General features: G+C 52.8%; 98 protein-coding genes, 2 tRNA genes and 1 other RNA gene. 53 read left to right on the top strand and 48 right to left on the bottom strand.

The features are described from left to right. Positions 1–55 precede the first annotated feature (55 nt). The 3 genes from VIN76_RS02970 (at position 56) to folE (ending at position 1,714) form a co-directional block, all read left to right on the top strand. Positions 56–132: transfer RNA gene (locus tag VIN76_RS02970), tRNA-Arg, on the top strand. A gap of 299 nt (positions 133–431) precedes the next feature. Next, positions 432–878 carry a DUF4168 domain-containing protein gene (locus tag VIN76_RS02965; protein WP_332040326.1) on the top strand — a complete coding sequence of 149 codons (447 nt, stop codon included), beginning with the start codon at positions 432–434 and terminating at the stop codon, positions 876–878. Between the two features lie 215 nt (positions 879–1,093). After that, positions 1,094–1,714 (top strand): GTP cyclohydrolase I FolE, encoded by a 621-nt coding sequence (folE, locus tag VIN76_RS02960; RefSeq protein ID WP_332040325.1) that lies wholly within the window; start codon positions 1,094–1,096, stop codon positions 1,712–1,714. A 14-nt stretch (positions 1,715–1,728) separates the two neighbouring features. Here the strand turns inward: folE and VIN76_RS02955 are convergent, their stop codons facing one another. From VIN76_RS02955 to rpsF, 5 genes are all read right to left on the bottom strand, one after another. Beyond that, positions 1,729–2,394: a Fe2+-dependent dioxygenase gene (locus VIN76_RS02955; protein WP_332040324.1), complete on the bottom strand. Its 666-nt coding sequence runs from the start codon at positions 2,392–2,394 to the stop codon at positions 1,729–1,731. Beyond that, on the bottom strand, positions 2,394–3,443 hold the full coding sequence (locus VIN76_RS02950) for a hypothetical protein (protein WP_332040323.1): 1,050 nt from the start codon (positions 3,441–3,443) through the stop codon (positions 2,394–2,396). The genes VIN76_RS02955 and VIN76_RS02950 overlap by 1 nt, the downstream gene beginning before the upstream one ends. A gap of 90 nt (positions 3,444–3,533) precedes the next feature. After that, a complete protein-coding gene (rplI, locus tag VIN76_RS02945) occupies positions 3,534–4,187 on the bottom strand; it encodes a 50S ribosomal protein L9 (protein WP_332040322.1) in 654 nt (217 codons plus the stop codon). Positions 4,188–4,198: 11 nt separating this feature from the next. Next, on the bottom strand, positions 4,199–4,423 hold the full coding sequence (gene rpsR, locus VIN76_RS02940) for a 30S ribosomal protein S18 (protein ID WP_108810187.1): 225 nt from the start codon (positions 4,421–4,423) through the stop codon (positions 4,199–4,201). Between the two features lie 21 nt (positions 4,424–4,444). Next, on the bottom strand, positions 4,445–4,834 hold the full coding sequence (gene rpsF / locus VIN76_RS02935; protein ID WP_332040321.1) for a 30S ribosomal protein S6: 390 nt from the start codon (positions 4,832–4,834) through the stop codon (positions 4,445–4,447). Positions 4,835–5,093: 259 nt separating this feature from the next. Between rpsF and fabD the strand changes: the two genes are divergently transcribed. The 5 genes from fabD to mltG all read left to right on the top strand — a co-directional run bounded on the left by fabD (position 5,094) and on the right by mltG (position 9,555). Then, positions 5,094–6,029 carry an ACP S-malonyltransferase gene (gene fabD, locus VIN76_RS02930; RefSeq protein ID WP_332040320.1) on the top strand — a complete coding sequence of 312 codons (936 nt, stop codon included), beginning with the start codon at positions 5,094–5,096 and terminating at the stop codon, positions 6,027–6,029. A gap of 28 nt (positions 6,030–6,057) precedes the next feature. Next, positions 6,058–6,801 (top strand): 3-oxoacyl-[acyl-carrier-protein] reductase, encoded by a 744-nt coding sequence (fabG, locus tag VIN76_RS02925; RefSeq protein ID WP_332040319.1) that lies wholly within the window; start codon positions 6,058–6,060, stop codon positions 6,799–6,801. A 113-nt stretch (positions 6,802–6,914) separates the two neighbouring features. Then, positions 6,915–7,151, top strand: coding sequence for an acyl carrier protein (locus tag VIN76_RS02920; protein WP_332040318.1), 237 nt, complete (start codon positions 6,915–6,917; stop codon positions 7,149–7,151). A 171-nt stretch (positions 7,152–7,322) separates the two neighbouring features. After that, the gene (gene fabF / locus VIN76_RS02915) at positions 7,323–8,576 is read left to right on the top strand and encodes a beta-ketoacyl-ACP synthase II (RefSeq protein ID WP_332040317.1); all 1,254 of its coding nucleotides are present in this window, start codon (positions 7,323–7,325) and stop codon (positions 8,574–8,576) included. A gap of 7 nt (positions 8,577–8,583) precedes the next feature. Continuing rightward, complete coding sequence (mltG, locus tag VIN76_RS02910) at positions 8,584–9,555, top strand: endolytic transglycosylase MltG (protein WP_332040316.1); 972 nt, start codon at positions 8,584–8,586, stop codon at positions 9,553–9,555. 39 nt (positions 9,556–9,594) lie between these two features. Here the strand turns inward: mltG and VIN76_RS02905 are convergent, their stop codons facing one another. From VIN76_RS02905 to miaA, 7 genes are all read right to left on the bottom strand, one after another. Next, the gene (locus VIN76_RS02905; RefSeq protein WP_332040315.1) at positions 9,595–10,566 is read right to left on the bottom strand and encodes a nitronate monooxygenase family protein; all 972 of its coding nucleotides are present in this window, start codon (positions 10,564–10,566) and stop codon (positions 9,595–9,597) included. 104 nt (positions 10,567–10,670) lie between these two features. Beyond that, on the bottom strand, positions 10,671–12,329 hold the full coding sequence (leuA, locus tag VIN76_RS02900; RefSeq protein ID WP_332040314.1) for a 2-isopropylmalate synthase: 1,659 nt from the start codon (positions 12,327–12,329) through the stop codon (positions 10,671–10,673). Between the two features lie 79 nt (positions 12,330–12,408). Next, the gene (locus tag VIN76_RS02895) at positions 12,409–12,591 is read right to left on the bottom strand and encodes a hypothetical protein (RefSeq protein ID WP_332040313.1); all 183 of its coding nucleotides are present in this window, start codon (positions 12,589–12,591) and stop codon (positions 12,409–12,411) included. Positions 12,592–12,671: 80 nt separating this feature from the next. After that, positions 12,672–13,691 carry a ketol-acid reductoisomerase gene (ilvC, locus tag VIN76_RS02890; protein ID WP_332040312.1) on the bottom strand — a complete coding sequence of 340 codons (1,020 nt, stop codon included), beginning with the start codon at positions 13,689–13,691 and terminating at the stop codon, positions 12,672–12,674. A 124-nt stretch (positions 13,692–13,815) separates the two neighbouring features. After that, positions 13,816–14,331 carry an acetolactate synthase small subunit gene (gene ilvN / locus VIN76_RS02885; protein WP_332040311.1) on the bottom strand — a complete coding sequence of 172 codons (516 nt, stop codon included), beginning with the start codon at positions 14,329–14,331 and terminating at the stop codon, positions 13,816–13,818. After that, complete coding sequence (locus tag VIN76_RS02880) at positions 14,331–16,076, bottom strand: acetolactate synthase 3 large subunit (RefSeq protein WP_332040310.1); 1,746 nt, start codon at positions 16,074–16,076, stop codon at positions 14,331–14,333. The genes ilvN and VIN76_RS02880 overlap by 1 nt, the downstream gene beginning before the upstream one ends. A 142-nt stretch (positions 16,077–16,218) precedes the next feature. Further along, entirely contained in the window at positions 16,219–17,151 is a 933-nt protein-coding gene (gene miaA, locus VIN76_RS02875) for a tRNA (adenosine(37)-N6)-dimethylallyltransferase MiaA (RefSeq protein ID WP_332040309.1), read from the bottom strand. On the opposite strand from miaA, the gene serB reads away from it, so the two are divergent. Then, positions 17,150–18,031 (top strand): phosphoserine phosphatase SerB, encoded by an 882-nt coding sequence (gene serB / locus VIN76_RS02870; protein ID WP_332040308.1) that lies wholly within the window; start codon positions 17,150–17,152, stop codon positions 18,029–18,031. The two genes, miaA and serB, sit on opposite strands and share 2 nt — an antisense overlap. Positions 18,032–18,037: 6 nt before the next feature. On the opposite strand, the gene VIN76_RS02865 is transcribed toward serB, so the two are convergent. Beyond that, positions 18,038–19,138 carry an SPOR domain-containing protein gene (locus tag VIN76_RS02865; protein WP_332040307.1) on the bottom strand — a complete coding sequence of 367 codons (1,101 nt, stop codon included), beginning with the start codon at positions 19,136–19,138 and terminating at the stop codon, positions 18,038–18,040. Positions 19,139–19,407: 269 nt separating this feature from the next. Between VIN76_RS02865 and VIN76_RS02860 the strand changes: the two genes are divergently transcribed. Genes VIN76_RS02860 through VIN76_RS02850 form a run of 3 tightly spaced genes read left to right on the top strand, consistent with a single transcriptional unit; the run spans position 19,408 to position 22,191 of the window. Beyond that, the gene (locus tag VIN76_RS02860; protein WP_332040306.1) at positions 19,408–20,130 is read left to right on the top strand and encodes a ParA family protein; all 723 of its coding nucleotides are present in this window, start codon (positions 19,408–19,410) and stop codon (positions 20,128–20,130) included. 18 nt (positions 20,131–20,148) lie between these two features. Further along, positions 20,149–20,763: a hypothetical protein gene (locus tag VIN76_RS02855; protein ID WP_332040305.1), complete on the top strand. Its 615-nt coding sequence runs from the start codon at positions 20,149–20,151 to the stop codon at positions 20,761–20,763. 45 nt (positions 20,764–20,808) lie between these two features. Further along, positions 20,809–22,191: an SPOR domain-containing protein gene (locus VIN76_RS02850; protein WP_332040304.1), complete on the top strand. Its 1,383-nt coding sequence runs from the start codon at positions 20,809–20,811 to the stop codon at positions 22,189–22,191. A 39-nt stretch (positions 22,192–22,230) separates the two neighbouring features. Here the strand turns inward: VIN76_RS02850 and VIN76_RS02845 are convergent, their stop codons facing one another. The 4 genes from VIN76_RS02845 to VIN76_RS02830 are packed head-to-tail and all read right to left on the bottom strand — an operon-like array spanning position 22,231 to position 26,159. After that, entirely contained in the window at positions 22,231–23,451 is a 1,221-nt protein-coding gene (locus VIN76_RS02845) for a dihydroorotase (RefSeq protein WP_414696262.1), read from the bottom strand. Next, on the bottom strand, positions 23,448–24,452 hold the full coding sequence (locus VIN76_RS02840) for an aspartate carbamoyltransferase catalytic subunit (RefSeq protein ID WP_332040302.1): 1,005 nt from the start codon (positions 24,450–24,452) through the stop codon (positions 23,448–23,450). Before VIN76_RS02840 ends, VIN76_RS02845 begins: the two co-directional genes overlap by 4 nt. A 22-nt stretch (positions 24,453–24,474) precedes the next feature. Beyond that, positions 24,475–24,936, bottom strand: a complete 462-nt coding sequence (ruvX, locus tag VIN76_RS02835) for a Holliday junction resolvase RuvX (RefSeq protein WP_332040331.1) — start codon at positions 24,934–24,936, stop codon at positions 24,475–24,477. Beyond that, positions 24,936–26,159, bottom strand: coding sequence for a DUF3089 domain-containing protein (locus tag VIN76_RS02830; protein WP_332040301.1), 1,224 nt, complete (start codon positions 26,157–26,159; stop codon positions 24,936–24,938). Before VIN76_RS02830 ends, ruvX begins: the two co-directional genes overlap by 1 nt. Positions 26,160–26,289: 130 nt before the next feature. On the opposite strand from VIN76_RS02830, the gene gatC reads away from it, so the two are divergent. The 7 genes from gatC to clpX all read left to right on the top strand — a co-directional run bounded on the left by gatC (position 26,290) and on the right by clpX (position 33,751). Continuing rightward, a complete protein-coding gene (gene gatC / locus VIN76_RS02825; protein WP_332040300.1) occupies positions 26,290–26,577 on the top strand; it encodes an Asp-tRNA(Asn)/Glu-tRNA(Gln) amidotransferase subunit GatC in 288 nt (95 codons plus the stop codon). Then, positions 26,577–28,061 (top strand): Asp-tRNA(Asn)/Glu-tRNA(Gln) amidotransferase subunit GatA, encoded by a 1,485-nt coding sequence (gatA, locus tag VIN76_RS02820; protein ID WP_332040299.1) that lies wholly within the window; start codon positions 26,577–26,579, stop codon positions 28,059–28,061. The genes gatC and gatA overlap by 1 nt, the downstream gene beginning before the upstream one ends. An 85-nt stretch (positions 28,062–28,146) precedes the next feature. Further along, positions 28,147–29,643: an Asp-tRNA(Asn)/Glu-tRNA(Gln) amidotransferase subunit GatB gene (gene gatB / locus VIN76_RS02815; protein WP_332040298.1), complete on the top strand. Its 1,497-nt coding sequence runs from the start codon at positions 28,147–28,149 to the stop codon at positions 29,641–29,643. Between the two features lie 101 nt (positions 29,644–29,744). Continuing rightward, positions 29,745–29,829: transfer RNA gene (locus VIN76_RS02810), tRNA-Leu, on the top strand. Between the two features lie 52 nt (positions 29,830–29,881). Then, complete coding sequence (gene tig, locus VIN76_RS02805; RefSeq protein ID WP_332040297.1) at positions 29,882–31,480, top strand: trigger factor; 1,599 nt, start codon at positions 29,882–29,884, stop codon at positions 31,478–31,480. A 231-nt stretch (positions 31,481–31,711) separates the two neighbouring features. Further along, positions 31,712–32,335, top strand: a complete 624-nt coding sequence (locus tag VIN76_RS02800; protein WP_332040296.1) for an ATP-dependent Clp protease proteolytic subunit — start codon at positions 31,712–31,714, stop codon at positions 32,333–32,335. A gap of 144 nt (positions 32,336–32,479) precedes the next feature. Then, positions 32,480–33,751: an ATP-dependent Clp protease ATP-binding subunit ClpX gene (gene clpX / locus VIN76_RS02795; protein WP_332040295.1), complete on the top strand. Its 1,272-nt coding sequence runs from the start codon at positions 32,480–32,482 to the stop codon at positions 33,749–33,751. A 77-nt stretch (positions 33,752–33,828) separates the two neighbouring features. Here the strand turns inward: clpX and mtgA are convergent, their stop codons facing one another. From mtgA to VIN76_RS02780, 3 genes are all read right to left on the bottom strand, one after another. Further along, positions 33,829–34,521 carry a monofunctional biosynthetic peptidoglycan transglycosylase gene (gene mtgA, locus VIN76_RS02790; protein ID WP_332040294.1) on the bottom strand — a complete coding sequence of 231 codons (693 nt, stop codon included), beginning with the start codon at positions 34,519–34,521 and terminating at the stop codon, positions 33,829–33,831. Positions 34,522–34,604: 83 nt separating this feature from the next. Further along, the gene (rpoH, locus tag VIN76_RS02785; RefSeq protein ID WP_332040293.1) at positions 34,605–35,513 is read right to left on the bottom strand and encodes an RNA polymerase sigma factor RpoH; all 909 of its coding nucleotides are present in this window, start codon (positions 35,511–35,513) and stop codon (positions 34,605–34,607) included. 74 nt (positions 35,514–35,587) lie between these two features. After that, positions 35,588–36,541: an RluA family pseudouridine synthase gene (locus tag VIN76_RS02780; RefSeq protein ID WP_332040330.1), complete on the bottom strand. Its 954-nt coding sequence runs from the start codon at positions 36,539–36,541 to the stop codon at positions 35,588–35,590. A 16-nt stretch (positions 36,542–36,557) separates the two neighbouring features. Here VIN76_RS02780 and VIN76_RS02775 point away from each other — a divergent pair, with 16 nt between their 5' ends. From VIN76_RS02775 to VIN76_RS02755, 5 genes are all read left to right on the top strand, one after another. Then, positions 36,558–36,989 carry a M67 family metallopeptidase gene (locus VIN76_RS02775; RefSeq protein WP_332040292.1) on the top strand — a complete coding sequence of 144 codons (432 nt, stop codon included), beginning with the start codon at positions 36,558–36,560 and terminating at the stop codon, positions 36,987–36,989. Positions 36,990–37,015: 26 nt separating this feature from the next. Further along, entirely contained in the window at positions 37,016–37,654 is a 639-nt protein-coding gene (locus VIN76_RS02770) for a histidine phosphotransferase family protein (protein ID WP_332040291.1), read from the top strand. A gap of 32 nt (positions 37,655–37,686) precedes the next feature. Beyond that, positions 37,687–38,373, top strand: coding sequence for an N-acetylmuramoyl-L-alanine amidase (locus VIN76_RS02765; protein WP_332040329.1), 687 nt, complete (start codon positions 37,687–37,689; stop codon positions 38,371–38,373). Between the two features lie 6 nt (positions 38,374–38,379). Next, positions 38,380–38,757, top strand: an RNA gene (rnpB, locus tag VIN76_RS02760) — RNase P RNA component class A. A 99-nt stretch (positions 38,758–38,856) separates the two neighbouring features. Further along, a complete protein-coding gene (locus VIN76_RS02755; RefSeq protein ID WP_332040290.1) occupies positions 38,857–39,393 on the top strand; it encodes a J domain-containing protein in 537 nt (178 codons plus the stop codon). Positions 39,394–39,396: 3 nt separating this feature from the next. Here VIN76_RS02755 and VIN76_RS02750 read toward each other — a convergent pair whose 3' ends face one another. The 9 genes from VIN76_RS02750 to VIN76_RS02710 all read right to left on the bottom strand — a co-directional run bounded on the left by VIN76_RS02750 (position 39,397) and on the right by VIN76_RS02710 (position 42,899). Further along, positions 39,397–39,807 carry a SufE family protein gene (locus VIN76_RS02750; protein ID WP_332040289.1) on the bottom strand — a complete coding sequence of 137 codons (411 nt, stop codon included), beginning with the start codon at positions 39,805–39,807 and terminating at the stop codon, positions 39,397–39,399. Positions 39,808–39,894: 87 nt separating this feature from the next. After that, positions 39,895–40,131 (bottom strand): hypothetical protein, encoded by a 237-nt coding sequence (locus VIN76_RS02745; RefSeq protein WP_332040288.1) that lies wholly within the window; start codon positions 40,129–40,131, stop codon positions 39,895–39,897. A 30-nt stretch (positions 40,132–40,161) separates the two neighbouring features. Continuing rightward, on the bottom strand, positions 40,162–40,422 hold the full coding sequence (locus VIN76_RS02740) for a hypothetical protein (protein ID WP_332040287.1): 261 nt from the start codon (positions 40,420–40,422) through the stop codon (positions 40,162–40,164). 41 nt (positions 40,423–40,463) lie between these two features. Continuing rightward, positions 40,464–40,793 (bottom strand): hypothetical protein, encoded by a 330-nt coding sequence (locus tag VIN76_RS02735; RefSeq protein WP_332040286.1) that lies wholly within the window; start codon positions 40,791–40,793, stop codon positions 40,464–40,466. Positions 40,794–40,837: 44 nt separating this feature from the next. Further along, positions 40,838–41,146: a hypothetical protein gene (locus VIN76_RS02730; RefSeq protein ID WP_332040285.1), complete on the bottom strand. Its 309-nt coding sequence runs from the start codon at positions 41,144–41,146 to the stop codon at positions 40,838–40,840. Positions 41,147–41,171: 25 nt separating this feature from the next. Next, positions 41,172–41,552, bottom strand: a complete 381-nt coding sequence (pspC, locus tag VIN76_RS02725) for an envelope stress response membrane protein PspC (protein ID WP_332040284.1) — start codon at positions 41,550–41,552, stop codon at positions 41,172–41,174. Then, positions 41,549–41,863, bottom strand: a complete 315-nt coding sequence (pspB, locus tag VIN76_RS02720; RefSeq protein ID WP_332040283.1) for an envelope stress response membrane protein PspB — start codon at positions 41,861–41,863, stop codon at positions 41,549–41,551. The genes pspC and pspB overlap by 4 nt, the downstream gene beginning before the upstream one ends. Next, positions 41,863–42,546, bottom strand: a complete 684-nt coding sequence (gene pspA / locus VIN76_RS02715) for a phage shock protein PspA (RefSeq protein ID WP_332040282.1) — start codon at positions 42,544–42,546, stop codon at positions 41,863–41,865. Before pspA ends, pspB begins: the two co-directional genes overlap by 1 nt. A 170-nt stretch (positions 42,547–42,716) precedes the next feature. After that, positions 42,717–42,899 carry a hypothetical protein gene (locus VIN76_RS02710; protein ID WP_332040281.1) on the bottom strand — a complete coding sequence of 61 codons (183 nt, stop codon included), beginning with the start codon at positions 42,897–42,899 and terminating at the stop codon, positions 42,717–42,719. Between the two features lie 171 nt (positions 42,900–43,070). On the opposite strand from VIN76_RS02710, the gene pspF reads away from it, so the two are divergent. Both pspF and VIN76_RS02700 read left to right on the top strand, forming a co-directional pair. Then, the gene (gene pspF, locus VIN76_RS02705) at positions 43,071–44,135 is read left to right on the top strand and encodes a phage shock protein operon transcriptional activator (protein ID WP_332040280.1); all 1,065 of its coding nucleotides are present in this window, start codon (positions 43,071–43,073) and stop codon (positions 44,133–44,135) included. Positions 44,136–44,313: 178 nt separating this feature from the next. Next, complete coding sequence (locus tag VIN76_RS02700) at positions 44,314–44,919, top strand: superoxide dismutase (RefSeq protein ID WP_332040279.1); 606 nt, start codon at positions 44,314–44,316, stop codon at positions 44,917–44,919. Between the two features lie 74 nt (positions 44,920–44,993). On the opposite strand, the gene ispZ is transcribed toward VIN76_RS02700, so the two are convergent. The 5 genes from ispZ to VIN76_RS02675 form a co-directional block, all read right to left on the bottom strand. Then, positions 44,994–45,608, bottom strand: coding sequence for a septation protein IspZ (ispZ, locus tag VIN76_RS02695; protein WP_332040278.1), 615 nt, complete (start codon positions 45,606–45,608; stop codon positions 44,994–44,996). Continuing rightward, on the bottom strand, positions 45,605–46,534 hold the full coding sequence (gene ftsY, locus VIN76_RS02690; RefSeq protein ID WP_332040277.1) for a signal recognition particle-docking protein FtsY: 930 nt from the start codon (positions 46,532–46,534) through the stop codon (positions 45,605–45,607). Before ftsY ends, ispZ begins: the two co-directional genes overlap by 4 nt. Continuing rightward, positions 46,534–47,805, bottom strand: a complete 1,272-nt coding sequence (gene mtaB / locus VIN76_RS02685; RefSeq protein WP_332040276.1) for a tRNA (N(6)-L-threonylcarbamoyladenosine(37)-C(2))-methylthiotransferase MtaB — start codon at positions 47,803–47,805, stop codon at positions 46,534–46,536. The genes ftsY and mtaB overlap by 1 nt, the downstream gene beginning before the upstream one ends. Then, positions 47,802–48,620, bottom strand: a complete 819-nt coding sequence (dapF, locus tag VIN76_RS02680; RefSeq protein WP_332040275.1) for a diaminopimelate epimerase — start codon at positions 48,618–48,620, stop codon at positions 47,802–47,804. Before dapF ends, mtaB begins: the two co-directional genes overlap by 4 nt. A 102-nt stretch (positions 48,621–48,722) precedes the next feature. Beyond that, complete coding sequence (locus tag VIN76_RS02675; RefSeq protein ID WP_332040274.1) at positions 48,723–50,366, bottom strand: putative bifunctional diguanylate cyclase/phosphodiesterase; 1,644 nt, start codon at positions 50,364–50,366, stop codon at positions 48,723–48,725. 279 nt (positions 50,367–50,645) lie between these two features. On the opposite strand from VIN76_RS02675, the gene ffh reads away from it, so the two are divergent. The 7 genes from ffh (at position 50,646) to VIN76_RS02640 (ending at position 55,763) form a co-directional block, all read left to right on the top strand. Continuing rightward, the gene (gene ffh / locus VIN76_RS02670) at positions 50,646–52,106 is read left to right on the top strand and encodes a signal recognition particle protein (protein ID WP_332040273.1); all 1,461 of its coding nucleotides are present in this window, start codon (positions 50,646–50,648) and stop codon (positions 52,104–52,106) included. A gap of 42 nt (positions 52,107–52,148) precedes the next feature. Further along, positions 52,149–52,607 carry a 30S ribosomal protein S16 gene (rpsP, locus tag VIN76_RS02665; RefSeq protein ID WP_332040272.1) on the top strand — a complete coding sequence of 153 codons (459 nt, stop codon included), beginning with the start codon at positions 52,149–52,151 and terminating at the stop codon, positions 52,605–52,607. Positions 52,608–52,731: 124 nt separating this feature from the next. Further along, positions 52,732–53,217, top strand: a complete 486-nt coding sequence (gene rimM / locus VIN76_RS02660; protein ID WP_332040271.1) for a ribosome maturation factor RimM — start codon at positions 52,732–52,734, stop codon at positions 53,215–53,217. Between the two features lie 13 nt (positions 53,218–53,230). Continuing rightward, positions 53,231–53,524, top strand: a complete 294-nt coding sequence (locus VIN76_RS02655) for a hypothetical protein (RefSeq protein ID WP_332040270.1) — start codon at positions 53,231–53,233, stop codon at positions 53,522–53,524. After that, a complete protein-coding gene (gene trmD, locus VIN76_RS02650) occupies positions 53,521–54,267 on the top strand; it encodes a tRNA (guanosine(37)-N1)-methyltransferase TrmD (RefSeq protein WP_332040269.1) in 747 nt (248 codons plus the stop codon). The genes VIN76_RS02655 and trmD overlap by 4 nt, the downstream gene beginning before the upstream one ends. Continuing rightward, positions 54,264–54,653, top strand: a complete 390-nt coding sequence (gene rplS / locus VIN76_RS02645) for a 50S ribosomal protein L19 (RefSeq protein WP_332040268.1) — start codon at positions 54,264–54,266, stop codon at positions 54,651–54,653. The genes trmD and rplS overlap by 4 nt, the downstream gene beginning before the upstream one ends. Before the next feature lie 84 nt (positions 54,654–54,737). Next, positions 54,738–55,763 carry an aspartate-semialdehyde dehydrogenase gene (locus VIN76_RS02640; protein WP_332040267.1) on the top strand — a complete coding sequence of 342 codons (1,026 nt, stop codon included), beginning with the start codon at positions 54,738–54,740 and terminating at the stop codon, positions 55,761–55,763. Positions 55,764–55,868: 105 nt separating this feature from the next. Here the strand turns inward: VIN76_RS02640 and VIN76_RS02635 are convergent, their stop codons facing one another. The 3 genes from VIN76_RS02635 to VIN76_RS02625 are packed head-to-tail and all read right to left on the bottom strand — an operon-like array spanning position 55,869 to position 58,994. Further along, complete coding sequence (locus VIN76_RS02635; RefSeq protein WP_332040266.1) at positions 55,869–57,419, bottom strand: DHA2 family efflux MFS transporter permease subunit; 1,551 nt, start codon at positions 57,417–57,419, stop codon at positions 55,869–55,871. Then, entirely contained in the window at positions 57,416–58,543 is a 1,128-nt protein-coding gene (locus VIN76_RS02630) for an HlyD family secretion protein (protein WP_332040265.1), read from the bottom strand. The genes VIN76_RS02635 and VIN76_RS02630 overlap by 4 nt, the downstream gene beginning before the upstream one ends. Beyond that, complete coding sequence (locus VIN76_RS02625; RefSeq protein ID WP_332040264.1) at positions 58,533–58,994, bottom strand: MarR family transcriptional regulator; 462 nt, start codon at positions 58,992–58,994, stop codon at positions 58,533–58,535. The genes VIN76_RS02630 and VIN76_RS02625 overlap by 11 nt, the downstream gene beginning before the upstream one ends. Positions 58,995–59,085: 91 nt before the next feature. Between VIN76_RS02625 and VIN76_RS02620 the strand changes: the two genes are divergently transcribed. The 5 genes from VIN76_RS02620 to VIN76_RS02600 all read left to right on the top strand — a co-directional run bounded on the left by VIN76_RS02620 (position 59,086) and on the right by VIN76_RS02600 (position 63,642). Then, positions 59,086–59,733, top strand: a complete 648-nt coding sequence (locus VIN76_RS02620; protein ID WP_332040263.1) for a 2-hydroxychromene-2-carboxylate isomerase — start codon at positions 59,086–59,088, stop codon at positions 59,731–59,733. A gap of 197 nt (positions 59,734–59,930) precedes the next feature. Further along, positions 59,931–60,377 (top strand): GFA family protein, encoded by a 447-nt coding sequence (locus tag VIN76_RS02615; RefSeq protein ID WP_332040262.1) that lies wholly within the window; start codon positions 59,931–59,933, stop codon positions 60,375–60,377. Beyond that, the gene (locus VIN76_RS02610) at positions 60,377–61,138 is read left to right on the top strand and encodes an alpha/beta fold hydrolase (RefSeq protein ID WP_332040261.1); all 762 of its coding nucleotides are present in this window, start codon (positions 60,377–60,379) and stop codon (positions 61,136–61,138) included. Before VIN76_RS02615 ends, VIN76_RS02610 begins: the two co-directional genes overlap by 1 nt. A gap of 52 nt (positions 61,139–61,190) precedes the next feature. Beyond that, positions 61,191–61,718 (top strand): hypothetical protein, encoded by a 528-nt coding sequence (locus VIN76_RS02605; RefSeq protein ID WP_332040260.1) that lies wholly within the window; start codon positions 61,191–61,193, stop codon positions 61,716–61,718. Positions 61,719–61,773: 55 nt separating this feature from the next. Beyond that, positions 61,774–63,642: a M2 family metallopeptidase gene (locus VIN76_RS02600; RefSeq protein WP_332040259.1), complete on the top strand. Its 1,869-nt coding sequence runs from the start codon at positions 61,774–61,776 to the stop codon at positions 63,640–63,642. Positions 63,643–63,709: 67 nt separating this feature from the next. Here VIN76_RS02600 and VIN76_RS02595 read toward each other — a convergent pair whose 3' ends face one another. After that, positions 63,710–64,189, bottom strand: a complete 480-nt coding sequence (locus VIN76_RS02595) for a peroxiredoxin (RefSeq protein ID WP_332040328.1) — start codon at positions 64,187–64,189, stop codon at positions 63,710–63,712. Between the two features lie 127 nt (positions 64,190–64,316). Here VIN76_RS02595 and VIN76_RS02590 point away from each other — a divergent pair, with 127 nt between their 5' ends. Together VIN76_RS02590 and ahcY are read left to right on the top strand one after the other, a co-directional pair. Continuing rightward, positions 64,317–64,889, top strand: coding sequence for a YqgE/AlgH family protein (locus VIN76_RS02590; protein WP_332040327.1), 573 nt, complete (start codon positions 64,317–64,319; stop codon positions 64,887–64,889). 169 nt (positions 64,890–65,058) lie between these two features. Then, positions 65,059–66,471 carry an adenosylhomocysteinase gene (gene ahcY / locus VIN76_RS02585; RefSeq protein ID WP_332040258.1) on the top strand — a complete coding sequence of 471 codons (1,413 nt, stop codon included), beginning with the start codon at positions 65,059–65,061 and terminating at the stop codon, positions 66,469–66,471. A 69-nt stretch (positions 66,472–66,540) separates the two neighbouring features. Here ahcY and VIN76_RS02580 read toward each other — a convergent pair whose 3' ends face one another. Both VIN76_RS02580 and VIN76_RS02575 read right to left on the bottom strand, forming a co-directional pair. Then, positions 66,541–68,322, bottom strand: a complete 1,782-nt coding sequence (locus VIN76_RS02580; protein ID WP_332040257.1) for a lytic transglycosylase domain-containing protein — start codon at positions 68,320–68,322, stop codon at positions 66,541–66,543. Further along, positions 68,319–69,119 (bottom strand): uracil-DNA glycosylase family protein, encoded by an 801-nt coding sequence (locus VIN76_RS02575; RefSeq protein ID WP_332040256.1) that lies wholly within the window; start codon positions 69,117–69,119, stop codon positions 68,319–68,321. Before VIN76_RS02575 ends, VIN76_RS02580 begins: the two co-directional genes overlap by 4 nt. Before the next feature lie 136 nt (positions 69,120–69,255). Between VIN76_RS02575 and VIN76_RS02570 the strand changes: the two genes are divergently transcribed. The 8 genes from VIN76_RS02570 (at position 69,256) to VIN76_RS02535 (ending at position 78,964) form a co-directional block, all read left to right on the top strand. Further along, positions 69,256–70,911: an electron transfer flavoprotein-ubiquinone oxidoreductase gene (locus VIN76_RS02570; RefSeq protein ID WP_332040255.1), complete on the top strand. Its 1,656-nt coding sequence runs from the start codon at positions 69,256–69,258 to the stop codon at positions 70,909–70,911. Further along, positions 70,880–72,568: a tetratricopeptide repeat protein gene (locus VIN76_RS02565; RefSeq protein WP_332040254.1), complete on the top strand. Its 1,689-nt coding sequence runs from the start codon at positions 70,880–70,882 to the stop codon at positions 72,566–72,568. The genes VIN76_RS02570 and VIN76_RS02565 overlap by 32 nt, the downstream gene beginning before the upstream one ends. Beyond that, positions 72,568–73,422, top strand: a complete 855-nt coding sequence (locus VIN76_RS02560) for a 4-(cytidine 5'-diphospho)-2-C-methyl-D-erythritol kinase (protein WP_332040253.1) — start codon at positions 72,568–72,570, stop codon at positions 73,420–73,422. The genes VIN76_RS02565 and VIN76_RS02560 overlap by 1 nt, the downstream gene beginning before the upstream one ends. Continuing rightward, a complete protein-coding gene (locus VIN76_RS02555; protein WP_332040252.1) occupies positions 73,419–74,144 on the top strand; it encodes an N-formylglutamate amidohydrolase in 726 nt (241 codons plus the stop codon). Before VIN76_RS02560 ends, VIN76_RS02555 begins: the two co-directional genes overlap by 4 nt. A 59-nt stretch (positions 74,145–74,203) precedes the next feature. Continuing rightward, complete coding sequence (gene ilvD, locus VIN76_RS02550; protein WP_332040251.1) at positions 74,204–75,925, top strand: dihydroxy-acid dehydratase; 1,722 nt, start codon at positions 74,204–74,206, stop codon at positions 75,923–75,925. Between the two features lie 175 nt (positions 75,926–76,100). Next, positions 76,101–76,307: a hypothetical protein gene (locus VIN76_RS02545; protein ID WP_332040250.1), complete on the top strand. Its 207-nt coding sequence runs from the start codon at positions 76,101–76,103 to the stop codon at positions 76,305–76,307. Positions 76,308–76,352: 45 nt separating this feature from the next. Beyond that, positions 76,353–77,756 carry an NAD(P)H-hydrate dehydratase gene (locus VIN76_RS02540; protein WP_332040249.1) on the top strand — a complete coding sequence of 468 codons (1,404 nt, stop codon included), beginning with the start codon at positions 76,353–76,355 and terminating at the stop codon, positions 77,754–77,756. Continuing rightward, on the top strand, positions 77,753–78,964 hold the full coding sequence (locus tag VIN76_RS02535) for a class I SAM-dependent RNA methyltransferase (protein WP_332040248.1): 1,212 nt from the start codon (positions 77,753–77,755) through the stop codon (positions 78,962–78,964). The genes VIN76_RS02540 and VIN76_RS02535 overlap by 4 nt, the downstream gene beginning before the upstream one ends. Positions 78,965–79,108: 144 nt before the next feature. On the opposite strand, the gene VIN76_RS02530 is transcribed toward VIN76_RS02535, so the two are convergent. From VIN76_RS02530 to VIN76_RS02515, 4 genes are all read right to left on the bottom strand, one after another. Further along, positions 79,109–79,540 carry an MAPEG family protein gene (locus VIN76_RS02530; protein ID WP_332040247.1) on the bottom strand — a complete coding sequence of 144 codons (432 nt, stop codon included), beginning with the start codon at positions 79,538–79,540 and terminating at the stop codon, positions 79,109–79,111. A 262-nt stretch (positions 79,541–79,802) separates the two neighbouring features. Next, complete coding sequence (locus VIN76_RS02525) at positions 79,803–81,002, bottom strand: type III PLP-dependent enzyme (protein ID WP_332040246.1); 1,200 nt, start codon at positions 81,000–81,002, stop codon at positions 79,803–79,805. 187 nt (positions 81,003–81,189) lie between these two features. Then, complete coding sequence (locus VIN76_RS02520; protein WP_332040245.1) at positions 81,190–82,338, bottom strand: carboxynorspermidine decarboxylase; 1,149 nt, start codon at positions 82,336–82,338, stop codon at positions 81,190–81,192. A gap of 1 nt (position 82,339) precedes the next feature. Further along, the gene (locus tag VIN76_RS02515; protein ID WP_332040244.1) at positions 82,340–83,557 is read right to left on the bottom strand and encodes a saccharopine dehydrogenase family protein; all 1,218 of its coding nucleotides are present in this window, start codon (positions 83,555–83,557) and stop codon (positions 82,340–82,342) included. 53 nt (positions 83,558–83,610) lie between these two features. Here VIN76_RS02515 and VIN76_RS02510 point away from each other — a divergent pair, with 53 nt between their 5' ends. Further along, a complete protein-coding gene (locus VIN76_RS02510; RefSeq protein ID WP_332040243.1) occupies positions 83,611–84,591 on the top strand; it encodes a threonine/serine dehydratase in 981 nt (326 codons plus the stop codon). Between the two features lie 248 nt (positions 84,592–84,839). Here VIN76_RS02510 and hemA read toward each other — a convergent pair whose 3' ends face one another. Beyond that, positions 84,840–86,054, bottom strand: coding sequence for a 5-aminolevulinate synthase (hemA, locus tag VIN76_RS02505; RefSeq protein WP_332040242.1), 1,215 nt, complete (start codon positions 86,052–86,054; stop codon positions 84,840–84,842). 120 nt (positions 86,055–86,174) lie between these two features. Beyond that, positions 86,175–86,987 carry a glutamate racemase gene (gene murI / locus VIN76_RS02500; protein WP_332040241.1) on the bottom strand — a complete coding sequence of 271 codons (813 nt, stop codon included), beginning with the start codon at positions 86,985–86,987 and terminating at the stop codon, positions 86,175–86,177. 152 nt (positions 86,988–87,139) lie between these two features. On the opposite strand from murI, the gene plsY reads away from it, so the two are divergent. The 4 genes from plsY to VIN76_RS02480 all read left to right on the top strand — a co-directional run bounded on the left by plsY (position 87,140) and on the right by VIN76_RS02480 (position 92,245). Then, the gene (plsY, locus tag VIN76_RS02495; RefSeq protein ID WP_332040240.1) at positions 87,140–87,733 is read left to right on the top strand and encodes a glycerol-3-phosphate 1-O-acyltransferase PlsY; all 594 of its coding nucleotides are present in this window, start codon (positions 87,140–87,142) and stop codon (positions 87,731–87,733) included. Positions 87,734–87,756: 23 nt separating this feature from the next. Beyond that, on the top strand, positions 87,757–88,917 hold the full coding sequence (dprA, locus tag VIN76_RS02490) for a DNA-processing protein DprA (protein ID WP_332040239.1): 1,161 nt from the start codon (positions 87,757–87,759) through the stop codon (positions 88,915–88,917). Between the two features lie 111 nt (positions 88,918–89,028). Continuing rightward, entirely contained in the window at positions 89,029–91,647 is a 2,619-nt protein-coding gene (gene topA, locus VIN76_RS02485; RefSeq protein ID WP_332040238.1) for a type I DNA topoisomerase, read from the top strand. A 31-nt stretch (positions 91,648–91,678) separates the two neighbouring features. Continuing rightward, positions 91,679–92,245, top strand: coding sequence for a DUF1993 domain-containing protein (locus VIN76_RS02480; RefSeq protein WP_332040237.1), 567 nt, complete (start codon positions 91,679–91,681; stop codon positions 92,243–92,245). 9 nt (positions 92,246–92,254) lie between these two features. On the opposite strand, the gene era is transcribed toward VIN76_RS02480, so the two are convergent. Continuing rightward, positions 92,255–93,163 carry a GTPase Era gene (gene era / locus VIN76_RS02475; protein ID WP_332040236.1) on the bottom strand — a complete coding sequence of 303 codons (909 nt, stop codon included), beginning with the start codon at positions 93,161–93,163 and terminating at the stop codon, positions 92,255–92,257. After that, positions 93,160–93,534, bottom strand: a 375-nt coding sequence (locus tag VIN76_RS02470; RefSeq protein WP_332040235.1) for a ribonuclease III family protein, incomplete at its 5' end; no start/stop codon positions are given. The genes era and VIN76_RS02470, both read right to left, overlap by 4 nt.

Here is a 93,534-nt window from a genome sequence, read left to right as displayed (position 1 = left end):
CAGATAAAATGGGTTGCCAGATAGGGAAAGTCCCCCTATCTGACACCCACAATGCGCGCCCATAGCTCAGCTGGATAGAGTACTTGACTACGAATCAAGGGGTCGGGAGTTCGAATCTTCCTGGGCGCGCCACTTTCCTTTTAATATCCAGACTGTATGCGGTGGCACCAGCGCGAAAGCGCTCGGATACTTTCCTAGATAGCGGTCCTGCATAAAGTCCCGGCGCCTATCAGTATTGATAGCATATTCTCTTAAATCGCGATGATTTGCCGCTCCAAATGTAAAATATTGCGCATAGTCGATATTTTTCAAACAGTTGCACCAATATCGTAGATTCAACGTTGCATCCTGCATGAGTAACGGTCTGTCCGATTGGCCTTAACAGGGCATCTCAGATCTCTATCTGTAGGGCGTACAAAAGGAGATAGTATATGAAAGTAGTTTCAATTCTTGCCGCTGGTTCGCTGTTTGTAGCTGGAGCCGCTGTGGCGCAGGACGTACCACCAGCAGCGGGAAACCAGGCTGAAGCAGCCCCGCAGGCAGCACAGCCAGCACCCGCTCCGGCTCCTGCGACATCAGTGTCCGATGCCGAAGTTGACCAATTCGTTCTTGCGGCGTTAAAGATCGAGAAAATTGCTGGTGATGAAGCTTTGGACCAGACGCAAAAACAAGCGTCCATGGCTTCAGCTGTGCAGGAAACCGGTCTTGAGCCACAGCGTTTTAACCAGATCGCCATGGCACTTCAGAAAGATCAGGCTTTGAACGAGCGTGTGCAGATGGCAGCCGCCAAGCAGGCACAGCCAGCCCAACCGGCTGAGCCAAGCTCAGCCCCAGCGCAGCAGCCAACCGAAGAACCAGAACCTAAAATGAGTGAGTAATTCATTCGATTAATGAGGGGGTGCACGGTGCACCCCCTTATATTTTTTCACGCACTTTCCCGCAGCCATCATTACTGTTGCCGCCTATGGTATAGGTCGGGCTAATTCCTTCTCACTATATTGATGATATAACCGGTCGCGCCCTTGCGCTAAGCGTTGGTCGAGCTTAATCTCTTTACATTGCGTATTACTATTTACCTGTAAAGGATTGCCTTTTGGCCGACTATTCAGATACTTTTGATGAAGCCCTTGCTGCGCGGGAAGCCGCCAAACTTCCCGTGCCGGATGATGTGCAAGAGGCTGTACGAACATTGCTGCGCTGGGCTGGTGAGGATCCGGACCGTGAAGGGCTTCTTGACACGCCAAAGCGTGTGGCCCGCGCATGGAAAGAATATTGCGAAGGCTATGATGAAAATCCCGCAATCCACCTTGCCCGCACTTTCCAGGAAGTAGGGGGCTATGACGAGCTTGTCCTGCTGAAGGACATTCCATTCCATTCCCATTGTGAACATCATATGGCACCGATTATCGGCAAGGCGAGCATTGCCTATATGCCGACAGACCGGGTTGTAGGTATTTCAAAGCTGGCGCGTGTGCTCCACGGCTATGCCAGGCGCTTGCAAGTGCAAGAGCGACTGACTGCCGAAGTTGCCCAGTGCATTTGGGACAACCTGAAGCCCCATGGGGTCGCGGTTGTCATAGAGGCCAGTCATAGCTGCATGACCGCACGCGGTGTACGGACGCCGGGAGTGGGTATGACGACCAGCAGGCTTTTAGGCTGCTTTCTGGATGACCCGCTCAGCCGGAAAGAAGTGCTTAGCCTGATGGGCTATTAAGCTGTTACAGGCTGTTAGCGCGGTCCATCCATCCACATACGCATGAGATTATATTGCACCCCCTGCAAGCGGGTGTAATTCTCGTGCTTCATGTTGAGCCCTTCAAGGGCCGCGACTTCATTCAATTCATATAGCAGGTTGCGTTTCATGACGTCCGGAATCCTGCTTTGAATGAAGGTAATAGCCACCATTCTTTCCCCTTGCGAAATAGCCTCGACTTCATGGAGAGTGTGCGATGGATATGCTATCGCTGTTCCGGCCAGCCCTTTGAAGCGCAGCCCGACTTCACCTTGCGTGATATGTAACGCGCCGCCTTTATAATCATCGGGACCGTTCAAGAAAATTGTGCAGCTTAGATCCGAACGAATAGGTCCATCGGGCAGCGGAATAATCGCACTGTCAGCATGGATTCCATAGTGCATGCCCGGTTGATAACGGGTGATAAGCGGCGGAGCGATTTTCTCCGGAAACGCAAAGTCGTTAAACTCCCGATTCGACATCAGCGCATCATGGAGGATTTTGGATGACTTATCATAGGCTTCCAGATCGTGAAGCTGGAGATTGTTCTTCACCTTGGAAAAGGGATTACTGATTTTCCCGTCTACAAATTTTCCGCTTTCGGCTATTGCCCTAAGTTCGTTCACTTGGGCTTGGTCCAGTAATTTTAGCTGTTTGAACATTATTTTCCCGTTTCAATCCAATTCATGGCTTCTGCTACCAGAGGGAATTGGGCAGCCATATTATCAGCCCATCGCAGTGCGACAAGAATGTCGTCGGCATGGTTCCGGTTCGCCTGATCCAGTAATTGCCTCCGCAGGTCCGGACTATAATCATGTTCCGGCGCTTTGGAATAGGATGCCATGATGGGGCCTGATATCAACTCGCTCGCCTTTTGCCTGGACAGCTCATGCCCGAAATGCTCTGCGGCCCCAATCAAAATATTTTCTGGCTCCAATAAGAAGGTTTCAAAATCCATCCATTTTATGTTGGCGGAAGCACTCTCTCGGGATGCTTTGAAAAGCGTGATCAGTTCGCAGAGCCAGCTCATGGCTACGCGCTGCGCCAGTGATAATTCCCATAACCGGGCAGGAGCCTTTCCAAGATGATGGGTCAGCCTTTTCAGGCGCGGGCCCGCCATCACGTGCGTTTCCTGAACCGAGGCTTCACCGGCGAGTATCGTAGGGAGATAACGCCGCAGCGGTGCGTATATTATCAATGCATCGGCTGAATCTGCCAATAATAGCGGCGCCAACTCGCTGACAAAGCTGCTGGCCTTTATCATCACTCGTTGATCCGCGTGAAAAGACCGCGATAGCCAGCGGATGGATTCGGACAAACGGCTTTGAAAGGATTCCGGGGACCACGGACTTTCCGGTTCATCCCGGATCAGGGATATTTCGCACAGGGTACGCAGTAATTGCGGCTCCCTGAGCGCCAGAACTGCGTCAATCTCTCCGAGTAGCCGGGACAATAAGGTCGAACCAACATGTCCGGTATGGAAAATATATTGCGGCGTGGGTGTTTCCGGCAGGGGAATTTGGGATACTTGCGACCAAGGCACTAACTGCCTTCGCAATTGCGGAGTGACGATCCGTTGGTCCAGAAAGCTGGCTTTGCGGTAATCTTCTTCTGTCAGGTGCGACAATAAAATTTGATCGGTCGGCAGATCAACCAGATGGGGCAATAGCCCGGCATCTTTCGTAAACTGGTTTTGCCAGGTGTTGTTCAATATGGCCTCATCTGCATAAAAAAAACCCGAAGGCGGATTGTTACCATGTAACGCACCAACTTCGGGTTTTTCAATTCATTTGGCGACAAATTATTCTTTGTCTTCGGTGCCTTCTTCAGCGTCTTCGGATGCCGTTTCTTCAGCAGCTTCCGCTTCGCTTTCCAGTTCAGCCTTCAACTCTTCGTCACCTTCGGCATTATCACCGATGACTTCAAGTGCAGCAGCAGCCAGTTCGGCCTGCTCTTCTTCGAACATCTGTGCGATCACGTCGATGCCGTCTTTTTGCAGCTCAGCTTCGTCGGCGGAACGGGCTACGTTAGCCTGAATAGTGACAGAAACTTCGGGGTGCAGACGGATGCGAACGTCGAAAACACCAAGCGTTTTGATCGGCTTTTCAAGGATGACCATGCTTTTTTCAACATGAGCACCATCGGCTGCCAGGGCTTCGACAATATCGCGAACCGAAACCGAACCATAAAGCTGTCCGCTGGCCGAAGATGCACGGATCAGAACGATCTGTTTACCATCGACATTGCCGGATGCCTGTTCAGCTTCTTTGCGTTTCGCGTCATTGTCCGCTTCAATCTGGGCGCGGTTGGCTTCGAAAACCTTTTTATTGGCTTCGTTAGCGCGAAGTGCTTTTTTGTTGGGCAGCAGGTAGTTGCGTGCATAGCCGTTCTTCACGGTTACAACATCACCGATGCCGCCCAGTTTTTCGACTCGTTCGAGCAAAATAATATCCATGTCTCTTGCTCCTATTTCACGAGATAAGGCAGCAGGCCGAGATGACGAGCGCGTTTAATTGCTTTGGACAATTCGCGCTGTTTCTTGGCGGAAACTGCGGTGATACGACTAGGTACGATTTTGCCGCGCTCGGAAATATATCCCTGCAGCATTTTTACATCTTTATAGTCGATTGGTTGTGCGTTTTTGCCGGAAAAGGGGCAGCTTTTGCGGCGACGGAAAAATGGACGTCCCATATTATTTACTCCTTCTCTGGCTTAACTGTCGTCACGATCACGGCGAGGGCGATCAGGGCGATCTCCGCCACCACGGCGCGTGTCGCGCTCGGGCTTGCGCATCATCACTGATGGGCCTTCTTCATGCTCATCCACACGGATGGTCAAAAAGCGGATAATATCTTCGTTGATACGAGTCTGGCGCTCAAGCTCTGCAATCACGTTGGTTGGCGCATCGAGGCGCAGCATTACGTAATGGGCTTTGCGGTTTTTCTGAACCTTGTAGGCCAGCGTGCGCAGGCCCCAGGTTTCGGTCAAAACGACCTTGCCTTCATTGGCTTCAACAATTTTTGTAGCTTCCTGGGCCAGTGCATCGACTTGAGATTGGCTCAAATCCTGACGCGCTAGGAAGACATGCTCATACATTGGCATGCAATATTTCCTTTATGTTACCGATCGCTGACGCCGCACCATGCAGACACGCCCCTCCGGCCTTCTTCTTGTTCCCGTGTCGCTCGCCAAGATTGGAATCATGCCGAATGACGCGGAAGCGGCGCCTATGGCTGATATATGCGATGAATGCAAGGGGCGGTTTGTTTCCATTCCGTATTTTGAGCCCAGATACTTGCATGCTAAGCCATTCCCGCTTACCTGCGGCTTAAACAGGACATCAAATCGGTAAGGGATCGACATGAGGGCATTTATTTTTCCGGGACAAGGTAGCCAGGCCGTTGGCATGGGCAAAGAACTCGCCGAATCCAGCAGCACAGCGCGTGAAGTGTTCCAGGAAGTCGATCATGCCCTGGAACAAAATCTGTTCAAATTGATGTGTGAAGGGCCCGAGGACGAGCTGACCCTGACCGAAAATGCACAACCGGCGATCATGGCCAATGCGATTGCAACCTTACGGGTCATGGAAAAAGAAGGCGGAAAGTCGCTCGAGGAGCTTTGTTCTTTTGTCGCTGGCCATAGCTTGGGTGAATATACCGCCTTATGCGCCGCCGGAGCATTTGACCTGACGACGACAGCGCAGTTGTTGAAACTGCGCGGGCAATCCATGCAAAAGGCCGTGCCGGTGGGTGAGGGCGGAATGGCCGCCTTGCTGGGTTCGGATATAAAGAAGGCATCTGCCCTTGCTAACGCGGCATCGGAAGGTGAGGTTTGCACGGTCGCAAATGACAATGACCCGACACAGGTTGTTATTTCCGGCCATATGGCAGCGATTGAACGCGCTATTGCTCTGGTCAAAGAGCATGGAATCAAGCGCGGTGTATTATTGCCGGTTTCTGCACCGTTCCATTGTTCTTTGATGCAACCGGCGGCCGAGGCGATGGAAGAGGCGCTTTCGGAGGCGAATATCATGCCGCCATCTGTCCCGCTTTTCGCCAATGTAACGGCGGATATGGTCACGGATACTGACGAGATTCGCCGGTTGCTGGTCGCGCAGGTGACGGGAACCGTGCGCTGGCGCGAATCTGTGCTCAATCTTTCCGAAGCCGGTGTGGAACAGTTTGTCGAATTTGGCGGCAAAGTGCTTGGCGGGATGATAAAGCGGATTGATAAAGAGGTCGAGGCGACCAGTCTGATCTCCCGCAATGATATCGACGCTTTTCTGGCCACAGTCTGAAATCTGAAATTTAATAGCAGGAACAAAAATGTTTGATCTCACAGGAATGACTGCGCTGGTAACGGGCGCATCCGGCGGAATTGGTTCGGCCATCGCGAAGGCATTGGCAGAGCGCGGCGCGACAATCGCGTTGTCGGGCACAAGAAACCTGACATTGATGGAATTGATTCCGGAGCTGAAAGGCGAGGGGCATATTGTTGTACCATGCGACCTTTCCGATGCCGAACAAGTGGATGCACTGATCCCGACAGTGATCGAAAAGCTCGGCAAGCTCGACATATTGGTGAACAATGCCGGTATTACGCGCGATGGGCTGGTCATGCGGATGTCGGACGATGACTGGTCCGACGTGTTGAACGTCAATCTGGAATCGGCATTCCGCCTTGTACGTGCTGCTGCGCGGCCGATGATGAAGGCGCGCCATGGGCGAATCATCTCGATCACTTCGGTGGTCGGAGCAACCGGCAACCCCGGACAGGTCAATTATGTTGCATCGAAAGCAGGGCTGGTCGGAATGTCCAAAGCGCTTGCACAGGAGCTGGCATCACGCGGCATTACCGTGAATTGTGTTGCACCGGGATTTATCGCATCCCCGATGACGGATGCACTGACCGATGCACAAAAAGAAGAGATTAACCACAAGATTCCTGCCGGAAAAATGGGAACCGGGGACGATGTAGCAGCCGCTGTAGCCTATCTGGCCAGCAACGAGGCATCCTATGTCACAGGCCAGACTCTGCATGTGAATGGCGGGATGGCGATGATCAGTTAAGACACTGTTCGTTGCACAAAGCTGTGCGTCCCCTCTTGCAAGCGGGGCGGCATGGCACTAGGACAAAATGGAAATTATTACCTAACTAATACCTAAAAGAAGAAGGAACTCTCATGAGTGAGACTGCAGACCGCGTAAAAAAGATTGTTGTTGAGCATCTTGGTGTAGAAGCCGACAAAGTGAATGAAGAAGCGGCATTCATCGATGATCTGGGTGCTGACAGCCTCGATATTGTTGAGCTGGTGATGGCATTCGAAGAAGAATTCAGCGTTGAAATCCCTGATGATGCCGCAGAAAAAATCGCGACAGTCAAGGATGCGATCGACTTCATCGACCAAAATAAAGGTTAATTGATTTTGGAATGTGGCCGCATCCGAAGGTCGCATTCTAAGGCCAATGAACGCTAGATAAGTATAAAGCGGCTCACCGGCCTGGGAATCATTTCCTGAACCGGGAGCCGCTTTTGAATCAGGGCCGAGGGGCCGGCCTGCCAAAATAGGCCTGATAGCAAGGAGTATAGCATGCGTCGTGTTGTAGTGACCGGACTGGGATTGGTAACGCCGCTGGGCGGAGATGTGGAAACAACCTGGAGCAATATTCTGGCTTCAAAATCCGGTGCCGGGGAAATTACGCGCTTTGATGCTTCCGACCAAAAATGCCGCATTGCTTGCGAAGTAAAACCTGCGGACCATGAATATGGGTTTGATCCCGACAAACGGGTGGATCACAAGGTCCAGCGTCAGGTTGACCCGTTCATCATTTACGGCATTGATGCCGCTGGTCAGGCTTTGGAAGATGCCGGACTGACCGAGATGAGCGATGAAGAAAAATTACGTGCAGGTTGCTCTATAGGTTCGGGAATCGGCGGATTACCGGGCATAGAAAAAGAATCCATCGTTCTTTACGAACGCGGACCGGGACGGGTTAGCCCGCACTTTGTCCATGGGCGCCTTATCAACCTGATTTCCGGTCAGGTTTCGATCAAATATGGCTTGATGGGGCCTAATCACGCGGTTGTAACGGCCTGTTCCACTGGCGCACACAGTATTGGCGATGCCGCTCGCATGATCGCGCTGGACGATGCCGACGTCATGTTGGCTGGCGGTTCGGAAGCAACGATTTGCCCGATTGGGATTGCCGGCTTTGCCCAGGCAAAAGCGCTGTCCACCAATAATGACAATCCGCAAGGAGCATCGCGCCCCTATGACAAGAACCGCGACGGTTTTGTAATGGGCGAAGGCGCGGGTGTTGTGGTCCTCGAAGAATATGAACGGGCCAAGGCTCGCGGTGCGAAAATCTATGCCGAAGTGGTTGGATATGGCATGTCCGGCGACGCGCATCATGTAACTGCCCCGCATCCCGATGGTGTTGGCGCTTACCGTTCGATGGAAATGGCGCTGAAACGTTCTGGCCTCACCACTGCGGATATTGATTATGTCAACGCCCACGGTACATCGACCATGGCCGATGTGCTGGAACTGGCAGCGGTCCGCCGTCTGTTCGGTGATGATATCAAGACCATGTCGATGAGCTCGACAAAATCCGCGATCGGGCATTTGCTTGGCGGGGCAGGGGCCGTGGAAGCAATTTTCTGTATTCTTGCGATCCGTGACCAGATTGTTCCGCCTACGCTGAACCTCGATGATCCGGAAGAAAGCTGTGATGGCGTTGATCTGGTTCCGCATGTTGCCAAAAAGCGCGAAGTCAAAGCTGTGCTGAGCAACAGTTTCGGTTTCGGTGGAACCAATGCCAGCCTGATTATGAAAGCGATATAATCACGATATGCGGCGACTCGGATGTTTGATACTTGTTGTCGCCGCAATTATCGCCGCCGTGTTTGCGGGCAATTTCATCTATGGGTGGAATAGCAGCGGGCCACTGGAAAACGAACGCGCGATCATAATCAAGCGCGGGTCGAGCGTTGGGATGGCGGCTGAAACGCTTGAGCAAGAAGGCGCGATTAAATCCGCCGAGCTTTTTCTGAGCCGCGCCAAGATTCTTGGCGGTTCCGAACCCATTAAAGCGGGGGAATTCCTGATTCCTTCCGGGGCTAGCAATGCCCAGATCTATGCGCTGTTACAGAGCGGAAAGACCATCCAGCGCCTGATTACCGTGCCGGAGGGAACGCCGTCGATCATCGTGTATGAAACGCTGATGGCGGAAAAATTGCTGACCGGGGATATTCCCGTGCCGGAAGAAGGTTCGATATTACCCGATAGCTATAGTTTTGAACGCGGCGAGACACGCGCGGCTGTTGTCGAGCGGATGCAAAAGGCGATGAAGGATGTTCTGGCCGAACTGTGGCCGAAGAAGACTGCCGAGAGCGTGGTGAAGACGCCGGAAGAAGCGGTCACTCTTGCTGCGATTGTGGAAAAAGAAACCGCAATAGAGGCTGAACGGCGGACCGTGGCGGCGGTATATGGCAACCGGATCCGCAATGGAATGATGCTACAGGCCGACCCCACGATTATCTACCCGATCACGAAGGGCAAGCCATTGGGCCGCCGCATCCGCAGCTCCGAAATTACAGATGTGAATGATTATAACACCTATGCGATGACCGGCCTGCCCAAAGGTCCGATTGCCAATCCGGGCCGTTCTTCAATCGAGGCAGTGCTCGACCCTGCAAAGACCGATTATCTTTACTTTGTCGCAGATGGCAAGGGCGGACATATCTTTGCGAAGACTCTGGACGAGCATAATGCCAATGTCGCCAAATGGTATGCAATCCGCCGCGAACGGGGTGAAATGTAAGCGGCGGAATGCGGTTTAGTGGGCAGGTTTACCCCACGCTCAATAATTGGAACGCGACATCAGGCTTTCTTTAGCGGCGCGATATTCCTCGATCAGCCGGTCAACCATTTCCTGGACCGAGCGCACATCGTCGATTGCGCCGACGCCCTGACCACAGCCCCAGATATCTTTCCATGCTTTCTTTTCCGTATTTCCACCGGAACCGAAGTTCATGGTCTTATAATCCCCTTGCGGAAGGTTGTCGGGGTCAAGGCCGGCATTGGCAATGGACTGGCGCAGGTAATTCCCGCTGACGCCGGTAAACAGGTCAGAATAGACAATATCGCTCGCCCGGCCTTCGACAATGCCTTCCTTATAGGCTTGATCGGCATTGGCCTCCTTGGTCGCAATGAATGCGGAGCCCATATAGCCGAGGTCCGCTCCTATTGCCTGAGCGCCCAGAATAGAGGCCCCGCTGGCGATGGAGCCGGACAGGGCAACAGGACCGTCAAACCATTGGCGAATTTCCTGCATCAAGGCGAAAGGCGAAATGGTTCCGGCATGACCGCCAGCACCGGCCGCCACGGGAATCAGTCCATCCGCGCCTTTTTCAATCGCTTTATGGGCAAAACGGTCATTGATAATATCGTGCATCGTAATCCCGCCCCAGCCGTGGACAGCGGTGTTGAGATCTTCCCTCGCGCCCAGCGAAGTGATGATCAGCGGCACTTTCCACTTTTCACAGGTCGCCAAATCCTGATCAAGGCGATCATTGGACTTGTGGACAATCTGGTTCACTGCGAAAGGCGCTGCTGGTTTATCAGGATTATCGCGGTTCCATGCCGACAATTCTTCGGTGATCTGGTGCAGCCATTCGTCAAGCAGGCTTTGCGGCCGCGCATTGAGGGCAGGGAAGGAACCGACGATACCGGCTTTGCACTGTGCAATGACCAATTCGGGCCCTGATACAATGAAAAGCGGCGAACCGATAAGAGGCAGGCGAAGATTATTGAATATGGCTGGTAAGGTCATGGATTCCCCGATCAAGAAGCTTGTCAAAAAATGTGGTAATCCGCCATAGCTTATAAGCAGGCGGATTCCACTATCTTTTTAATCGGTCGGTTAAGAAGCCTTCTTTATACCCGGCTTACGGCGCTAAGCAGTGCTTCAACCGAAGCGGTGGCCACGTCGCTGTTGATGCCGACCCCGTAAAATTCGCGGCCATCACCGGCTTTGCATTCGACATAGGCGGCGGCTTGCGCATCCTTGCCAGAGCCCAGCGCATGTTCCTGATAATCAATGATTTCCAACGACACGCCCAGCGAAGAGGCAAGGGCATTGACAACGCTGGAGATCAGCCCGTTTCCACGGCCACTGACCGAAATTTCTCCGTCCGGCCCTTTTACCTTGCCCACAAATATACGTTCGCTGCCGGACTGGCTTTCCTGATAATCAACCAGATTATATTTGCCGTTGCCATCCAGATGATAGCGTTTCTGGAATGCGCTCCAGATATCATCGGAGGAGAGTTCACGGCTTGTTTCATCGGCCAGTTCCTGCACTGTTCTGCTGAAATTGGCTTGCAGGCGCTTGGGCAGTTTCAGGCCATAATCTTGTTCCAGGATCCAGGCGATTCCGCCCTTGCCGGACTGGCTGTTAACGCGGATAACCGCTTCATAGTCGCGGCCAATATCTCTTGGGTCAATCGGCAGATAGGGGACGTTCCAATATTCGTCATTGCGCTGTTCCTGCGCGGCGAATCCTTTTTTGATCGCGTCCTGATGCGATCCGGAAAAGGCTGTGAAGACCAGTTCCCCTGCATAGGGATGACGCGCTGGAACGGGCAGTTGATTGCAATATTCGACCGTTTTAACGATCTCGTCCATGTTGGAGAAATCGATTTTTGGATCAATACCTTGGGTGTACATGTTCAGACCCAATGTCACCAAATCAACATTGCCGGTGCGTTCGCCATTACCGAACAGGCAGCCTTCGACCCGGTCGCCGCCAGCCATCAAGCCAAGCTCTGCCGCCGCGATACCCGACCCACGGTCATTATGGGGGTGCAAGCTGATCACGACATGGTCGCGATTACTGATATTGTTGCACATCCATTCGATCTGGTCGGCGTAGATGTTGGGCGTAGAAGCCTCTACCGTAGCGGGCAGGTTCAGGATCAACGGCTTTTCGGCTGTCGGTTCGAGAATATCTATCACCGCTTCCGTGACTTCCAGGCTGAAATCCAGTTCGGCGGTTGAGAAGGTTTCCGGCGAATATTCAAAATGCCAATCGGTATCAGGATATTTTTCCGCCTGTTCGCGCAAAATAGTCGCGCCTTCCTTGGCGATATCCTTCACGCCTTCTTTATCGAGCTTGAAGACGACATCGCGCCATGCCGGTGACACGGCATTATACAAATGGACAATCGCCTGTTTGGCGCCTTCCAGACTGGCAAAGCTGGTTTCGATCAAGTCCCGGCGGGACTGGGTCAGCACCTGGACTATCACATCATCGGGAATCTTGCCGGATTTGACCAGTCCAGAGATAAAGTCAAAATCGGTCGCGCCCGCAGCGGGGAAACCAACCTCGATCTCTTTAATCCCGATCTTTACGAGCAGATCAAAAAACCGCTGTTTCTTGTGCGCGTCCATGGGGTCGATCAGCGCCTGATTCCCGTCGCGCAAGTCGGTGGAAAGCCAGCGCGGAGCTTTTTCAATGGTGCGGGATGGCCATTGGCGATTGGGCAAATCAATCTGACCAAAGGGGCGATATTTTTGAGATGGATTTGGATGCATGACTATTACTCTTATGCTGCAAGCATTTTCGCGCAAGGCGCAAAATGCCAGTTAATTTCAATTTTTTCGAAAATAACCCTTAGACGGGTGGCGCTGCTTCGCGCAGCATCACTGGTACGCCTAAGGGCGCATAAGTCGTAGTAGCTCTAGTTTGTTCGAGATACGTGTCATCGCAGCTACTAATATCCATTGCCGTGCAAAAAGCAACTCGCTTGATCAGATTATTTTCCGGCAGGTGAATAACCGGAAAAAAACGGGTCATTCAGATGCACCTGAAATGCGAAACCGCGCCGCATCGCTATTCTCATAACAGATGGCAGCGCGGTCACATGTTTCCGGGATTTAGTTCTTTTCTTTGTCGACCAGTTTGTTCGCACCAATCCACGGCATCATCGCGCGAAGTTCTGCACCGGTTTTTTCAATCGGATGCGCTTCGGCAATTTTACGAGCAGCTTTCAGCTCAGGCTGACCGGCGCGATTGTCGAGAACGAAGTTTTTGACAAAACGGCCTGACTGGATGTCGGCCAAAATGCGCTTCATTTCGGCTTTTGTCTCGCTGGTAATCACTCGCGGACCGCTTGTGATGTCGCCATATTCTGCGGTGTTAGAGATGGAATAACGCATGTTCGCAATTCCGCCTTCATAAAGCAGGTCAACGATCAGCTTGGTTTCGTGCAGACATTCGAAATAAGCCATTTCCGGTGCGTAACCGGCTTCGGTCAGGGTTTCAAAACCGGCCTGGATCAAATGGGTGATCCCGCCGCAAAGCACAGCTTGTTCACCGAACAGGTCGGTTTCACATTCTTCGCGGAAGTTGGTTTCGATAATGCCGCTGCGACCGCCGCCAACGCCGGATGCATAAGCCAGCGCTACGTCATGGGCGTTACCGGACACGTCGCGGTCAATGGCGATCAGGCAAGGCACACCGCCGCCGCGCTGATATTCGCTACGCACCGTGTGGCCGGGGCCTTTGGGTGCGATCATGATGACATCAAGATCTTCACGCGCTTCGATCAGGCCGAAATGAATGTTCAGGCCGTGGGCAAATGCGATAGCCGCGCCCTGTTTCATGTTGTCATGCAGGTCATTGGCATAAATCGCTGCCTGATGCTCGTCGGGGGCAAGGATCATGACAATGTCGGCCCACGCCGCGGCTTCGGCATTGGTCTTTACCTGAAATCCGGCAGCTTCAGCCTTTTTGGCGGTTGCAGAACCAGCGCGCAGAGCGATGGCTACTTCCTTGACACCGCTGTCGCGCAGGTTCTGGGCATGGGCGTGGCCTTGGCTACCATAGCCGACAATGGCGATTTTCTTGTCTTTGATGAGGCCGAGATCGGCATCTGCGTCATAATAAACTTTCATTTTCTTCCTCCAGTATGTTTCGTCACCCTGAACTTGATTCGGGATCTGCCAGTCAGCGAATGACGCTTTGGATGCCGGAACAAGTCCGGCATGACGAGTGATTAAATGATATAATGAATGATGTTTAAGCGGTTTCCGGGCCCCGTCCAATAGCAACGACGCCAGTACGGCCAACCTCGACAAGTCCGACTTCGCGCATCAGGCTTATAAAGGTCTCAATCTTACCAGGGTTGCCGGTAATCTCGAACACGAAACTTTCGGTCGTCGCATCGACGACGCGGGCGCGATAGATATCGGCCAAACGCATGGCTTCAATCCGGGCTTCCCCTTTGCCAGCCACTTTTACAAGCGCCAGTTCACGCTGAACATGGGGGCCGGACTCTGTCAGGTCGCGGACGCTATGAACCGGGACCAGCCGGTCAAGCTGGGCAATGATCTGCTCAATCACATGCGGCGGACCAGAAGTGGCAATGGTAATCCGGCTGATCGCATGGTCGGCACTGATATCCGCCACGGTCAGGCTTTCGATATTGTAACCGCGAGCCGTAAACATGCCTGCGATTCGCGCCAATATACCGGCCTCGTTATCGACCAGAACGGCGAGGACATGCCGTTCAACCTGTTCTTCATTGATATGCATTAAACAAGCGCCTTTGCGTTATCGTCCAGCGAGCCTTTGATGTCGTCTTCAGACAACAGCATTTCGGTATGCGCCGCGCCGGACGGTATCATCGGGAAACAATTGGCAAGCTGCGCCACGCGGCAATCCACCAATACCGGACCGTCGGTTTCAATCATCTTCGCAATTCCCGCTTCCAGATCGGCAGGATCCTCGATCAACACACCGGTCCAGCCATAGCTTTCCGCCAGCTTGATAAAATCGGGCAGGCTTTCGGAATAGCTGTTTGAATAGCGGCTTTCATAGGTCAGATACTGCCATTGGCGCACCATGCCCATATATTGGTTGTTCAGGATGAATATCTTTACAGGCAGGCGGTATTGGCTGGCGGTGGCCAATTCCTGAATGTTCATCTGGATCGACGCTTCACCGGCAATATCGATAACCAGCGCATCGGGATGCCCGAGTTGCGCGCCGATTGCCGCAGGCAGGCCATAGCCCATTGTGCCCAGTCCGCCGCTGGTCAGCCATTTGTTCGGATGCTCAAAATGGAAATGCTGCGCAGCCCACATTTGATGCTGCCCGACCTCTGTGGTGATGATCGGATTGCGTTCATGAGTGGCTTCCCACAATTTGCGGATAGCCTCTTGTGGCATGATTTCGGTCTTGTTTTCCGGAATGGAAAGACAATTGGTCGCTCGCCAGCCCTTGATCCGGGCCCACCATTCTTCATAGTCCGGTGCACGGAATTTGCGACCTTTCAGGACAGCGAGCATTTGTTCCATGACGCGGCCGACATCGCCGATAACCGGCAGGTCAACACGGATCGTCTTGTTGACCGATGACCGGTCAATATCGACGTGGATTTTCTTGCTGTCTGGCGAGAATGCATCGATTCGGCCCGTGATACGGTCATCAAACCGTGCGCCAAGGCAGATAATCAAATCGGCACGGTTCATCGCCATATTGGCTTCATAGGTGCCGTGCATGCCAAGCATACCCAGCCACTGGTCGGAAGATGCCGGAAAAGCACCAAGGCCCATGAGTGTAGAAGTTACCGGCGCGCCCAGCAGCTCCGCCAGCTCACGCAAAGTCTCGCTTGCCTTCGGGCCGCTGTTGATGATGCCGCCGCCTGTATAAAGGATCGGCGCCTTGGCCTGCATTATCATTTCAACGGCTTCGTTAACCGCTTTGAAATCGCCATCAATCTGTGGCTGATAACGGCTGTTCTTCAGGCTGTTATTCCGGCTAAACTCGGCTTCCGCGACCTGGACATTTTTGGGAATGTCGACAACAACCGGGCCGGGGCGACCATTGGTTGCAATATGGAAAGCCTCGGTCAAAACGCCGGCAAGGTCGGACGGTTTCTTGACCAGATAATTATGCTTTGTGCAGTGGCGGGTAATACCAATAGTATCCGCTTCCTGAAAAGCATCGGAACCGATCAGATTGGTCGCAACCTGTCCGGTGATGACAACCATTGGAATCGAGTCCATAAGCGCGTCGGTAATGCCGGTAACCGCGTTGGTCGCACCGGGTCCGGATGTAACCAGAACAACGCCGGGCTTGCCGGTCGAACGCGCATAGCCTTCGGCAGCGTGAGTCGCCGCCTGTTCGTGACGAACCAGAATATGCTTGATTTTGTTATGGTTATAAAGGGCATCGTAAATGGGAAGCACAGCCCCGCCCGGATAGCCGAATACGGTATCTACACCCAGATCAAGCAGGGTTTGTACCAATATATCTGCACCGCTTTTCTCGGCCACTTTAAACTCCATTATCACGATTAAACCCACGGCAAGTGGGCGGTTAATAGGCGATGCCACACTGCAAGGCAATGAACAACATTCGCTCTGAATGGGCGGGGCTACATATCTATATATGTTGTGTCAAGGGCAAATATTGTAATTATATTTCAATATCAGATATATTCTCATCATTTATTATCGCCTCATGCCTCGGCCATTCCGGTGGGCACTGATTCCGGAACCAGGTATATTGCCGCTTGGCATATTGCCGGGTGGCGGCCATGGCGCGGGTCTTTGCGTCCTCCATGTCCATCTCCCGGCGTATCACGGCGCTAAGCTCCGGAACTCCGATAGCCCGCATGACCGGGCAATCGTCAGGCAGCCTTTTGTGCAGGAGTGCCTCCACTTCCTCCATCGCGCCTTCGTCAAGCATGATCTGAAAACGCCTGTCACACCGCTCATACAACCATTCACGTGGTGGAAGCAGGACCAGTGGGCGCAAGCTGATCTCATCGGCAATCCCGCCTGTCAAATGTGCATGCCAATGATGCAAAGGCTTGCCAGAGGACCGCACGACTTCCAGCGCACGCATGATCCGGCTTGAATCGCGGCGATTCAAACGCTCCGCAGATACCGGGTCCTCACTTTCCAGCAGTGCATAGGCATCGTCTACAGCCAAATCCCGGACCTGTGCCCGAATAGCTGGACCAATATCAGGTATCGGTGCAATGCCGTTCAGCAAAGTGCGGATATAAAGCCCCGTTCCGCCGACCAATATCGGCAACATAGCAGCCGCATGGGCAGCGGCAATCTCCGCCTTCGCATCACGCGCCCAGCGAGGCGCAGAGCAAGCCTCCGCGCCGTCAATATAGCCGTAAAGCCGGTGGCTGATTCCGCCCATCTCCTGCTCGCTGGGCCTTGCGCTCAAGATACGCAGATCGGCATAAACCTGCGCACTATCCGCATTAATGATTACAGAGGGTTGCTTTTTGGCAAGTTGCAGTGCCAATGCGGACTTGCCGCTGGCCGTCGGACCAACGATCAGTGCGACATCCTTCTTAATCTTGGACCCATTGTCATTTGGAGAAATCATGCTCATCGCCACACTAATAGCAGCAGATCAGTTGAGAAAGGGAGAGTTAAATTCGGCTGCCGATCGCTTGGCTGGTGCTGGCGCCAAGATTACCGGGATTGGTGACATAGTGGACGGGAAGGCCGCCGATATCCATTTTGAAGGGGATTTGGAAAAAGCGCAGCAAGCCTTGCTGCTCGAAGGCTCTATGATTGATTTTGTGGTTCAACCGGCCAGTAATCGCGAAAAGAAACTGCTGATATCCGATATGGACAGCACGATGATCACGATCGAATGTATCGATGAACTGGCAGGCTATGCCGGGATCAAGGAGCAGATTGCCGCAGTGACCGAACGGGCTATGCTCGGTGAACTGGATTTTGAAGAAGCCTTGCGGAGCAGGGTGTCTTTACTCGCTGGATTGGAGCTTTCTGCTATCGAGCAGTGCCTTGACGAAAAAGTTGAGATCATGCCGGGTGCCAAGCTGTTGGTACAAACAATGGCCGCGCGCGGCGCTATGACTATATTAGTTTCAGGCGGGTTCACCCGGTTCGCCGACCCGGTGGCCCGGGATATAGGATTTGCCAAGTTCGAAGCGAATATTCTGGCAGAAGCCGATGGACGTTTGACCGGCTCGTTAAACGGCTCGATTGTCGATGCGGCGCGGAAAGCAGAAATACTGCGGCAGGGCGCCTTATCCGCTGGACTATCGCTCGATCAGTGTATGGCTGTAGGGGACGGTGCCAATGATATTCCGATGATTGCATTGGCAGGGATGGGGGTTGCCTATCACGCCAAGCCAAAGGCTGCCGCCGCCGCAGATGCTGCGATCAGCCATAATGACCTGACCGCTTTGTTATATATTCAGGGCATCGGTTCTAAAGACTGGGTAACCATTTAGCCACCGTCAGCGTGACTTTACAATACAGTCATTGCCGGCGGCTTTGACTGTAGTGCATATCTTGCTGGCCTGAGCCTTTGTCGCAAATGGACCGGTTTGCAGCCGTGTTATGGAACCTGTCGTTTCTATATAGGGTTGCAGACCGTTCAATGCAGAAACCCGCTTACCAAGACTATCCCAAAGTGCCTTGGCCCTTTTCTGGTCACTGAAAGCGCCCAATTGAGCACGCCATTTATCAGCCGCTGCGGGTTTTGCAGGGGTTGTTTTTGGAGTCGGCTTCGGGTCTGATTTAGCCGCTGCCACCTGAACTGGCGCAGGTTTGGGGGTTTTCTTGGTGGTAGAAGGTGGCACTGTCGGCGCCTGTGCCACAGATGGCTTGGCGACCGGTTTTGGTGCGGGAACTGGTGTTGATGTTGCGGTTGATACTGCTGGCGCTGCGGTCACTATCTGCGATGCTGGCAACTGTGCCGTTTCGATCACTCCGGTCGATGGTATCGGTCGCAAACCGCCTATTTGTGCAATGCGGCTCCGTTTTTCATTTTCTTCCATCTGGCTGGCCAGCGCTAAGGCGCTTCGCCTTTGTTCAAGCGGGATATATTTGTCCATCTGTGCCATATTGGATGTCGCCTGCGGTAAGCCTGCTGCAGAGGCGCGGGTTATGAGGGCATAAGCCTTTACCCAGTCCTTCTCGACAAAGTCGCCATTAAAATAACCCGTGCCCAGTATATATTGCGCACGGGGTTCACCGCGCTCGGCGGAGGCTTGCAAATAGGGCCGGGCTTCATTGCGCCGTTCGTCTTGGAAAAGGATCAGACCATAATTGTCGCTTGCCTGCAAATGCCCCTGATCCGCTGCTTTTTTATAATATTGTTCGGCCATGGCCAAATCCATTGTTACGCCGCGGCCAAGTTTATAGGCTTGGCCCATATTAAACTGTGCGTCCGCGTCCCCTTCATTGGCAGGCCCGCGCCATTCGGCAACTGCTGTACTATAGTCCCCCCGACCCCAGGCATCCACACCATCCTTGACAGTCGCCAATGTCGGAGATGCCAATCCGAAAAGGGCGGAAGCGATTAGCAAGCGGTGAGTGAATGGGAATTTGCTCATAATATCAGGCCTTTGGTCTTCGAATTAGTATGATCTACCTTATACATAATTACAGCATAATGCTAAATCGCAAAGAATTGGTAACCCTATTCATAAAATTGATTTCCCATGTTCCCCGGATTTTCCACTGCCCGAAGCAAGCTTTTGCCTATCCAAAAAAACACGCTGTGCTCGTTAACCCTATTTTAGAGCTGTTCTGTCAGAGAAGAGGATGAATTAATTCCAGGCGTCCGGGATAACCGGTGAAAAGACAAGACAAGGGGAATAGAGTGCGAGTTCTAGCAATGGCATCCCAAAAAGGTGGCTCTGGCAAGACAACATTGTCGGGGCATTTGGCTGTACAAGCCCAACTGGCAGGCGCTGGCCCGGTAGTATTGATCGATATCGATCCCCAAGGATCCCTCGCCGACTGGTGGAACGAGCGTGAAGCGGAACTGCCCGCTTTTGCACAGACCACTGTTTCGCGCCTGGCGACTGATTTGAGCATTTTGCGGCAACAGGGTTTTAAATTGGCTGTCATTGATACACCGCCAGCGATTACGATGGCGATCCAGTCCGTGATTTCGGTTGCCGAACTGATTGTTATTCCGACACGCCCCAGTCCGCATGATTTACGTGCCGTGGGCGCAACCGTTGATTTATGTGAGCGTGCTGGAAAGCCGCTATTGTTTGTCGTCAATGGCGCTACACCGAAAGCCAAAATTACTTCGGAAGCCGCAGTTGCATTGTCACAGCACGGCACCGTTGCACCGGTTACCGTCCATCATCGGACAGATTTTGCTGGCTCCATGATAGACGGCCGCACCGTCATGGAAGTTGATCCCCAGGGACGTTCTTCTCAGGAAATCCAGCAGCTTTGGAGCTATATTTCCGACCGGTTGGAAAAGAATTTCCGTCGCACCGTATTTACATCCCCCGGCATGGCTTCGACAAACAGTGCCGGAGCATATCGTCCTGGTGGCAATTTCGGTCGCCGGGTCTTCGGGTCTTAGGAAGGAGGAGCAGATAATATGAGCGAACCAAAGCCATTGGCATCACTGTCATCCGCCCTTCTTGCTCGCAAGGGCGGCGCAAAGCCGGCGATGCGGCGTCAGGGTATAGCATTCCCAACCTATTCCGATCATGCGAATGAAGATCTGGGCTGGAATGATATGGGATATGATACCAATCCCGACCATGAAGCGGCGCAATCAGATGAATATAGTCCGGAGGAATCAGGTCAATATCACTATAACCCCTTGGCCGGAGCGATTCCGGAAGTTGTTCCAGCGGTTCGCAAGCAGCAGGAAGAAATTGCAGCCAAACTGAGCCTGCAAACACAGCATGATTCCGAAACCATGGCTGAGCCTGAACAGCAGACAATTGCTCCGCGCAAAAAGGTCCCCGTAGTCAAGGTTAAGGCCAAGCAACCTTCAACACCTCGTCGCTCGGCGCAAAAGTCGCGCACTGGCAAAGCCAAGGTCGCTTTTACCTTGCGACTGGACGCTGACAGGCATCTGAAGCTGCGGTTGGCAACAGCTGTCAAGAATGTTTCCGCGCAGCAGTTGGTGACCAAAGCCGTGGATAACTATTTGAGGTCTATTCCCGAACTGGACGACCTGGCTGAGCGGATCACGCCACGCTGAACGGTTTGAGCACATGTTATTGAATATAATTGCGAGGGCATTGCTATGAAATGCGATATGATATTGAAACTGGCCGCCTCAACCATGGTCATTTCTGCGTCCCTGACGGGCTGTGGACCTGCCGGAGGTGATTCGGTCGCATCTGCATCAAGCACGCCTGCATCGTCCAAAGACGGAGCGAAATACGCAAGCAAGGCTGAAAGAGCGCTTGAAAAGGGCAATATTGAAGTTGCGATTGCCTATGCCGAGCGTTCCGTAGCCGCTGCCGGCAATGATGCGGCGACACGGGCTCTGCTTGGTCAGTCTTATCTGGCCGCCGGTCGATTCCATTCAGCAGAGCGCAGCTTTCTGGATGCGATGGATCTGGGCAAAAGCGATGCCCGCACTATTTTAAGCCTTAGTCTGGCTCAACTGGCGCAAGGCAAGGCAAACAAAGCCAGACAGCTGATTGAAAATAACCGTCAGTTCATTCCGACGGCCGATTATGGTTTGGCTTTGGCTTTGGCGGGTGATGCCAAGGCCGCGATTGACGAGTTGGAGCAGGCGATTCGAAGCGCCAATGTCACCGCCCGGACACGTCAGAATCTGGGCCTGGCTTATGCTCTGGATGGCCGGTGGAAAGAGGCCAAATTAATGGCGGTGCAGGATATATCACCGACCAATGTTGACGCACGGATCATGCAGTGGGCGCAAATGGCGCGTCCGGGTGCTTATGAAATGCGGGTGGCTTCTGTGCTGGATGTGAAACCGGCCATTAGTGATCCTGGTCAGCCAGTGCGTCTGGCGCTCAATATCGCGCCTGTTGTTCCGGCAGCACCTGCAGTGGATTATAGCCGTGAAGTTGCCAGTTTTGACCGTGATATTCCACTACCGACAAATGATGTGAGTGAAACTGCGGATGCGGATTTCAAAGCGGATTTTCTCGCCAATGATGACAATATGCTGGTGACAAAGGTTGATGTTCCGGCAAGCACAGCAGTTTCAAAGACACTGTTCGCAAAAGCGCCGGAAACACCGTTGATAGAGGCCGCTGCTCCGAAGGAGGTGGCCGTAAGCGCGGCGAAACCCGAGAAGAAGAATATCTCCTTCACACCGCTCGAACAGGCTCAACCTGATGGCCAATATCTTGTTCAGGTGGGCGCATTTTCTTCACCGGAAAACGTACAACGCGCTTGGGTGATCCTGTCGGCAAAGAATAGGGAACTAAGCGCATATCAGCATGTAAGCTCAACCGTGAAACTCAACGGGAAAACGCTGTATCGCTTGTCCGCTGTCGGTTTTGGTAATGAACAATCTGCAAAAGCCTTGTGTGGCGGCATCAAAGCGAAAGGTGGCGGTTGTATCGTTCGTAAAGTGCGAAGCGTTGGCCATACCGAAATGGTTGGCCATGTAAGCGCCAAATCGCCGCAGCAGCTTGCTTCCCGATAAAGCATCTGACAATCCAATCAATCTATCTGGGCGGTGAAGCTAGATTGCTTTTCCGCCCTTATATATGGCGCTGACCCGCCCTTGAACTGGCAGCTTGTCAAATGGCGTGTTCCCGGCAGAGGCCGCCATTTTACGGCTATCAACCTGCCATGGCTTTTCCGTATCGACCAAAATCAGATCCGCCTCGAACGCTTCGGCAATTTGTCCGGCATTCACCCCGAGTATTTTTGCCGGGTTGGTTGACAGCAACTCGAACAAGCGCCCCAAGTCAATCAGCCCGTCACGAACCAGGTTGAGTGAAAGCGCTAACAAGGTTTCTCCGCCTGCCATGCCGGTTTCCGCCTCGGCAAAAGGTAATCTCTTGCCTTCCGGGCCGCGTGGATCATGGCCAGAGGAAAGGACATCAATCGTGCCGTCTTTAATGGCCACAAGGCAGCTTTGCCGGTCTTCTTCACTTCGCAACGGAGGCGACATTTTGGCGAAGGTCCTGAAATCACTGATCGCGATATCGGACAGAAATAAATGTGCCGGAGTAATGCCGCATGTTACCGGCAAGCCTTCTGCTTTGGCGTCGCGGATCAGGTCCAGTCCATTGGCAGTCGTAACCTGACGGAAATGGACATGCGCGCCGCTTTCTCGCACCAAAGCAATATCACGAGCGATTGACAGCGCTTCCGCACTGGCCGGAGCGCTCGACATCCCTAGCCGCGTGGCGGTTTCGCCAGCCGTTGCAACCGCATCAGCGGTAAGACCGCTATCTTCGCTATGCACGATGACAGGCATATCCAGTGATCTGCAGTAATGGAGCAGTTTGAGCATGACCCCGCTGTTCGCGATCCAGCTTCTTCCCGTCGCCACAGCGCGTGCGCCCGCTTCTTTCATCAAGCCGATTTCTGCCAGTTCAGCGCCTTTCAGTCCCTTTGTTGCCGCAGCAAGCGGGTGGGACCATAGGCTTGGCTTACCTTCGGAGGAATTATGTTTGATCATCGCCGGTAGATCAAGCACCGGAGACTGGTCGGGCATAAGAGCCGCTCGCGTTATGCCGCCAAAGTGAAAGGCCGGTTTGTCGATCTTGAAGACAGCAAGGTCGATGATGCCGGGTGCTAATATCGCACCCTTGCAGTCAATGTTTTTCTCGTCCGATGATGGTGTTTCCTCGTTCACACGGGCAATCACATCACCGTCTGTTGCTACGTTCAGGGGCAGGGGCGCTTTCGCTCCGGGAACCAGAACCTTCGCGTTGGTAAAGACCTGTTTCATGACCATCCCTCCACATTGCGGGACCGGCGCGTCAGCACGTCGAGGCAGGCCATTCTGACCGCAACCCCCATCTCCACTTGCTCCGTTATGGCAGACCGTTCGGGATCATCGGCAATATCGCTGCTAATCTCTATGCCGCGGTTCATCGGGCCAGGGTGCATGACCAGTGCATCGGGCTTTGCTAGTGCCAGCCGTTCTCTGGTCAAGCCATAAAGGTGATGATATTCGCGCGCGCTCGGGATGAAATCTCCGTTCATGCGCTCATTTTGCAGCCGGAGCATCATCACGACATCTGCCCCGTCAAGCGCTTCGGCAAAGTTCGAATAAACCTCGACATTCAACCGCTCGATCGCCGGGGGTAATAGCGATGTCGGTGCGCAAACCCTGACTTTCGCGCCCAATGTGGTCAGGCAATAAATATTGGAACGAGCGACCCGGCTGTGCATGACATCACCGCAAATCGTGACCGTCAGGCCGCTGATATCGCCCTTGCGCCGCTGAATCGTTAGTGCATCGAGCAGCGCTTGTGTCGGGTGCTCATGGCTGCCATCGCCAGCGTTCAGGACAGGGCAGTCCACCTTGTCCGCAATCAATTGCACTGCGCCGGAACTGCCATGACGGATGACTATCGCATCCGCGCGCATGGCATTGAGCGTGACCGCTGTATCTATCAGGGTTTCGCCCTTTTTAATGCTCGACTGCGCGGCGTGCATGTTGACGACATCAGCGCCCATCCGTTTGCCCGCAATCTCGAATGAAAGCAGCGTGCGCGTGCTGTTTTCGAAAAAGGCATTGATGACTGTCAAGCCATCCAGCCGGCCTGAATGTTTGATCGATTTGCGATTGAGATCGACCCATTGTTCAGCCTCTTTCAGGAGAAATAATATCTCCCAGGGCTGTAAGCCGGCGATGCCCAATAGATGGCGATGTGGAAAAGCATCCGACCCCGCAGGAAACTGATGTCCGGCGGTCGATGGTGAACCTGTTTGCTCTGATGTCATTAAAATCAGGCCTATAATGGCATCATTCTATTGCGGCAAGCCCGTCAATCGCTCCCTGCAAAATATAAGCGGCTGCCATCTGGTCGATCACCTTGCTGCGCCGTTTGCGGCTAACGTCAGCGGCAATCAGGTCGCGTGTAACCGCCTGAGTGCTCCAACGTTCGTCCCACAGGAAAATCGGAAGTCCGAGCGGACGTAAATTCTGGGCAAAGGATTTCGCGGCCTGCGTCTGCTTGCTCTGGCTTCCATCCAGATTGAGGGGCAGACCGACGACAATGCCCGCTACGAACTGTTCGGCAATGACCGTTTTGATTCGCTCCAGGTCTTTGGAAAACTTTCGCCGCTCGATTGTCTCGGCGGCGGTCGCGATCATCCACTGGGCATCGCATAGCGCTATGCCGACGGTTTTCGTCCCGACATCCAGCCCCAGTAACCGACCGCCATGTGGCAAAGCGGCGCGAAACAGCTTCCGGTCCTCTGTTATTAGTGCGAGAGAAATGCGGTCATCCTCTTCAATATATCTGCGCGAATATTACTCCAGAACAAGCTGTAGTCATAGACGTGATAATTGTTGCCGGGCAGGGTGTAAGGCCCCATTTTCGGGGGATCGCCAATCAGCAGGAACCCGCGATCGTCGCAGCGGGCGGGTACGGAGCCCTTGACCAGCTTTGCATCGCTCAGTTTGTCATTAGGCACCAACGTGCCGAGATTTTGTTCCGCCGTGGCTTCGGAATCAACATCACCGTTTATCGGGTTCGTGCACAGCAGTTTGGAATTTTTGCGCGGCTCACCGTTAAATCCGATGGTAGTGTCATAGGTATCGACAATGCGCTTATAATCGGCGGGCTCGGCAAAGCTTTCCCAACTGAGCAGACAATGAAACTGATCCGGTGCTTCGCAAATATCGAGCCCTAGAGCGGGAACATCGGTTTCCACCGAAACCGGCCAGCCAACAACGTAGGCAGCAACAATCCGCCCCGCCAAGGGTGTCCCAGCAACCCGGTCTTTAAGCAAATTGGTAAGGTGCAGGCTGCCCTGGCTATGACCGGCCAGAATGATTGGCTTGTCATCCGGGACTACGCGGAGGAAATAGTCAAAGGCCTGCAGAACATCCTGATAAGCCGCGTCCAGTGCCTGTTGTCCCTCATCCTTGTCGGTCAGGAACGCACCAAGAGTGGCCTGCCGATAGCGCGGTGCCCATATGTCACCGACATGATTGAAGGCGCTTGCCTGACCGCGAAGGAAAATTTTCGCGCGATCCTCGGTTTCCTTGTCACCAAGCGGAGCGTTCCATTTTTCCTTGTTTATAAAGGAAGTCGGATGGATGAAAAATATGGCAGCACGGACTTTCCCGTTCAAAACTGCAGATTCCTGATCCTTCAAGGTGCCATCTTTTAATATATTGGCGCTTGTGGCTATGAATTTTGCGCCTTCGCTGTCTGCTCTATTTCCTTCTACAGCACCATCTGCTGCTTCCGGATCGGCGGGTAGCCACAGCGCCGGGTTATCCTCTGTAATTTCGGGGCGGGCGTACCACATCGAAATATCGGCATAGATATTGTTTTCCAGCACTTCCTGCGGTTGGAATTCTGTGCTTGGAACAAAAACGACCTCGGCCAGATCTTCACCAAAGATGCGTAGTACAAAAGCTCCGGCTATAAAAAGAACGACTAAGCCAGCAACCAAATAAAGAAACTTACGCGCCAATTATTTTACTCCAATATGGTCCCTGACCACTCATTCAACTTGAAGAGGTCTCGCACCAGTGCTAGCGGCGCGCAGTACACAAATTTCTGCTTCATTACCCGAAAAAAGATGAACCGATAAAGAATGAAATATGTCAGTCGATAAAGAAACCGTAAAAAAGATCGCGAGCCTGTCACGGATTGCCGTGACCGAGGCCGAAATTGACGCGCTGGTGCCAGAGCTTAACAACATTTTGGGATGGGTAGAGCAATTGGGCGAAGTCGATTGCTCAAAGGTCGAACCGATGACCGCCGTTATTCCCAATAAACTGCGCCTGCGTGATGATGTGGTGGACGATGGAAATGTTCGGGACAAAATATTGGCCAACGCTCCGGCTGCGGAACATGGCTTTTTTGGCGTGCCAAAGGTGATTGAATAATGACCGAGATTTATGAACTGGGTATCGCGGGCATCCGCAGCGGCATCGCATCTGGTGATTTTACCGCCAAGGAAGTGGCAGAAACATTTATCGGACGGGTTAGCGCGGCGAAACCGTTAAACGCGGTTCTGGTAGAAACACCGGATCACGCACTTGCAGCAGCCGAGGCGACAGACAAAGCGAAAGCGGCAGGCGAAACACTTGGTAAAATGGCTGGTGTTCCGATTGGAATGAAGGACCTGTTTTGCACCAATGGCGTTCCGACAACAGCGGCTAGCCTGATTCTGGAGGGCTTCACGCCGCAATATGAATCCACAGTATCTTCCAACCTGTTCAAGGCTGGCGCGGGCATGCTCGGCAAGCTGAATATGGACCAGTTTGCAATGGGGTCATCCAACGAAACCAGCGCTTTCGGCAATGTCATTTCACCGTGGCGGCGCAATGATGGCGGCAATGCTGACATAGCTCCCGGTGGCTCGTCTGGCGGTAGTGCGGCGGTTGTATCCGGACGCATCTGTCCGGCGGCGACTGGCACCGATACGGGTGGCTCTATCCGTCAGCCCGCCGCATTTGTTGGCATTACAGGGCTCAAGCCGACTTATGGCCGTTGTTCACGTTGGGGCACGATTGCCTTTGCCAGCTCGCTGGATCAGGCAGGCCCTATGGCCCATGATGTGCGTGATTGTGCGATCATGCTGGAAGCGATGGCCGGTTTCGATCCAAAGGATTCGACCTCGCTCAATTTGCCGGTCCCTGAATGGGAAGCTGGCCTTAAAAGCGACCTTACCGGCAAACGCATCGGTATTCCCAAAGAATATCGCGTAGATAATATGCCGCCAGAGATTGATGCTTTGTGGCAGCAGGGCATCCAGTGGCTGAAAGATGCTGGGGCCACCATTGTTGACGTGTCTTTGCCACACACAAAATATGCGCTGCCCGCTTATTATATTATCGCGCCGGCAGAGGCATCATCCAACCTCGCGCGTTATGACGGTGTGCGTTATGGATTGCGTGACTTGCCGGATGGGGCAGGGCTACAGGAAATGTATGCCGCAACCCGCGAAGCCGGTTTCGGGTCAGAGGTTAAGCGCCGCATCATGATCGGCACCTATGTGCTGTCTGCCGGCTATTATGATGCTTATTACACGCAGGCGCAAAAAGTTCGGACGTTGATTTCACGGGACTTTGACAAGGCGTGGGAAAGCTGTGACGTGCTTTTGGCGCCAACGGCCCCCAGTGCAGCTTTCGGATTGGGCGAGAAAAACGACGATCCGCTCGCCATGTATCTGAACGATGTTTTCACTGTGCCGAGCAGTCTGGCCGGATTGCCCGCCATGTCGGTGCCAGCGGGTCTGGACCGCCAAGGGCTTCCGCTGGGATTACAGCTTATCGGTAAGGCGCTGGATGAACAAACCGTGCTTAACGCCGGTCTGGCATTGGAAGAACGTGCCGGTTTTGTTGCGAAGCCGGAGCAGTGGTGGTGATACAATATCTGTTGGTCCTGCCAAAGGATGTTTCAAGAGTTTTAGAGGGCGGCTTTGACTGGTTCGGCCGCGACGGGAATATAGAATGACTGAATCAACATATCGTATCCAGGGGGCAACCGGTGAGTGGGAGGTCGTGATCGGCCTTGAAGTGCACGCGCAGATCACCTCGAACGCAAAGCTTTTTTCCGGTGCTTCGACTGAATTTGGCGCCGAACCAAATACCCAGGTCAGCCTGGTTGATGCCGCAATGCCCGGAATGTTGCCGGTGCTGAACAAGGAATGTGTGCGTCAGGCCGTTCGTACGGGCCTTGCACTCAATGCCCAGATCAACAAATATTCGCGTTTCGACCGCAAAAACTATTTCTACGCTGATTTGCCGCAGGGTTACCAGATTTCCCAGCTTTATCACCCGATTGTGGGCGAGGGTAAAATCGAGATTTCGCTCGATGAAAAAGACCCGGATGCCCATGGCAAGATGATTGGTGTCGAGCGCATCCATATCGAGCAGGACGCCGGGAAGCTGATGCACGACCAGCATCCGACGATGAGCTATGTCGACCTGAACCGCTGCGGCGTAGCCTTGATGGAAATCGTGTCCAAGCCCGATATGACTTCCCCCAAGGAAGCAGCGGCTTATGTCCGTAAGCTCAGATCAATTCTGCGCTATGTCGGAAGCTGCGACGGCAATATGGAACAAGGCTCCATGCGTGCGGATGTCAACGTTTCTGTCCGTAAACCGGGCGGAAAACTGGGCACACGGACAGAAACTAAGAACGTCAACTCGCTGCGCTTCATTCAACAGGTTGTCGAATATGAGGCCCAGCGTCAGGTTGACGTAATCGAAAGCGGGGGGACTGTGGTTCAGGAAACCCGGCTGTTTGACCCCGACAGAAACGAAACCCGCTCCATGCGTTCCAAAGAGGACGCGCATGATTATCGCTATTTCCCCGATCCGGACCTGTTGCCGCTGGAACTCGAAGATGATTTTATCTTTGATTGCAAGGCCAGCCTGCCTGAATTGCCGGACGAAAAACGGGCGCGCTATAAAAATGTTCTGGGGCTCAGCGCTTATAATGCAGCCGTTTTGACGGCGGAGCATGAAACGGCGATCTGGTTCGAGCAATTGTTGGAAACCACCGACGAACCCGAAAAAATCGCGAGCTCGGCAGCGAATTGGCTTACGTCCGAGCTGTTTGGTGCGCTGAATAAAATGGGGCTGCCAATAGAACAAAGCCCTGTCTCGCCTCAGCAAGCGGCCGAACTTTTGAGTCTGGTCGCGGATGGCACGATTTCCGGCAAGATCGCGAAGCAGGTTTTTGAGATCATGCTGGAAACAGGCGACGGTGCGGCCAAGGTCGTTGAGGAAAAGGGCCTGAAGCAGGAGTCCGATACCGGCGCGATAGAAAAAGTTATCGCAGACGTAATGGCGGCAAATGAAGACAAGGTTGCCGAATATCGCAGCGGTAAAGATAAACTGTTCGGATTTTTTGTTGGCCAAACGATGAAAGCGATGCAAGGCAAAGCCAATCCACAGGTGGTCAACGAGTTGTTGAAAAAATCTCTTGGAGAGGCAAGCTAGTTAGCGACGCGATCGCGCAAAGCGGGCTTGCCCTTTGGGTAGCTATCCGCTAGGCGCACGCGTCAATCAAAATTCGATATTTGTTTGAAGGTGTAACTCGTGCGGGCGTGGCGGAATTGGTAGACGCGCCAGATTTAGGTTCTGGTATCTTCGGGTGTGGGGGTTCGAGTCCCTTCGCCCGCACCACTACACCGAAAACAGGTCGAAATAGAAATTATGAAGGCATTGAAGGGTAATCATGCAGATTGTTGAAACGCTGAACGAAGGTCTGAAACGGGCCTATGACATCAAAATTACCGCGAAGGACATTGAAACCCGCGTCGATAATGAGGTCAAGAAACTGGCACCGCAGGTCAACATGCCTGGTTTCCGCAAAGGCAAGGTTCCCGCGAATCTGGTGCGCAAAATGCATAATGACGCATTGATGCAGGACGCGCTGAGCAGCACGGTTCAGGAATGTGTTGAAAAGACCATCACCGATAACAAACTGCGTCCTGCGATGCAGCCAAGTGTCACTCTTGGCGAAGGCTATGAACCTGGTAAAGACGCCGAAGTGAAAGTCGAGCTGGAAGTTCTTCCCGAAGTCCCGACTCCATCCGTTGATAATATCAAGCTGGAACGCTTGAAAGTGGAAGCAGACGACAAGACGGTGGAAGAATCACTGCAGAGATTTGCGGAGAGCCAGAAACAGTTTGAAACTGCACCCAAAAGCCACAAGGCAAAAATCGGCGACCAATGCCTTATCGACTTTGAAGGCAAAGTTGACGGCGTGCCATTTGACGGCGGCAAAGGCGAAGGCATGGCTATCGAGCTTGGCTCTGGCCGCCTGATCCCCGGCTTCGAGGATCAACTGGTTGGCAAAAAAGCCAATGACGAAGTTCTGGTAAAGGTCACTTTCCCGGAAGATTATAATGTAGAAACGCTAAAGGGCAAAGATGCGACATTTGATGTTGTGGTTGCCGAAGTGCAGACTCCGAAAGAAGCAAAAGCCGACGATGAAATGGCGAAAGCCATGGGTCTTGAAGGCATTGACCAGCTTCGCGGTCTGCTGAAAGGCCAGATCGAGCAAGAGCTGAACGGCCTGACCCGCACACATATGAAGCGCAAATTGCTCGACCAATTGGCCGCGTCGCATGATTTTGAAGTGCCGCCGTCAATGGTAGAAGCCGAGTTCAACCAGATCTGGCAACAGCTGGAGCAGGAAGCGGCTCAGGATGAAGATCCTGAAAAAGCGAAAAAGGAAATGGAAGACGAGAAGGACGAGTATCGTGATATCGCCGTCCGCCGTGTTCGCCTTGGCCTGCTTCTCTCCGAAATTGGACAGGCCAATGGCGTGGAAGTCAGTCAGCAGGAAATGTCCATGCTGATGCAGCAGGCTGCTCAGCAATATCGTCCGGAAGACCGCCAGCGGTTCATGGAATATATCCAGCAGGACCCGATGGCAGCTGCCCAGCTTCGTGCACCCATGTATGAAGACAAGGTTGTAGATTTCTTGTTCGACAAAGCGGAAATTACCGACAAGACGGTAACGCGCGAAGAACTGGAAGAAGCGATCGAAGCTGAAGACGAAGCGCAAGCAAAGCCAGCCGCGAAAAAAGCACCAGCGAAAAAGGCTGCGGCGAAAAAACCGGCCGAGAAAAAGTCAGCCGACAAAAAACCGGCTGAGAAAAAGGCTGCAACAAAAGAAGCTGCCGCCAAGGATGCTCCGGCCAAAAAAGCTGCGACAAAAGCACCCGCAAAAGAAGCTGGCGAGAAAAAGCCAGTCGCGAAAAAAGCTGCTGCAAGTAAACCAGCAGCTAAAAAGCCTGCCGCTAAAAAGCCGGCTGCAAAGAAATAACCTGATTCATCCGGTGCGGGGCATCTCGCACCGGATAATAGAGTTTTACGCATATCTGTGATAATTTATTGACTTTATTTGGTCATAATTGACGAATTGGTTGGGAAAAAATCCTTAACCGACTTGAACATTGTTCGAGATACACCGATGTAGGTTCAGACTGTTGGGGATTCCATTTTGTGGCGGCTCCATTATATCAACCTGACTTTTCACAGAAGGCACTAAATTACCATGCATAATCCGATCGTTGATGCCCTAGTTCCCGTCGTTATCGAGCAATCCAACCGCGGAGAGCGCAGCTTTGACATTTTTTCCCGGTTGTTGCGGGAACGCATCGTCTTTGTAACCGGACAGGTCGAAGACAATATGGCGTCGATTATCACCGCCCAGCTGCTGTTTCTGGAATCGGAAAACCCGAAAAAAGATATCTATCTTTACATTAACTCACCCGGCGGCGTTGTAACCGCTGGCATGGCGATCCATGACACGATGCAATATATCCGCCCACGGGTCGGAACAGTTTGCGTAGGGCAAGCGGCATCCATGGGCAGCTTTCTGCTGGCAGCGGGCGAACCGGGTATGCGTATGGCAACCACCAATGCGCGCATCATGGTGCATCAGCCATCTGGCGGTGCACAGGGCATGGCTTCCGATATCGAAATTCAAGCAAAGGAAATTTTGCGGATTCGCAGGCGGATGAATGAACTTTACGCCAAATATACCGGCAAACCGCTCGAAGAGATTGAAAAGGCGATGGACCGCGACACTTTCCTGGAAGCGGACGAAGCCAAAGCATTCGGTATTGTCGATGAAGTTTATGACAAGCGCCCAAATCCGACGGAAGATAAGGATTAATTGGCTATCAATTTGCCTTAAATGAAAAATAAGCCACTTTTGATAGACTTAGACAAGCGCGGCGAATCGTGGCGGAAAAAAGCTGTAGCAATTTGTGGTTTCAGGGTTAAATTGATACTTCTGGCCTAGTTTTGAGGACTTTTTATGACGAAATTGACGGGATCTGATTCGAAGAGCACGCTATATTGCTCCTTCTGCGGAAAGTCCCAACATGAAGTCCGCAAGCTTATTGCAGGACCCACCGTTTTCATTTGCGATGAATGTGTCGAGCTTTGTAACGACATAATTCGTGAAGAAACCAAAGGTGCGATTACTGGAAAGAAAGACGGCGAAGTTCCTACGCCGCAGGAAATCTGCGATGTCCTGAACGATTATGTGATTGGTCAGGACCGGGCGAAACGTGTTTTGTCCGTGGCGGTGCACAACCACTATAAGCGGCTTAACCATGCATCGAAATCCGGTGATATCGAGCTTGCAAAGTCGAACATATTGCTGGTTGGGCCAACCGGCTGCGGTAAAACATTGTTGGCGCAGACTTTGGCCAAAACCTTTGATGTGCCGTTCACAATGGCGGACGCCACGACATTGACCGAAGCTGGCTATGTCGGCGAAGATGTTGAAAATATCATCCTGAAACTGCTGCAAGCTTCCGATTATAATGTGGAGAAGGCGCAGCGCGGCATTGTGTATATTGACGAAATCGACAAAATCAGCCGTAAAGCGGAAAATCCGTCGATCACGCGGGATGTGTCCGGTGAAGGCGTTCAACAGGCTTTGTTGAAGCTTATGGAAGGCACAACAGCAAGCGTTCCGCCTCAGGGCGGCCGTAAACACCCGCAGCAGGAGTTTCTGCAGGTCGATACGACGAACATCCTGTTCATTTGCGGCGGGGCATTTGCTGGTCTGGAAAAAATCATCGGAGACCGTCTGGAAGGAAAATCCATCGGTTTCGGCGCCCATGTCTCTGCACCGGAAGAACGCAAAATCGGCAAGATCCTGCAACAAGGCGAGCCGGAAGATTTGCTAAAATTCGGCTTGATCCCGGAATTTGTCGGCCGTTTGCCGGTTATCGCGACTCTCGAAGATCTTGATGTCGATGCGTTGGTCCAGATTTTGAAAGAGCCCAAAAACGCTCTGGTCAAACAATATGCAAAATTGTTTGAGCTGGAAAATGTTGTGCTGACATTCACTGAGGATGCTCTGGTTGCCATTGCCAAAAAGGCGATTGAACGGAAAACCGGTGCGCGTGGACTGCGCTCTATCGTTGAGAATATTCTGCTTGATACGATGTTTGACTTGCCCGACCTTGACGGTGTGGACGAGATCGTCATCGACAAGGAAGTGGTTGCCGGAACAAAAGAACCTGTGAAGGTGATTGCGAAAAGCGCCAAAGCCAAGAAAGAAGATGCCGCTTAACGGGTTAAGCTAATTTGGAAATGTACAAAACGCTGTGTCCGTATCACTTGTCGGGCGCAGCGTTTTTCGTAGATGGCCTATTTATATATGCAGTCGTCTAAACCTTCGTTTTTCACAACATTGATCCGCGCAGCAATCGTATTGCCATAGCGCCGCGTAAAGCCGCTGGCGCCGTTGACCGCGCGCTTTTTGGGTAAGGGCAGGGCCGCCGCGATCCGCGCTGCTTCTATCTTCGTCAGGTCCGCTGCGTCCTTCTTGAAATAGCGCTGCGCACCGGCCTGTGCCCCGTAAGTCCCGATGCCAGTTTCCGCGATGTTCAGGTAAACCTCGATAATGCGCTTCTTGCCCCAGATTTTTTCGATCAGGAATGTGAAATAGGCTTCCAGTCCTTTGCGAAAATAGCCACCGCCCTGCCAGAGAAAGGCATTTTTTGCGGTCTGCTGGGATATAGTGGACCCGCCGCGTATTCGTCCGCCCTGGCTGTTATACTCAATGGCTTTTGCTATAGCGTCTTTGTCAAATCCGTTATGGCTACAAAATTTGCCATCTTCCGCCGCGATGACTGCACGGGTGAGGTTTGGGGAAATATCGCTAAGCGGCACCCAGTCCTTTGTAATACCATTGTCGTCGAGCAGCATAGTGATTGTTACAGGCGGGGGGATGAACGCATATAGCCCAACCCAAAGCACCGTTATCAGAATGAAATAGATGAACAGCCGAAAAAGCAGCTTGAGGAAACGGAAAGAGGAACTGCGTTTTTTCGTGGCCATGTCGCGGGATAAACAAAAAACGCCCCGAAAACAATTCAGTTTCGGGGCGTTATAAACTTTAGATTAATCGGGAAGTTGCGAAATCAACTTGCTGCAAGCAGGTGTTTTTCGCCTGCAATACGCAGCATCGCTTTTTGTAGCTTCTCAAACGCGCGCACTTCAATCTGTCTGATCCGTTCGCGGCTGACATCATAGACCTTGCTGAGGTCTTCCAGCGTCTTGGGATCTTCCGACAAACGCCGCTCGGCAAGAATGTGTTGCTCACGTTCGTTCAGAGAGCCCATTGCTTCGCGGAGCATCTCGTGCCGGAAATCAGCTTCCTGTGCATCGGCAATTTGCTGGTCGTGCAGCGGGACATCATCTTCCAGAGTGTCCTGCCACTGGCCGGATTCGCCGTCATCGGACAGAGAGACATTCAGCGATGCATCGCCGCCCATTGACATGCGGCGGTTCATATTGACCACTTCATGTTCGGCTACGCCCAAATCGGTAGAAATCCGGGTGACATCTTCTGGTGACAAGTCACCGTCTTCAAATGCTTCCAGATTGTTTTTCATCCGACGCAGGTTAAAGAAGAGCTTCTTCTGTGCGGCGGTAGTACCCATTTTTACGAGGCTCCAGCTACGCAATACATATTCCTGTATCGACGCGCGGATCCACCACATGGCATAAGTCGCCAGACGGAAACCTCTATCGGGTTCAAATTTCTTCACGCCTTGCATCAGGCCGACATTGCCCTCGGAGATCAAGTCCGAGACAGGCAGGCCATATCCGCGAAAGCCCATGGCAATTTTCGCCACGAGTCGCAGGTGGGACGTTACGAGCTGTGCAGCGGCTTCCTGATCCTTATGTTCAGAATAGCGCTTTGCCAGCATATATTCTTGTTCGGGTGTTAATAACGGAAATTTACGGACTTCCGCAAGATAACGGTTCAGGCTTGCATCCCCCCCTAAAGCAGGGATTTTTGCCGGAACATTGCTATTATCAGCCATTTCTGTTCCTTCTCTGGTTTGCCGCCGGGCCTCATCAAGCACCCATTGGACGTCATCAATATAGTAACTTTATTCTATACACGCAACTTACTGAATAGTTCCTGCATATCGAGTGGAAAATTACGGTTAAACAACAATTTTTCACCGGTTACGGGATGTATGAAACCTAATGTAGCAGCATGCAGGGCTTGTCTGCAAAATTGAATATCTTTTCTGCGGGAAAGCAATGATTTTTGACGAGTGCCATAAAGCGGATCACCGATAAGGCTGTGGCCGATATGGGACATATGGACCCGTACCTGATGCGTACGGCCCGTTTCCAGGCTGCATTCGATTAATGTGGCCCCGTTTAGTGGCTCCTTGGTGGTATAATGGGTGATTGCGGTTTTGCCCTTGTCATCGCCGACCACGGCCATTTTCTTCCGGTGGACATTGCTGCGGCCAATATTGCCCTCAATGGTTGCAGATGGCGGCATCGGGCGGCCGTTACAGATGGCGAGGTAGCGCCGCTCTATGTCATGGGCAGCAAACAGCGCGGCAAGGCCGTCATGCGCCTTGTCGGTTTTCGCGGCAACCATAAGCCCGGATGTATCTTTGTCGATCCGGTGGACAATTCCGGGCCGCTGCGGGTCATCCATGCGCGATAGCTGCCCTTTACAGTGGTGGAGCAGTGCGTTGACCAATGTACCGTCCCGGTGCCCGGCGGCGGGATGGACAACCAGTCCCGCCGGTTTGTTGATGACGATAAGATGATCGTCTTCAAACACTATATCGAGCGGAATATCCTGCGGTTGTGCCGGACCGTCAATCTGTTCGGTGACTGTCAATGAAAAAGGCTTCCCGCCGCATTTCTTTGATGCCGGGTCCGTGAAAACAGCGCCGTCGATTAACAAATCGCCGCTGCTTATCAGTTGCTTGATTCGCTCACGCGAAAGATCGCCCAGAAAACCGGCCAAAGCCGCGTCCAGGCGTTGCTTTTTTTTTATTTCGGGCACGAAGCCGGATTTGATGGATTGCCCCGCTGTCATCGCATAGATGTGGGCTATGACACTTATCATATCAAGCGCGATATTGGATGAATTACACCGATACGCAAAACAAGCCGCTCCGGAAGAAGCATGCGGCCTGCTATTTGGCGAAGGAAGCACAGTTTTGCGCGCCGCTAGGGCCGAAAATGTCGCGGAAAACCGGCGGCTCAATTTCGAGATTGACCCCGCTGCACTGATTGCAGCAGAACGGGCCATGCGCGATGGCGGCGAAGCCATTATCGGCTATTTCCATTCCCACCCGTCAGGGAGCGTGAAGCCGTCCAGAACCGATGCAGCTATGGCTGCACCGGACGGGCGGATTTGGTTGATAACCAACGGTGAGCAAGTGGCAGCATGGCAAGCCGTGGCAAACGGGGAAATATTTGAACGGTTCAACCCGATCCCCCTTGATTGCCAAAGCACAAACGGCCTAACAGCGGGCAATTGAGTTTTATCACGTCAGAAGGTTATTTTATGTCCCAGTCCGGTGTCGATCTCGCTGCATTACTTTGCTCAAAAATATGCCATGATCTGCTCAGTCCGGTTGGTGCGATTAACAACGGGCTAGAGCTGCTCGAAGGGGAAACCGACCCGGAGATGCGGGACAGATGTCTGGATTTGCTGGCCGACAGTGCCAGAACATCGGCAGATAAACTGAAATATTTCCGTCTGGCTTTTGGTGCAGCCGGAGGATTTGGCGATGAAGTTGATCCGGATGAGGCCAAGCAACTGGTCGAAACTCTGGTCGGGGATCAGGGCAAGATCAGCTTGGGCTGGGCCGTGCAGTCTGGCACGATGCCAAAAAAGGCGATCAAGATATTGCTGAACCTCGCCCTGATTGCCAGAGAGTCTCTGGTTCGCGGCGGGCAGCTGGTTGTCGGCGCGGAGCGGGGTGATAACGGTATCGAAGTGGTTCTTCGCGCAGAAGGTCCCAAAGTTGTGCTCGACGCAGGGATCAGGGCGGCGCTGGAAGGCACATTATCGCAATCGGACCTGACCGCGCGAACAGTAGCTGCATGGATGTCGCGTGAACTGGCGTGCGAAAATGGCGGTGATCTGCGGATTTCACCGCCATCGGACACAGAGCTTTTGCTTGGCGCGATTGTCGCATGATAGCAGGCGGAGGAGAGGGGTTGAGCATGGATATGATCTGGACTCCTTCCCCCAATTTTGATGAGCGCCGGCTTCCGGTCTCCATTCTTGTGATGCATTATACCGGCATGCAGGATGCCGCTTCCGCGATAAACTGGCTCGCTAATCCGGAATCCAAGGTTTCCGCGCATTATGTCGTTACCGAGGACGGGCAGGTCGTGAACATGGTCAGGGAAGAAGACCGCGCATGGCATGCCGGGCGCGGATATTGGCGCGGGATTGAAGATATTAACAGCGCCAGCATCGGCGTAGAGATTGTGAATCCGGGGCACGAATGGGGCTATGTACCCTTTCCCGAAGAGCAAATGGATGCCGTGACACGGCTCGCCCATGATATCGTCAAACGGCATCATATCGTGCCTGCCAATGTCATCGGACACAGCGATCTTGCACCGTCGCGCAAGCAGGATCCGGGCGAGTTATTCGATTGGGACAGGCTTGCCAAACATGGCATCGCCCTTGAAAAACCGTCTGTGAAACTGGGCGAGCCCCCGTGGACCGATGGCGGCTTCATGCTGGCTCTGGAACGGTTTGGTTATGATATCTCCGCCAAGGAAGACGCGGTACGCGCTTTCCAGCGCAGGTTCCGCCCCGAAAATATTGACGGCGTAATCGACGGAGAGTGCCGCGCTTTATTATTGTCGTTAATGCTCGACAGAGAGCGCGGAATCACTAAATAGAGTGGACCAGAGGGTCGGCCAGTCGCGGGAATATGCAAATATTTTCGAGGAAAGTCCGGGCTCCACGATTAAAAGGTGCCGGATAACGTCCGGCGGGCAGGGGAGTGATCGCCTGTTCAGGGACAGTGCAACAGAAAGCAGGTCGCGACGTCTTCGGACCCGTGATAATGAAAGGGTGCGGTAAAAGCGCACCGCAGATCTGGTAACAGGTCTGGCACGGCAAACCCCACCTGGAGCAAAACCAAATAGGGGCGGCGCATGGCTTTTTCGGCTTGCTGCCCGGGTTGGTTGCTAGAGCGGTGCAGCAATGTATCGTCCAGATGAATGACTGGCTATTCCTCTACCGAGGATGGACAGAACCCGGCTTACAGACCCTCTGGTATTATGATTTAGGTTTAAAAGTGCCGTAATTGCTATCTGGCTTAGATCAAATATTTTTGATTACCACTGGCAGTCTGGCGCCGGGCTTGCTAAATGTAGAAAATGCCAAAAGCAAAACGATCCGACAACTGGGGCTTTCCCCGCTGGGGCAGCTATGAAAGCTCACGGGAGGCGCAGCAGGTTAAGCTGTGCGATCGGCATGGCTGTAACGAGGCTGGGCCTTGTCCCGCGCCAAAGTCTCCGAATAGTCCGGAACGCTGGTATTTCTGCGAAAAACATGCGGCCGAATATAATCGCGGATGGGATTATTTCGAAGGGCTGGACAAAGAGGAGCGGGCGCGGCGCGAAGCCGACGAGCAACGCGACGCCAATGCTTACCAGGAAGCGAAACATTATAGCTGGATGGGTTCGGGAGATGGTAGCCGCTCGCGTGACGAGATGACGGCTCTGGAGATTTTCGACCTCACGCCCGATGTTGATTTTGAAACGGTGAAAAAAGCATGGCGCGCCATGGCCAAGGAATATCATCCCGATGTTAATCCGGGCGATGCAGAGGCCTCCAAAAAGTTTCAGGCCGCACAGGCCGCTTTCGATGTACTGAAAGTTGCCGAGGAACGCCGGGTCTGGAAGCCTGCCTAAAGCTTAGGCGTTCTGGTAGCGAAGCGCCGTTTGCTCGATAAGCTTAATCATGTTCGGGATGCCTTGAGTCCGGTTGGAACTGAGCTGGTTTTTCAAATCAAACGGAGCCAGCTTTTCCGCAATGTCGGTTTTCAATACCGCATCGACAGGTTGATCCTGAACAGTTTCTAGAACCAACGCGATAATACCCTTGGTTATGGCGGCATTGCTATCGGCCAGGAAATGCAGCCGGCCATCATCAAGCTGCGTGGGATAGACCCAGACCGAGGCAGAGCAACCGCGGACCAGGGTCGCATCGGTTTTCAGGGCATCTGGCATCGGCTCCAGCTCTTTGCCCAGATCTATCAAAAGCCGGTATCGGTCATCGGCTTCCAGAAATTCATATTCTTCTACCAGATCGTCAAATTTGCTCATGACAGTCCGCTAGCAGGGTAGGGGATTCGCGTCATCATCAAATATACTATTGGTGCTGCGCAAAGCAGATAGTGTGGAGCTATATGATTAAAGCTCCACACCTGCTGCAATGGCTTCGAGTTTGCGGATGCGCTCTTTCAGGTCAGCGACTTCGATGCGGGAAGCCGCAGTAGGCGGGCCTTCCTGATGCTGATACTGATGGTCCAGTTCCTTGGATTTCAGCGCCAACCAGTCACGCCATCCGCGCAAGGCGATGAGCGATACTGCTGTAAGTCCGATCAGGGTAAATACAGCAGTCAACAGGTATAAACCGGGGTCTTGCATGATTTGATCCTTCTTCTCTAGTGAACCGGCCTACCGGTCCCGTAATTTTTCAATTTCGTTTTCAAGTTCGCGAGCACCGCGATCATCGGTGGCGATTTTTTCCAGAACAGCGACCCGTTCCTTCAGATATTTGACCTCTTCACGAAGGCGGCTCGCTTCCGGGCCTTCACTGGCATTGCCGTTCCCATCTCTATCGGGGGGAAGCGAATGCCTGGCCTGCATGCGGGTGCTGAGCACCTTGCCAACCGTAATGACGATAATAATGGCGACTACCATTTCAAACGGGTTCATATCTTCCCTCCAGGTTCGGTTAGCTATCTTTCAGCTTTTGATCAGTTTGTTCGCTTGTCGCGCAATGCTTCAATCTCGTTCGTCAACCGGTGGCTGTCATCCGTTACGATCCGTTCCACATTAGCCAGTCGGTCTTTCATGGAACCGATTTCGGCCCTTAACTCGGCATTTTCATTGGTCAGCAGCTTGACCCGTTCCACCGCTTCCCGGTCAGTTTTGGGGTGCAAGGCATTGCCCCAAGTCCCTTCGAGCGGGTATCCATTTTTAATGCGCATCCAGGTTGTCATCACCCATCCGCCAACCCCTATCGCTGTGAGCAGCGCTGCATAGGGCATGATTTCCAATATAAAAGCTACTTTGTCCGGGTCCATAAATTTCTCTCCCTCCCTCAGCCGACAAGTGCGTCAGGCTGCTATCAATCTCTTAGCGCTTCGATTTCGTCGGCGGTGCGCTTTGCCGGGTCCGTTGCGATCCGCTCCAGCACGGCCAGACGTTCCTGTAGCCGGTCGATCTTGCCGACAAGCTCGGCATTTTCGTTGGAAAGCAGCTCGATTTTCCGTTCTGCATCAAGACCGGCCTTACTGTTCGTGCCAGGATCGGTTGTTCCGCCCCATTCATTTTCCAGCGGATAGCCATGTTTGGCCCTGATCCAATTGTTGATGATCCAGCCGGCATAGCAAACGGCGATGATAGCGATCACAAACCCTGGTCCACCCCAATTCATACCTTCTCTCCTTCAGTCTTTCGCATCAACGAAGGCTCTCGATCTCGTTCGAAAGAGTCGTGTTTTTGCTGGTATAATATAATTCCATATCGGCCAGGCGGCGGTCTATTTCGCGAAAGCGCGACCGTACATCACGGGCTGTGCGATGGGGTGACTGGCGAACGCCTTGCCAGAATTGCTGGTCTTCTTCGCTGCCGTAAAGCTCGCTCGGTTTCGGATCGAACGATTTCGCGGCGATCCAGTAAGCGACCAAAGTCCACGGGAAGGCAAAGGTAATCGTGGCAATGACAGCCGCAATACGGACCCAGAAAACATTTATTCCGGTATAGTCGGCAATCCCCGCGCATACTCCGCTCCATTTGGCGCGCCGTTTATCGAGGTAGAATTTGGTGCGACTGCTGGTCATGATTGGCGCCTTTCTTTGAGTAGATTGTCAAAATTTTCGAGTGTCGGTTGCGGATCACTGCCACTTCTCGACCCGCTTCCCGGCAAGATACTGTCGCGCCAGTTCGGGTTATCGGCAGTCATAATCCGCTCGATCGTTCCCATGCGCTCGTCCAGGCGCCGGGCCATATTGTGCAATTCATCAAGCAACTGTTCGTCTTCATAGCTGATGCTTGCGGATGTTTTCCATTTGGTGACATAGTGAAATATGATCCACGGCAAGCCGATAAACAGCATCCCGACGACAAATATGGGTACAAAAATCTCTTCCATTACTGACCACCTTCCTGATTAGATTTTTTGAGAGCCGCTTTCATGGCTTCCAATTCATCATCAATCTTGTCGTTGCTTTCCAGAGCAGCAATCTGGTTTTCCAGCGTATCGCCTTCTCCGTTCATACCCAGAGCGTCGGCGCGGCCTTCGGCATAATCGACCTGACGTTCAAGATATTCGAATTTCGAAAAAGCGTCATTGACTTTGTTGCCATTATACATTTCACGGATTTTATAGCGGTTTTCCGCGCTTTCAAGCCGGTTGACCAGGCTGCTCTGGCGTGAGCGTGCCTCCTGCAATTTCTTCTGCAGCTTGGCGATGTCTTCTTCATTGGCGCTGAGCGCGTCATTGAGGACTTGTATTTCCACCTTCAACTGTTCGGCCATATCGGACGCTTTACGCTTTTCGATCAGCGCGGCTTTGGCGAGGTCTTCGCGGTCCTTGGATAGCGCGAGCTGCGCCTTTTCATTCCAGTCCTCGGTCAGGTTTTCCAGCTTGTCGATATGGCGGCGCATTTCCTTTTGATCGGCAATGGTGCGCGCGGCCGAAGCCCGGACTTCAACAAGGGTTTCCTCCATTTCGAGGATGATCATGCGGATCAGCTTCGAGGGGTCTTCCGCCTTGTCCAGCATGTCGGTGACATTGGCAGCGATTATATCGCGTGTTCTTGAAAAAATACCCATGGTTAAACTCCGGTAATTATTGGGGTCGTTGCTAGCATTATGCCTGGAATGGTTCGAACGTTCAGGCTGGTCTTCAATAAATTCAATAAATTCTATCTTTCCGGTCTGGAAAGGTGGCCGGGACTTGACTTCGGCAAGGGGGAATGAAGTGGTCCCGGCCATGTTATCTGTCACGCTTTATAGCTGACAGTTGGGGAAATTATACCATCTTCGGAGATGGCCGGGCTTTGCGCGCCGACAGGTCCAACAGCACTGATTACAATCGTAATGGTGAACAGCACGACAGAAATGACTGCAGATAGGTCGGTTCTGCTCATGTTAGTCAATTGTCCGGTTTTCTTGGCTGCTGACATTTTCTTCTTCCTCTGATTGATCAAAATATGTCCCTTGCGGGTTTGAAACTAATATTGCAGGAGGCGTGCCAATTTTGTAAGTCATTGTAATATATGGATAAATCCTAAAATCGCAATGAGGGGCTATAGTAATAATTGCCATAAAGTGGGAAATTATACTATATATTTGCAATGGAACGTGAGAATCACTTTGTCGGCGAATCCGGGGCATTTCTTGATGCCGTGGAAAAGGCCAGTCGCGCCGCCGCATTGAACCGGCCTGTGCTTGTCATAGGGGAGCGCGGCACGGGTAAAGAACTGATCGCGGAACGGCTTCACCGGCTCAGCACGCGGTGGGACGGGCCACTGGTCACGCTAAACTGTGCGGCTATGCCTGAAACGCTGATTGAGGCTGAATTGTTCGGGCATGAAGCGGGCGCCTTTACCGGTGCGACCAAAAGCCGGGTAGGGCGGTTTGAAGAGGCCGATGGGGGCACGCTGTTTCTTGACGAATTGGGAACCCTGTCATCGGCCGCGCAGGAACGCTTGCTGCGGGCGGTCGAATATGGCGAGATCACCCCGATTGGTTCATCGCGGCCCCGGCGGGTGGACGTGCGGATAGTCGCGGCGACAAATGCGGACCTTCCCCATATGGCCGATGAAGGAAAGTTCCGCGCAGACTTGCTCGACCGCCTGAGTTTCGAGGTCGTGACCTTACCGCCGCTGCGTTACCGGGAAGGCGATGTGCCGGTTCTGGCCGATTATTTCGGGCGGCGGATGGCGGCGGAGCTGGAATGGGACTTCTGGCCCGGCTTCGGGCAGCTCGCTTCCGAAGCACTGGCGCGCCATAAATGGCCGGGCAATGTGCGTGAGCTTCGCAATGTTGTGGAGCGCGCCGTTTATCAGTGGAGCGATTATACCAGGCCGGTCGATCACATCGTGTTCGATCCGTTCGAATCTCCATGGAAGCCGAATGGGTCTTCACCCGCTCCATCCGCACGTTCTGAAACGAGGCAGGAATCTGAAAATGTTGATGACGCCGCTTCAATAACTGCTTCAATAACTGCTCCCAACGGTGCCGATCTTTCTTACGCGCAGGTTGATGATTTGAAAGAAGCTGTCGAGGCTTATGAAAAGCGGATATTGGAGGCCGCTCTCGCAAAATCACGCTATAACCAGCGACAAACAGCCAAAGCACTGAACCTCACCTATGACCAATTGCGCCATGCTCTGAAACGGCATGATCTGCTCGGATAGCTTTTGACTTCTTCCACAGGGCCTTCATTGATAGGGAGCGCTTGAACGGAATTACCGTCCCGTTTATAACGATCCAGAGCATATCCGCCCTCATATGGTCGTAATGACAGTTGATACTGAGTGCTTTTGCTATCATATGAGCTTTCTGAAAGTCACTCTAACTACGGAGAAAATTCCGATGTCCTTTACACTCCCCGAACTGCCATATTCAAAAACCGCTTTTGGAGACCTGATCTCTGAAGCCACGTTCAACTACCATCATGGCAAACATCATCAGGCCTATGTAACCAAAACCAACGAGGCGGTTGAAGGCACGGATAAAGCTGGCAAGAAATTGTCGGAAGTTATCAAATCATCGGAAGGCGGCCTTTTCAATAATTCTGCCCAGGTTTGGAACCACAGCTTCTACTGGCTGTGCCTCAGCCCCGAAAAGCAGGAAATCCCTGCAAACCTGAAAAGCCGCATCGAAGCCGATTTCGGCTCGGTTGAAAAGTTCAAGGAAAAGTTCAAAGCCGAAGCTGTTGGTCACTTTGCCAGCGGTTGGGCCTGGCTGGTGCTGAATGGCGACAAGCTGGAAATCACATCGCTGCATGATGCTGATAGCCCGGTTGCCCACGACATGAAGCCGCTATTGACCATCGACGTATGGGAACATGCTTATTATCTGGATTATCAGAATGCACGTCCGGACTATGTCTCGGCTCTGCTGGATAATGCCATCAACTGGGAATTTGTTGCCAAAAACCTTGACGGTGAAGGTGTGAGCCGCGCCGATCAGGACTAAAATAATTCAGGACTAGTATAAACTAGCCAATGGCCAATGGAATGAAGACCGCGCCCCTACAACGGGCGCGGTTTTTATTTGGACGTTGGTTCTTTTGCCTCATCGTTCTGCCCCACGTCCAGACCGTGCCGCATCAGCATGGGGACATTGGCAATAGCGAATATGAAGGACAATATGGTTACGCCCCAGACTTTCAGGGTCAACCACAGGTCAAAAGTCATGGTCAGGCGCATCACTTCGTTAAGGATGGCCATAAACACAAAGAAAAGTGCCCAGTTGCGTGACAGTTTCAGCCAGCCTTCGTCGGAAAGGCCTTCATAAGCAGCCTGCAACAGATATTTCAGCATCGCTTTGCCGCGTAACAATCCGACGCCCAGTATGACCGCGAAACCGACATAGATGATGGTCGGCTTGATCTGGATAAAGCTTGGGTCATTGAAATAGATGGTCAGCGCACCAAAGCCCATGACCAGCACCGCAGAAAGCCAGAGCATAGGCGATATTTTGCCCATTTTCCATTTCGATACGATGACCGCTACCAGGATCGCGGCCATGAAAGCAGCGGTTCCGGGGATGATTCCAACGAATTTATAAACGAGAAAAAAGATCAGCAGCGGACCGAAATCAAGCGCGAAGCCCAGTCCCTTGTTTTCCTTTTTCGGTTCTACGGTAATGACGTCATCGCTCATTCTTCTATCCCTGCTATCGCTGCGGCCAGATCATTGGCATCAAATGGGCGCAAATCTTCCATGGTTTCCCCGACTCCAATAGCATGTATCGGCAGGGCGAACTGTTTGGCAGCCGCGACAAGTATACCGCCGCGCGCGGTTCCATCCAATTTGGTCATAATAAGGCCGGTGACCTTTGCCACTTCCTTGAAAACCTCAATCTGTGACAGGGCATTTTGACCGGTTGTTGCGTCCAGCACCAGAACCACATTATGCGGCGCTTCCGGATTGAGCCGGCCCAAAACCCGGCGGATCTTGTCGAGTTCATCCATCAACTCGGTCCGGTTTTGCAATCGCCCGGCGGTGTCGACAATCAACACGTCAATGCCGGTCGCTGTCGCCTGTTTGACGCATTCATAGACGATGCTGGCACTGTCACCGCCTTCTTTGCCGCTTATGATCGGAACGCCGAGTCGTTCTGCCCAGACTTTAAGCTGACCGATCGCAGCGGCGCGAAACGTATCGCCCGCGGCGAGCATGACGCCGTAATCCTGTTCCTGGAACAGATGCGCCAGTTTGGCGATGGTCGTCGTCTTGCCGGAACCATTGACGCCAATCACCAATATAACCTGCGGGCGCGGGAAAGCGTCGATCTCCAGCGGGATCGCCACCGGCTCCAATATAGTTGCAATTTCCGATTTGATGATTTCGCGAACCGCATGTTCGCTAAGTCCCTTCTCGAACCGCTCGTTAGAGAGCTTTTGCCGGATAGAGGCCGCTGTTGCCGGTCCAAGATCCGACATGATGAGAGCATCCTCGATATCATCAAGCGTTGCCTCGTCGAGCTTTGCCTTGGTGACAAGCCCGGTCAGATTCTCGGTCAGTCGGCCTGATGTCTTGCTGAGACCGCCAAACAGGCGGTCCCTCCAACCCGGTTTTTCGCTCATTATATCTTTCTTCCGATCAGGTTCATGCCATCGGACGAGATGATTTTTACAGGGATAATCTCGCCTTCACGCCCGGTATTTTCAGTTTGTTCAAACATAACATGGGCAAAATTTTCCGCATATCCCGCTTTGCCGTCTAATTCGCAAAGGACATTTTGCTCGCTGCCGACAAGACTATTGCGCCAGGATTGCGCTCTATCGCTGACCTTTTGCCGCAAAGTCCGGGCGCGTTTCTTGATGATAGCGCCGTCAACCTGCGGCATTTTTTCCGCTGGCGTGCCTTTACGCGGGGAATAGGGAAAAATGTGGCCATGAATAATGTCGCACTGGTCTATAATATCCAGACTGCCCGCAAACATCTCTTCTGTCTCGGTTGGAAATCCGGCAATAATATCGGCGCCAATGGCAATTTCGGGGCGCTTTTCCTTTAAGCGCGCGACCAGTTCTATTGCCTGCTCGCGGCTATGGCGGCGCTTCATGCGTTTCAGGATCATGTTATCGCCGGACTGAAGCGACAAATGGACATGCGGCATCACCCGGCACTCGCCAGTCAGAATGTCAAACAGACGATCATCAATCTCTATGCCGTCAACGGAAGACAGCCGCAGCCGTTTCAATCCGGGCACATGTTTCAGGACGCGTTCGACAAGCAGCCCAAGGCTTGGGCTACCCGGTAAATCCGGACCATAGCTGGTGACATCGACGCCGGTAAGGACAACCTCTTGAAAGCCCTTGCCGACAAGTGCCTGCACCTGATCCACGACTTGCCCTGCCGGAACCGACCGGCTGTTTCCGCGGCCATAGGGGATGATACAAAAGGTGCAGCGATGGTCGCAGCCATTTTGTATCTCGACAAAGGCGCGGGACCGTTCTGCAAAAGCGCTGACCATATGGGGGGCGGTTTCCCGCACCTGCATGATGTCGGATACCCGGATATCCGGTTTGTTGCTGTCCAGTCCGAATTTAAAATTGTCGGCATCATATTTGTCGAAATTACCGACCACGCCGGATGTTTCGGGCATGTTCGCAAACATGTCGGGATCAACCTGAGCGCCGCATCCGGTTACAACCACGGTCTTGTCCGGATTGTCTTTCTTGGCACGCCGGATCGCCTGACGGGTTTGACGCATGGCTTCATTGGTCACCGCGCAGCTATTGACGATAACCAGCTGGTCCGCATTGATCCGCGATGCCTTGATAGTTTGGCGGATTGCCTCGCTTTCGGCGATATTCAGGCGGCACCCCATGCTGATAATATCGGGGCCACTCATCCGAAATCGTCCCAGTTTGCCTCGCCAGTAAAGACATAAGTGGTCGGCCCCTGCATCATGATAGAGCCGCCTTTTTGCCAGGACAGGATCAACGTGCCGCCGGGTAGATGCACGTTCACAGGGCTTTGCACCAGCCCGCGCTGTATCGCGGCGACAGCGGTTGCACAGGCCCCGGTTCCGCAAGCACGGGTCAATCCGGCACCGCGTTCCCAGACCCGCAAATATATGTCGCCGTCCTTCACATGCGCGACATTCACATTGACGCGCTGGGGAAACAGGGGATCAACCTCGATCATCGGACCCAGTCGGTCGAGTTCGACAGCATCGCTATCCTCGACAAAGAATATAACGTGCGGGTTGCCAACATTGACCGCAGCCGGATCTTGCAAATCTTCCCAGCCCACGGGCATATGAAGCGTATCCATCGCATAGGCGAGGGGGATGGCGTCCCAGTCAAAGCGCGGCTCACCCATATCGACAATCGCACCATTGTCCGTAACATGGCCGGAAATCATGCCGCCGCCGGTTTCGATGGACGTGCTCTCGCCAAGCAATTTGACCACGCAGCGCGTTGCGTTGCCGCAAGCTTCCACTTCCCCGCCGTCTGCATTAAAGATTTGCATGTGGACGTCGGCTTTATCGGATGGCCTGAGAATGATGAGCTGGTCACAGCCGATGCCGCTATGCCGGTTGGCTATGGCAGCGGCTTTGGCCGCAGGCATGGTGAGTGCATCGGACAGGCCGGGCGCACGCGCATCTATAATGACAAAGTCATTGCCCAGCCCGTGCATCTTGTGAAATTGCCCTTGTGTCATGTTGGCGATTTAGGGATGCAGGCTTGGCAAGTCCAGCATTTCAGACGGAATTGGTTCGCTGCCAGAGCTATTTCAGGGCTAATAACGCCAGATTGATACCGATTATCCGGCTTTGCGCTCTGTTTTCACGCCATTCGCACCGGCATCCTGTGCGTCATTTTCCGCTTTATCGACCAGCAGGGATCGTTCGGCCAGAACCTTATGCGTCTGATCATTGGAAAGCGGGTGGCCATAGTGCCAGCCTTGCCCCGTCACGCAGCCTATTTTGCGCAGTTTATCCTCTATCGCTTCATCTTCAATGCCGTCCGCTGTGATCGGGATGCCAAGGCTTTTGCCCATTTTTGCAATCGCGTTCACAATCTGTGCGCTACCCGGATTTTCCAGAATTGAAGTTACATGGCTGCGGTTAATCTTGATCCGGCCAAAGGGCAGGGTGTGCAAATGGGCCAGTGAACTATAACCGACTCCAAAGCTTCCAAGAGCAATGCGAATACCCTGATTGGTCAGGCTGCCGAGGATCGATTGCGCGAGGACAATATCATCCAGCAATGTGCTTTCGGCAATTTCAATCTCCAGCCGGTTAGGCGGGAAACCTGTTTCCACAAGCAGCTTGACGATTTTCTGTGCGAGCCAGCGGTCCTGAAACTGTATGGGTGATATATTAAACGAGAGCGTCAGGGCCGGGTCCCATAATTTGGCGTCTTCAAAAGCCTGCCGCATTACATTCAGGCTAATATCCCCGATTATGCCGTTTTCTTCTGCAATCGGGATAAAGATTTCCGGTGAGACAGGGCCTTGTGTCGGGGAGTTCCAGCGGGGCTGAACTTCAAATCCTGTTAGATTACCCGTGGCAAGATCAACCTGCTGTTCGTAACAGGGCGCAAATTCGCCCGCTTGTATGCCCTGGCGCATGCTTGATTCAATCATGCTTCGGGTTTGAAGCTCATTTTCCATCGCTATATCGAACCAGCAAAAACGGTTCCGGCCCTGTTTTTTGGCACTGTACATCGCGATATCCGCCCGGCGGATCAAGGTATCTACGCTGGAAAATCCTTCATCATACAATGCTACCCCGATGGACACTGTGACTTCCATATGAAGGCCGTTATCGACCACTGGCTCGGAAATATTGTCGATCAGATCTTCCGCAACCCGGGCAACCATTTCGGGTCGATCGGGATCAAAAATCATCGCACATGCGAATTCATCTCCGCCTAGCCGGGCCAGTATATGATGGGTCGGAAGGCTGCGTGAAACGCGCTCAACCACCGCTTTAAGTATAGCGTCACCCGCACTATGCCCGTGAAGGTCATTAATATATTTGAACTTGTCGAGATCGAGCATCAGGAATGCGACGCTTTTATTTTTGTCCCGTGCAGCCGAAATCATTTCCGAAGTCTTGTCTTTCAATGTCCGGCAGTTCAGGCAGCCGGTCAACGGATCGGTAATGGCAAGCTTTTGCGCGCGCTCTTCCGCTTCCTTCCTCACTGCTACTTCGGCGGCCAGATCGCGGTAACGCTTCCATCCGAACAATATCAGCGCGATGTTCAGCAGGAATGCGGACACCAGCATTTTGTCGCTACCACTGCCATGACCGGATAAAGCGGCAATGGCTTCGGTGACAACCGTGCCAGCGGTGCCCACGAACATCAGTATCGCAAAAATGACGATCAAGGCAGACAATCGGTCGGGGCCACCTGAAGCAGCAGAGCTCTTATCTGTCTTTATGTTCTCTGCGTTATTCAAATTATATTCCAAATTGACCAAGCGTGTTACGCGTCGTCTTTATTCTCCAAATATTCTCAATTTCAGGTTAAGATTGCATAACTTTTTTAGTGGAATTGCGGGTTGCAGGGCCGAGTGAAATCGGCTAAGCGCATTTCAAATAGCAGCATATTGTGCTGTGGCTTCAATTTTGAGTTCAAAAAAACTCACACGTCGGTCAGCGAGGTTTCGCCCACCGGCGTTTTTTGCGTTGAGTGGTTTTAGGCCAATTCAGGCCGTTGCGATAGAAAGGAAGACGCTATGTTCGATAAATTAAGCGACCGGCTCGGCGGCGTCTTTGACAAGCTGCGTGGCCGCGGCGCCCTGAAAGAAGAAGATGTCCGCGCAGCAATGCGGGAAGTGCGAATCGCCTTGCTGGAGGCGGATGTCGCGCTTCCGGTTGTTCGTGATTTTGTTGAAAAGATTACCGAGAAGGCTGTTGGCCAGTCGGTCCTGAAATCCATTACCCCCGGCCAGCAAGTCGTCAAGATTGTCAATGACGGGCTGGCAGAAATGCTCGGCTCCGAAGTAAGCGAGCTTAATCTTGCTGTAACTCCGCCGGCTGTCATCATGATGGTGGGTTTGCAGGGCTCCGGTAAAACGACGACTACGGCTAAAATTGCCAAGCGACTGAAAGACAAAGAGAATAAGAAGGTCATGATGGCCTCGCTCGACGTCAATCGTCCGGCGGCGCAGGAGCAGTTGGCAGTTCTGGGCGAGCAAATCAATGCCGTGACATTGCCGATCGTTCAGGGCCAGCAGCCGGTCGAGATTGCCAAGCGCGCCTTGCAAGCAGCAAAATTGCAGGGTTTCGACGTCCTCATGCTCGATACAGCGGGCCGCTTGCACGTTGACCAGCAATTGATGGACGAGATGAAGGCGGTTGCCGATATCTCCAGGCCACAGGAAACACTGCTCGTTGTGGATGCCCTGACCGGTCAGGATGCGGTGCACGTGGCGTCCAGCTTCTCCGGACAGGTTGACCTGAGCGGTGTTGTCCTCACCCGTATGGACGGTGATGCGCGCGGCGGTGCGGCATTGTCGATGCGCGCTGTCACGGGCAAGCCAATCAAGTTTGTCGGTGTCGGTGAAAAGATTGACGCGCTGGAAGAATTCCACCCCGAACGCGTTGCGGGCCGTATCCTTGGCATGGGCGATGTTGTCAGCCTGGTCGAGAAGGCTGCAGCAACAGTCGACAAGGAAGAGTCCGAAGCGCTGGCCGCGAAAATGGCCAAGGGTCAGTTTGACCTTAATGATTTACGTTCGCAGCTCCGCCAGATGACCAAGATGGGCGGTCTGGGTGCGCTGGCCTCGATGATGCCGGGCATGAAAAAGGCCAAGGCTGCGATGGCCGGCGGTATGGATGACAAGGTTCTTGTCCGGATGGACGCGATTATCGGTTCAATGACCAAGGAAGAGCGCGTGCGCCCCGGCCTGTTGAACGCGAAACGCAAAGTGCGTGTGGCCAAGGGGTCTGGCACGACGGTGCAAGAGGTTAACAAGCTTCTGAAAATGCATCAGGAAATGTCCAAGGCGATGAAGAAGATCAAGAAGATGGGCGGCCTGAAAGGGCTGGCATCCATGTTCGGCGGAATGGGCGGCGCTGCTGGCGCTGGAATGGGCGGCCAGAATGGCGGCATGTCCGGTATGCCGGGCCTGCCCGACATGACCCCCGGCGGATTGCCACCGGACCTCGCAAATTTGTTGAATAAGAAGAAATAGGTTCAGAATTTTACGTATATTATTGTTTAGAAAGGTTTATTTATGTCAGTTGCAATGAGAATGGCCCGTGGTGGTTCCAAGAAGCGTCCTTATTATAAAATCGTGATCGCCGACGTTCGTTCGCCGCGTGATGGTAAGTTTATCGAGCGTATTGGTAGCTACAATCCGCTGCTCGCAAAAGATGACGAAAAGCGTGTTGTGCTTGACGTTGATCGTGCAAAACATTGGTTGAGCGTTGGCGCCAAGCCATCCGACCGTGTTGCCCGTTTCCTGGATGCTGCCGGTTTGATGAAACGCGAAGCGCGTAACAACCCGAACAAAGCGAAGCCCGGCGAAAAAGCGACCGAGCGTCTGGAAGAGAAAGCTGAAAAAGCCGCTGCTGCCGAAGAAGCTGCAAAAGAAGCGGCTGCCGCTCCTGCAGAAGAAGCACCAGCTGAAGAAGCAGCAGCAACCGAAGCACCTGCTGAAGAAGCTGCAGCCGAAGACAAGGCTGAAGGTTAATGCATAAGCCCCTCCCTTTTAAGGGCGGGGTTGGGATGGAACATAGCGCGGCACATGCTTCGCTATGCGGGCGATGGTCACTCGTCGCCGCCACTCCAACCCCTCGTCTGAAGCGGAGGGGCTCATGACGTCCGGACCAGAGGCGGCTGTTCCGCTTGCCGTCATCATTGGCGCGCACGGGGTGACGGGTGAAGTCCGGCTGAAACTGTTCTGCGAGAGCCTGGACAGCCTGAAGCAGTATAAGACTTTTAATGGCGGCGCTTTGACGTTGAATACCGTCAAGCCCCACAAAATGGGTGCTATTGCGCGCTTTGCCGAAATTGCCGACCGCAATGGCGCCGAAGCGGCCCGCGGCACTGAACTCACCGTCCCGCGCTCTGCCTTGCCGGAGCTGGGCGAGGACGAATTTTATCACATGGATATTATCGGCCTGCGCTGTGTTTCCGACACGGGCGAAGAGCTGGGCAAGATATTCGCAATCTATGATTTTGGCGCCGGTGATGTCATCGAAATCGAGCGCGAAAACGGCAAGAAGTTCATGGTCCCGATCATCGCGATCGACATGGATAGCGACCCAGCGGTCGTGCTTTCGGACTTTGTAGCAGAGTGACCGGGGCGCAGCCGTGAGCGGACCTATAATCTACATCGCATTACTCGTCGTGCTGGCCGCATTTCCCGCTTATGCCGGATGGAAGTTCAGCCGCAAACGGGAACAATTTGGCCGCATGGCTGGCACGATATTGGGCGGGCAACTCATTGTCACTCCGGGCATGGCGTTAATCACGCTTACCGGCGGAACGCCTGATGGAGCCAGTGCTTTAAGGACCGTGCTGGTATATGCTGCGATGGCGTTGGCTATCTCGATCATGATCTTTGCGATACTCGAGATGAAAAACGCCGGAAGCAGCAAGCCATGACATTCGCCGCACAGATCCTGACCCTTTATCCGGAGATGTTTCCCGGACCGCTCGGCACATCGCTGGCGGGCAGGGCGCTGGGGGAGGGCAAATGGTCCTGCGATTCCATACAGATGCGCGACTTTGCCACCGACAAGCATGGGTCGGTTGATGACACGCCTGCAGGCGGCGGCGCGGGTATGGTGTTGCGGGCGGATGTGCTCGGCTCGGCAGTGGACTATGCGATGGAACGACAACCGGATGCTCCCGTAATAGCTATGACACCGCGCGGAAAACCGCTGACTCAGGCGCGGGTGCGGGAAATCGCTTCCGGCCCCGGCGTCACCATATTATGCGGCCGTTTTGAAGGATTTGACGAGCGGATATTCGATGCCCGCCCGATCGAGCAGGTGTCGATAGGCGATTATATTCTATCGGGCGGAGAAATGGGCGCTTTGGTGCTTCTTGATGCTTGCATTCGGTTGCTTCCCGGGGTAATGGGCGCTTCTTCTAGCGGCGATGACGAGAGTTTCGAAACCGGACTTTTGGAATATCCGCAGTTTACCCGGCCTCAGAAATGGGAAGGGCGTATTATCCCTGAAATCTTGCGATCGGGGGATCATGCGAAAATAGCTGCTTGGCGGAAACAAAGAGCAGAGGAAGATACACGGCTAAGGCGGCCCGATTTATGGGAGCATCACAGGGATGCTCCGGATCAGTCGCCCTCTGGTGCGCAAGGACAGAAAAAGGAAGATCGGTCATGAACCTGATCCAGACACTTGAAAAAGAAGCTGTAGAAGCATTTGCAGCATCGAAAGAAATCCCCGAATTTCGTGCCGGTGACACGGTGCGTATTGGTGTGCGCGTTGTTGAAGGCGAACGCGTTCGTACCCAGAATTTTGAAGGCGTATGCATTGCACGCACGAATCGCGGCATGGGCTCCAACTTCACCGTCCGGAAAATTTCCTTCGGCGAAGGCGTTGAGCGTGTGTTCCCGCTTTACTCACCGAACATTGAATCCATTACAGTGGTTCGTCGCGGTATTGTACGTCGTGCGAAACTTTACTACCTGCGCGGCCGCACAGGTAAACGGGCGCGTATTGCGGAACGCCGCTTGAACCAGCCTGCCAAAGGCACTGAGGCAAAGTAAAGCTAGCTTCATAACCACATTCAGGCAGCCGGTTCTCCCAAAAGGAAAACCGGCTGTTTTCATTTATAGCACAGGAAAAGTTTCATGGGTTACAAAGTAGCAGTTGTCGGTGCGACCGGAAATGTCGGGCGCGAAATATTGAGCATCCTGGCAGAGCGCGAATTCCCGATGGATGAAGTCGCAGCTGTCGCATCCTCCCGCTCGCAAGGCACCGAGATTGAAATGGGCGATACCGGCAAGATGCTCAAGGTGCGTAATATCGAGCATTTCGACTTTGCAGGCTGGGACATTGCCCTGTTTGCCGCCGGTTCCGGACCGACCAAGGAATATGCGCCGAAAGCGGCTGCCGCTGGCTGTGTGGTGATCGACAATAGCTCGCTTTACCGCATGGACCCCGATGTGCCGCTCATCGTTCCGGAAGTGAACCCGGAAGCGATTGCTGGTTACAAGGCCCGCAACATTATCGCCAACCCCAACTGTTCGACCGCGCAGATGGTGGTAGCGCTAAAGCCGCTGCACGATGCCGCCACGATCAAGCGGGTCGTTGTATCAACCTATCAGTCCGTATCCGGTGCCGGTAAAAGCGGCATGGACGAATTGTTCGAGCAATCCCGCGCCATTTTTGTCGGCGATCCCAAGGAAAACCACGTCTTCACCAAACAGATCGCATTTAACGTCATTCCGCATATTGACGTGTTCCTTGATGACGGATCGACCAAGGAAGAATGGAAAATGGTGGTCGAGACAAAGAAAATCCTCGATCCGAAGATCAAGCTCACCGCAACCTGCGTGCGCGTGCCGGTTTTTGTCGGCCATAGTGAAGCGATCCATATCGAGTTTGAAAATGAAATTACCGCCAAGCAGGCACAGGATATTCTTCGTGAAGCGCCCGGCATCATGCTGGTCGATAAGCGCGAGGACGAAGGCTATATCACCCCGATTGAATGTGTTGGCGACAGCGCCACCTATGTCAGCCGCGTCCGCGAAGATCCGACGGTGGAACATGGCCTGATCCTTTGGTGTGTATCCGATAACCTCCGCAAGGGCGCTGCGCTAAACGCCGTGCAGATTGCCGAGCTATTGGGACGCACCCAGTTGAAAAAAGGCTAGACGAAAAGAATTAGGCGAAAAGGGTTCGGCAAGACGGGTTGAGCTTACCGAACCACGCCTAAACAGTGGTGATTTGACGCTGCGCTTGATACCGGCCCCAAGAATCTAGTGCGCCGCACCGGCACTTTCCATTGCATCGACCTTGGTCTGCGCGGGTTTCTTCATCAGGAATACCAGCGGCACACAAATGCCGGTGACCACGGCGATCAGCCAGAAATCACCGATATAGGCGATCATCAATGCTTGCCGGTTCACTTCCCCGTCAATTACGGCCATCGCCTGATCTCCATATTGGCCGAACCGGCTGATAATGGCGGGGCTGAGCACGGCCATCCGGTCTTCGGTTACATTGCCGGCGACATCGGCATGGCTGATCTGCCAATTGCGGCTAAGCAAGCCGACAAATACCGCGATCCCGATTGACGCCCCGATGGTGCGTGACAGGTTGAGCAAGCTTGCCGCATCGGTGCGAAGCGATGCTGGAAGTGTGGAAAACCCCAATATGTTCATGGTGACAAACAATGCCCCCATGCCCAGCCCCTGAACCACGCCGCTGGTGATAATCGGCCAGTGATCCATGTCGAGGCTCCACCCCGTCATCATCCAGGCCGAATAGGACGCCAGCGCCATTCCCCCCGCGACAACCCAGCGGGCATCGACGATGGTCGCCAGACGACTGGCAATTCCCATGCCCAAAAAGACGCCTACTCCGCGCGGGGCCAGAAGGATACCGGCATCGGTCGGTGAATAATGATAAATATTCTGAAGCATTGGCGGCAACAATGCCATGACCGAAAACATCGCAACCCCCGCGACAATCATCAAAATCATCGCAGTGACCAGATTACGGTCCTTGAACAATTCTCTGGATAAAAACGTGTTCTTCGCCGTCGTCATATGGATCGTAAACATCCATAATGCGGCGGCTGCCAACCCGAATTCGATGATGATTTCCCAGCTTTCAAACCAGTCCTCCCCATTGCCGCGGTCCAGCATAAGCTGGAAAGACGCGATGAAGATCGCGAACAGGGAAAATCCGAACAAGTCAAATTTGCGCCGGGTAATGGGTTTGGAAGGCAACAAGGCCCAAAGCATGGTAAAGGCGATGATGCCGATCGGAACGTTAATCAGGAAAATCCATTCCCAGCTGAAATTATCGGTCAGATATCCGCCGATAATCGGTCCGGTTATAGGGGCAATCATTACGCCCATGCCCCATATTGCCAAGGCTTTTGGATGATCCTTGGGCGGATTGATGTCCAGCATTACCGTTTGCGACAAAGGCATGATGAACGCGCCGGACAACCCCTGAATGACCCGGTAGAATACCAGCATTTCAAGGCTGGAAGCCGTGGCGCATAACAGGGACGATGCGGTGAAACCCGCAATGGAGAGAAGGAACAGATTACGCGAACCAATCCGGTCCGCAATCCACCCGGTAATCGGAATGGCAATTGCCGTGGCAAGGATATAGCTGGTCAGGACCCATGTGACTGTATCCAGCGTTGCGCCCAATCCGGATTGCATATGGGGCAAGGCGACATTGGCGATGGTGGAATCCAATATCTGCATGATATTGCCCAGCATGGCCGCGACGGTGAGCAATAACCGGTTGTCAACCGGCAGCGCCGCTACATTGGGGTTGACGGAATTCACTGCGTACCGGTGCGCAGATCGACAGTCACTTCTGCAGAAAGCCCTGCGATCATTCGCCGCGGTGACTTGTCCAGAATCTTGATCCGCACCGGCACGCGCTGTGTCACTTTAACCCAGTTACCATTGGCATTTTGCGCTGGCAGCACGGAAAATTCCGACCCGGTTCCTGATCCGATACTGTCAACCCGTCCGCTTAGTTCCAGATCGGGATAGGCATCAAATGTTATCTTTGCGGTCTGGCCGACTTTCATCTTGGCCAGATCGGTTTCCTTGAAATTGGCCTCTATCCAGCTATTTTCATCATCGACGATGGAGACTGCCGGCAAACCGGACACCATCATTTGACCAATTTGCAAACGGCTAGACTGGGCAATGCGCCCGTTAATGGGGGCCACGATCCGCGTGCGTGCAAGATTAAGCTCATTCTGTTCATGCGCGGCCTTGGCATTGGCCACTGCGGGGTTTTCACCGGGAACAGCCGAACCTGTCGACAAGCGGGATTTTGCGGTTTGCACATCGGCCAGTGCGGAATTCAATTTGGCACGCGCCAGATCAACCTCGTGCTGTGCAGCGTCCAGTCGCGCGCGAGTGGTGAAGCCTTTGTCCATCAATGCGGCCTGCCGCTGGTAATTGGACTGGGCAAAGGCGATGTCCTGGCGGGCAACCTCGATATCGACGCCGCTGACCTGATAGTCGGTTTCCAGATTTTGCACTTCCACCTGTGCGGCGGCTATCTGGGCCTTGCTTTGCGCGACAGCCAGTTCAAACGGGGCAGGATCAATGGCGAAAAGCAAATCACCCGCTTTGACTTTCTGGTTCTCGCCCACCGCCACTTTGATGATTTTGCCGCCAACTTCCGCTGAAACAGAGACAATATCCTGTTGGACATAGGCATTATCGGTGGTGGCGTAGCGGCTGCTGTCAATCCAGTAATAGACCCCAAAACCCGCCAGTATCAGCGGAACGGATAGCATCAAAGCCCACCGGCCAATACGCCGCGCCAAAGAAGTGCGGGCCTGATTCTGAACAGTGGAATCCTGGCCGGAACCTGAAGCAGCATCAGGCTGGGCAGGGGCCGCGCTGTTTTCGGGCAAGTCGATTTCTGGATGGGGGTTATCGGCCATTAACGGTTCGTTTCTCTTGTATATCATCACTGTCGATGGATTGCATATTGGCGTGAATCCGCTCCAGCAATTGCAGCACTTGTTCCTGTTCGGAACCATTCAGGCCGGTCATTGCCTCCTGAAGCAATTCTTCCCCGACTGGCGCGAGCTTCTGCATCATTTCGCTGCCTTTGGGGGTCAGGAACAATCTCCACGCCCGCCTGTCCTCGGCATCGGCCCGGCGCTCCACCAGCTCGGCCGCTTGCAGGCGGTCAACCATCCGGCACAGCGTCATCGCGTCCAGTTCCAGCCTTTCCGCAAGCGCGCTCTGGTTGAGTCCTTCGTGGCGTTGCAGCCATGTAAGAACCCGCCATTGGGGGCGCGTAATACCGATGGACTTGGCCCGCTTGTCAAAGGTCCGGCGTATCAGGCGGGAAATGTCGCCAATAAGGAATCCGATGTTATCGCTCATGGCAGAATCATTAATAACATAATTTATTATATACAATGCTTAGGTTTAAAAAAACGTGGATGACGCTGAAAAATTGTGTCATATGAAGGACATGACACTTGAAGCGGACGTATATTGGTCTTTTCGTTCCCCCTATAGCTACCTCGCTACGCGGCGATATGTCGCGCTATGTCAGGAATATGATCTTCGGATCAATCAGCGCTTTGTCTATCCGCTGGCGATCCGTGAGCCGGATTTCTTTGAGAAAAATCACCCGAATTGGCTGCGTTATGTCTTCAAGGACGTGCTGCGGATCGCGCAGTATATGGATATTCCGCTGGCTCCGCCCAATCCCGACCCGATTGTGCAGGATATCAGGACTCGTAAAATCGCCGATGAACAGCCTTATATCTTTTCGCTAACCCGCATGGGGCAGGCGGCATCGCACCGGGGCAAGGGGCTGGCCTTTGCCGATGAAGTGTCCCGCCTGATCTGGGGCGGCGTAAAAGACTGGCACACGGGCGACCACCTGGAAGACGCGGCAACGCGGGCCGGGCTGGAGTTTGCCGAGCTTAAAAGCGAAGCGGAGTCGCGGGCCGAAGAGCTGGACAAGGAAATTGCGGATAACCAGCAAGCACTGGAAGCCGCCGGTCATTGGGGCGTGCCAACGCTGGTATTTGAAGGCGAACCGTTTTTCGGGCAGGACCGCATTGATCTGGCTGTGTGGAGAATGAAGCAAAAGGGTCTTCAGAAGCGTTAGATTATTGGCTTTCCTACACCGGCTTCACACGTTACGCTCTTGCGATGACCCTCGCCTTGTCCCTTCTGTTTTCCGGTGCCTGAAAATATCCAACAGCTATCCAACATTTTTTGTAGGAAATGGCGGAAAATAAAGGTTCCTTGGTGTGAACTTTGTGAACTTTGACTTTTGCAGGATGGTTGTTTGAGGAGCATTTGATGACTGATGTTATAACCGGCGGCTGCCAATGCGAAGCGGTGCGCTATATGTTTAACGGCCCGGTGCCCGCCGCCTATGCCTGCCACTGCGGTGAGTGCAAGAAACAAACCGCGAGTGCTTTTTCAATGTCCATCCCGATGACATTTGATGCCCTGACCGTAACCGGAACGCCCAAAGTATTTGAAACCATTGCCCATAGCGGGAAGCAGAAATTTAACTATTTCTGCGGAAATTGCGGAACGCGGCTTTGGCATAGCGACAGCAATCCGCCAAAGAATATCACGCTGAAGGTCGGAACACTGGACGTTTCATCGGATATCGCACCTGCCGGTCATCTTTGGGTTTCCAGAAAACAAGCCGGTATCACGCTTGATCCGGAGAGTGACCAGCAACAGACTCAGCCCGACGACCTGATCGCCTGGCGCAATAATTTGGAGAAAATATAGTGGAAGCGAGCAGTTGGGATTTTGCGTCCTTTGATGGCGTTAAGCTGAAAATACACGAAATGGGCCAGAGCGATGCCGGACAACGTGCCGTCATCCTGCTCCACGGCCTGTTTTCCAATGCCGAAACCAACTGGATAAAATTTGGCCAAGCCGCGCTTTTGGCCGAGGCGGGGTTTCGGGTCATCATGCCGGACCTGCGCGCCCATGGTGAAAGCGAAGCTCCGCATGAAGAAGCCGCTTATCCGCACGATGTGTTGGTAAAGGATGTTCTGGCGCTGATCGATCATCTTGAGCTTTCGGACTATGATCTTGGCGGCTTTTCCCTTGGTGCGCGGACAACCGCAAAATTGCTGCCAGAAATCAGACCGCGCAAGGCGATATTGGCCGGCATGGGACTGGAAGGGCTTTCAGGCTGGCACCGGCGTCAGGGCTTCTTCCTGAAAGCCATAGAATTGCGCGACACGGCCAAGCGCGGTGATCCGCACTGGATGGCGATCCAGTTCATGAAAACCCAAGAGATTGATACGGTCGCTGCGACTCATTTACTAAAATCATTCTCCGATATGGAGCCGCATATTATCCGGACGATCGAGACACCGACACTGGTGGTTTGCGGGTCGGAGGACCGGGACAATGGCGATCCGGAAGCACTTGCACAGTTGCTGCCAAAGGGACAATATGTTGCGGTTCCGGGTACCCATATGAGCAGCGTAACCAAGCCGGAACTGGGACAGGAAATCCTGAAATTTCTAAAAGCATGACAGGATAGCCTAGACAATAATCAAGCGCACAAGACATGCGAGGGGAAGGCCGATGAAAAACTTTGTAAACTGGCGGAATTTCTGGATATTCTGGCTTGGCGGTTTGGCCATTTTTCTTTTCATGGTCCTTGCCGGCGGCCCCTTGGTAACGGAGGTCGCCCCCCGCGGTATATTAGACCATCAAAGCGCCGGATCGGCAGAGCGCATCAATGCCATTCAGCAAAGCTGGGCCGCAGCAGGGCAGATGGAATATGCCCTGTGGTCGATGATTATCGATCTGGTTTTTATAGGGCTTTATTCGATTGGCGGCATAATCGGCGGACGGCTGTTGTGGCAGGATGCCCTTTCTCCATCGCTGAAAAAACTCGGCCTGTTACTAGTGCTGTCCTTTTTTCTGTTTGGCTTGCTCGATTACATCGAAACGCTTTGTCAGCTTGCACAGCTATTGCAGGAACAGGGCGACGATCTGTTGTCCGGAATCGCGGCCATGGTGATGCCGCCCAAAGTGGTGGCGTGGATTGTCGGAACGGTGGGAATGATCGTTGCCCTGGTCTGGAGAAGCCGCGAAAGACGGGCTTGACGGTTATAAAATAAAGTTTCAATCCATACCAAATCCACAAAAAAGGGGACAGATTATGAGGCTTTCACGAAAATCAGGAGCGAAGTCCGTTGGAAAAACGGCTGCTTCGATCATTGTACTCGCCGCGATAACGTTTACCGCTCCGGCTTACGCGCAAACTGGCAGCAGCCAGAATAGTGAAGCCGCGCCAACGGCAGAAGATGCGAAAAACTTCGTTGCCGAGACAGAAAAGAAGATGTTCGATTACTCGGTCGATGCCTCACGCGTTTACTGGATCAACTCAACTTACATAACCGATGACACCGATGCGCTGGCCGCCAAAGTGGGGGCAGAGGGCACGACCATGGCTGTGCAGGCTGCGATTGATGCCGCGAAATACAAGGATGTTCAGGGGCTGGACCCTGTCACCAAGCGCAAACTCGACAAATTGCGCGGCGGCATCGTGCTTCCCGCGCCTACGACCGAGGGCGCGGCAACGGAACTGAACACCATCGCGACCAAGCTGAACTCCGCTTATGGCAAGGGTAAAGGGACGCTGAACGGCAAGGAAATCAACGGCTCTGACATAGAAGCGGCGATGGGGACAAACCGTAACCCCGAAGAACTGTCCGAAATGTGGGAAAGCTGGCACACCAATGTCGGGGCGCCGATGAAGGATGATTATGCCCGCATGGTTGAAATCGCTAATGAAGGTGCAGAGGAACTGGGCTTTGCCGATGTCGGCGCGATGTGGCGTTCCGGTTATGACATGCCCGCCGATGAATTTGCGGAGCTGACCGACAAGCTGTGGGCGCAGGTAAAGCCGCTTTATGACGAAGTGCATTGCTATACGCGCGGAAAACTGAACGAAAAATATGGTGACGAGGTTCAGGCCACAACCGGCCCGATCCGCGCTGATCTGCTCGGTAATATGTGGGCGCAGGAATGGGGCAATATCTATGATATTGTTGCCCCCGAAGGTGCTGGCGACATCGGTTTCGATACGACGCAATTGCTTACGTCAAAAGGTTATGACGCAACGAAAATGGTCAAGGCGGGTGAGGGGTTTTTCTCCTCCCTTGGCTTTGAGCCGCTGCCTGATACATTCTGGAAACGGTCACTCTTTACCAAGCCGGCAGATCGCGAAGTCGTATGTCATGCCAGCGCCTGGGATATTGATAATGTCGACGATATCCGCATCAAGATGTGTATCAAGGTGAATGGCGACGATTTTGTCACTATCCACCACGAACTCGGCCACAACTATTATCAGCGCGCCTATAACAAGCAGAGCTATCTGCACCTCGACGGCGCGAATGACGGTTTCCATGAGGCCATTGGCGATATGGTCGCGCTGTCCATCACGCCGGAATATCTGGTTCAGGTCGGATTGCTGGATGCCAGTAAAGTGCCGAGCGCGGACAAGGATATAGGCTTGCTCCTGCGTCAGGCAATGGACAAGGTCGCGTTCCTGCCCTTTGGCTTGCTGGTCGATAAATGGCGCTGGCAGGTTTTTTCCGGCGATATTCAACCGGCGGAATATACAAAGGCATGGCATGATCTGAAACTGGAATATCAGGGCATTACGCCGCCAGTCGAACGACCAGCCGATGCGTTTGACCCCGGTGCGAAATATCATATTCCGGGCAACACGCCTTATTCGCGCTATTTTCTTGCGCGGATCCTGCAATTCCAGTTCTATAAAGCCGCTTGCGAAACCGCCGGTTGGACCGGGCCGCTTCACCGCTGCTCCTTCTATGGCAATAAGGAAGTGGGCGCCAAGCTGAACAAGATGCTGGAAATGGGGGCATCAAAACCATGGCCAGACGCTCTGGAAGCTTTTACCGGCACACGCGAAATGGATGGGTCAGCGATGATCAGCTATTTTGAACCGCTGATGGATTGGCTGAAAGAAGAGAATAAGGGCAAATCCTGCGGTTGGTAGGATTGCCGCTCGGATATAAAAACCGGCGGAAGATCGCTCCTCCGCCGGTTTTTAACTGTTGAAAATATTAGAGCTGTTCGAGCATGTAATCCGCTGTGCTGACTTTGAAATCGCCAGGAGCTTCGACATTAAGTTCTTCGACAACGCCATCATTGACGATCATCGAGAAACGCTGTCCGCGCGTACCAAGGCCAAAGCCGGAGCCGTCCATTTCCAGACCGCAAGCCTTGGCAAATTCGCCATTGCCGTCGGCCAGCATGGTGATGTCTTCGGAACCGGCGTCCTTGTTCCAGGCACCCAGAACGAAAGCATCATTTACGGCCGTGCAAGCAATTTCATCAACGCCCTTGGCCTTTAACTCGCTTGCCTTTTCGACAAAGCCCGGAAGGTGCTTGGCCGAACAAGTAGGGGTATATGCACCGGGAACGGAGAATAGAGCCACTTTTTTGCCCGCGAAATATTCGGAGGAGCTGACTTTCTCAGGACCGCTTTCTGTCGCTTTGACAAGGTTTACCTCTGGTATTTTATCGCCTTTGTTTATCATGATATTGCTCCTCGTTTGGGGGTTGGCAGTGTTTCTGCATGTCCAAGCCATTTGTGGTGAAGACTTGGTAAAATTGCAAGCACAGGAATGATAATGAATTTTATAATGGGCAGAGGAAAGCGATTTGGTTATGCTTGGTGATATGGAGAGCCCCCGCTACCTTTCTGGTCAGTTCCTGCTTGCCCTACCGGGAATGAGTGATCCACGCTTCGCACGTTCCATCATCGCTATATGCTCGCACGACGAACATGGCGCATTGGGCATTAATATTGGGAAGACATCTCCGGACATTAGTTTCCACGATATCCTCGGCCAATTTGATATTGAACCGCGTGGCTTGCAAGACCGCAATATTTTCATTGGCGGTCCAGTAGAGATGCAGCGTGGCTTCATTCTGCATAGCCTCGATTTCAACCTGTCAGACACATTGCAGGTCGGTGATCGCTGGGGACTAAGCAGTTCACTGGATATATTGGGCGCAATAGCACAAGATCGCGGGCCGAAAAAATGGATAGCCGCACTCGGCTATTCCGGTTGGGGGGCAGGGCAACTGGAATTTGAGCTCACCCAAAACGGATGGTCCGTTTCATCCGGTGAGCCAGAGTGGCTCTATGAAACAGAAGCGACGGATAAATGGGAGATGGCGTGGCAAGCGCAGGGAATAGATCCCAACATGCTATCCGGCCAGTTTGGTAGCGCCTGATAACAGGCCATAGTGTGTCATAAGTACGAACAACAGCAGTTATCAGCAACATTATAATAAATATAAAGAGATCTTTATATTTGCTTCCCGGGCCGCATATCGTTAAGAAACAGGCCAACTCCTGCGCCGGATTACCAGCGCAGCAATTTGTCTTTTAAGGAGAACAAAAGTGGCGACAGCAGCAGATACCGGAACCCAGGATTACATAATCAAGGATATTTCTCTTGCCGATTTTGGTCGCAAGGAAATCGAGATTGCCGAGACTGAAATGCCCGGCTTGATGGCTTTGCGGGAAGAATATGGTGCTGAGCAACCTTTAAAAGGTGCTCGGATTACCGGCTCGCTGCACATGACAATTCAGACAGCGGTTTTGATCGAAACGCTTTTGGCTCTGGGAGCAACTGTGCGCTGGGCTTCTTGCAACATCTATTCAACACAGGACCATGCTGCCGCTGCGATTGCAGCCGGCGGAACCCCGGTGTTCGCAATTAAGGGTGAAACACTCGAAGAATATTGGGCTTATGTTGAGCGGATTTTTGATTGGGGCCCTGAAGAGACATGTAACTTAATCCTCGATGATGGCGGCGATGCAACCATGTTTGCGCTGTGGGGCGCACGTGTCGAAGCAGGTGAAGAACTGTTCACGCCAGAGAATGAGGAAGAAAAGGTTTTTGTAGCTACGCTAAAACGCTTCATTGCCGAACGTCCGGGCTATCTGACAAAAACTGTCGAAGCTATTAATGGTGTTTCTGAAGAAACAACAACCGGTGTTCACAGGCTTTATGACCTTGCGAAACGCGGCAAACTGCCGTTCCCGGCGATTAACGTGAATGACAGCGTTACCAAATCCAAATTTGACAATCTCTATGGCTGTAAAGAGTCGCTGGTTGATGCCATTCGCCGCGCTACCGACGTAATGCTTGCTGGTAAAGTGGCCTGTGTTGCGGGCTTTGGTGATGTGGGTAAAGGATCGGCTGATTCTCTGCGCAACGGCGGCGCCCGTGTGCTCGTGACTGAAGTTGATCCGATCTGCGCATTGCAGGCATCAATGGAAGGTTTCGAAGTGGTCACGATGGAAGAGGCCACGAAACGTGCAGACATCTTTGTAACAGCAACTGGCAACAAGGACGTGATTACTGTCGATCACATGCGCGAGATGAAGGACCGTGCAATCGTATGTAATATTGGCCATTTCGATAGCGAAATCCAGATTTCCGGTTTGCAGAACCTGAAATGGACCGAGATCAAGCCACAGGTGGATGAAGTGGAATTTCCGGACGGAAAAAAACTTATCGTCCTGGCGCAGGGCCGTTTGGTCAATCTGGGCTGTGCCACTGGCCATCCCAGCTTTGTTATGTCAGCCAGTTTCACCAATCAGGTTATGGCACAGATCGAACTCTGGTTACGGCCTGAACAATATGAGAATGATGTTTATGTTCTGCCCAAACATCTTGATGAGAAAGTGGCTGAATTGCACCTTCACAAACTGGGTGTAAAACTGACAAAATTAACGAAAGAACAAGCAGATTATATCGGTGTGACACCGGAAGGCCCGTTCAAACCGGACCATTATCGCTACTAATAAGAGGCGATAGCCGAGTTACCTAAAATTTAACCGGATGGGCCATTACTGGCTCATCCGGTTCTGGTTTTAGCGTGCTGTAAATTGTGCCTTGGAACCACGCTGATTTTTCGGGAAATTGGGCCACTTATTTTGAGCTAATTCTGCCAAGCTGATGGATTTGACCCCGGCTTGCTGTTCATACATCCAATAATTGCGAAGGATGATGGAAACATAGCCACGTGTTTCCACATAAGGGATACTTTCCATATAGAGTAGCGGGTCACCATTGTCCCTAATTTCGCTATTCCACCTCTGAACCGATCCCGGACCAGCATTATAAGCGGCAGCAATTTTGGGTAGCTTGCCACTCGTCGCCGATAAGCTGTTGAGATATTCCAGATAGGATTGGCCATATTCGATATTGGTTGATGGCTTGAATAATTGCGCCCGTTCAACATACTGGCCGCGCGCACGGGCTATATCACTCGCTGTTCCGGGAAGAACCTGCATCAAGCCAATGGCGTTGGCTGGACTAACTGCTTCGCTTCTGAAGGCGGATTCCTGTAAAATATGGGCATAAACCAAAGCTGGATCGACACGCCACCCACCGTCCGGTTGCCATTTGGGCGCGGGGAAACGCGCATAGGTGTCGGGTTTGAAACCGCGCGGGGCGTTATGGGCCAGCCACAATTGAGTTCGCGGTAAATTCAATTCATGCGCAAGTTTTAAGAGAGCAGCATGATCGCTGCTATTCCCCATGCTGGCTTGGTGCCGTAAAACTTCGTCGGCAAGGGCTTCCTCACCGATTTCGACCAAAGCTATCGCAGCTTTGACATTGTCATGCCGTTGCAGAAGTTTCCAGTCATCTTTTGCAAAACTTACAAACGGCTTAGCGGTTTCCACATCTATGCCAAGAGTCTGAGCCGAAAGCATCCCATAAAAACCGTCGCTGCGCTTGGCAGCGGATTGCAGCCTGCCTTGTACTTTCTCTGGTTGTCCACAAACGACATCGGATCGCGCAGCCCAATAAAGTCCCGCAGCCTGCAAGTCAGGATTCGCAGCTCGCCTTCCGACATTATCAAAAGCAACGCTGGCGGTTTCGCAGTCATTTAAACGCCATGCGGCAAGCCCCGCGACCCAGTCAGCGTGAGCGACCCAGGAACCGGTCCCCCTTTGAGCTTTCTGAGCCATACGTAGTGCAGATTTATCGTCATTTTCTATATAATAAGACCATGCTACTCGCTGTTCGAGTTCTGTACGCGCATCAGGCGACAAACCACCAGCGGATTTCCAAAGGAGCGATTCCGCAGAACCCGGACTGTCATTCTTTATGAAATCAATAATCTGACTGCGAATAGAGTTCGTAATGGGATCTGATTCTGTGGCACGAGGCTTTGACCGGACGGACAGACCGGGAACATAGGAAAGGTTACGCCGCTGCGGCAACTCGGGAAGCAACTGTGCTCCGCGCTTTTTTGCCAGCCGGCTCAGTTGCGCGGCTTTTGGAATATGCGGTGCTTCGTTGACCAGCACAAGAAGCGGCCCCAATTCGACGCGGGGAGAATTGGCGGCAAGGAACAACTCCGCTTTTGCAATTGGTTTTAGCGGGCTGTCTGGAGCATCTTCGATCAGTTTTGTGGCTTGATCCCATTGGTTATCGTCTATTGCCTTGAAAATAGCGCGATAATGCTCTGACTGGCTGCGCTTCAACTGCGAAGGTATATCCTTTGCGATAGCCGAGCTGTTGAACAGGACTGCTCCGCCGTTATCAGCATGTACCGGATAGAATGGCATAAGGACTAACGAAGCAGCTATCGCCAGATTGGATTTCATGGAAAACAGATTTTTCATTTGCTGCTTTTTCATCATTGGTTACCCCTTGATAGCAACTGCAAATCTTTCCATGCCTCTGTCTTGAACTCCGGTCTTTCGTTCAAAATCCGCGGATGGAAAGTTACGATTGCTTTCGTTTTGAATGAAAAATGGTTAATAAATTGTAGCTTTTTACGTGCTGCCAGTAAATTCTCGTTAAAAAATAATTGTGTAGACGTTTCGCCAAATAGAATGATCCTCTTGGGCTGAACCAGCCCTAAGAGATGGAGCATCCGCTTTTTGAGTATGTCATGATATTTGGCGTCAATGCGGCCATCAAAGCTACGCGTCAAAGAGACAGGAGTCGTATAGGTTTGTTCCGAATCAATTCCAATGGCTTTCAGCATATTAGCCAATAAGATGGAGCTTTTTTCGGAAAAGAGAGAGTTTCGCCCCAATCCTTCTTGATCCGGCATACCTGCAATGATCATTATTTCCGGTCCAATAACCCCCGCCGGAAGAACATATTGACGGGACCACTGGGCTTCAATCAGATTGTCCGGTAGTGATAGCCAAGCGAGAAACTCGTCATATCCTGCGGGATAATCCTCACTGAAGTTTTGGGGCTGTATGTCTTCATTATTAGGTTGTGGTCTGTTTTCCTTAGGGGAAGCCTCACTTGTGCGGACTGGCTGCACTGGCTTTGTCCTGTGTTCTGACTTTACTGGTTCAAAAAGCGAGGTGGGTTCGCTGTGATAATGCAAGTCCACTCCTGCCAGATTCCACCAATGGCGCAGACTGCTGATCTGTTCAGCGTAAGTATTTTCAGGGTTTTCAAGCGTAGATAAAGTCATCTATGCATAGAGTCATGAGTTGACGAACAGGTCAATTGACGGGCAAGCATGTTTCTGTCCAAAAGGGCGCCATTTGCGGTAGAGCGAATCTGAAACGGTAAAAAGACAATAATAAGAAGATTACGGGAATTATATAATGAGTGAACGAGAATCTATGCCTTATGACGTAGTCATTGTTGGCGGGGGACCAGCAGGACTATCAGCGGCTATTCGATTCAAGCAATTGGCGGATGAAGCGGGCAAAGACCTATCTGTCTGCATATTGGAGAAGGGATCTGAAATTGGCGCGCATATTTTGTCTGGCGCGGTCATTGATCCAAAGGCTTTGGACGAGTTGCTACCCAATTGGCGTGAAGAAGATTGTCCGTTGGCTGCTGTTCCCGTTACCGACAACCAGCATTGGGTGCTGACCAAGACGAAGAAGTATGAATTGCCGCACATCATGTTCCCCGGGTTCATGCAGAACAAGGGAACCTATACTGGCTCGCTTGGCAATCTGTGCCGCTGGTTGGGTGAGCGCGCAGAGAATATGGGGATTGAAATCTTCCCTGGTTTTGCCGCAGCCGAAATTCTTTATAATGATGATGGCTCAGTTAAAGGTGTCGCGACTGGTGATATGGGCGTTGCACGTGATGGCAGCCATAAGCCTGATTATCAGCCTGGTCTGGAGCTACACGCAAAATACACATTTTTTGCAGAAGGCGTTCACGGACATCTTACCAAAATACTGAAAAAGCAATTCTCGCTGGATGCGGATAGCCAGCCGCAGGTATATGGTCTTGGTATCAAAGAACTTTGGGATATCGACCCGGACAAACATGTTCCCGGCCGCGTTATCCATAGCCAAGGCTGGCCTTTGACAGGAGGCGCCAATGGTGGCGGTTTTCTTTATCATCAGGCTGACAATCAGGTTGCGCTGGGTTTCGTTACCTGGCTCAATTATGAAAACCCATATCTATCTCCGTTCGAGGAAATGCAGCGCTGGAAACAGCACCCCGAAATCCGCAAGATCCTGGAAGGCGGTAAGCGTGTATCTTATGGCGCACGGGCCATTAATGACGGCGGTTTCCAGTCCGTGCCGAAACTATTCTTCCCTGGCGGCGCACTGATCGGCTGTTCTGCCGGATTTGTGAATGTTCCGCGTATCAAGGGCACACATACCGCGATGAAGACCGGTATGATGGCGGCTGAAGCAGCGTATGAAGCGATTGTTGCAGACCGCGAAAATGATGAACTGGCCGCCTATGGGGCAGCCTATGAGAATAGTTGGGTGCGTGAGGAGTTGCGGGTTGTTCGCAATGTCCTTCCTGCGGTTGAGAAATATGGAGACGTCTTGGGATCGCTGATTGGCGGTATCACCATGTGGGCGGAAAATCTTAAAATCAAAATGCCATTCACGATGAAACACCATCCGGACTATTCGCGACTGAAACGTGCGGAGCATTGCACACCAATCGTATATCCAAAGCCGGATGGGGTTATCAGCTTTGACCGTTTGTCATCTGTATTCCTCTCCAATACCAATCACGAGGAAGATCAACCAGTTCACTTGCAACTGAAAGATCCTTCGATCCCGGTAGAGGTAAACCTTCCGCAATTCGCAGGGCCATCCCAGCGTTATTGCCCGGCGGGGGTCTACGAATTTATCGAGGATGAAGCGGGCAATCCGAAATTCCAGATTAACGCGCAGAACTGTGTTCATTGCAAAACCTGTGATATTAAAGACCCGTCCCAGAATATAAACTGGGTAGTACCCGAAGGTGGCGGAGGTCCGAATTACCCGAATATGTAAAATAGGTTTTGGCAGCATCATATTAACCGCATTGCTTGGCAATCCAGCCTTCGCCAAGCGCGGTGATGATGCTGATATGCTGAATAAATATGTTGAGGCACGGATGGCTGAATCATCCAATCGTCCAGCAGATGCTGCAGCTATCTATGCCGAAACTCTAAAACATCAGCCCGACAATCTCTTGCTGGCCAGCAAGACCTATGTAAAAGCCATCGAGGCAGGGAATTTTGACCTTGCGATTAAAGCTGTTCGTGCTTTGGAGCTTCACGGGGCTGTTGATCCGGAAATGCCACTGCTGTTGTTTGCGGATGCCTTCGCCAAGAAAGATTATCGCGCCGCCAGAACGGCCTCGCTTGAATTGCAATCCTTGCAGAATTTCAGCTTTTTAACCCCTTTGCTAAACGCCTGGATTGCCACTGCATCAGGGGAAAGTCCTCTCGCTGACCTCACATCGGCAAAGAAGGATGAGACAGGCATTTTCTATCATCAGGAGCAATCGATTTTACATGCTTTGGCTCACGGTAAAGAAGCCCAAGTCATGCAGTTGATCGACGCGATGGTAGAACGCAATGAACAGCGGCTAGCCCCTATACGGATCATTGCGGCACGTCATTTTCTTGCATTAGGCAATGAAAATCAGGCTTTGAAGATATTGAAGCGTAATCGGACAGGTCCAGAAGCCAAAATGTTCCGCGATATTGAGTCGGATAATGCCCGCAAATACGCGCAAAAAGTTGACGCTCAGGTGGGGGCGGGGTTTCTCCTCCAACGGCTTGCGTCTGACCTAGGGGGGCAGCGCGCTTATTTTCCCGGACTGGTTGTTGCACAGGCAGCGGCAAGGGTTTTTCCTGACAGCGACTATGGTCATATTGTCATGAGTGAAGCCTATGGCCAGATCGAAAATATTATGGCGGCCAGAGAAGAGCTGGAAAAAATACCCGCTGAAAGTGCCTATTCGTTACTGGCGGTCATCCTGGAAATCGCAAGCTACGTTGAGACCGAGGACTATGCTGCCGGTCAAGCGCGATTGGAAAAGGCTATTGCGCAGAATCCTGAAGCACCGGAATTGCGGGCATTATCCGGTCAATTGCTACAGAGCAGCCATGATAATCTAGCTGCAGCAAAAGCATTTGAGCAAGCTATTGCATTGGCAGAAAAACACGGCCTTCCTAACTCACAGCTGGCATCTTACTGGCTTGCCCTTGGTGGTGCCCAGGAACAGGCAGGGCTTTGGCCAGATGGTCTGGAATCGCTCAAAATAGCAAATGATTTGCAGCCTAATTCAGCCAGCATATTAAATTATCTTGGTTACGCGCAATTGGAACGCCGTGAAAACACGACTTCTGCCATAGCGGCGATCCGCAAAGCTCATGAATTGAGGTCTTCTTCCCCGGCAATTACGGACTCTTTGGGCTGGGCCTATTTTATCACCGGCCAACATGACAAAGCGATTGATTATCTTGAGCAGGCCCTTTCAGGGGAGCCACAAGACCCGACTATCAATGAACATCTCGGTGATGCTTATTGGGCGGTTGGCCGAAAATATGAAGCGCGCTATGCGTGGAAATCAGCAAAGTTATTTGCCGAAGGTGAGAATGCACAGCGATTGGCCGAGAAAATTGATCTGGGGCTTCGTGCCGATCTCGTTTCCCCTTAATGACGAAGCAAGACAAGAATATTGGCGATAGTGAAATCGCCTATGCGAAGATAAATCTTGCTCTTCATGTCCGTAAGCGCCTGAGCAACGGTTATCATGATATTGAAACAGTGTTCGCATTTTTGGACTGTGGCGACCTCCTTTCTGTCAAATCGGCTGAGGGGATTACTCTTTCGGTAATTGGCCCATTTTCCAGTGGATTGAGTGATACGGATAATTTGATATTGCAGGCTGCGCATCTACTTGCATCAAAAGCCAAAAAGCCGAGAGGTGTGCATATTGTATTGGACAAACATTTGCCCATCGCATCCGGGATTGGCGGTGGCTCCGCCGATGCCGCGGCGGCGCTTCGGTTGCTTAATCGGTTTTGGGGTATCGGGCTAACTATACCGGAATTGGCACAGCTTTCTATTCCGCTCGGCGCCGATGTCCCGGCGTGCGTTATCAGCCAGACATGCCGGGGGCAGGGGATTGGGCAGGATCTTGAGCCCGTGGATAGCGGGGCATTAGAGAAGTATTTTGCCCTTTTGGTTAACCCCTTGGTACCGGTATCAACGGCTTCGGTTTTCCGGGGTTGGGATGGCATTGATCGCGGCGGCTTGCAAGGGACCACTCCCATGGAAATTGCATTGTCGGGACGTAACGACCTGCAATCTTCGGCGGAATCTCTGGCCCCTATCATCAGTGAAATATTGTTAAGGCTGAATGAAACGAACGTCGTGATTTCAAGAATGTCCGGATCTGGTGCGACTTGTTTTGGCCTTTATGAAAGTCTTGAAGAAGCGCAGGCTGCCAGTGATATAATGAGCACTTCATCAGAAAGAATATGGACGATGATTGGAAAGTTGAAATGATCGAACCGTTTGAAATATCCGGAATACCGGAGCAAAAAGGCATATTGGTAGTAGTCGATCATGCGTCCAATCAGGTCCCACCGGAAATTGATCTTGGCATCAGTCCAGAGCTTCTTGAAGACCATATCGCTTATGATATTGGCGTTGCAAATATAGCCCGTTACATGTCGGCAACGTATGGCTATCTCTCAATTTTGGGGACTGTATCCCGACTTGTTGTTGATCTTAACCGTTACCCCGACGAAACAGTTGTCATTCCGGTGCAGAGCGACGGCCTAAAAATACCCGGAAACATTATAAGTGATGAGGAAAGAAACGATCGTCTTAACCGGTATTTCCACCCTTATCATGACCGTGTAGCCGCGTTGATCCGCGACGTGGACCCAGCATTGGTGTTATTCCTGCACAGCTTTACACCTGGCTTGCGGGAAGGCTCCATGGGAAAAAGACCCTGGGAAATCGGGGTTCTGTATAATGAATATGAAACTGCGTCCCGCATGGCTATCCAGTTTCTGGAAGATGAGCAGTTAGTGGTTGGCGATCAGCAGCCCTATTCAGGCAAAGACCTTCATGCGACGATGAAGAGACAAGCGGAAGATATCGGCAAAGCCTATACAGAAGTTGAAATAAGGCAGGATTTAATTGCACATGAAACCGGGCAACGCCGTTTTACCGAAATACTGTTGCGAATCTGCGATAAAATACGAACAGGGCTTGCGTGAAGGCTCCAGTTTTGGAAGGAGGATCGTAATACTTCCGACTCCCTTTGCAGGACCATGAAATGACCCGAACATTCGATAAATCTACTCTGCCCAGCCGCTATGTCAGCATCGGCCCGGAACGCGCGCCCCAGCGTAGCTATTATTACGCTATGGGAATGACCGAAGAAGATATCGCAAAGCCGTTTGTCGGCATTGCTTCTGCCGGGAATGATAGCGCGCCATGCAATACCTTGTTAGATGTTCAGGCAAATATCGCGCGCCAAGGCGTGATCGATGCGGGTGGAACTCCGCGTCGTTTCAACACTATTACGGTCACCGACGGCATTGCCATGGGGCATCAGGGGATGAAATCTTCCCTCGTGTCGCGGGAAGTTATTGCTGATTCCGTTGAACTGAGCGTGCGCGGCCATTGCTATGATGCTGTGATTGGATATGCGGGTTGTGACAAAAGCTTGCCTGGCATGATGATGGCCATGCTGCGGCTGAATGTTCCTTCGATTTTCGTCTATGGCGGCTCCATATTGCCGGGTCGTTTCCACAATGAAGATGTTACGGTCGTCGATGTTTTTGAAGCTGTAGGCCAGTATAGCGCCGGGAACTGCCCACTTCAGGAATTGATCGAACTGGAAAAAGTGGCTTGCCCGGGACATGGTGCTTGCGGCGGACAGTTTACAGCAAACACAATGGCATGTGTTGCCGAGGCGATTGGTCTATCGCTTCCCAACAGCAATATGGCCCCCGCACCTTATAAAAGCAGGGACGATATGGCGCTTGCTGCCGGGCGTCAGATAATGAACCTGATCGAACTCAATTTGCGTCCGAGGGATATTTGCACAAGAGACGCTTTCCTTAACGCTGCCCGTGTGGTTGCTGCGACCGGCGGGTCAACGAATGCCGCGTTGCATCTGCCTGCAATGGCCAGCGAGGCGGGGATCGATTTTGATCTTTTTGACGTTGCCGAAGTGTTCAAAACGACGCCTTATCTGGCCGATTTGAAACCGGGTGGGAAATATGTCGCCAAAGACATGCATGACGCTGGCGGTGTGTATATGCTCATGAAGACCATGATAGCTAACGACTTGCTTATCGGTGATTGCATGACGGTTACCGGCAAAACACTGGCTGAGAATATTGACGAAATCACATGGAATAGCGATCAGAAAGTTATCTATGATGTAAAGAATGCGATTACCCCTACTGGCGGTGTCGTTGGCCTGAAAGGATCATTGGCTCCCGAAGGTGCGATCGTTAAGGTCGCGGGCATGGCGCGTTTGCAATTTCGCGGCCCGGCTCTGGTATTTGAATGCGAAGAAGATGCCTTTGCTGCTGTCGAAAATCGCGAGGTTAAAGAAGGTTCGGTTATAGTCATTCGAAACGAAGGGCCGAAAGGTGGACCCGGAATGCGCGAAATGTTGGCGACAACGGCGGCGCTTTACGGTCAAGGCATGGGTGAGAAGGTCGCGCTCATTACCGATGGTCGTTTTTCGGGAGGAACACGCGGTTTTTGTATCGGTCATGTGGGACCAGAAGCGGTGGATGGCGGACCTATTGGTCTGGTTGAGGACGGCGATATAATTAATATCGATGCGATTGCTGGAATCATTGATCTCGAGATTGATGAAAAAATTCTGGAAGAGCGTCGTTCCCGCTTCAAGCCGCATGAAAATGATTATGCGTCCGGGGCCCTATGGCGCTATGCTCAGAATGTTGGTCCGGCCTATAAAGGCGCTGTAACCCATCCCGGCGCAAAAGCGGAAAAACATGTTTACGCGGATATCTAGTATCTTCACGGCACTTTTGCTACTTTCCGCATGCGGAGTGACGGATAGTGGGGGGAGCGCCAACGAAGATGAAAGAGCGAAGGGAATTGATGGCAGCACGATACAGTGTGCGGTTAATGGGAGCTCTGAGTTTTCGGATGGTTGTCAAGCCGAACGGCTAGTCGCTGAAGATGGCGTGACATTAGTCGTCCGCCACCCTGACGGCGGCTTTCGCCGTTTTAACATCCTGACTGACGGTCACGGGCTTGAGGCTGCGGATGGTGCAGAGAAAGCCAGAATTGAAATAGTTGATGACAGCGAAATATTGGTTAGTGTCGGATCGGACAAATATATCATGCCAGCGCGGATGAAGAGCGCCGCCGTGGATAATGAGCCGGGTTAGAAACCGGAGGTTAGGCCCGTAATAGGGCCAGAAATAGGGGTGTTGATGCTCAACCATGGGCATATCCTGACTGCGGAAAACATGCGGACAGCGGAGCAGGAGCTGATTGATGACGGAGTTTCGGTCATCGAACTGATGGATCGCGCCGGAAAGGGCGCTGCAGAATATATTGCACGGTCCGCTCCCCACACCCCTACACTTGTACTATGCGGCCCCGGTAATAATGGCGGCGATGGCTATGTAATCGCTCAATCTCTTTTGGAAAAAGGCACCGAAGTCATAGTTGCGGCGAGCAGTGATCCCGGAACAGATGCGGCAAAGAACGCTCGGTCATTATGGAAAGGCGAAACGCTGAGGCTGGCTGATGCTAAACCAGCATTACAATTTGTTGACTGCCTGTTTGGAACAGGTCTGACCAAACCCGTCTCCGGTGAATTACTGGATCACCATCAACGACTATATAGCGGAGCGCGACGGCGGGTAGCAGTGGACCTTCCCAGCGGGGTGGATACCGATAGCGGCAAGTTGCTGAACCCTGTTCCGCCATATGACCTGACCATTGCTTTAGGGGCTTTCAAACCCGCGCATTACCTGATGCCTGCCTGCGCGCTTATGGGGGGCCTGGTTGGCGTTGATATTGGCGTTGATGCGGCCTCATCAATCCGGTTACTAGAAAGGCCTTCGATTTGCCCGCCCACAAGCCACGATCATAAATATACCAGAGGACTGGTTGCTATCGTTGCAGGCGAAATGCCGGGAGCAACTAAACTGGCCGCTTTGGCGGCACAGCACTCCGGGGCTGGGTATGTTAAGATCTTCGCAAAATCGGGTTTCTTGCCTCCCCATCACAGTATTGTTACCGAATATCACACAGGATTGGAACAGCTCCGCGCGCAATTATCGGATGATAGGATTGATGTCATTTTGATCGGGTCAGGACTTGGCCGTAATGACCGTGCTACTGAGCTTTTGAACCTGGTTCTGGATATTGAAAAACCGGTTTTGCTGGATGCCGATGCATTGATTCTTTTGGGGCAGGATGGAGCAAATTGTCTGAAAAGCCGCTTTCATCCGGTAATAATGACTCCGCACGCCGGGGAGTTTGCAGCGATTGCATGCCAAACAGAAGGCTCAAAAATTGATCGGACCACGCAATTAGCGACGGATTGCGGTGCGGTTATACTTCACAAGGGGGCGGATAGTGTTATCGCCAGCCCGAAAGGTGATGTCCTATTAGCGCCCGCATCATCAAGCTGGCTTTCGACGGCAGGAACAGGTGATGTTCTCGCTGGCATTATAGCGGCCCGTTTCGCTGGCCTGAAAGATGCCTTTCTTGCCGCAGAACAGGGCCAATGGCTACATAGTCGCGCCGGAAAACTGGCCGGTCCGGCTTTCTCGCCAGAGATACTAATTGATCATATTCCAAAAGCGCTACAAGGGTGCCTATGAGCACTGAAATCGATTCCAATATTATTTTACGCGTAGCAGCCAAAGGTGATGGCGTGACAGCCGATGGTCGCCATGTGGCTTTTTCCGCACCGCTTGACCGGCTGAATGACGAGGGCGGTCTGATTAAAGGGCCGCATCATGTTGAACCGCCTTGCCAGCACTTTAAGAATTGCGGCGGATGCAGTCTCCAGCATTTGGATGCGGAGAGCTATGCGCAATTTGTAACCGACCGGATAGTATATGCGCTGGAAGGGCAGGGGTTGAGTGCCGGCACACTCCATCCTCCGCAAATTTCAAAACCGAAAAGCCGTATTCGTGCAAGCCTGCGCGGAGCCATGATGGGCAAGAACTTTAAACTAGGATTTAGCGGCGCCGGTAGTCACCGGATCGTCGACCTGAAGCAATGTGAGATTATGCGGCCCGAGCTTTTTGCCGTCATCGAGCCATTACGGATATTTCTGCAATCCGTCGCCCGGCGTAAGCATGATATGAATATCGAGATGAGTCTGGCCGACCAAGGAGTTGATCTGTGCATCAATAACTATGAACCGGAGAGCTTGGAAGAGCGGGTGGCGTTGGCAGATTTTGCTAAAGAGAATGGTTTTGCGCGGCTTTCTGTCGATAATGGTTTCGGCCCGGAAACACAGTGGGAGCCGGAACCGGTAACGGTCACACTGGGCGGAGTTGCCGTGTCCTTGCCGCATAACAGCTTTTTACAGCCCACACATGAAGGCAAGGACGCACTTGTCAGTGCTATGCTTGAAACGGTTGGTAACAGCAAATTTGTGGCTGATCTGTTTGCAGGTCTGGGCACATTTGCGTTTGCCTTGGGCGATAATCGCAAGGTCTATGCTGCGGAAGGGTCACGCGATGCGATAGGCGCATTGCAAATGGCCGCGAATTTGTCAAAGCGCCAGATTTTTACCGAGCATCGTGACCTGTTCCGACGGCCGCTGAGTCCGGATGAGTTGAACCGCTTTGGCGCGGTTATACTGGATCCGCCCCGTGCCGGCGCTCGCGATCAGGTTGCACAGATTGCACAATCCGAAGTTCCCAAAATTTGTTATATCAGCTGCAATCCGGCAAGCTTTGCCCGCGATGCAAAGCAATTATGCGACGCCGGTTATAAACTCGACGCAGTTTGGCCGGTCGGGCAATTTTTATGGTCGACACATGTAGAGTTGGTATCGAGCTTTTCATTGAAATAGTTGATTCATGAGCCGGTATGAATGGGATTTGGTATGTTGAGAGACGCCTCTCATTCTTAAACCCCACTAGATTTAGAAACGTGCTTTAAGAGGATCAGCATTAGCGGCTATCTCCTTGTCCAAAGGAGATAGCCGCCAACGTGTTTAGCCAAACACAACAAGCGCTGCCCGAATTGCCAGGATGATTATGCATATGCTGGACAGCATGAACACCAGAAAGCGGAACATAACTCTGTTCACAGTCGACTGGATCAGGCTGTGCAGAACTCGCAATCCGACATAGATCCACGCGATGGTCAGATTATATCCGCCGCCTTGTCCAATTACAGCAAGAACAAGTGCGATAGCATAGAAAAGCGTCGGCTCGGCCAGCAAATGGTTGTAATTATGCGCCTTCCACTGGACTTCTGCAGGTAGTAACTCGTCCAGATCCGCTCCAGTACCACCTATCAGATTGGCTGAATCGATCTTTGCCTTGTTCATGGCCGGTATGCGGGTGACATACATCCATAACCACATCAGCATGGTCCATAAGATGAGCGCTACAACAGGCTGTAATATAGGACTGAATTCCATTTTATTTCCCCCTCCTAAAAAATCTTGTAGATTATCGTTTTTGTCCTTTTTCCTCGAAGGGGGACCCAAATGCTGGGCAATTGACAATCAATGTCCGGTATCAACCTGACCAATGATCAACAAATCTGGTGGCGCAATATTACGGTGTCCAATGACAACATTCTCCCCCCGGTCGGCAGTAGACCGGGGGAACCTGCGTTACATATTTCAAATTGTCAAATGCAACTTAACTAGCTGGTTAACGTCCGACTGGATCGAGCTGCTACGCTCCGGGGAAGGAGACAACATTCTCCCGGTTCGTACGATCCAGATTATCACCGACATAGACGCTTGCCATAGGTTCATCGATGACATCATAATCATCAATTGATCCATAGCCGTTAAACTTGGTTCGCATCGCCGCTCCATAAGCGCCCAGCATGCCGATCTCGATATAATCGCCGATCTTTACATCGTCGGGTAGGATGAACGGTCCGGCCATATGATCCATGTCGTCGCAGGTGGGACCGTAAAAGCTATATTCGGTAGAGCCCGCATCGGATGATGTGCCGCCAATCAGCTTTACCGGAAAGCGCCAGCCAATATGGGCCGCATCAAACAAGGTGCCATAGGCGCCATCGTTGATATACAGTTCGTTACCACGGCGCTGCTCGACCTTGACGATCAGTGAATTATATTCAGCCGCCAGCGCGCGGCCTGGTTCACACCAAAGTTCCGCTGAATAGCTGATCGGCAAATCTTCGAAAGTCCGGCTAATCGCGCTGAAATAATGGTTGAGTGACGGTGGTTCCATCTCAGGATAAATAGAAGGGAACCCACCACCTACATCGACAATATCAACCGTGACCGATGCCTCGACAATCGCCGTGCGGACCCGTTCCAGTGCCTGGACATAAGCGAGCGGCGTCATAGTCTGACTTCCGACATGGAAACAAATGCCCAATGCGTCCGCAGTCTGGCGTGCACGCATCAATAGCGCCGTGCTATCATCGACATCAATGCCGAATTTCGACGCCAGACTTATTTGCGCAAATTCCGATGCGACCTTTATTCGCACGCACAGCGTCAGGTCTTCTGCGTTGTCGGTGGCGCGTTCAATCTTCTCAAGCTCATCAATGCTGTCCAGCGAAAAAACACGCACGCCGTGATCGCGATAAGCTTCGCGGATAGACGCTTCGGATTTAATCGGATGCATGAAGCATAGCTCCGATTCCGGCAAAATGGCACGGACAAGGCGTACTTCAGCAATCGAGGCCACGTCAAAGTGCGTCACGCCTTCACTGTAGAGCAGTTTCAAAAGTTCTGGCGAGGGATTGGCTTTAACGGCGTAAAGCGACCTGCCGGGAAACTGTTCGACAAAATAGCGTGCCGCACGCCGTGCGGCGTGTGGACGATTCAGCAAAACTGGGATGTCAGGACTAAGAGCCTTCGTCAGCTCCTGTGCATTATGGAAATTGTGCAACTCAAGGGAACCCCTACATTTCTGTTATCGATTGAGCTGCCTTGCGGTTTTGCCATGAAGATTCGGGGTCGGCCATGGGGCAGTGCGGGCGGATATATGTTCGCTTTTACGGTCTGTAAAGTGTCTTTAGTCGATAAATTATGAACAAGGGCCGAATGTTGTTGCTTTGCAACTTTTCATTGGGGCGTCAGCTAAGCCGGTCGCGAAACGCGGTCCAGTCAAACTTTTTAACGCAGCGCAAATCATCTGTTACGCTATTCCAAAGCCAGATTGAGGGCAGGGGGACACCATTAAACGTGTTGGTCTTTACCATAGAATAATGGGCCTGATCCAGAAATGCGATCCGCTGGCCGATATGCGGCGGTTCGGGAAGCAGGTAGTCACCGATAATATCGCCCGCCAAACAGCTTGGCCCGCCTAGCCGGACGGGATCTCCGTCGCTGCGCTCACTCAGCATCGCGGGGCGATACGGCGCTTCGATAACGTCGGGCATGTGGCAAGTGGCAGAAATGTCCGTGATAGCGACGGGCATTCCGTTATCAAATATATCCAGAAGCTCCCCGACCAATATCCCGGCATCAAGGGCAACGGCCTCTCCCGGTTCCAGATAGATCTCACAGCCCGATTTGGTTTTCAGGTCGCTTAAAAACCGGACAAGCGCATCCCGGTTGTAATCATCGCGCGTTATATGATGACCGCCGCCAAGGTTGATCCATTTAAGTTTGCCAAAGTGGGGAGCGATGACGGGTTCTATTTTTGCCCAAGTCTGCTCCAACTCGCCGAAATTCTGTTCGCAAAGATTATGGAAATGAATTCCGGAAATAGCTTCAAAATGCGATGACTTTAACTGTGAGATGGGAAAGCCCAGGCGGCTATGCGGCTGACTGGGATCATATTTCGGTGTCTCGCCCAGAGCGATTTCAGGATTTAGGCGCAGGCCGATGTCGCAGGTGACCAGGTCTTTCCACCTGCTGATCTGGGCCGGGTTGTTAAAAATGACATGCTCGGAACGCGCTGCAATTTCTTCCAGATCATCCTTCTTATAGGCAGGAGAATAGGTGCTGATCGAGCCCTTGAAATGCTCGGCAGCAAGCTTCGCTTCCCACAGGCCAGAGGCGCAGCAGCCATCAAGATACTCGTCGATGATAGGCGCAAGCGACCACATCGAAAAAGCCTTGAGCGCCAATAATATCTTCGCCCCCGATCGTGCCTTTATGTCCGCCAGAACATCCAGATTCCTGCGGATAGCGGCCTCGTCCACAACAAAGGCGGGAGAGGGCACACGGGTCAAATCGAAACGCGCAAATGCGCCGGGATCTCCTGCTTTTGTTTCCATCTTAGAAAGCCAGCGGCGCGTCCAGCTCTTCCACGCTCCAGGGCAAACCATGCTCATTCAACATGGCCATGAAGGGATCGGGATCAAATTCTTCCATGTTGAATACGCCTTTGCCTGCCCATTGGCCCGACAACATTAAAGCCGACCCGATCATGGCTGGAACGCCGGTGGTATAGCTGACGCCTTGATTTCCGGTTTCCTCGAAAGCGGCTTCGTGGCTGCAGATATTTTTGACATAGAGGGTTTTTTGAACCCCGTCTTTTTCGCCCGTGGCGATCACGCCGATATTGGTTTTGCCCTTTGTCGATTCGCCAAGGCTTGCGGGTTCAGGCAATACGGCTTTCAGGAATTGAAGCGGTACGATCTGTTGCCCTTCATATTCAATCGGCTCAATCGAAGTCATGCCGACATTCTGTAACACCTCAAGATGCGTAAGATAGGCATCACCAAATGTCATCCAGAAGCGGATGCGGTTGATTTCCGGGATATGTTTGGAGAGCGATTCAATCTCCTCATGATACATGAGATACATGTTGCGCTCACCCACTTCGTCAAAATCGAACGCCTGTTTATGGGACAGCGCAGGTGTTTCGACCCATGACCCGTTTTCCCAGTGGCGTGCCGGAGCGGTCACTTCGCGGATGTTGATTTCCGGATTGAAATTGGTTGCGAAATGCTGCCCGTGGTCGCCGCCATTGCAATCAAGTATATCCAGCGTGTCGATGCGGTCGAAATGGTGCTTTTTGAGCCAAGTCGTGAAAACCGATGTCACACCGGGATCAAAGCCGGAGCCAAGCAAGGCCATGATACCGGCATCGCGGAAACGATCATTGTAATCCCATTGCCATTTATACTCGAACTTTGCCTCGTCCCGCGGTTCATAATTGGCGGTATCCAGATAATCCGTCTTGGTCGCCAGACACGCATCCATGATCGGTAGATCCTGGTAAGGCAGCGCGAGATTGACAACCAGGTCAGGTTTCACCTTTTCTATTAACGCGGTCATGGCAGAAACATCATCTGCATCGACCTGAGCAGTTTCAATATCCACTCCGGTTCTCTGTTTCACCGATTCCGCTATTGCCTCACATTTGGCAACGGTCCGGCTCGCGAGCACGATATCCGAAAAAGGTCCTGTCTTGGCAGCGACTATCTGTGCCATTTTGTGAACAGCCACAGAACTGACACCGCCTGCGCCGATTACCAAAACTTTGCTCATAATGCTTACTCATTTTGCTAGAGGAATCACCTACCCGCATATAGAAGCACGCCATGACAGAGCAATTACTTTTGGACCCTGCGAGGAAACCGACTTTGGCGGGCGTCGAACGCGCGGCGGAAAAAATCGCCGATATTTTGCCTTCGACGCCACTTCTGCCGCTTACTATCGACGGAAAGACTATATGGTGCAAAGCGGAATGTCTTCAACCCATAGGCGCTTTCAAGATACGCGGTGGGTGGCATCGTTTAACCGATCTGGATGAAAATCAACGCAAACGCGGTGTGGTGGCCTTTTCCAGCGGTAATCATGCACAGGGCGTGGCGTGGGCAGCGCGGCGGCTCGGGATCAAGGCGACCATCATCATGCCGGGCGATGCGCCCGCGGCCAAGCTGGAAAATACCAAGAAGCTGGGCGCCGAGGTCGTTACTTATGACCGGTTGAAAGAATCACGCGAAAAACTGGCTGCCGAAGTGGCCGGGAAAAATGGTGGGGTGGTCGTGCCCAGTTTTGATGATCCTTGGATTGTCGAGGGGCAGGGCAGCGCCGGCATCGAAATCCGGGACCAGATGATCGCCCTGACAGGTTCTCCGCCAGATCAACTGGTTGTCTGTTGCGGCGGCGGCGGGTTGGCATCGGGCATAGCTTTGGCCAATCCGCAGGCAGATATTATAGTCGCAGAGCCGGAAGGGTGGGACGATATGAAGCATTCTCTGGAAAGTGGCACGATCATCCCGGTGCAGGACAATCCACCTGCTACCGATTGTGATGCCTTGCAGACGCTGATCGTCTCTCCGCTGACCTTCGACATATTGAAAGCGCGTAACGCAAAGGGTGTGGCGGTGTCGGCTTCGCAGGTTCATGACGCGATGCGGGTGGCGTTTGAACGGCTGCATGTGGTGATTGAACCGGGCGGAGCGGTCGCGCTGGCGGCCGTGCTGGCGGGCTATGTGCCTGTCACAGACCGGACGGCCATTACACTTTCGGGCGGGAATATTGACCGCAAACGCTTTGCGGAAATAATCGGTGCGTAAAGTCTAAACTTCACAAACTTCACACCAAGGAACAGTGCATTTCAGCCAAATCCTGTTTTGGTACTGCTTGGACAATTTCCAACAAATTCCCAACAAATCGACCTACAGATTGTTACGCAATCTTGCAGGATCTGGCCGGGGGCCAGACGCAGATGATATTCAGGATTGAGACAGAACCGGACAAGGCTTTAGCATAGCCGGTAGCATGTAGGACAGGCGGAAAGTTAGGCGGTTATCGGCTGCGGCTATCAGGCTGCGAGTTGCAGTTCCATCCGGCTCCAGATTTCAACCAGCGCCTTGGTGAGATCAGCCATCATCTGCTCGGTATGAACAGGTCCGGGCGTGAAGCGCAGGCGTTCCAGACCGCGCGGGACGGTCGGATAGTTAATCGGCTGCACATAAACGCCGTATTCGGCCAGCAATATGTCGCTGATCTTCTTGGCTTTCACGGGGTCACCGACCAGCAACGGCACAATATGGGTGGTGGAATCCATGACGGGCAAGCCAGCGTCGGCGAACATGTTTTTCAACAACTGGGCAGCGGCCTGTTGGCCGTCCCGCTCTGCGCTTGATTTTTTCAGGTGACGGACACTAGCCAAGGCTCCGGCAACTAGAACGGGAGACAGGCTGGTGGTGAAAATAAACCCGGGGGCATAGGAACGGATGACATCGATAATTTTCTGGTCCGCAGTGATGTAACCGCCCAGAACGCCTATGGCTTTCGCCAATGTTCCTTCGATAATGGTGATACGGCTGGCCGCGTCATCGCGTTCCGATATACCGCCGCCGCGCTTCCCGTACATGCCAACGGCATGAACTTCGTCACAATAGGTCAAGGCGTTATATTTATCGGCAAGATCACATATGGCGTGCAGCGGAGCGATATCGCCATCCATGGAATAAATGCTCTCGAAAGCAATCAGCTTTGGCGCATCAGGGTCCGAGGCAGCGAGCAATTCTTCAAGATGTTCCAGATCATTGTGCCGGAAAACCCGTTTTTCACAGCCGCTATTTTTAATGCCCGCAATCATGGAGGCATGGTTCAGTTCATCTGAAAAAATGATGCAACCGGGCAATATTTTTGTCAGCGTGGAAAGGGTTGCTTCGTTGGAAACATAGCCGGATGTGAACAGCAAGGCGCCGGATTTACCGTGCAGATCGGCAAGTTCGCTTTCCAACTGGATATGATAGTGGGTGTTGCCGCCAATATTGCGAGTCCCGCCAGAACCGGCCCCCACATCATGCAAGGCTTCTTCCATCGCAGCGATCACATCGGGATGCTGCCCCATGGCGAGATAGTCATTGGAACACCAGACGGTTACAGGCTTTGGTCCGTTATGATGGGCAAAACAGCGGGCGTTCGGGAAGGAACCCTTGTTCCGCAAGATATCGATAAAAACCCGATAGCGGCCTTCACTGTGAAGACGGTTAATCGCTTGAGAAAAAGCCTTATCGTAATCCACTTTTCAACAATTCCTGTATAATTCTTGTAGCAAGTCCAATCGCGTAAATGGCCAATAACGACCTTTTTACCGAATATCCAGCGAGAACCATTCTCAATAAGATATTGGAAAGATAGCCTCTTAAAGAGCTTCAAACCTGTCCAGCCCAAATTCATGGAACGCCTTGCGATATGGTGCCAGCGCTTCCAGCGGGCCAGTCGTCACGAAAACGCCGGAATTCGCGGTTTCTGGCCATATAATATCTTTGGTAAGATATTCAATGCGCCTTGCAATCCCCTGTGCCCCGTCGATGAAGCGGACGGGATTGGGGAATGATTTCTGCAACTCCTCTTGCACCAAAGGAAAATGCGTGCACGCCAGAATGACTGTATCAATCTCATTTCCATGTTCCTGATCGGTCAGGCCCTTCACGGCGGCCTGAATGGCATTCGGGTCAGGCACTTCGCCGCGTAACTTGGCTTCGGCAGCGTGGACCAGTTCAGGGGCACCGAACCGTAGCAGTTTCTTGTCGGCAGCAAATTCACCGGCCAGACGATCAACATAAGGCTGACGAATTGTGGCAGGTGTGCCGAGCAGACCGACGACACCGGTTTTCGTCATCAGGCTGGCTGGCTTGACGGCGGGAACAGTACCGACGACCGGAATATCCAATACGGACCGGACAACATCGAGCGCGATGGTTGACGCTGTATTACACGCTATTGTCACCAGCTGCGGCTTATAGCGCTCAACAAGCCGCCCCAGGAGCAAGGGGATGCGGGTGGAAAGTTCGGCCTCTGTTTTCATGCCATAGGGCATGCCCGCGTAATCAGCGGCGTAAACGACCGGCGCGGTGGGCAATAATTTCTGCGCTTCACGCAAAATGGATAATCCTCCGACACCTGTGTCAAAGAATAAAAGCGGGCCGGTGGTATTTGTTTGATTGCCTGTCATTACCGGACCTCTAGTTAAGCGGCACAGGTTCAGCAAGCGCCTTGCTTCACCTCGCAATCCGTTAACCGCGTTCAATTTTAATATGCAAAAGCCTTGCCGATGGAGTAAGTTAGGGATAGCTCCGGCTATGTCCAAGTAAGGAAACCCGCACGATGCAATCCATCTGGATTGAAACAATTTTGGCCGTATTGTTTGGCTATATGCTGGGGTCGATACCTTTCGGCTTGCTGTTGACGCGGCTTACCGGCGGCGGGGATCTGCGTAAAATTGGGTCCGGGAATATCGGCGCCACCAATGTCTTGCGAACAGGGAACAAGGCGATCGCCGCCCTGACGCTGTTGCTGGATGTCGGTAAAGGCGCTGTGGCAGTCATAATCGCGTCGCGTGTTGATGAAGGGCTGGGCGTCATGGCCGGGATGGGTGCGTTTTTGGGGCATCTCTATCCGGTCTGGCTTAAGTTTAAGGGCGGTAAAGGCGTTGCGACCCTGCTTGGCATTGTCACTGCATTGGCACCGATGCTGGGCATTGTGTTTGCGGTTACGTGGCTGCTCGCCCTGGCAATATTCCGATATTCATCGGTCGCAGGGATGCTGGCGTCGGTTTCTGTGCCGATAACTGCGTTAATTATGGGCGACTATCCATCGACGCCGATGTATATCGGTGTTGCCCTTCTTGTAATCTGGAAGCACCGCGCTAATGTCGAGCGGCTGATGGCAGGTGAGGAACCCAAAGTCGGCGCATCCTGATTAACCGTTAAACGGCGCAAAGCATGAATGAAGAGTTTAACCGGCTGAGGCTGATTCGATCCGCAAATGTCGGTCCGGTCAGCTATGTTCAGCTTGTCCGCCGCTTTGGTTCAGCTGGAAAAGCCTTGGAAATGCTCCCTGAACTGGCGGCACGCGGAGGCGGCAGGGCGCCGCGCATATCGGATGCAGATGCCGTGCGGCGGGAAATGGACGCGGCCAGAAAACTTGGCGCGCAATATCTGTTTCTCGGCGATCCGGATTACCCCTATCTTCTCGCCCAGTTAAGCAACGCCCCGCCCGCCCTGATCTATCGCGGAAACCTGTCTCTGCTCAGCCATCCCACGGTCGCCATAGTCGGTGCGCGCAATGCGTCTGCCGCAGCGTGCCGTTTTTCGCGCGATCTCGCCAATTCGCTGATGAATGAAGGCGTTACGGTTGTATCCGGTCTGGCGAGGGGGATTGATACGGCGGCGCACCAGGGCTCCATCAGCAAGTCCGCGGTTGCGGTGATTGCCGGCGGGATAGACGTCTATTTCCCGCCGGAAAACCAAAGCCTTCAGGAACAAATTGCGCGTGATGGCCTGCTATTGGCCGAACAGCCGCCGGGAACGGAACCCAGGGCGCGGCATTTTCCCTATCGGAACCGGATTATCGCCGGTCTTGCCCAAGGGACCATCGTCGTCGAGGCGGCTCCAAAGTCCGGATCGCTCATCACCGCCCGCCTTGCCGCAGAAGCGGGGCGGCATGTCATGGCAGTCCCCGGCTCCCCGCTGGACCCGCGATCAAGGGGCTGCAACGGATTGATACGGGAGGGGGCAACGCTAATCCAGTCTGTGGATGATATCATGGAACTGATCAGCCATTTTGACGAACGGGCAGCGGGAGCGGATTTTGCGTATGATTTGTTTGAAACGCAGAGCCATCCGGAAAAATTAAGAGAAATCCCGCAAAACAGTAATGATAATATGAATATCGGCATGGACATGGGTATTGATGACACGGATATTGATAACGCCGCCCGGCAATCGCTGACCAGCCTGCTCAGCATGACGCCTGTGTCCGTCGATGAACTGGTCCGGCAATCCCGCTTACCCGCTGCATCGGTGCAAATGATGCTGCTGGAACTGGAACTGGCGGGCAGGCTGTCCCGCCACGCCGGCGCACGCGTAGGTCTGGCCGGTTGAATTCGCCTGAAATTCGCCTAAATGGCTTTTTTGTCGATCAAGAGCTTGACGAACACCCAATCTCTGCCACAGCCTCGCGTGTGTACGTGAAGCAAATGAAAATCGGAAATTATGCAATTAGTAATCGTTGAATCCCCCGCCAAGGCGAAAACAATCGAAAAATATCTGGGATCGGATTTCAAGGTTCTGGCCTCTTATGGTCATATCCGCGATTTGCCGCCCAAGGATGGATCGGTTGATCCTGACGACGGTTTCGCGATGGTCTGGCAACCCTATGCGGACAAGACGAAGCAATTAAAGGCGATTACCGACCTTTCCAAAAAGGCCACGCGCCTGATCCTAGCCACTGACCCTGACCGCGAAGGGGAGGCGATTAGCTGGCATGTGCAGGAAGTGCTGCGTAAAAAGAAAGCGCTGCCGGAAAAAGTGGACCGCGTGACGTTTAACGCGATTACCAAGGCGGCCGTTACAGAGGCCATGACCCGCCCGCGTGCGCTGGATGATGACCTGATCGACGCCTATCGTGCGCGCCGTGCGCTGGATTATCTGGTGGGCTTCACGCTCTCCCCGGTATTGTGGCGCAAATTGCCCGGCGCAAAATCGGCAGGGCGTGTGCAATCCGTTTCCCTTCGCCTGATTGTCGAGCGCGAGCATGAAATCGAAATCTTCAAACCGCAGGAATATTGGTCTGTCACCGCCCTGATGGAGCAGGATGGTCAGGACTTTCAGGCGCGGCTCACCGTGCATCAGGGCAAGAAGCTCGACAAGATGGACCTGTCCAACGAAGAACAGGCCATGGCCGCCAAGGCAGCGGTCGAGAACGGTCTTTTCACGATCGAAAGCGTTGAAACAAAACCGCTAACCCGCAACCCGCCGCCGCCCTTTACAACGTCAACCTTGCAACAGGAAGCCGCCCGTAAACTCGGCTTTTCGGCCAGCCACACGATGCGGATCGCACAGCAGCTTTATGAAGATGGCGCGATCACCTATATGCGTACCGATGGCGTGCAGATGGACGACAGCGCGATTTCAGCCGCGCGCAAGGCCATATCCGACCGCTATGACGCAAGCTATGTGCCGGACAAACCGCGCATTTATAAGACCAAAGCCAAAAACGCACAGGAAGCGCACGAAGCCATCCGGCCCACCAGCTTCACCCGCGATAGTGCAGGCAGCGGGGACCACACCAAATTATACAGCCTGATCCTGAAACGCGCGATGGCCAGCCAGATGGCCGCCGCCCGTATGGAGCGCACGACAGTTGAAATGCGTGACGGCACTGGCCAGACCGGGCTTCGCGCAACGGGGCAGGTGGTTAAATTCCCCGGCTTTCTTGCGCTTTATGAAGAAGGCCGCGACGATAGCGGCGACGAAGATAGCGGCTTGTTACCGGCCATGGCAAAAGGCGACAGTCCGGCGAAAAAATCGGTCGAAGCCAACCAGCATTTCACACAGCCGCCGCCCCGTTACAGCGAGGCCAGCCTGGTCAAAAAGATGGAAGAACTCGGCATCGGGCGTCCTTCCACCTATGCGTCGATCATCAAGACGCTGAAGGACCGCGCCTATGTCCGGACCGAAGGAAACCGTTTCTTTGCAGAGGAAAGCGGGCGGCTCTTAATAGGGTTTCTCGAAAGATTTTTTGAACGCTATGTCGCTTATGACTATACGGCCCTTCTTGAAGAAGAGCTGGATGATGTCAGCGGTGGCCGGGCGCAATGGCAGGAAATCCTGGAAGCGTTCTGGCATGATTTCAAACCCAAGACCGCCGAAGTCATGGAGCGTTTGCCCTCAGAAGTAACGGCGGAACTGGACACATTCCTGGCCGATTACCTGTTCCCGGAAAAAGAGGACGGAAGCGATCCGCGCCTTTGCCCGCGTTGTAACGAAGGCAAGCTGGCCCTTCGCGGCGGGCGTTTCGGTGCTTTTGTCGCTTGCTCCAACTATCCCGAATGTAAATATACGCGGCGCTTTGCCCAGGGCGGCGGCGCGAATGCCGACGCGGATGAAGGCCCCGAAGACCTGGGTATTGATCCCGATACGGAGGAAAAAATCACGAAAATGGTCGGGCGCTTTGGTCCCTATGTCCAGCGTGGTGAAGGCAAGGAAGCCAAACGTTCTTCCATTCCCAAAGATATTCCCAATGAAGAATTTGGTCTGGAATGGGCACTAAAACTGCTTTCCCTGCCACGCGAAGTCGGCACTCATCCGGAAACGGGCAAAGAGGTCATGGCCCAGATCGGTCGCTATGGCCCCTATCTGAGCCATGACGGAAAGTCCGCCCGGCTTGAAAACACCATGGAAGTGTTTGAAATCGGAATGAATGCCGCCGTCGCCAAGCTGGCCGATGCCGCCAAAAACAGCAAAGGCGGACGCGGCGCGAAGCAGGAACCGCTCAAAATCATGGGCATGCACCCGCGCACCGAGGTCGAGATCAAGCTGATGGACGGGCGCTATGGCCCCTATGTCACCGACGGCACGACCAATGCATCATTACCGAAAACGGTGGACAAGGATGAGCTGACTTTGGAAGAAGCGGCGCAATTGATTGATGACCGCGCGGCCAAAGGCCCTGCCAAGAAGCGCAAGAAAGCCGCCCCTAAGAAAAAACCTGCGGCGAAGAAACCGGCGGCGAAGAAGGCCGCTCCGAAGAAAAAACCGGCAGCGAAGAAGCCCGCAGCGAAGAAGAAACCAGCGGCCAAGAAAGCAACGGAGGAAGCCAAAACTGAATAGGCAGTTCTTTTTGGTTTGAGGAGAGAAACTTATGAACCTTACGAGTCTGATCGTCCCTACTTATACGCAAATGCTGAAAGCACTTTCGGGGTGGCTAACAAAAGCACAGACTCAATTGCCAAAAGCAGATGCCGAAGCGTTGCTATCAGCGCGCCTCGCACCTGACATGTTTCCTCTGTCGACTCAAATTCGTTTTGTCTGTGTGCAGGTCAAGGAAGCAGTGTGCCGGCTTAGCGGGGAGCCGTTGCCTGAATCTCTCAACGCGCTTCTTGATGAGGGGCGCAATGCAGGCGAACGGCCCGGTTCGATCCAGGATGCTCAAGCCCGAATTAATGAGGCAATTGCGCTGCTGGACGGGCTCTCAGCCGACGCGCTTGATGCGCACACTGATGATACTATCGCACATGAGCTTCCGAACGGGATGATTTTCGACCTGACCGCGGAGCAATATGCCCGTGACTGGACATTGGGCCAGTTTTATTTCCACATCATGAGCGCCTATGCGATATTGCGCAGCAACAAAGTCGAACTCGGCAAAGCCGACTACATACCGCATATGATTGCGTATCTGCGTCCTGAAACGATGCCTGAAGGCTGAGCGCGAACCCTACTTAACCCAGTCCAGCCCCATGTCCTGATACAGGCTTTTATCCTCGTCCCAGTTCGCGCTGACTTTGACGTGGAGGTAAAGATGCACTTTCTTGCCTAGAATCTCGGACAGTTCGGCGCGCGCCCTTGCGCCGATTTCCTTGATCTGGTGGCCACCTTTGCCAAGGATGATGGCGCGCTGGCTGGCTTTTTCGACCAATATTTGCTGGTGGATTTCGATCGAACCGTCGGGACGTTCCTTATATTGTTCCATCGCAATCGCGGTCGCATAGGGCAGTTCGGCGTGGAGCTGGCGGAAGACTTGTTCGCGGGTGATTTCTGCGGCCAATATCCGCTCGCTGGCGTCGGAAACCTGATCCTCGGGGAAATGCCACCGACCTTCCGGAATGGCGTTGACCAGATAGTCTCTGAGTTCGTCCAGCCCGTCACCGGTCTTTGCGCTGATGAAAAACGTCTCGTCGAATTCCGCCAGATCATTCAGCTTTGCAGCAAGATTGAGCAATTTGTCCTTTGCCGCGATATCGACCTTGTTGAGCACCAATATGGTTTTCTCTTGTCGGTGTTTCACTCGCTCGACAATGGACGTGACTTTCTCGCCCAGACCGCCACGGGCATCGACAAGGAAAATGATAACATCGGCATCTTCTGCTCCGTCCCACGCGGCGGACACCATCGCCCGGTCAAGGCGGCGGCGCGGTTCAAAAATGCCGGGTGTATCGACCAGCAACAACTGCGCCTCATCCTTGATCGCAATGCCCAGCAACCGGGTCCGCGTCGTTTGCGGCTTGGAGCTGGTGATCGCAACTTTTTGACCGACAAGCGCATTGATTAGCGTCGATTTACCCGCATTGGGCGCGCCGATCAGCGCCACTACACCGCATTTTGGGGGGCTGGAATCCTGGGTCATGTGTGCTTTTCCAAAAAGAGTTTCGCGGCACTTGTCTCCGCAGTTTGTATAGATGATGCGGTTGCCTCAACTTCCCCGACCTTACTGATGCTGACTTTGACAGTGAAGCGCAGATCGTGGTGCGGGCCGGATTTTTCCACAAGTTCATAGACCGGCATCTTGCGATTATGCGCGGCCGCCCATTCCTGTAGCGCCGATTTGGGATGGCGGATGTCTTTTTCCATGCCCGAAATGCGGCTATCCCAGTTTTTCAGGATGAAGTGTCTGGCGCTGTCCATACCAAGATCGAGATATATCGCCCCGATCAGCGATTCCATGACATCACCCAGCACTTTGGCGCTATGCCGCGCGCCGTCATCGCGTGCCTGCTT

This window comes from Parasphingorhabdus sp. (assembly GCF_036568145.1).
Lineage (GTDB): Bacteria > Pseudomonadota > Alphaproteobacteria > Sphingomonadales > Sphingomonadaceae > Parasphingorhabdus.
Note: the sequence above shows the minus strand (reverse complement) of the source record. Positions and strands in the feature narration are given on the sequence as shown.

Coding starts and splice junctions, on each gene's coding strand:
- gatB (WP_332040298.1), top strand. CDS start 28,147: ATGACTGAATCAACATATCGTATCCAGGGGGCAACCGGTGAGTGGGAG.
- VIN76_RS02840 (WP_332040302.1), bottom strand. CDS start 24,452: ATGACATCAGAGCAAACAGGTTCACCATCGACCGCCGGACATCAGTTT.
- VIN76_RS02580 (WP_332040257.1), bottom strand. CDS start 68,322: ATGATGAAAAAGCAGCAAATGAAAAATCTGTTTTCCATGAAATCCAAT.
- VIN76_RS02895 (WP_332040313.1), bottom strand. CDS start 12,591: ATGACCCGTTTTTTTCCGGTTATTCACCTGCCGGAAAATAATCTGATC.
- mtaB (WP_332040276.1), bottom strand. CDS start 47,805: ATGAGTGGCCCCGATATTATCAGCATGGGGTGCCGCCTGAATATCGCC.
- VIN76_RS02845 (WP_414696262.1), bottom strand. CDS start 23,451: ATGAAACAGGTCTTTACCAACGCGAAGGTTCTGGTTCCCGGAGCGAAA.
- dapF (WP_332040275.1), bottom strand. CDS start 48,620: ATGACACAAGGGCAATTTCACAAGATGCACGGGCTGGGCAATGACTTT.
- pspC (WP_332040284.1), bottom strand. CDS start 41,552: ATGACCAGCAGTCGCACCAAATTCTACCTCGATAAACGGCGCGCCAAA.
- VIN76_RS02560 (WP_332040253.1), top strand. CDS start 72,568: ATGACGAAGCAAGACAAGAATATTGGCGATAGTGAAATCGCCTATGCG.
- dprA (WP_332040239.1), top strand. CDS start 87,757: ATGAATGAAGAGTTTAACCGGCTGAGGCTGATTCGATCCGCAAATGTC.
- VIN76_RS02625 (WP_332040264.1), bottom strand. CDS start 58,994: ATGAGCGATAACATCGGATTCCTTATTGGCGACATTTCCCGCCTGATA.
- trmD (WP_332040269.1), top strand. CDS start 53,521: ATGACATTCGCCGCACAGATCCTGACCCTTTATCCGGAGATGTTTCCC.
- pspB (WP_332040283.1), bottom strand. CDS start 41,863: ATGGAAGAGATTTTTGTACCCATATTTGTCGTCGGGATGCTGTTTATC.
- rpsR (WP_108810187.1), bottom strand. CDS start 4,423: ATGGGACGTCCATTTTTCCGTCGCCGCAAAAGCTGCCCCTTTTCCGGC.
- rplI (WP_332040322.1), bottom strand. CDS start 4,187: ATGGATATTATTTTGCTCGAACGAGTCGAAAAACTGGGCGGCATCGGT.
- VIN76_RS02730 (WP_332040285.1), bottom strand. CDS start 41,146: ATGAATTGGGGTGGACCAGGGTTTGTGATCGCTATCATCGCCGTTTGC.
- VIN76_RS02540 (WP_332040249.1), top strand. CDS start 76,353: ATGCTCAACCATGGGCATATCCTGACTGCGGAAAACATGCGGACAGCG.
- ilvC (WP_332040312.1), bottom strand. CDS start 13,691: ATGAAAGTTTATTATGACGCAGATGCCGATCTCGGCCTCATCAAAGAC.
- VIN76_RS02750 (WP_332040289.1), bottom strand. CDS start 39,807: ATGAGCAAATTTGACGATCTGGTAGAAGAATATGAATTTCTGGAAGCC.
- ispZ (WP_332040278.1), bottom strand. CDS start 45,608: ATGAGCGATGACGTCATTACCGTAGAACCGAAAAAGGAAAACAAGGGA.
- VIN76_RS02745 (WP_332040288.1), bottom strand. CDS start 40,131: ATGCAAGACCCCGGTTTATACCTGTTGACTGCTGTATTTACCCTGATC.
- VIN76_RS02965 (WP_332040326.1), top strand. CDS start 432: ATGAAAGTAGTTTCAATTCTTGCCGCTGGTTCGCTGTTTGTAGCTGGA.
- VIN76_RS02480 (WP_332040237.1), top strand. CDS start 91,679: ATGAACCTTACGAGTCTGATCGTCCCTACTTATACGCAAATGCTGAAA.
- VIN76_RS02710 (WP_332040281.1), bottom strand. CDS start 42,899: ATGTCAGCAGCCAAGAAAACCGGACAATTGACTAACATGAGCAGAACC.
- topA (WP_332040238.1), top strand. CDS start 89,029: ATGCAATTAGTAATCGTTGAATCCCCCGCCAAGGCGAAAACAATCGAA.
- rpsF (WP_332040321.1), bottom strand. CDS start 4,834: ATGCCAATGTATGAGCATGTCTTCCTAGCGCGTCAGGATTTGAGCCAA.
- VIN76_RS02735 (WP_332040286.1), bottom strand. CDS start 40,793: ATGGACCCGGACAAAGTAGCTTTTATATTGGAAATCATGCCCTATGCA.
- mtgA (WP_332040294.1), bottom strand. CDS start 34,521: ATGGCCACGAAAAAACGCAGTTCCTCTTTCCGTTTCCTCAAGCTGCTT.
- VIN76_RS02575 (WP_332040256.1), bottom strand. CDS start 69,119: ATGACTTTATCTACGCTTGAAAACCCTGAAAATACTTACGCTGAACAG.
- rimM (WP_332040271.1), top strand. CDS start 52,732: ATGACGTCCGGACCAGAGGCGGCTGTTCCGCTTGCCGTCATCATTGGC.
- rpoH (WP_332040293.1), bottom strand. CDS start 35,513: ATGGCTGATAATAGCAATGTTCCGGCAAAAATCCCTGCTTTAGGGGGG.
- VIN76_RS02765 (WP_332040329.1), top strand. CDS start 37,687: ATGATCTGGACTCCTTCCCCCAATTTTGATGAGCGCCGGCTTCCGGTC.
- VIN76_RS02615 (WP_332040262.1), top strand. CDS start 59,931: ATGACTGATGTTATAACCGGCGGCTGCCAATGCGAAGCGGTGCGCTAT.
- VIN76_RS02535 (WP_332040248.1), top strand. CDS start 77,753: ATGAGCACTGAAATCGATTCCAATATTATTTTACGCGTAGCAGCCAAA.
- fabF (WP_332040317.1), top strand. CDS start 7,323: ATGCGTCGTGTTGTAGTGACCGGACTGGGATTGGTAACGCCGCTGGGC.
- VIN76_RS02555 (WP_332040252.1), top strand. CDS start 73,419: ATGATCGAACCGTTTGAAATATCCGGAATACCGGAGCAAAAAGGCATA.
- gatA (WP_332040299.1), top strand. CDS start 26,577: ATGACCGAGATTTATGAACTGGGTATCGCGGGCATCCGCAGCGGCATC.
- ftsY (WP_332040277.1), bottom strand. CDS start 46,534: ATGAGCGAAAAACCGGGTTGGAGGGACCGCCTGTTTGGCGGTCTCAGC.
- VIN76_RS02770 (WP_332040291.1), top strand. CDS start 37,016: ATGTCCCAGTCCGGTGTCGATCTCGCTGCATTACTTTGCTCAAAAATA.
- mltG (WP_332040316.1), top strand. CDS start 8,584: ATGCGGCGACTCGGATGTTTGATACTTGTTGTCGCCGCAATTATCGCC.
- VIN76_RS02955 (WP_332040324.1), bottom strand. CDS start 2,394: ATGTTCAAACAGCTAAAATTACTGGACCAAGCCCAAGTGAACGAACTT.
- plsY (WP_332040240.1), top strand. CDS start 87,140: ATGCAATCCATCTGGATTGAAACAATTTTGGCCGTATTGTTTGGCTAT.
- VIN76_RS02855 (WP_332040305.1), top strand. CDS start 20,149: ATGAGCGAACCAAAGCCATTGGCATCACTGTCATCCGCCCTTCTTGCT.
- pspA (WP_332040282.1), bottom strand. CDS start 42,546: ATGGGTATTTTTTCAAGAACACGCGATATAATCGCTGCCAATGTCACC.
- VIN76_RS02640 (WP_332040267.1), top strand. CDS start 54,738: ATGGGTTACAAAGTAGCAGTTGTCGGTGCGACCGGAAATGTCGGGCGC.
- pspF (WP_332040280.1), top strand. CDS start 43,071: ATGGAACGTGAGAATCACTTTGTCGGCGAATCCGGGGCATTTCTTGAT.
- rpsP (WP_332040272.1), top strand. CDS start 52,149: ATGTCAGTTGCAATGAGAATGGCCCGTGGTGGTTCCAAGAAGCGTCCT.
- miaA (WP_332040309.1), bottom strand. CDS start 17,151: ATGATTTCTCCAAATGACAATGGGTCCAAGATTAAGAAGGATGTCGCA.
- VIN76_RS02740 (WP_332040287.1), bottom strand. CDS start 40,422: ATGAACCCGTTTGAAATGGTAGTCGCCATTATTATCGTCATTACGGTT.
- VIN76_RS02530 (WP_332040247.1), bottom strand. CDS start 79,540: ATGGAATTCAGTCCTATATTACAGCCTGTTGTAGCGCTCATCTTATGG.
- VIN76_RS02780 (WP_332040330.1), bottom strand. CDS start 36,541: ATGACAGCGGGGCAATCCATCAAATCCGGCTTCGTGCCCGAAATAAAA.
- murI (WP_332040241.1), bottom strand. CDS start 86,987: ATGACAGGCAATCAAACAAATACCACCGGCCCGCTTTTATTCTTTGAC.
- ilvN (WP_332040311.1), bottom strand. CDS start 14,331: ATGCATATCAATGAAGAACAGGTTGAACGGCATGTCCTCGCCGTTCTG.
- clpX (WP_332040295.1), top strand. CDS start 32,480: ATGACGAAATTGACGGGATCTGATTCGAAGAGCACGCTATATTGCTCC.
- VIN76_RS02620 (WP_332040263.1), top strand. CDS start 59,086: ATGACACTTGAAGCGGACGTATATTGGTCTTTTCGTTCCCCCTATAGC.
- VIN76_RS02605 (WP_332040260.1), top strand. CDS start 61,191: ATGAAAAACTTTGTAAACTGGCGGAATTTCTGGATATTCTGGCTTGGC.
- VIN76_RS02800 (WP_332040296.1), top strand. CDS start 31,712: ATGCATAATCCGATCGTTGATGCCCTAGTTCCCGTCGTTATCGAGCAA.
- VIN76_RS02630 (WP_332040265.1), bottom strand. CDS start 58,543: ATGGCCGATAACCCCCATCCAGAAATCGACTTGCCCGAAAACAGCGCG.
- era (WP_332040236.1), bottom strand. CDS start 93,163: ATGACCCAGGATTCCAGCCCCCCAAAATGCGGTGTAGTGGCGCTGATC.
- VIN76_RS02755 (WP_332040290.1), top strand. CDS start 38,857: ATGCCAAAAGCAAAACGATCCGACAACTGGGGCTTTCCCCGCTGGGGC.
- rplS (WP_332040268.1), top strand. CDS start 54,264: ATGAACCTGATCCAGACACTTGAAAAAGAAGCTGTAGAAGCATTTGCA.
- VIN76_RS02590 (WP_332040327.1), top strand. CDS start 64,317: ATGCTTGGTGATATGGAGAGCCCCCGCTACCTTTCTGGTCAGTTCCTG.
- ffh (WP_332040273.1), top strand. CDS start 50,646: ATGTTCGATAAATTAAGCGACCGGCTCGGCGGCGTCTTTGACAAGCTG.
- gatC (WP_332040300.1), top strand. CDS start 26,290: ATGTCAGTCGATAAAGAAACCGTAAAAAAGATCGCGAGCCTGTCACGG.
- leuA (WP_332040314.1), bottom strand. CDS start 12,329: ATGCATCCAAATCCATCTCAAAAATATCGCCCCTTTGGTCAGATTGAT.
- VIN76_RS02700 (WP_332040279.1), top strand. CDS start 44,314: ATGTCCTTTACACTCCCCGAACTGCCATATTCAAAAACCGCTTTTGGA.
- VIN76_RS02865 (WP_332040307.1), bottom strand. CDS start 19,138: ATGAGCAAATTCCCATTCACTCACCGCTTGCTAATCGCTTCCGCCCTT.
- serB (WP_332040308.1), top strand. CDS start 17,150: ATGCTCATCGCCACACTAATAGCAGCAGATCAGTTGAGAAAGGGAGAG.
- VIN76_RS02570 (WP_332040255.1), top strand. CDS start 69,256: ATGAGTGAACGAGAATCTATGCCTTATGACGTAGTCATTGTTGGCGGG.
- VIN76_RS02510 (WP_332040243.1), top strand. CDS start 83,611: ATGACAGAGCAATTACTTTTGGACCCTGCGAGGAAACCGACTTTGGCG.
- VIN76_RS02920 (WP_332040318.1), top strand. CDS start 6,915: ATGAGTGAGACTGCAGACCGCGTAAAAAAGATTGTTGTTGAGCATCTT.
- VIN76_RS02775 (WP_332040292.1), top strand. CDS start 36,558: ATGACACTTATCATATCAAGCGCGATATTGGATGAATTACACCGATAC.
- VIN76_RS02520 (WP_332040245.1), bottom strand. CDS start 82,338: ATGGAAACAAAAGCAGGAGATCCCGGCGCATTTGCGCGTTTCGATTTG.
- ilvD (WP_332040251.1), top strand. CDS start 74,204: ATGACCCGAACATTCGATAAATCTACTCTGCCCAGCCGCTATGTCAGC.
- VIN76_RS02905 (WP_332040315.1), bottom strand. CDS start 10,566: ATGACCTTACCAGCCATATTCAATAATCTTCGCCTGCCTCTTATCGGT.
- tig (WP_332040297.1), top strand. CDS start 29,882: ATGCAGATTGTTGAAACGCTGAACGAAGGTCTGAAACGGGCCTATGAC.
- VIN76_RS02515 (WP_332040244.1), bottom strand. CDS start 83,557: ATGAGCAAAGTTTTGGTAATCGGCGCAGGCGGTGTCAGTTCTGTGGCT.
- fabG (WP_332040319.1), top strand. CDS start 6,058: ATGTTTGATCTCACAGGAATGACTGCGCTGGTAACGGGCGCATCCGGC.
- VIN76_RS02850 (WP_332040304.1), top strand. CDS start 20,809: ATGAAATGCGATATGATATTGAAACTGGCCGCCTCAACCATGGTCATT.
- fabD (WP_332040320.1), top strand. CDS start 5,094: ATGAGGGCATTTATTTTTCCGGGACAAGGTAGCCAGGCCGTTGGCATG.
- VIN76_RS02600 (WP_332040259.1), top strand. CDS start 61,774: ATGAGGCTTTCACGAAAATCAGGAGCGAAGTCCGTTGGAAAAACGGCT.